The 85,980-nt window shown below is 68.9% G+C and carries 93 protein-coding genes (1 of these 93 running past the window's edge); 40 read left to right on the forward strand and 53 right to left on the reverse strand.

From position 1 onward, the window contains the following. Window positions 1-121, forward strand: the 3' end of a protein-coding gene (gene serC, locus C8D87_RS28230) for a phosphoserine transaminase (protein ID WP_109631809.1). 1,007 nt of this gene lie to the left of the window's left edge; only the last 121 of its 1,128 coding nucleotides appear in the window; its start codon lies beyond the left edge, outside the window; it ends in the stop codon at window positions 119-121. A gap of 51 nt (window positions 122-172) precedes the next feature. Here the strand turns inward: serC and C8D87_RS28235 are convergent, their stop codons facing one another. From C8D87_RS28235 to C8D87_RS28250, 4 genes are read right to left on the reverse strand one after another with little or no spacing between them, the layout of a single operon-like run. Continuing rightward, complete coding sequence (locus C8D87_RS28235; protein WP_233442342.1) at window positions 173-1,285, reverse strand: ABC transporter permease; 1,113 nt, start codon at window positions 1,283-1,285, stop codon at window positions 173-175. A 29-nt stretch (window positions 1,286-1,314) separates the two neighbouring features. Further along, complete coding sequence (locus C8D87_RS28240) at window positions 1,315-1,965, reverse strand: ABC transporter ATP-binding protein (RefSeq protein WP_112228975.1); 651 nt, start codon at window positions 1,963-1,965, stop codon at window positions 1,315-1,317. Further along, window positions 1,962-2,999: a peptidoglycan-binding domain-containing protein gene (locus tag C8D87_RS28245; protein WP_112228976.1), complete on the reverse strand. Its 1,038-nt coding sequence runs from the start codon at window positions 2,997-2,999 to the stop codon at window positions 1,962-1,964. The genes C8D87_RS28240 and C8D87_RS28245 overlap by 4 nt, the downstream gene beginning before the upstream one ends. Then, the gene (locus C8D87_RS28250) at window positions 2,996-3,496 is read right to left on the reverse strand and encodes a hypothetical protein (protein WP_112228977.1); all 501 of its coding nucleotides are present in this window, start codon (window positions 3,494-3,496) and stop codon (window positions 2,996-2,998) included. Before C8D87_RS28250 ends, C8D87_RS28245 begins: the two co-directional genes overlap by 4 nt. Before the next feature lie 89 nt (window positions 3,497-3,585). Between C8D87_RS28250 and C8D87_RS28255 the strand changes: the two genes are divergently transcribed. The 7 genes from C8D87_RS28255 (at window position 3,586) to C8D87_RS28285 (ending at window position 8,129) form a co-directional block, all read left to right on the forward strand. Continuing rightward, window positions 3,586-4,245 (forward strand): response regulator transcription factor, encoded by a 660-nt coding sequence (locus tag C8D87_RS28255; RefSeq protein ID WP_112228978.1) that lies wholly within the window; start codon window positions 3,586-3,588, stop codon window positions 4,243-4,245. Next, entirely contained in the window at window positions 4,242-5,378 is a 1,137-nt protein-coding gene (locus C8D87_RS28260; RefSeq protein WP_112228979.1) for a sensor histidine kinase, read from the forward strand. The genes C8D87_RS28255 and C8D87_RS28260 overlap by 4 nt, the downstream gene beginning before the upstream one ends. A 101-nt stretch (window positions 5,379-5,479) precedes the next feature. Next, on the forward strand, window positions 5,480-6,421 hold the full coding sequence (sepH, locus tag C8D87_RS28265; RefSeq protein ID WP_109631790.1) for a septation protein SepH: 942 nt from the start codon (window positions 5,480-5,482) through the stop codon (window positions 6,419-6,421). Between the two features lie 16 nt (window positions 6,422-6,437). Next, entirely contained in the window at window positions 6,438-6,773 is a 336-nt protein-coding gene (locus C8D87_RS28270) for a hypothetical protein (protein ID WP_146771892.1), read from the forward strand. A gap of 64 nt (window positions 6,774-6,837) precedes the next feature. Continuing rightward, the gene (locus C8D87_RS28275) at window positions 6,838-7,251 is read left to right on the forward strand and encodes a hypothetical protein (protein WP_112228981.1); all 414 of its coding nucleotides are present in this window, start codon (window positions 6,838-6,840) and stop codon (window positions 7,249-7,251) included. A 73-nt stretch (window positions 7,252-7,324) separates the two neighbouring features. Further along, on the forward strand, window positions 7,325-7,741 hold the full coding sequence (locus C8D87_RS28280; RefSeq protein WP_109631781.1) for a hypothetical protein: 417 nt from the start codon (window positions 7,325-7,327) through the stop codon (window positions 7,739-7,741). Then, window positions 7,707-8,129: a hypothetical protein gene (locus tag C8D87_RS28285; protein WP_146231401.1), complete on the forward strand. Its 423-nt coding sequence runs from the start codon at window positions 7,707-7,709 to the stop codon at window positions 8,127-8,129. Before C8D87_RS28280 ends, C8D87_RS28285 begins: the two co-directional genes overlap by 35 nt. On the opposite strand, the gene C8D87_RS28290 is transcribed toward C8D87_RS28285, so the two are convergent. After that, a complete protein-coding gene (locus C8D87_RS28290) occupies window positions 8,116-8,340 on the reverse strand; it encodes a hypothetical protein (RefSeq protein ID WP_233439180.1) in 225 nt (74 codons plus the stop codon). The two genes, C8D87_RS28285 and C8D87_RS28290, sit on opposite strands and share 14 nt — an antisense overlap. Window positions 8,341-8,464: 124 nt before the next feature. On the opposite strand from C8D87_RS28290, the gene C8D87_RS28295 reads away from it, so the two are divergent. The 3 genes from C8D87_RS28295 to C8D87_RS28305 all read left to right on the forward strand — a co-directional run bounded on the left by C8D87_RS28295 (window position 8,465) and on the right by C8D87_RS28305 (window position 12,841). Further along, a complete protein-coding gene (locus C8D87_RS28295; RefSeq protein WP_233442323.1) occupies window positions 8,465-10,240 on the forward strand; it encodes an ABC transporter ATP-binding protein in 1,776 nt (591 codons plus the stop codon). Then, window positions 10,237-12,072 carry an ABC transporter ATP-binding protein gene (locus tag C8D87_RS28300; protein ID WP_112228984.1) on the forward strand — a complete coding sequence of 612 codons (1,836 nt, stop codon included), beginning with the start codon at window positions 10,237-10,239 and terminating at the stop codon, window positions 12,070-12,072. Before C8D87_RS28295 ends, C8D87_RS28300 begins: the two co-directional genes overlap by 4 nt. 166 nt (window positions 12,073-12,238) lie before the next feature. Further along, on the forward strand, window positions 12,239-12,841 hold the full coding sequence (locus tag C8D87_RS28305) for a DUF2537 domain-containing protein (protein ID WP_112228985.1): 603 nt from the start codon (window positions 12,239-12,241) through the stop codon (window positions 12,839-12,841). A 24-nt stretch (window positions 12,842-12,865) separates the two neighbouring features. Here the strand turns inward: C8D87_RS28305 and C8D87_RS28310 are convergent, their stop codons facing one another. Continuing rightward, window positions 12,866-13,657 carry a TrmH family RNA methyltransferase gene (locus tag C8D87_RS28310; RefSeq protein ID WP_109631766.1) on the reverse strand — a complete coding sequence of 264 codons (792 nt, stop codon included), beginning with the start codon at window positions 13,655-13,657 and terminating at the stop codon, window positions 12,866-12,868. A gap of 209 nt (window positions 13,658-13,866) precedes the next feature. On the opposite strand from C8D87_RS28310, the gene C8D87_RS28315 reads away from it, so the two are divergent. Then, window positions 13,867-15,363: a glutamate--cysteine ligase family protein gene (locus C8D87_RS28315; protein ID WP_109631762.1), complete on the forward strand. Its 1,497-nt coding sequence runs from the start codon at window positions 13,867-13,869 to the stop codon at window positions 15,361-15,363. Between the two features lie 3 nt (window positions 15,364-15,366). On the opposite strand, the gene C8D87_RS28320 is transcribed toward C8D87_RS28315, so the two are convergent. Genes C8D87_RS28320 through C8D87_RS28335 form a run of 4 tightly spaced genes read right to left on the reverse strand, consistent with a single transcriptional unit; the run spans window position 15,367 to window position 19,595 of the window. Continuing rightward, window positions 15,367-16,251: a penicillin-binding transpeptidase domain-containing protein gene (locus C8D87_RS28320; protein ID WP_170166609.1), complete on the reverse strand. Its 885-nt coding sequence runs from the start codon at window positions 16,249-16,251 to the stop codon at window positions 15,367-15,369. Next, complete coding sequence (locus C8D87_RS28325) at window positions 16,248-17,486, reverse strand: penicillin-binding transpeptidase domain-containing protein (RefSeq protein WP_112228987.1); 1,239 nt, start codon at window positions 17,484-17,486, stop codon at window positions 16,248-16,250. Before C8D87_RS28325 ends, C8D87_RS28320 begins: the two co-directional genes overlap by 4 nt. 49 nt (window positions 17,487-17,535) lie before the next feature. Continuing rightward, window positions 17,536-17,946, reverse strand: coding sequence for a hypothetical protein (locus tag C8D87_RS28330; protein ID WP_030467775.1), 411 nt, complete (start codon window positions 17,944-17,946; stop codon window positions 17,536-17,538). Further along, entirely contained in the window at window positions 17,943-19,595 is a 1,653-nt protein-coding gene (locus tag C8D87_RS28335; RefSeq protein ID WP_233442324.1) for an ABC-F family ATP-binding cassette domain-containing protein, read from the reverse strand. The genes C8D87_RS28330 and C8D87_RS28335 overlap by 4 nt, the downstream gene beginning before the upstream one ends. Before the next feature lie 91 nt (window positions 19,596-19,686). On the opposite strand from C8D87_RS28335, the gene C8D87_RS28340 reads away from it, so the two are divergent. Continuing rightward, window positions 19,687-20,310 carry a superoxide dismutase gene (locus C8D87_RS28340; RefSeq protein WP_109631748.1) on the forward strand — a complete coding sequence of 208 codons (624 nt, stop codon included), beginning with the start codon at window positions 19,687-19,689 and terminating at the stop codon, window positions 20,308-20,310. A 128-nt stretch (window positions 20,311-20,438) separates the two neighbouring features. Here the strand turns inward: C8D87_RS28340 and C8D87_RS28345 are convergent, their stop codons facing one another. Together C8D87_RS28345 and C8D87_RS28350 are read right to left on the reverse strand one after the other, a co-directional pair. Then, on the reverse strand, window positions 20,439-21,203 hold the full coding sequence (locus C8D87_RS28345) for an ABC transporter permease (protein ID WP_112228989.1): 765 nt from the start codon (window positions 21,201-21,203) through the stop codon (window positions 20,439-20,441). Between the two features lie 6 nt (window positions 21,204-21,209). Beyond that, entirely contained in the window at window positions 21,210-21,473 is a 264-nt protein-coding gene (locus C8D87_RS28350; RefSeq protein WP_198681039.1) for a DUF2530 domain-containing protein, read from the reverse strand. 16 nt (window positions 21,474-21,489) lie between these two features. Between C8D87_RS28350 and C8D87_RS28355 the strand changes: the two genes are divergently transcribed. Genes C8D87_RS28355 through C8D87_RS28365 form a run of 3 tightly spaced genes read left to right on the forward strand, consistent with a single transcriptional unit; the run spans window position 21,490 to window position 24,722 of the window. Next, window positions 21,490-22,923, forward strand: a complete 1,434-nt coding sequence (locus tag C8D87_RS28355) for an NCS2 family permease (protein ID WP_112228990.1) — start codon at window positions 21,490-21,492, stop codon at window positions 22,921-22,923. A 40-nt stretch (window positions 22,924-22,963) separates the two neighbouring features. Then, the gene (locus C8D87_RS28360) at window positions 22,964-23,389 is read left to right on the forward strand and encodes a MarR family winged helix-turn-helix transcriptional regulator (RefSeq protein WP_112228991.1); all 426 of its coding nucleotides are present in this window, start codon (window positions 22,964-22,966) and stop codon (window positions 23,387-23,389) included. Window positions 23,390-23,447: 58 nt separating this feature from the next. After that, entirely contained in the window at window positions 23,448-24,722 is a 1,275-nt protein-coding gene (locus C8D87_RS28365; protein WP_112228992.1) for an MFS transporter, read from the forward strand. A gap of 71 nt (window positions 24,723-24,793) precedes the next feature. Here the strand turns inward: C8D87_RS28365 and C8D87_RS28370 are convergent, their stop codons facing one another. Continuing rightward, window positions 24,794-27,568, reverse strand: coding sequence for a sacsin N-terminal ATP-binding-like domain-containing protein (locus C8D87_RS28370; protein ID WP_112228993.1), 2,775 nt, complete (start codon window positions 27,566-27,568; stop codon window positions 24,794-24,796). Next, window positions 27,565-28,293 carry a DUF3027 domain-containing protein gene (locus tag C8D87_RS28375; protein ID WP_233439177.1) on the reverse strand — a complete coding sequence of 243 codons (729 nt, stop codon included), beginning with the start codon at window positions 28,291-28,293 and terminating at the stop codon, window positions 27,565-27,567. The genes C8D87_RS28370 and C8D87_RS28375 overlap by 4 nt, the downstream gene beginning before the upstream one ends. Window positions 28,294-28,351: 58 nt before the next feature. Between C8D87_RS28375 and C8D87_RS28380 the strand changes: the two genes are divergently transcribed. The 3 genes from C8D87_RS28380 to C8D87_RS28390 are packed head-to-tail and all read left to right on the forward strand — an operon-like array spanning window position 28,352 to window position 31,080. Continuing rightward, the gene (locus tag C8D87_RS28380) at window positions 28,352-29,107 is read left to right on the forward strand and encodes a glutaminyl-peptide cyclotransferase (RefSeq protein WP_109633126.1); all 756 of its coding nucleotides are present in this window, start codon (window positions 28,352-28,354) and stop codon (window positions 29,105-29,107) included. 4 nt (window positions 29,108-29,111) lie between these two features. Further along, window positions 29,112-30,614, forward strand: a complete 1,503-nt coding sequence (locus tag C8D87_RS28385; RefSeq protein WP_233442325.1) for an MFS transporter — start codon at window positions 29,112-29,114, stop codon at window positions 30,612-30,614. A 10-nt stretch (window positions 30,615-30,624) separates the two neighbouring features. Beyond that, entirely contained in the window at window positions 30,625-31,080 is a 456-nt protein-coding gene (locus tag C8D87_RS28390; protein ID WP_170166610.1) for a DUF2771 family protein, read from the forward strand. On the opposite strand, the gene C8D87_RS28395 is transcribed toward C8D87_RS28390, so the two are convergent. Together C8D87_RS28395 and C8D87_RS28400 are read right to left on the reverse strand one after the other, a co-directional pair. Next, entirely contained in the window at window positions 31,077-31,661 is a 585-nt protein-coding gene (locus C8D87_RS28395; RefSeq protein WP_112228996.1) for an HD domain-containing protein, read from the reverse strand. The genes C8D87_RS28390 and C8D87_RS28395 overlap by 4 nt on opposite strands. A 13-nt stretch (window positions 31,662-31,674) precedes the next feature. After that, the gene (locus C8D87_RS28400; RefSeq protein ID WP_030470853.1) at window positions 31,675-32,064 is read right to left on the reverse strand and encodes a cold-shock protein; all 390 of its coding nucleotides are present in this window, start codon (window positions 32,062-32,064) and stop codon (window positions 31,675-31,677) included. Window positions 32,065-32,189: 125 nt separating this feature from the next. On the opposite strand from C8D87_RS28400, the gene C8D87_RS28405 reads away from it, so the two are divergent. Continuing rightward, the gene (locus C8D87_RS28405) at window positions 32,190-32,393 is read left to right on the forward strand and encodes a hypothetical protein (RefSeq protein ID WP_112228997.1); all 204 of its coding nucleotides are present in this window, start codon (window positions 32,190-32,192) and stop codon (window positions 32,391-32,393) included. Here the strand turns inward: C8D87_RS28405 and C8D87_RS28410 are convergent. After that, window positions 32,365-32,982, reverse strand: a complete 618-nt coding sequence (locus tag C8D87_RS28410) for an HAD family hydrolase (protein WP_109633124.1) — start codon at window positions 32,980-32,982, stop codon at window positions 32,365-32,367. The genes C8D87_RS28405 and C8D87_RS28410 overlap by 29 nt on opposite strands. A gap of 52 nt (window positions 32,983-33,034) precedes the next feature. Here C8D87_RS28410 and C8D87_RS28415 point away from each other — a divergent pair, with 52 nt between their 5' ends. Further along, a complete protein-coding gene (locus tag C8D87_RS28415) occupies window positions 33,035-33,577 on the forward strand; it encodes a TetR/AcrR family transcriptional regulator (RefSeq protein ID WP_170166611.1) in 543 nt (180 codons plus the stop codon). 40 nt (window positions 33,578-33,617) lie between these two features. After that, the gene (locus tag C8D87_RS28420; RefSeq protein WP_112228999.1) at window positions 33,618-34,823 is read left to right on the forward strand and encodes an Nramp family divalent metal transporter; all 1,206 of its coding nucleotides are present in this window, start codon (window positions 33,618-33,620) and stop codon (window positions 34,821-34,823) included. On the opposite strand, the gene C8D87_RS28425 is transcribed toward C8D87_RS28420, so the two are convergent. Beyond that, entirely contained in the window at window positions 34,802-35,758 is a 957-nt protein-coding gene (locus C8D87_RS28425; protein WP_215732510.1) for a Gfo/Idh/MocA family protein, read from the reverse strand. The genes C8D87_RS28420 and C8D87_RS28425 overlap by 22 nt on opposite strands. Window positions 35,759-35,780: 22 nt before the next feature. Between C8D87_RS28425 and C8D87_RS28430 the strand changes: the two genes are divergently transcribed. After that, window positions 35,781-36,155, forward strand: a complete 375-nt coding sequence (locus C8D87_RS28430; RefSeq protein WP_109631692.1) for a YccF domain-containing protein — start codon at window positions 35,781-35,783, stop codon at window positions 36,153-36,155. Window positions 36,156-36,214: 59 nt separating this feature from the next. Here C8D87_RS28430 and C8D87_RS28435 read toward each other — a convergent pair whose 3' ends face one another. Beyond that, entirely contained in the window at window positions 36,215-36,607 is a 393-nt protein-coding gene (locus C8D87_RS28435; protein ID WP_109631688.1) for a VOC family protein, read from the reverse strand. 116 nt (window positions 36,608-36,723) lie between these two features. Here C8D87_RS28435 and C8D87_RS28440 point away from each other — a divergent pair, with 116 nt between their 5' ends. Further along, a complete protein-coding gene (locus tag C8D87_RS28440; protein ID WP_112229000.1) occupies window positions 36,724-37,209 on the forward strand; it encodes a DUF3558 family protein in 486 nt (161 codons plus the stop codon). Here the strand turns inward: C8D87_RS28440 and C8D87_RS28445 are convergent. From C8D87_RS28445 to C8D87_RS28460, 4 genes are read right to left on the reverse strand one after another with little or no spacing between them, the layout of a single operon-like run. Next, complete coding sequence (locus C8D87_RS28445) at window positions 37,206-38,801, reverse strand: AMP-binding protein (RefSeq protein ID WP_112229001.1); 1,596 nt, start codon at window positions 38,799-38,801, stop codon at window positions 37,206-37,208. The two genes, C8D87_RS28440 and C8D87_RS28445, sit on opposite strands and share 4 nt — an antisense overlap. A gap of 14 nt (window positions 38,802-38,815) precedes the next feature. Beyond that, complete coding sequence (locus C8D87_RS28450) at window positions 38,816-39,601, reverse strand: metallophosphoesterase (RefSeq protein ID WP_112229002.1); 786 nt, start codon at window positions 39,599-39,601, stop codon at window positions 38,816-38,818. 53 nt (window positions 39,602-39,654) lie between these two features. Beyond that, a complete protein-coding gene (locus C8D87_RS28455) occupies window positions 39,655-40,446 on the reverse strand; it encodes an HAD-IIA family hydrolase (RefSeq protein WP_233442326.1) in 792 nt (263 codons plus the stop codon). 3 nt (window positions 40,447-40,449) lie between these two features. Continuing rightward, window positions 40,450-40,896, reverse strand: a complete 447-nt coding sequence (locus C8D87_RS28460; protein ID WP_109631670.1) for a MarR family winged helix-turn-helix transcriptional regulator — start codon at window positions 40,894-40,896, stop codon at window positions 40,450-40,452. 115 nt (window positions 40,897-41,011) lie between these two features. Between C8D87_RS28460 and moaA the strand changes: the two genes are divergently transcribed. Both moaA and C8D87_RS28470 read left to right on the forward strand, forming a co-directional pair. Next, window positions 41,012-42,070, forward strand: a complete 1,059-nt coding sequence (gene moaA / locus C8D87_RS28465; RefSeq protein WP_411711469.1) for a GTP 3',8-cyclase MoaA — start codon at window positions 41,012-41,014, stop codon at window positions 42,068-42,070. Between the two features lie 3 nt (window positions 42,071-42,073). Next, the gene (locus C8D87_RS28470; protein ID WP_112229004.1) at window positions 42,074-42,331 is read left to right on the forward strand and encodes a MoaD/ThiS family protein; all 258 of its coding nucleotides are present in this window, start codon (window positions 42,074-42,076) and stop codon (window positions 42,329-42,331) included. On the opposite strand, the gene C8D87_RS28475 is transcribed toward C8D87_RS28470, so the two are convergent. Then, window positions 42,295-44,730, reverse strand: a complete 2,436-nt coding sequence (locus C8D87_RS28475) for a tetratricopeptide repeat protein (RefSeq protein WP_112229005.1) — start codon at window positions 44,728-44,730, stop codon at window positions 42,295-42,297. The two genes, C8D87_RS28470 and C8D87_RS28475, sit on opposite strands and share 37 nt — an antisense overlap. A 403-nt stretch (window positions 44,731-45,133) precedes the next feature. On the opposite strand from C8D87_RS28475, the gene C8D87_RS28480 reads away from it, so the two are divergent. Next, window positions 45,134-45,775: a transglycosylase family protein gene (locus C8D87_RS28480; RefSeq protein ID WP_112229006.1), complete on the forward strand. Its 642-nt coding sequence runs from the start codon at window positions 45,134-45,136 to the stop codon at window positions 45,773-45,775. A 103-nt stretch (window positions 45,776-45,878) separates the two neighbouring features. On the opposite strand, the gene C8D87_RS28485 is transcribed toward C8D87_RS28480, so the two are convergent. From C8D87_RS28485 to C8D87_RS28505, 5 genes are all read right to left on the reverse strand, one after another. Beyond that, window positions 45,879-46,304: a molybdenum cofactor biosynthesis protein MoaE gene (locus tag C8D87_RS28485; RefSeq protein WP_112229007.1), complete on the reverse strand. Its 426-nt coding sequence runs from the start codon at window positions 46,302-46,304 to the stop codon at window positions 45,879-45,881. Continuing rightward, window positions 46,304-46,771, reverse strand: coding sequence for a MogA/MoaB family molybdenum cofactor biosynthesis protein (locus tag C8D87_RS28490; RefSeq protein WP_233439174.1), 468 nt, complete (start codon window positions 46,769-46,771; stop codon window positions 46,304-46,306). Before C8D87_RS28490 ends, C8D87_RS28485 begins: the two co-directional genes overlap by 1 nt. Further along, window positions 46,768-47,241 carry a cyclic pyranopterin monophosphate synthase MoaC gene (gene moaC, locus C8D87_RS28495; protein ID WP_109631652.1) on the reverse strand — a complete coding sequence of 158 codons (474 nt, stop codon included), beginning with the start codon at window positions 47,239-47,241 and terminating at the stop codon, window positions 46,768-46,770. The genes C8D87_RS28490 and moaC overlap by 4 nt, the downstream gene beginning before the upstream one ends. A gap of 46 nt (window positions 47,242-47,287) precedes the next feature. Further along, window positions 47,288-48,670 (reverse strand): NAD-dependent malic enzyme, encoded by a 1,383-nt coding sequence (locus tag C8D87_RS28500; RefSeq protein WP_112229008.1) that lies wholly within the window; start codon window positions 48,668-48,670, stop codon window positions 47,288-47,290. A gap of 108 nt (window positions 48,671-48,778) precedes the next feature. After that, window positions 48,779-48,964: a hypothetical protein gene (locus C8D87_RS28505; protein WP_109633120.1), complete on the reverse strand. Its 186-nt coding sequence runs from the start codon at window positions 48,962-48,964 to the stop codon at window positions 48,779-48,781. 85 nt (window positions 48,965-49,049) lie between these two features. Between C8D87_RS28505 and C8D87_RS28510 the strand changes: the two genes are divergently transcribed. Next, the gene (locus C8D87_RS28510) at window positions 49,050-51,302 is read left to right on the forward strand and encodes a helicase-associated domain-containing protein (protein WP_112229009.1); all 2,253 of its coding nucleotides are present in this window, start codon (window positions 49,050-49,052) and stop codon (window positions 51,300-51,302) included. Between the two features lie 115 nt (window positions 51,303-51,417). Next, on the forward strand, window positions 51,418-51,921 hold the full coding sequence (locus C8D87_RS28515) for a hypothetical protein (protein ID WP_112229010.1): 504 nt from the start codon (window positions 51,418-51,420) through the stop codon (window positions 51,919-51,921). Between the two features lie 213 nt (window positions 51,922-52,134). On the opposite strand, the gene C8D87_RS28520 is transcribed toward C8D87_RS28515, so the two are convergent. The 4 genes from C8D87_RS28520 to C8D87_RS28535 are packed head-to-tail and all read right to left on the reverse strand — an operon-like array spanning window position 52,135 to window position 57,306. Next, window positions 52,135-52,740, reverse strand: coding sequence for a GTP-binding protein (locus C8D87_RS28520; RefSeq protein ID WP_030470877.1), 606 nt, complete (start codon window positions 52,738-52,740; stop codon window positions 52,135-52,137). After that, window positions 52,721-53,467, reverse strand: coding sequence for a DUF742 domain-containing protein (locus C8D87_RS28525; RefSeq protein WP_081902482.1), 747 nt, complete (start codon window positions 53,465-53,467; stop codon window positions 52,721-52,723). Before C8D87_RS28525 ends, C8D87_RS28520 begins: the two co-directional genes overlap by 20 nt. 30 nt (window positions 53,468-53,497) lie before the next feature. Next, on the reverse strand, window positions 53,498-53,917 hold the full coding sequence (locus C8D87_RS28530; protein WP_030470879.1) for a roadblock/LC7 domain-containing protein: 420 nt from the start codon (window positions 53,915-53,917) through the stop codon (window positions 53,498-53,500). After that, window positions 53,914-57,306 carry a sensor histidine kinase gene (locus C8D87_RS28535; RefSeq protein WP_233442327.1) on the reverse strand — a complete coding sequence of 1,131 codons (3,393 nt, stop codon included), beginning with the start codon at window positions 57,304-57,306 and terminating at the stop codon, window positions 53,914-53,916. The genes C8D87_RS28530 and C8D87_RS28535 overlap by 4 nt, the downstream gene beginning before the upstream one ends. A gap of 414 nt (window positions 57,307-57,720) precedes the next feature. Here C8D87_RS28535 and C8D87_RS28540 point away from each other — a divergent pair, with 414 nt between their 5' ends. Further along, a complete protein-coding gene (locus C8D87_RS28540; RefSeq protein ID WP_109631635.1) occupies window positions 57,721-58,698 on the forward strand; it encodes an ABC transporter substrate-binding protein in 978 nt (325 codons plus the stop codon). A gap of 48 nt (window positions 58,699-58,746) precedes the next feature. Here C8D87_RS28540 and C8D87_RS28545 read toward each other — a convergent pair whose 3' ends face one another. The 5 genes from C8D87_RS28545 to C8D87_RS28565 form a co-directional block, all read right to left on the reverse strand. Then, window positions 58,747-59,571: an LppU/SCO3897 family protein gene (locus tag C8D87_RS28545; protein WP_112229012.1), complete on the reverse strand. Its 825-nt coding sequence runs from the start codon at window positions 59,569-59,571 to the stop codon at window positions 58,747-58,749. Between the two features lie 95 nt (window positions 59,572-59,666). After that, window positions 59,667-60,218 (reverse strand): LppU/SCO3897 family protein, encoded by a 552-nt coding sequence (locus C8D87_RS28550; RefSeq protein WP_112229013.1) that lies wholly within the window; start codon window positions 60,216-60,218, stop codon window positions 59,667-59,669. A 117-nt stretch (window positions 60,219-60,335) separates the two neighbouring features. Further along, window positions 60,336-60,851, reverse strand: coding sequence for an LppU/SCO3897 family protein (locus C8D87_RS28555; protein ID WP_112229014.1), 516 nt, complete (start codon window positions 60,849-60,851; stop codon window positions 60,336-60,338). Between the two features lie 55 nt (window positions 60,852-60,906). After that, window positions 60,907-61,389: an LppU/SCO3897 family protein gene (locus C8D87_RS28560; protein WP_112229015.1), complete on the reverse strand. Its 483-nt coding sequence runs from the start codon at window positions 61,387-61,389 to the stop codon at window positions 60,907-60,909. 69 nt (window positions 61,390-61,458) lie between these two features. Then, window positions 61,459-62,040: an LppU/SCO3897 family protein gene (locus C8D87_RS28565; protein WP_109631621.1), complete on the reverse strand. Its 582-nt coding sequence runs from the start codon at window positions 62,038-62,040 to the stop codon at window positions 61,459-61,461. Window positions 62,041-62,149: 109 nt separating this feature from the next. On the opposite strand from C8D87_RS28565, the gene C8D87_RS28570 reads away from it, so the two are divergent. Both C8D87_RS28570 and C8D87_RS28575 read left to right on the forward strand, forming a co-directional pair. Next, the gene (locus C8D87_RS28570) at window positions 62,150-63,790 is read left to right on the forward strand and encodes a DNA repair helicase XPB (protein WP_109631617.1); all 1,641 of its coding nucleotides are present in this window, start codon (window positions 62,150-62,152) and stop codon (window positions 63,788-63,790) included. Continuing rightward, on the forward strand, window positions 63,787-64,215 hold the full coding sequence (locus C8D87_RS28575; RefSeq protein WP_109631614.1) for a hypothetical protein: 429 nt from the start codon (window positions 63,787-63,789) through the stop codon (window positions 64,213-64,215). Before C8D87_RS28570 ends, C8D87_RS28575 begins: the two co-directional genes overlap by 4 nt. A 250-nt stretch (window positions 64,216-64,465) precedes the next feature. On the opposite strand, the gene C8D87_RS28580 is transcribed toward C8D87_RS28575, so the two are convergent. Next, entirely contained in the window at window positions 64,466-65,977 is a 1,512-nt protein-coding gene (locus C8D87_RS28580) for a trypsin-like serine protease (RefSeq protein ID WP_112229016.1), read from the reverse strand. Between the two features lie 129 nt (window positions 65,978-66,106). Between C8D87_RS28580 and C8D87_RS28585 the strand changes: the two genes are divergently transcribed. From C8D87_RS28585 to C8D87_RS28600, 4 genes are read left to right on the forward strand one after another with little or no spacing between them, the layout of a single operon-like run. Then, on the forward strand, window positions 66,107-66,787 hold the full coding sequence (locus C8D87_RS28585; RefSeq protein ID WP_112229017.1) for a response regulator transcription factor: 681 nt from the start codon (window positions 66,107-66,109) through the stop codon (window positions 66,785-66,787). Beyond that, window positions 66,784-68,157 (forward strand): ATP-binding protein, encoded by a 1,374-nt coding sequence (locus tag C8D87_RS28590; RefSeq protein ID WP_112229018.1) that lies wholly within the window; start codon window positions 66,784-66,786, stop codon window positions 68,155-68,157. The genes C8D87_RS28585 and C8D87_RS28590 overlap by 4 nt, the downstream gene beginning before the upstream one ends. Further along, window positions 68,154-68,663, forward strand: coding sequence for a GerMN domain-containing protein (locus tag C8D87_RS28595; RefSeq protein WP_112229019.1), 510 nt, complete (start codon window positions 68,154-68,156; stop codon window positions 68,661-68,663). Before C8D87_RS28590 ends, C8D87_RS28595 begins: the two co-directional genes overlap by 4 nt. Before the next feature lie 9 nt (window positions 68,664-68,672). Then, window positions 68,673-69,635 (forward strand): o-succinylbenzoate synthase, encoded by a 963-nt coding sequence (locus tag C8D87_RS28600; RefSeq protein ID WP_112229020.1) that lies wholly within the window; start codon window positions 68,673-68,675, stop codon window positions 69,633-69,635. Here the strand turns inward: C8D87_RS28600 and C8D87_RS28605 are convergent. The 8 genes from C8D87_RS28605 to C8D87_RS28640 all read right to left on the reverse strand — a co-directional run bounded on the left by C8D87_RS28605 (window position 69,589) and on the right by C8D87_RS28640 (window position 78,043). Next, complete coding sequence (locus C8D87_RS28605; RefSeq protein ID WP_109633117.1) at window positions 69,589-70,686, reverse strand: CapA family protein; 1,098 nt, start codon at window positions 70,684-70,686, stop codon at window positions 69,589-69,591. The genes C8D87_RS28600 and C8D87_RS28605 overlap by 47 nt on opposite strands. 23 nt (window positions 70,687-70,709) lie before the next feature. Continuing rightward, window positions 70,710-71,306: an SRPBCC family protein gene (locus C8D87_RS28610; protein ID WP_109631594.1), complete on the reverse strand. Its 597-nt coding sequence runs from the start codon at window positions 71,304-71,306 to the stop codon at window positions 70,710-70,712. Then, a complete protein-coding gene (locus C8D87_RS28615; protein WP_112229021.1) occupies window positions 71,303-72,127 on the reverse strand; it encodes an FAD binding domain-containing protein in 825 nt (274 codons plus the stop codon). Before C8D87_RS28615 ends, C8D87_RS28610 begins: the two co-directional genes overlap by 4 nt. Further along, window positions 72,124-74,547 carry a xanthine dehydrogenase family protein molybdopterin-binding subunit gene (locus tag C8D87_RS28620; protein WP_112229022.1) on the reverse strand — a complete coding sequence of 808 codons (2,424 nt, stop codon included), beginning with the start codon at window positions 74,545-74,547 and terminating at the stop codon, window positions 72,124-72,126. The genes C8D87_RS28615 and C8D87_RS28620 overlap by 4 nt, the downstream gene beginning before the upstream one ends. After that, window positions 74,544-75,077, reverse strand: a complete 534-nt coding sequence (locus C8D87_RS28625; protein WP_112229076.1) for a (2Fe-2S)-binding protein — start codon at window positions 75,075-75,077, stop codon at window positions 74,544-74,546. Before C8D87_RS28625 ends, C8D87_RS28620 begins: the two co-directional genes overlap by 4 nt. A gap of 80 nt (window positions 75,078-75,157) precedes the next feature. Continuing rightward, window positions 75,158-76,249 (reverse strand): XdhC family protein, encoded by a 1,092-nt coding sequence (locus tag C8D87_RS28630; protein WP_109631585.1) that lies wholly within the window; start codon window positions 76,247-76,249, stop codon window positions 75,158-75,160. Next, on the reverse strand, window positions 76,242-77,216 hold the full coding sequence (locus C8D87_RS28635; RefSeq protein ID WP_112229023.1) for a vWA domain-containing protein: 975 nt from the start codon (window positions 77,214-77,216) through the stop codon (window positions 76,242-76,244). Before C8D87_RS28635 ends, C8D87_RS28630 begins: the two co-directional genes overlap by 8 nt. Beyond that, window positions 77,213-78,043: an AAA family ATPase gene (locus C8D87_RS28640; RefSeq protein ID WP_112229024.1), complete on the reverse strand. Its 831-nt coding sequence runs from the start codon at window positions 78,041-78,043 to the stop codon at window positions 77,213-77,215. The genes C8D87_RS28635 and C8D87_RS28640 overlap by 4 nt, the downstream gene beginning before the upstream one ends. 32 nt (window positions 78,044-78,075) lie before the next feature. On the opposite strand from C8D87_RS28640, the gene C8D87_RS28645 reads away from it, so the two are divergent. Both C8D87_RS28645 and C8D87_RS28650 read left to right on the forward strand, forming a co-directional pair. After that, window positions 78,076-78,459, forward strand: coding sequence for a VOC family protein (locus C8D87_RS28645; RefSeq protein ID WP_109631575.1), 384 nt, complete (start codon window positions 78,076-78,078; stop codon window positions 78,457-78,459). A 98-nt stretch (window positions 78,460-78,557) separates the two neighbouring features. Next, a complete protein-coding gene (locus C8D87_RS28650; RefSeq protein ID WP_112229025.1) occupies window positions 78,558-78,788 on the forward strand; it encodes a PspC domain-containing protein in 231 nt (76 codons plus the stop codon). On the opposite strand, the gene C8D87_RS28655 is transcribed toward C8D87_RS28650, so the two are convergent. From C8D87_RS28655 to C8D87_RS28675, 5 genes are all read right to left on the reverse strand, one after another. Further along, window positions 78,789-80,156: a beta-N-acetylhexosaminidase gene (locus tag C8D87_RS28655; protein ID WP_112229026.1), complete on the reverse strand. Its 1,368-nt coding sequence runs from the start codon at window positions 80,154-80,156 to the stop codon at window positions 78,789-78,791. Next, window positions 80,153-80,986 carry a carbohydrate ABC transporter permease gene (locus tag C8D87_RS28660; protein ID WP_233442328.1) on the reverse strand — a complete coding sequence of 278 codons (834 nt, stop codon included), beginning with the start codon at window positions 80,984-80,986 and terminating at the stop codon, window positions 80,153-80,155. The genes C8D87_RS28655 and C8D87_RS28660 overlap by 4 nt, the downstream gene beginning before the upstream one ends. Then, window positions 80,983-81,867 carry a carbohydrate ABC transporter permease gene (locus C8D87_RS28665; RefSeq protein ID WP_112229027.1) on the reverse strand — a complete coding sequence of 295 codons (885 nt, stop codon included), beginning with the start codon at window positions 81,865-81,867 and terminating at the stop codon, window positions 80,983-80,985. The genes C8D87_RS28660 and C8D87_RS28665 overlap by 4 nt, the downstream gene beginning before the upstream one ends. Window positions 81,868-81,869: 2 nt before the next feature. Continuing rightward, window positions 81,870-83,147: an extracellular solute-binding protein gene (locus C8D87_RS28670; RefSeq protein ID WP_109631559.1), complete on the reverse strand. Its 1,278-nt coding sequence runs from the start codon at window positions 83,145-83,147 to the stop codon at window positions 81,870-81,872. 79 nt (window positions 83,148-83,226) lie between these two features. Continuing rightward, window positions 83,227-83,886 (reverse strand): copper homeostasis protein CutC, encoded by a 660-nt coding sequence (locus C8D87_RS28675; protein WP_112229028.1) that lies wholly within the window; start codon window positions 83,884-83,886, stop codon window positions 83,227-83,229. Window positions 83,887-84,252: 366 nt separating this feature from the next. Here C8D87_RS28675 and C8D87_RS28680 point away from each other — a divergent pair, with 366 nt between their 5' ends. Further along, window positions 84,253-84,858, forward strand: coding sequence for an RNA polymerase sigma factor (locus C8D87_RS28680; RefSeq protein ID WP_109631551.1), 606 nt, complete (start codon window positions 84,253-84,255; stop codon window positions 84,856-84,858). A 5-nt stretch (window positions 84,859-84,863) separates the two neighbouring features. Beyond that, window positions 84,864-85,340, forward strand: coding sequence for a carboxypeptidase regulatory-like domain-containing protein (locus C8D87_RS28685; protein ID WP_170154779.1), 477 nt, complete (start codon window positions 84,864-84,866; stop codon window positions 85,338-85,340). 427 nt (window positions 85,341-85,767) lie between these two features. On the opposite strand, the gene C8D87_RS28690 is transcribed toward C8D87_RS28685, so the two are convergent. Next, on the reverse strand, window positions 85,768-85,980 hold a 213-nt coding region (locus C8D87_RS28690), incomplete at its 5' end, for an HNH endonuclease signature motif containing protein (protein ID WP_146771895.1).

The raw sequence follows: 85,980 nt of genomic DNA on the forward strand, positions 1-85,980 counted from the left end.
CGTCGAGCCGTACCGCAAGCTCGGCAAGAACCAGCTGCGGGTCGCGATGTTCCCGGCCATCGAGCCGAACGACATCACGATCCTCACGCAGGCCGTCGACTGGGTCGTCGGCCAGCTCTGAGAAGCGCAACCTGGGGTGCACCGCGAGACTTCTCGGTGCACCCCAGGGCTTTCAGGCAAGCGCTTCGGTCGGCGACTGGCGGGCCGCCCGGACCGCCGGGTAGACGCCGGCGATGGCGCCGATGGCCATGGCCGCGCCCACTCCCCCGAGCAGGGCGGGCCACGGCAGTGCCGCCGGCCACTTCTGGCTGATCGCGTAACCAGCCGTGACCGCGATCCCGACGACCACCCCTACGAGGCCGCCGAGGCCGGACAACAGCACCGACTCGGTGAGGAACTGCCATCTGATCTGCCGCCGGGTCGCCCCGAGCGCCCGCCGCAGACCGATCTCCCTGCGCCGTTCCAGCACCGAGATCACCATCGTGTTCGCCACGCCGACGCCACCCACCAACAACGCGACCACGCCCAGTCCCAGGAAGAGCGCGTTGTAGCTGTTCTCCGCGATCTGCTGCGCGGCCAGCGCGTCGGACGGCCGCGACACCTTCACCTCGTTGGACTGCTGAGGGTTCAACGTCGGGCCGAGCAGCTTGCGAACCTCGTCGACCTGCTCCTTGTCGGTCCGCACGTACACGGTGCTCGGGCTGCCGTCGAAGCCGAACACCTCCTTCGCCGCCTCCCAGCCGATCAGCGCGGCCCTGTCGATCTCGGGCGAGAGCGGCAGCGGCGCGAGGATCCCGACGACGCTGAACCACTGCCCGTCGATCCACACCTGCGTGCCGACGCGTTCGATGCCCAGACGCGAGGCGGCGGTCGAGCCGAGCACGATGGACTTCTCGCCGGGCTGCAGCCACCGGCCCCTGTCGACCTTGGCGTCGAGCACCTTCAGCAGGTCCTGGTCCGCAGCGGCCACCCGCAGGCCCAGCGTGTCACTGGACGGCACGTGGTCGGTCTTGCGCACGTTCGCCGAGATGGAGCCGGTGCCGCTGGCGGCTGTGACCGCGCCGATCCGGCGTGCCATCGGCACCGCGGTCTCCGGCAGCTTGGCGTCGCTGCCGCCGAACGTCTGGCCGGGCGCCGCGGTCAGCAGGTTGGTGCCGAGCGTGTTGAGCTTGTCCCTCAACGCCTGCGCGCTCGACGCCGGGATGCCGATCACGGCGACCAGTGCGGCGATGCCGATCGCGATGCCCAGCGCGGACAGCACCGCGCGCATCGGGCGGGTGCGCATCCCGAAGAAGCCGAGGCGCAGCAGGTCGATCACACGATCACCCCGTCGCGGACTTCGATGCGTCGTGGCGCCCGTGCGGCGACGTCGCGGTCATGCGTGATCAGCACGACTGTGGTGCCGTCGTTGTTCAAGCCCTCCAACAGTTCCAGCACACCGGCACCGTTGCGCGTGTCCAGGTTTCCGGTCGGCTCGTCGGCCAGCAGGATCCCCGGCGTGTTCACGACCGCGCGAGCGATGGCGACGCGCTGACGTTCACCACCGGACAACTCGTGCGGCTTGTGCAGTGCGCGGTGGATCAGCCCGACTCTGTCCAAAGCGGACATCGCGAGGGCACGTCTCTTGTGCCGCGGCACGCCCGCGTAGACCAGGCCCGCGGCGACGTTCTCGATCGCCGACAGGCCGTCGGTGAGGAAGAACTGCTGGAACACGAAGCCGATCGTGCGTGCCCGCAAGGCCGACAAGTCGTTGTCCGACAAAGAGGACACGTCGTGACCGTCAATCTCGACGCGGCCCGTGGTCGGCTTGTCCAGCGTGCCCATCAGGTGCAGCAGCGTGGACTTGCCGGAGCCGGACGGGCCGACGATCGCGAGCATCTCGCCGCCCCCGACGTTCAGCGACACGTCCCGCAACGCCTGCACGCCACCCGGATACGTCCGGCTCGCGTGGTCGATCGTGATCACTCGGTGGTCACCACCTTCATGCCCTCGCGCAGGCCGTCACCGCTGACCTCGACCTGGCCCTTGGCGAACAGGCCGACGGTGACCTTGATGATCTTGCGATCCTCGGTCTCCACGCCGTAGCCGCCCTCGGACAACGCGAGCAGCGCGCCGATCGGCACCGCGAGCACGTTCTGCTTCTTGCCGACCGTGAAGACGGTCGAGACCGTGGCCGAGTCGACGCCCTCCGCGGCGGCCGCGTCGTCGACCGAGATGGTCAGCACCAGCTTCGCCTTCTGGTCCATGCCGTTGCCCGCTGTCTTGGTGACGGACTGGATGGTGCCGGTGGTGGGCTTGCCGCCGGGGATCGACAGCTCGACCTTCTCTCCGATCTTCGCGAGGCGCTGCTTGTTGGTGTCGAGTTCGACGGTCACCGCGCGCTCGGTGCCGGTCACCTTCATCACCTCACCGCCAGCGGGCGCGCCGAGCTGCGCGACCAGCGACGACACCCGGATCGCGCCCGGTTGCACGACGACGTCGCCCTGGCCGAGCTTTCCGTTCTGCTCCAGGCCGTTCGCCTTCTGCCACTTCTTGATGGCGGCGGCGGTGTAGGAGGTGAACTTCTCGTCGGGGGCACCGAAGTCCTTGAACCCCAGGGCCGACAGGTTCTCTTCGACGACCTTGACGTCGGGTCCGTTCGGCATGCCCGCTTCCAGGTCGCGGTAGAGCGGCAGCGATCCGTAGAACAACGGCACAGGCTTCGCGTCTGCCGAGTACACCGCCTTGCCGCGGTCGATGACCGCGCCCTGGTCGGGCAGACCCGTGATGGTGCCTCCTTTGCGACCGGCCAGCGCTCGTTCCGCGCCGTAGCCGAGCTGCCCGGAGATGGACTGCTGGTCGGCGAGGTTCGTCTTCTTCACCGGAGCCGTCTTGACCGGATCCGGCTTGGGAGGCTCTGCGTTCGCCTGGCTCGACGCGACTCTGGTGAGCACCACGACCCCACCCGTGCCGAGCAGCACGGCCGCGATGATCGCGGTGATGACGACCTTCCGCTTCACTTGCCCTCCTCGGGCGCGGTCGCCATCTGGATGTTCAGGCCGCAGTCCTTCATGTCCTGCTTGACCTTCTCGTCCTCCATGTCCGGCAGCTCGATCGCCTGTCCCTTGGCGTTGCCGTCGAACTGCGGGTCAGGCCAGTTGTGGCCCTTGTCCCGCATGCACTTCGCCTGCTGACGCATCTTGTCCTGCTCCTCCGGTGACGGAGGCTTGAACTCGCCGCCGTTGGGCAGATGCTGCTTGCAGGCGTTGTGCGCGGCCTCGAACTTGCTCGCCTGCCCGTCGGAGCCGGCGTCCTCCGCCGGTGCCGCGCGCATCACGACACCGCCCTTGCCGTTGTCCTCGGGGTCGGGCATGTCGACACCGTTGTCCCGCATGCACTGGGCGAACTTGACCATGTCGCCCGTGTCGTCCTTCTTGGCGTTGCCGTTGTCCTGCTTGCTGCCACAGGCGACGAGCGCCAGCAGCACGGCGATCAGCACTGGGATGGTTTTCTTCACGGCGACAGGTCTACGGAGGGCGTCATTCGACGGCGTTAAGCGAAAGCCTTTATCCGGCGCTTATCCCCGGCACGCGGAAAATAGGTGTCATGCGTGTGCTGGTGGTCGAGGACGAACTGCTGCTCGCGGACACGATCGCCGAGGGACTGCGCCGGTTCTCGATGGCGGTCGACGTCTGTTACGACGGCGAAGCGGCGTTGGAGCGGGTGGGGGTGCACGCGTACGACGTCGTCGTGCTCGACCGCGACCTGCCTCTCGTGCACGGCGACGAGGTGTGCAAGGCGGTCCACTCGACCGGCGGCGAGGCACGGGTGCTGATGCTCACGGCTGCGGCCGAAGTGGACGACCGGGTCACCGGGCTCGGACTCGGTGCGGACGACTACCTGACCAAGCCGTTCGCGTTCGCCGAGCTCGTGGCGCGCGTGCAGGCGCTGGGCCGCCGGGCTCGACCGGCCCTGCCGCCGGTGCTCGAACGGGCGGGCGTCACGCTGGACGTGCCCCGGCACCAGGCGTCGCGGGACGGGAAGTTCCTGCCGCTCTCGCCCAAGGAGTTCGCCGTGCTGGAGGTGCTGATGCGGGCGGAGGGCAACGTGGTGAGCGCCGAGGAGCTGCTGGAGAAGGCCTGGGACGAGCACGCCGACCCGTTCACGAACGCCGTGCGGGTGGCGGTGATGACGCTGCGCCGCAAGCTGGGCGCGCCGCAGGTCATCGAGACGGTGCCCGGTGCCGGCTACCGGTTCGGCTCGTGACGCTGAGGACCAGGCTGACGGCCTGGTACGCCGGGGTGTTCCTGATCGCGGGCGTCGCGCTGATCGGGCTCAACTACTTCCTGCTGGCCGAGTGGATGCCGGTCGACGGCAGCGTCGCGGTGACACGGGCGCTTCCGATCGACCCGTACACCGGCCACGTGGTGGTGGAAGCGGCGCAACTGCCCGGCGACACCCAGGTGATCACCGGCGACCAGTTCAAGATGGCCACGATGAGCACCGTCCTGTGGCAGTCGATCATCGCGCTGCTCGTGGCCGCGGTGCTCGCCGTCTGGCTCGGCTGGGTGGTGGCCGGCCGGGTGCTGGCGCCGTTGCACTCGATCACCACGACCGCGCACCGGCTGGAGGCGGAACGGCTGGACCAGCGGATCGAGCTGGAGGGGCCGCAGGACGAGCTCAAGGAGCTCGCGGACACGTTCGACGGGATGCTCGACCGGCTCGCGTCGTCGTTCGACAGCCAGAAGCGGTTCGTCGCGAACGCGTCGCACGAGCTGCGCACGCCACTGGCCGTGCAACGGACGTTGATCGAGGTGGCGTTGGCCGATCCCGGCGCCTCGGACGACATGCGCCGTCTCGGAGCGCACCTGCTCGACACGAACGAGCGAAGCGAGAAGCTCATCGACGGGTTGTTGCTGCTCGCACGCAGTGATCGCGGCCTGGCCACCCGGGAGCTGGTCTGGCTGGACGAGACGATCGAGGACGAGGTCGAGTCGTGCGCCTCGCTGGCGGCCGCGAAGGAAGTCACCTTCGACGTGTCGGTGCGGCCGTATCTGGTCGAGGGCGATCCCGTGCTGCTCGCGCAGCTCGTCGGCAACCTGCTGCGCAACGCCGTGCTCTACAACAAACCTGGCGGGACCGTGTCGGTTCGTCTTGATCGAGAACTCGTCGTCTCGAACACCGGGCCGACCGTGCCCGCGGAGGCCGTGCCCGCCCTGTTCGAACCGTTCCGGCGGCTGCGCGACCGCACCGGGACCGCCGGATCTGGCCTCGGTCTGTCGATCGTGCAGTCCGTGGCGCGGGCGCATCAGGGGTCGGTGAAGGCTCGTCCGAACGGGGGAGGCGGCCTGGTGGTCCAGGTGAACCTTCCGGAAACGAACGTGCGACAGCCCTCGTGAACTGGCAAGATCACATTGAGATATCGGCGCGCCTCCCGCCCCCGGGTGGCTCGTTGTCCTAACGTTGTCTGCTGGCGAGGTGCAAATTCAGGGAGGCCACGATGCGAGCGCTGCGAGTCATCGGGCTCGACGAGGACGGCAAGTCCGTCATCCTCGAGGACCCCGAAAACCGCGGCGAGCGCTTCACGCTCCCCGCCGACGAGCGCCTTCGGGCTGCACTGCGCGGTGATCTGGCCCGCCTCGGCCAGATGCAGATCGAGGCAGGCGAGGCCCAGATGCGGCCGCGCGAGATCCAGGCCCGCATCCGCGCCGGTGAGTCGATCGAGCAGGTCGCGGCCGCCGCCGGCATGCCGACGCACCGCATCGAGCGGTTCGCGTACCCGGTGCTGCTGGAGCGTTCGCGCACGGCCGATCTGGCCCAGCGCGCGCACCCGGTCCGCGAGGACGGCCCCGACGTGCAGACGCTCGGCGAGGTCGTCGCGCACTCGTTCGGCCTGCGCGGACACGACCTCTCCGACACCTCGTGGGACTCGTGGCGCGGTGACGACGGCCGCTGGATCGTGCAGCTGCACTGGAAGACCGGACGCTCGGACAACCGGGCGCACTGGGCGTTCCACCCCGGTGCGCAGGGCGGCACGGTGACGGCGCTGGACGACGCCGCTGTCGACCTCATGGACCCGAACCCGAACCGCACGCTGCGCACGGTGCGGCCGGTGACGCAGCTGGCGCGGCAGGCCCTGGAGGCGACTCCGGTGGCCACCCCCGCTCCCGTCGCGGAGGAGCCTGCTCCGGTGCCGGTTCAGGCGCCTGCGCCAGCGCCGGCCCCCGCTCCGGCTCCGGTCGTGGCGGAGAAGCCGGTTCAGGAGGAGCTGCCAGAGCCGGAGCCCGCCCCTGCCCCACCTCCACCACCGGTGAAGAAGGAGCAGGAGCCCGCTGCGGAGAAGCCGGTGCGCAAGGACCCTCCTCCCAAGCGGGGGAAGAAGAACCACCCCATCGTCCCTTCGTGGGAGGACGTTTTACTGGGCGTGCGGTCGAACCGCTGACTGATCGGCTGACGCCGTGGGACGTCGTGTCGCGCTGGCTGCCGGAGTGGGCGCACTCCTCGGTCTCGCCTGGTGGGGAGTGTTCGCACTCATCTCGTCGGGCGCGGTCTGCTCGTTCGAGGACTGGGGCTGCCTCGGCACCTTCGTGATGACCGTGCCGGTCTTCGCGGTGGTGGCGGCGGCGCTCGGGTGGGTGGCGTTGCGTTCTCTGGGTGTGTCGCGGGCAGGGCTGGTGGCCGTGCCCGCGACCCTCATGTCCGTGGTGGCGATGGTGCTCCTGCTCGGACTGCCCTTCCTGGCCTTCCTGGTGTTCGCGGCGCTGTACGCGTTGATCGCCGTGCTCACCCGGTGAAGGTGATGTGGAGGGTTCGTGCAGACCGGCCTGATCGCGTCGAAGATCAGGTAGCTCTTGGCGCATGGTGTTGCGCACTGCGGTCGGTGCCGCCGTCGGAACGGTGGCGGGCGCCGGGTTCCTGCAGACCCTGAAACTGTTCACGCGGTACTGCGACAGCGGTCCCGTCGTGGCGGGCTGCGGTGCCGCCTTCCCGCTGGCGTTCGGACTGAACTTCTCGATCTGGATGGTCGTCGCCGCGGCGCTGATCTGCACGGGGTTCCGGGCGTTGCGGACGGAGCGCGGGTGGTGGGCGGCGGGGATCGGCAGCGGGCTGTGGTTCGTGCTGTTCCTGGCGGTCATCCACGTGCGGGTGTTCCACCTCGGCGACCTGTACCAGGAGGATGTTCATCGCTTCCTGGAGATCGCGTACGTGCTGGTCGCGTGCGTCGGCTACGCGGTTGCCGCCTTGTGCGTCGGCCAGCGGCGGACGGCGTGAGCACGTGCTCCGGGTTCTGGTCGCGCAGCTCCCCTCATGGCGAGGTCACCCGCGGCTCGCCATGATCGGTCGCATGAGGGCGGTCACAGCGGGGTTGGTGGGGGCGTTGTGCGGGGCGGGGTGGTTCGCGTCGCTCCAGCCGTCGGGGGAGTTCCTGTGCCGGGACAGCGGGCTGGAGTGCGTCGTCGGGCTGATCCTGCTGGTCGTGCCGGCCCTGGTGATCGTCTGGGGTGTCGTGGGGTGGGGGCTGCTGCGGCTCGCGCGGTTCTCCCCCGCCTGGCCGACCGCCGTGGTGGGGACAGCGGGTGCGGTCGTGTTGCTGCTGATCAGCACGTTCGGTCTCAGGTTCGTGCAGGTTCAGCTGCCGGAGGACGCCGGGATCTTCGTGGTCGCGATCGCGGCTGCCGGTGGCTACGCCTTGGCCGCTGCGGTGACCGCTGGTTACGGTGGTCGGCGTGACCGAACAGAGCACAGCGGGCAAGACGGGTAAGGCAGGACGCCGGCTCCTCTTCCGGGTCGTCCTGTCGATGGCCGTCGGGGCGGGGCTCGTGCTCGGGTGGACGTGGGCGTACGAGTCGGGCTTCCTGAAGTCGTGGCTCGACAGCACCTCGATGTCGACGTTCCTGCTGCTCGTGCTGATCGGGCTGCCGCTCGCGCTGGTGTCGTCGCTGGTGCTGGCCGGGCCGATCCTGTGGATCTTCGGGGTGCGGCCGGTGTGGCCGATCATCCTGCTCGGGCCGATCCTGCTGGGGCTCGGCCTCTACTTCAAGGTGCACGAGCCCGTCCTCGGGTGGTTCACGAACCGGCACCACGCCGAGGCCTTGCTCGCGGCCGTCGCCTACGGGCTGGTCGCGCTCTTCACGTTCAAGAGGTCGTAGGCACCTCGTCGAGCAGGTTCAGGTCCCAGCCCTCGCGTTCGCACCAGTCCTCGGCCTCCTCGCGGGAGACGTACATCGCGTGCCGCGGCCGTGGGCCGGCCAGGTGGTCCCAGCCGTCCGGGGCCAGCACGTAGTTCGCTCCATCGTGTGAGGCGATGAGCCGTCCGTGTGGAAACGCCATCGTCTGCTCGGTTCGCAGAAACCGCGTCATGTCGGTCATCGTGCCCTTGACCTCGACCTAAGTCGAGACAGCAGGCTCCGGTGGGGAGAAAAACCGGATGCTGACAGTCGGTCGTCCTTCGTACTTTGGAGACGACCTGGAGGGGGCTCATCGCGTGAGCGATCAACGTAACTCGACGATCCGCACCTTGCGAAGGCTGTGGCCGTACGTGCGGCCGCACCGCGCACGGATGGCTGTCGTGGTCTCGGCGACGATGCTCGCGATGCTGTGCGGTCTTGGCATCCCGCTGCTCACGCAGCGCATCGTCGATGGTCCGATTCAGAACAAGCAGACCGAGTTGCTGCCGTGGCTGATCCTCGGCGTGCTGGTGCTCGGTGTCAGCGAGGCGACACTCTTCTACATCCGCCGCAAGATCGTCGCCCGGCCCGCGGCCGAGGTCGAGGCACGCATGCGGTTCGACCTCTACCAGCACCTTCAGCGGCTGCCGGTGGCGTTTCACGACCGGTGGCAGTCGGGTCAGCTGCTGTCCCGCGCGACGAACGACCTCACGACCGTGCGGCGGTTCGTCGCGTTCGCGATCGTCTTCCTGATCGTGAACAGCATCGTCATCGTGATCGGGCTGGGCATCATCGCGGCGCTCTCGCCGTCGCTGCTGATCGTGTCGCTGTGCGGTGCGCTGCCGTTGATCGTGATCTCGTACTTCTTCGAGAAGAAGTTCAAGGTCGTCGCGCGGCAGGCGCAGGACCAGGCGGGCGACCTGACCACGACCCTCGAGGAGTCGGTGCTCGGCATCCGGGTGCTCAAGGCGTTCGGGCGCGGGCCGGAGCTCTCGAAGCGGTTCCTGGCGCAGGCTCGTGACCTGCGGGCGACTGAGCTGCAGAAGGTCTCGATCCTGGCGTCGCTGTGGTCGGTCCTGATCGTGCTGCCGGAGCTGTCGATCGCGGGCATGCTCGGCGTCGGCGCGATCGGCATCATCAACGGCACGATGACGGTCGGCACGCTGATCGCCGCCGTCGCGGTGAGCGCGTACCTGCGCTGGCCGATCGACTCGATCGGCTGGTTGCTGGCGGAGACGAACCAGGCCGCCTCCGCACTGGAACGCTACTGGGAGGTCATCGACTCCCCCGTGACGATCACCAGCCCCGCCCGGCCCGCGCCGCTGCCGACGCCGCTGCGCGGGCACGTTCGTTTCGAGGGCGTGCGGTTCGCGTTCGAGGACGGCAAGGAGGTGCTCTCGGGCATCGACCTCGACCTGCGTCCCGGTGAGACGGTGGCGCTGGTCGGCGCGACCGGCTCCGGCAAGACGACGCTGACCGCGCTGGTGCCGCGGCTGGCCGACGTCACGGGCGGCCGCGTCACGATCGACGGCGTCGACGTGCGGGACTTCGCGCTGGAGGACCTGCGGCGCGTGGTCGGCACGGCGTTCGAGGAACCGGTGCTGTTCTCCGCGTCGGTGACCGAGAACGTCGGGCTCGGCGTGCCGGACGTCTCCGAGACCGCGGTGCGCGAGGCGTTGCGCATCGCCAAGGCGGAGGAGTTCGTGGACGCGCTGCCGTGGGGCCTCGCGACCCGCATCGGTGAGCAGGGCCTGTCGCTGTCCGGTGGTCAGCGGCAACGGCTGGCGCTCGCCCGCGCGGTCGTCGGCAGGCCGGCGGTGCTGGTGCTGGACGACCCGCTGTCGGCTTTGGACGTCCACACCGAGGCCGAGGTGGAAGCCGCGCTGCGGCGGGTGCTGCACGGCGTGACGGCGCTGGTGGTGGCGCACCGGTCGTCCACGGTGCAGCTCGCCGACCGCGTGGCGATGCTGGTCAACGGCAAGATCGCCGCGATCGGCTCGCACCGCGAGTTGCTGGCGACGAACGAGGAATACCGGCGCCTGCTGTCCAGCTCGGACAGCGAGGAGATCGTGGCAGAGGAGGTGGCGTCGTGAGTGATCAGGCTGTGGTTCAACAAGAAGAGTGGCGCGGCGTCGCCGCCGAGGAGATCGACGAGATCTCGCACTCGACAGGTCTGCGCCTGCAGGCCAGGTCGCGCAAGCTCCTGGGTTCGCTGCTGCGCCCGCACGTGGGGCGCACTTCGCTCGCGATCGGGGCGGTGGTCGGCGGCAACCTCGCGAACCTGGCGGGCCCGCTGTTGATCGCCGCCGCGATCGACCAGGGCATCCCGGCCGCGATGGACGGCGGCGCGTCGATCCTGGTGTGGTGCGTGGCCGGCTACGCGATCTGCGCGGTGCTGACGACGTTCCTGCGCTGGGCGTTCCTGCGGATCTCCGGCCGCGTGGGGCAGGACCTGCTCCTGGACCTGCGCGGGCGGATCTTCCGGCACTCGCAGCGCCTGTCCGTCGGCTTCCACGAGTCGTACACGTCCGGCAAGGTCATCTCCCGGCTGACGAGCGACGTGGACGCGTTGCAGGACCTGCTCGAAGAGGGTCTGGACAGCCTGTTCAACGCCCTGCTGTCGGTGGCGGGCATCGCGATCATCCTGATCTACCTGGACGCCCCGCTGGCCATGGTCGTGGTGGCGGGCTTCCTGCCGGCGTACGTCATCTGGCGCTGGTTCCGCCACCGCTCGATGGAGGCCTACCGAGGCACGCGCGGCGCCATCGCCAAGATCATCGTCCAGTTCGTGGAGTCCATGAACGGCATCCGCGCGGTGCAGGCGTTCCGCCGCCAGCCCCGCAACGAGCAGATCATGAAGGGCTTCAACGCCCAGTTCCGCGACGCGAACACCGACGCCCTCGGCGTGATGGCCACCTTCACCGCGTCGATCCGCGTGATCGGCAACGTGTCCCTGGCCATCGTCCTCGCCTGGGGCGCCTACCGCGTGGCGGGAGGCTCCCTCGAACTGGGCGTGCTGACGGCGTTCACGGTGTACCTGCGCCGCTTCTACGACCCGTTCGACGAGCTGGCGATGTTCGCGAACTCCTACTCCTCGGCGACGGCCGCGCTGGAGAAGATCTCCGGTGTCCTGGAGGAGGAGCCGTCGGTCCCGGAACCCACCTCGCCCGTGGCGCTGCCGCACGCACGCGGCGCCATCCGCTTCGCCGGGGTCGAGTTCCAGTACCCCGGAGCGTCCAGGCAGGTGCTGCCACGCTTCTCCCTGGACGTGCCCGCAGGCCAAACCGTGGCCTTGGTGGGCGCAACCGGCGCCGGCAAGACCACGCTGGCCAAACTGGTGTCCCGCTTCTACGACCCGACCGCTGGCTCCGTCCGGCTGGACGGCGTCGACCTGCGTTCCGTGGCGGACACGGACCTGCGCCGGGCCGTGGTGATGGTGACCCAGGAGAACTTCCTGTTCTCGGGCTCCGTGGCCGACAACATCGCCCTGGGCCGCCCGTCCGCGTCACGCGCCGAAATCGAAGCGGCAGCCGCCGAGGTGGGCGCACACGAGTTCATCGCCGCGCTGCCCGACGGCTACGACACGGACGTCCGCAAACGAGGCGGCCGCCTGTCAGCCGGCCAGCGCCAGATGGTGGCCTTCGCGCGCGCCTTCCTGGCCGACCCGGCGGTACTGGTCCTGGACGAGGCGACATCGTCTCTGGACGTCCCCACCGAACGCGCCGTGCAGGCCGCCCTGGAAACAGTCCTGGCCGACCGCACAGCGTTCATCATCGCCCACCGCCTGTCGACGGTCCTGATCGCAGACCGCGTACTGGTGCTGGATGGTGGCATTGTGGTGGAAGACGGCTCCCCCGAGGAGCTGATCGGTGAGCGGGGCCGTTTCGCGGCTCTGCACACGGCCTGGCGCGACTCGCTCGCCTAGGCCAGTGGTCGCGTTCGCGCCAATGGGGATCTGGCGCGAACGCGACCTCACGACCTGGCCGTCGAACGGCCAAGGCGAAGCCGAGGCATCCCCGCAGCCGTTCTCCCTCCCCACAGCCGTCCGATAGGTTCTGCCACGAGGGCTCCCAAAGACCGTAGGAGGGTTCGTGGAGTTGCGAGTCCGGGACGGCCGCGCCGTGCTAGCCGGCGAGGACGAGTCCGGTGAACGCGAGGTCGACCCGCACAGCCTGCCGCTGGGCGCCGATCTGGCCGAAGCTCTGCACGAGTGGGCGAAGGTCGCGGACGCGGTCGTCCGCACCGAAACGCCTGCCGACGGCGTGGCCAGCGCGCTGGTCACGCGGCGGGGCAAGCAGCTCGCGGGCAGAATCGCGGCCGTCATGAACGCCCCGGTCCAGTACACGGACCCGGTCAGCGGCGAGCTGGTGAGCGTCGGGGCGCCGGAAGCGCCTCCCACGGCCACCGTGCAGACCGTGACCGAGGACGAGGAACCCGAGCCGACGCCGTGGGGCACCGGGCTCACGGTCAGCTTCATCACGGCGGCGATCGTCACGGTGACCGTGGTGTCGCTGTCGCTGGGCCTGGGCGAGACCAGCCGGTGGCTCGCGCTGATCGCGAACATCCTGGTCGTGGGTGGTCTGGCACCGAGCGTGTGGCTGGGCCGCAACGTGCCGGTGTGGCGCTGGGTCGCTTACGGCGTGGTCACCGGCGTGATCGTCGCCTGGCTCGCGCTGATCCTCACGCTGCTCTGAAACCCGGCTCTGCAAACCCGGCCGCTAGAGCAGCGCGTAGAACGCCACCGCACCGGCAGTGGCCACGTTCAGCGAGTCCACCCCGGACGACATCGGAATCCGCACCGCCAGGTCCGCCGCCGAAATCGCCTCCTCGGTCAGCCCCGGCCCTTCCGAGCCCAGCAGGACCGCCACCCTGCGACCGCGCAAACCGGCATCTGCAAGATGCAGGGCGGAGGCGCGCGGGGTCAGAGCGGCAACTGTGAACCCCTTGTGCCGCAACGAGTTCAGCGCCGCGGGCCACTGATCCGTGGTAGCGAACGGCACGCGCAGCACGTGGCCCATCGACACCCGCACGCTGCGTCGATACAGCGGATCGCTGCAGCCGGGGCCCAGCACCACGCCGTCCACGCCCAGGGCCGCGGCGTTGCGGAAGATCGAACCCAGGTTCTCGTGGTCGCCCACGCCCTCCAGGACCGCCAGGCGTTGCGAGCGGTCGGCCAACGCGTCGAACGACACCGCCGGAGCCCGGTCGGCAGCGGCCAGCACTCCCCGGTTCAGGTGAAACCCGACGACCGACGCCATCACCTCGGCTGAGGTCACGTAGGCGGGAACGTCCAGGTCGGAGAGGTCGAGTGCCTCGATCCGGCGCCGCACCCCGAGCAGCCCGCGCACCGGGTACGGCGAGGCCAGCAGCCGTTCGACCACGACGACGCCCTCGGCGATCACGAGACCGCGCCCTCCCGGCCGGTCAGGCCTGCGATCGGCCGTCGAGAGGTCGCGGAAGTCGTCCAGCCTCGGGTCGGCAGGATCGTTGATCTCGATCACCTTTGCCACGCCGGAAGTTTCGCATCCGGCCCGATGTGGAACAGGCGAGGTAGTCCGGAGGGCGGAATGGCACACGCCCGACCAGCGGATGATCGCTGGTTGTTACCTCGACGTGACAGAGAGCACCGAAATGGGCGATGTAAAGGAGGTTTCGGCTGTGTCACGTTTGGCGTTCCGCCTGGCCCGCGCCCACCGGCGCCGAGCGAAGGGGTAGCGGCATGGGAAGCGAAGTGTCCAGCCGCACGTTCACCAGAGATGATCGCCAGCATTACCGCTCCAAGATGCAGCGCAGCCTGGACGCGTTGGCGACGATGCTGGCAGAAGACACATTTTCCTTTCCCCGTCGGCAGATGGGGCTCGAGATCGAGTTGAACCTCGTCGACGACGCGATGCGGCCGGCGATGGCGAACTCGGAGGTGCTCGAGAAGATCGACGATCCCTCCTACACGCTCGAACTGGGACAGCAGAACCTCGAGATCAACGTCCCGCCGCGCGAGCTGGCAGGGGGTGAGATGCTTGGCCTGGAAGAGGAACTGCGCACGTCGCTCGACAGCGCCGACTCGAAGGCCAACGACGTGGGCGCCAACCTCGCCATGATCGGCGTGCTGCCCACGTTGCGAGAGCGGCACTTCGACAAGAAGTGGCTCTCCGAGAGCCCGAGGTACGCGCTCCTCAACGACACCATCTTCGCCGCCCGCGGCGAGGAGATGGTGTTGCAGATGGAAGGCCCGGCGATGCCGGGCAAAGCGCCGGAAAAGCTGCTCGCCTACGCGGAGTCGATCCTGCCGGAGGCGGCGTGCACGTCCGTGCAGCTGCACCTGCAGGTCGAGCCGACGCACTTCGCCGCGCACTGGAACGCCGCCCAGTGCCTGGCCGGCGTGCAGGTCGCGATCGCCGCGAACTCGGCTTTCCTGCTGGGCAAGGCGCTCTGGCACGAGACCCGCATCCCGTTGTTCCAGCAGGCCACCGACACCCGCCCGGACGAGCTGAAGAACCAGGGCGTCCGTCCGCGCGTGTGGTTCGGTGAACGGTGGATCACGTCGATCTTCGACCTGTTCGAGGAGAACGTGCGCTACTTCCCCAGCCTGCTGCCCGAAACCGACGACGAGGACCCGATCGAAACCCTCGAAGCCGGTGGCGCGCCTCGTCTTTCCGAGCTGCGCCTGCACAACGGCACGATCTGGCGCTGGAACCGCCCGGTGTACGACGTCGTCGACGGCGTGCCGCACCTGCGCGTGGAGAACCGGGTCCTGCCCGCGGGACCGACGGTGCTCGACACGATGGCGAACGCCGCCTTCTTCTACGGCACCCAACGCGCGCTCACCGCCCAGGAACGTCCACTGTGGACGCAGATGTCGTTCCAGGCGGCTGAGGAGAACCTCTACACCGGTGCCAGGCACGGCATGCACGCCCAGCTGTACTGGCCCGGCATCGGCTGGATCCCACCGGACGAGCTCGTGCTGCGCCGGCTCCTGCCGATGGCGCACGAGGGCCTGCGCGACTGCGGTGTCTCCGACGAGGCCCGCGAACGCTACCTCGGCGTGATCGAGCAGCGTTGCCTCGCACGGCGCACCGGCTCGTCGTGGCAGCGCGAAACCGTTGCCCTGCTTGAGGAACGCGGCCTGTCGAGGGACGCGGCCCTGTCCGGGATGCTCAAGCGGTACATGGAGCTGATGCACGCCGGCGAACCGGTGCACACGTGGCACGTCGGCTGACCCTCAGCCGGCCAGGAACTCCTGCCAGATCACCCTGGGCAGGTCAGCGTCGACATTCGCCTCGGGCAGGCCGTCGTCGTACGGGACTTCGGTCTGCCCCACCCACACCGTGACCGCGAGCTCCGGCGTGTAGCCCGCCACCCACGCGTGCTTGGTCTTCCTCGGCTCCGCGGGAGACGTGTACGCGCTCGGCGCACAGGCCACCCCGTTGCAGGCGGGATTCCCCTTCAACCGGGTGGTGACCTGGTCCGCGAACTCCTTGCTGAACGCCTGCTCCCCGGCCTCGGCCGCACGGTGGCGCGTCGAGCCGTCCGCAGCGGTGACCTCTGTGACGAGGTGCGGCTTGCGCTGGACACCTCCTGCGGCGAGTGCCGCGTACGTGGCGTTCACCTTCAGCGGCGTCGCCGGCTCTTTCAGAGAGTTCCGCCCGCCATCTGCGAGAAGGAGCCCCGGCCCCGGTTCCTTCTGCACCTCGCTCACCATGTCGTTGGTGTAGCGGAAACCGGGCAGGTACACCCGTACGGCGCCCGAGGCCGGATCCATCGCCGTCACCGCTGCGTCGAGCTCTCGCTGCGGGGCGACCAGCCGGCCGAGGACGGTGGCGGCGACGGTCTGCGCCTTCGCGTCGATCGACGTGCGCACCACGGCACCGCTGACCTGAAGCGAGTCGTACGACAGCGACGCCTCGGCCAGCTCGGCGAGCACACGTTTCACGAGCAGGGTGCGGGGCCGGCCGGAGGTGCTGCTCCACAGCCTGGAGCCGTCCGCGTACTGCACCACGACCTCCTTGCGCGGCGGAGGTGGTGCCGCCGGCGGATCGGGCCGTCGCCACACCACGTACCCGACGACGCCCGCGACCAGAAGCAGCGCGATCAGCGAGCGCCTCACCACTGCGTCCGCTTCTGCTCGAACGCCTGCCACAGCGCCTTCGGCAGGCCGGAACCCACGACCGCGCGCCCCTGGGAGTCCACCGCGGGTGTGGTCGGCCGGTCGCCTCCGACGAACACCGCCACCGACATCTGTGGGCTGTAACCGACCATCCACGCGTGCGCGACCGTGGTCTGGTCGAGCCCCTTCGGCCGCCATTCACCGTGCCGGCATCGGGTGTCCGGGTGGTTGCTGCAGGCTTCCGCGTCGTGCAGCGCGGCGTTGATCTGGCTCGCGATGTCCTTGCTGCGCGCCGGATCCTGGTCGAACGCGGGCTTGCCGGGGTTCAGCGCCCGGTACAGCGTGGCGCCGTTGACGTCGGTGATGTGCGTGATGAAGTGCGCGACGCGGTGCGTACCCTCCGACGCGAACGCCGAGTAGGCCGCGGCGAGATCGAGCGGCCGCATCCTGGCCTCCTTCTCACCGAGCGCCATGCCCGCGTTCGGAGTGCCACCGCCTTCACCGACGAGCAGGCTCGTCTTCTTGCCGTCGACGTGCACCGACTCCGGCACACCGGCCTGGCGCGCGGCGGTGATGACCGGCATGATTCCGACGTCGTTGGTCACCAGGTCGTACATCGCGACGCTGCCGGACTTCCGCAGCGCGTCGCGCACGGTGCAACGCTCGCCGCAGTTCGCACTGTCGCTGATCGTCACCTCGCCGAAGGTCCTCGGCGAACGGCCGTCGTACGTGCTGTCCAGCGTCTTGCCGCTCTGCAGCGCGGCGACCACGTTGAACGGGAAGAACGCCGGGCCGGGCTCCTTCAGCACGCCGCCCGCGTAGTCCACGGCCGGGTCGTTGCCCGGCGCGTAGGCCTTCACCGCACCGTTGTTCGGGTCGACAGCGGTGATCGAATACCTCAGCGACGCGGGCTCCCCCGCCGCCGCGGTGCGGATCACGTCCACCGCACCCGACTGCGCCCTCGGGTCGATCGTCGTCACCACGATCGCGCCGCCGCCGGTGCGCAGCTGGTCCAGCGACACCAACGCTTTCCCGCCCAGCTCCTGGACCACCTGCTTGACCACCGGTGTCTCCGGGTCGCCGGTGCGCCAGAGCTGCGAGCCGTCCGCGTACTGCAGCACGACAGCCCCGGAAGCGGTGGACGGCGGCGCCGCGTCGGATCGTTGCCAGACCACCACCGCAACGACCGCGGCGACCAGCACCAGCGCACCCAGAACAGGCAGGAAACGCTTCATCGAAAGCCCCCAAGTAAAACTCCCCAGGGACTGAATGTAGCGGCGTCGTCTAGCGGCGGCGGCCTGCCTTCAGGGGCGCGACGTCCGCACCGTCGTGGGAGATCCGGCACTCGTCCGGCGTCACGGCCTCGACTGCCAGGGTCAGCTCGCCCTTCACACCCGTGTAGATCGACTCACCGCGGGAGGCGAGCGACGCGTGCACGCGGTTCGAGTCGGTGAAGTCGCGCTCGTCCTTCACCCGCTTCTTCCCGGTCTCCTCCGGCCTCGTCGCGCTGCGGAGGTTGACCTCCAGCCACGCGGCGACCTCGGCAGGAGAGGTGAGCACCTCTTCAGGCGTGCGTTCGAGCCGGACCTGCCGAGGGGACGCGTGGTCGAGCGATGTGTGCTCCACATAGGCATGCCAGTGGGTGTTGCGCATCGACCAGGTCTGTTCGACCGGCCAGTCCTCCTCGGTGGTCATGTCCCATATCTTCCACCCTTCACGCGAGGAAACGTGAGGAGGTCACGCACGTTGATCTCGCGATCCACCCGCACGGCGGAAGCGAGCCGCCGATCGTGCGTGACCAGCAACAACGTGCCTTCATAGGTTTCGAGCGCGCTTTCGAGCTGTTCGATAGCCGGCAAATCCAAATGGTTCGTCGGTTCGTCCAGGACCAAACAAGTGGTGCCACGGGCTTGCAACAAGGCCAATCCCGCGCGGGTCCGTTCGCCCGGCGAGAGTTCCCTTGCCGGCCGCAGCACGCTGTCCGCTCCGAGCCGGAACTTCGCGAGCAACGTGCGCACCTCGACGTCCGGCAGCCCGGTCGCGCCGGCCACGATCCGCAACGCCGAGGCATCCGAAGCGAACTCGGCTCGGAGCTGGTCGACCTCGCCGACGACCACGCCCGGCCCGATCGAACGATCACCAGCCACAAGTGGGAGGCGACCGAGCAACGCGCCGAGCAACGTCGACTTGCCGGAGCCGTTCGGACCCGTGATCCGCCACCGCTCACCCGCGCCGATCGTGAGGTCGACCGGCCCGAGCGTCACGTCGCCGCGGCTGACCACCGCCTGCCGCAACGTGAAAGCCACCGAGCTGCCACGCCCGGCCGACGGCAGGGTGAGCCGCAGCTGCCACGCCTCGCGGGGTTCCTCGACCTCCTCCAGCCTCGCCAGCTGACGGTCCACAACGGACGCTTTGGCCATCAGGTTCTCCGCGCCCTGCTTGCGGCCCGCACGCACGTTCTTGTCCGGCTCGTCGTTGCGCGCCTTGGCACTGCCCGCACGCCGCACACCCTGCCGCGACCACTCCTTCACCTGACGGGAGCGCTGCACCAACGAGTCGCGCTTGACCGCGTACGACTCGTACTCCTCCTGCGCGCGCCGTTCCGCGTTCGCCTTCTCCTCGACGTACGCGTCCCAGCCACCACCGAACACGCTGATCTTGTGCGAGAACTCGTCGAGCTCGGCGATCGCCGTCGTGGTGCGCGCCAGGAACTCCCGGTCGTGGCTCACCAGCACGATCGCGCCCGGATACCCCTGCACGTGGGCTTCCAGCAGATCGAGCCCGGTGGTGTCGAGGTCGTTCGTCGGTTCGTCGAGCAGCAGCACGTCCGCACGGGTCAGCAACACGGCCGCGAGCCTGAGCCGGGCCTGCTGACCACCGGACAACTCGTCCGGCGACCGTCCGTCGAGCAGGTCCGCCTTCAGGCCGAGGCGATCGCAGACGGCATCCGCGCGTTCGTCGAAGTCACCGGCACCGATCGCGGTCCAGTGGTCGAGCGCGTCCGGGTAGTCGTCCCCACCGCCCTCACCGAGTGCTTCGGCCGAACGTTGCAACCACGCCTCCGCCGCCGCGACACCGGTGCGGCGGGCGAGGTGGTCGCGCAGTGACTCTCCAGTTTGGTGGAGGGTCTCCTGCGTCAGGTGCGCGACGGTTCCGGTGCTTGAGACAGATCCCGTCTCGGGCTGCAGCTCACCGGACAGCAGCCGCAGCAGAGTGGACTTGCCGACGCCGTTGGGCGCTATCAGACCGACGCGGTCACCAGGCGAAACATCGAAATCGACCTCCGAGATCACGGTCCTCGGACCGAACGACAGCGAAATGTTCCTGGCTGTCAGCACGGACACGCTTCCGACGCTACGTGCCTCCGCAACTGGTTTACTCGGGCTTGTTGCTAGTAAGTTGCAAGTACCAAGTGATTGCAAATGGGGAGATGTCATGGCCCAGTACGTGCTGCCGGATCTCGACTACGACTACGGCGACCTGGAGCCGGCGATCATCGGCGAGATCAACGAGCTGCACCACGGCAAGCACCACGCGGCGTACGTGAAGGGCGCGAACGACACGCTGGAGCAGATCGAGGAGGCCCGCGACAAGGAGAACTTCGGGGGCATCGTCGGCCTGGAGACCACGCTGGCGTTCCACCTGGCCGGTCACGCGCTGCACCAGGTGTGGTGGAAGAACCTCAGCCCGAACGGTGGCGACAAGCCGGTCGGTGAGCTCGCGGCGGCCATCGACGAGCACTTCGGCTCGTTCGACAAGTTCCGCGCGCAGCTCAACGCGGCCGCTTCGAGCATCCAGGGCTCCGGCTGGGGCATCCTCGCGTGGGAGCCGGTCGGCCAGAAGCTGATCACCCAGCAGCTCAAGGACCACCACTCGAACCTGTCGATCGCGACCACGCCGCTGCTCGCGTTCGACATCTGGGAGCACGCGTACTACCTGCAGTACCGCAACCTGAAGGCCGACTACATCTCGGCGCTGTGGAACGTCGTCAACTGGGAGGACGTCTCCGCCCGCTTCGAGGCTGCCCGCGCCGGCAAGAACGGCCTGCAGCTCGGCTGATGCTTCGGCGGTGGGTGCTCCGACAAAGCCTCCCGCCCGCCGGATACGACGAGGCCCCCGCTCTGCCCAGAGCGGGGGCCTCGTCCGTTCCCGAACTGACTGCCGCTCCCACCACGAAGCGACGTGACTTAGGTTAGCCTAACTTCGCCTTGTTGGGAAGCCCGTCTGACGAGGCCTCTCGCGATCAGCTCGACCACGGTGGCGACGGCGGCCACTTCGACGGCGAGCAACGCGAGCAGGACCACGAGTTGCAGTGCGCCCGCCTGCCAAACGGGAGCCCCTCCGAGCAGCATCCCGACAAACGCACCCGGAAGGGTGACAAGGCCGACCGTCCTGGTTTGGTCGAGCGCCGGCAGCAACGCCTCGGCCGAGGGGTGACGGATGATCAACCTGGCCGCGGTCGGCTCCAGGAATCCCAACGCCAGCGCGGCCTCGTACTCGCCGTGACGGTCTCTCAGCGCGTCGAGGGCCCTTCTCGCCGAGAGGGTCGTCGCGGACATCGCGCCGCCGATCAGAATGCCGCCGACCGGGATCAGGGCGATGCCCTCGACCGGCAGGAGCCCGATGCCGATCATCAGCACGAGCGCCGGCACCGTGCCGATCAGGATCGCCGTCCCGACCCAGACACCGTTCCAGCCGGTCCTGGTGCGCCTGGCCGACGTGGCCGTCGCCACGACCACCATGACGACGAGGAAGACCCCCGTCAGCCCCAGGTGGGTGAGGACGAACGTGATCACCGCCGAGACCGCCGCGAGCTGCAGCACGGCACGGGCGGCGGCCTTGAGGAACGGCTTCGGGGTGGCGAGTCCCGTCGCCCACGCGATCGCCCCCGCGGCGGCCGTGAAGACCACGCAGACGATCAGCAGCCGGACCCAGTCGGTGACGGCGATCATGCGCGGCTAGGCGTCGTCGAGGCCTTGCTGGGCGGTACGTGACCCTCGCCTCGCGGCCCGGCGTTGCCAGTAGAACACTCCGTAGCCGATGATCCCGAGCAGACCGCCCGACAGGGTCGTCCACAGCAGCGTGCTGTTGGAGCGGTCGACCACCAGCACGACGAAAAAACCGAGGAACCACAGCGCGGTACCACCCAGCACCACCGGCACGGGGTCTGCCAGCCGATGCGGCAGCGGCGGCGGATGAGGGGCGGAGTCGCGTTCGGACACATCGTTAGGAGACCAGATGCTGGACGGGTTCTTCAAGATTTCGGAGCGCGGGTCGACCGTGGCGCGCGAAGTCCGCGGCGGCGTCGTGACCTTCTTCACGATGGCCTACATCGTGGTGCTCAACCCGTTGATCATCGGCAGCTTCGCTCCGACGGGGCCGGGTGCGCACCCCGACGTCCTCGGCAACATCCTCCCCGTCGGCCAGGTCGCAGCGGTCACCGCGCTGGTGGCCGGCGTGATGACCATCCTGTTCGGACTGATCGCGAACTACCCGTTCGCGCTCGCGACCGGCCTGGGCATCAACTCGTTCGTGGCGGTCTCCGTCGCGGCCAAGGTGTCGTGGCCGGAGGCGATGGGCCTCGTCCTGGTCAACGGCCTGGTCGTCCTCCTCCTGGTGGTCACGGGCGTGCGGACCGCGGTGTTCAACGCCGTGCCGAACGAGCTCAAGGCCGCCATCGCGGTCGGCATCGGCCTGTTCATCACCTTCATCGGCCTGGTCGACGCCGGTTTCGTGCGCCGCCTGCCGGACGCCGCCAACACCACCGTGCCGGTCGGTCTCGGCATCAACGGGTCGATCGCGAGCTGGCCGACCCTCGTCTTCGTGGTCGGACTCGTGGTCACCGGCGTCCTCTTCGCACGCAGGATCAAGGGCGCGATCCTCATCGGCATCGTCGCCACGGCGATCTTCGCGATCGTCCTCGAGGCGATCGTGAAGGCGGGCCCGTCGGCCGGCACCAACGTCAGGGGCTGGAACCTCGGCTACCCGGCCCTGCCGGACAAGGTGTTCGGCGTGCCGGACCTGTCGCTGCTCGGCGAGGTGTCGTTCGGCGCCTGGACGCGACTGCCCGCGCTCGCGGCCGCGTTGATCGTCTTCACCCTGGTCCTCACCGACTTCTTCGACACCGTCGGCACGATGACCGGTCTGGGCAAGGAAGCGGACCTCATCGACAAGGACGGCCAGCTGCCGAACGTCAGCAAGGCACTGTTCGTCGACGGCCTCGGCGCCGTGGCCGGCGGTGCCGCGTCCAGCTCGTCGAACACCGTCTACATCGAGTCGGCGTCCGGCATCGCGGAGGGCGCGCGGACGGGCCTCGCGAACGTCGTGACCGGTGTGCTGTTCCTGCTGGCGATGTTCTTCACGCCGCTCTACCAGGTCATCCCGATCGAGGCGGCCGCTCCCGCACTGGTGATCGTCGGCGCGCTGATGATGATGCAGATCCGCGAGATCGACTTCACCGACTTCACGGTGGCGCTGCCCGCGTTCCTCACCATCGTCGTCATGCCGTTCACCTACTCGATCGCGAACGGCATCGGTGCGGGCTTCGTGAGCTACGTGCTTCTCAGGGCTCTGACCGGCAGGGCACGCGGCATCCACCCGCTGATGTGGATCGTGGCCGGCGCCTTCGTCGTCTACTTCGCACTGGGACCGATCCAGAGCCTGCTCAGCTGACCTTTCGGCAGGAAACTATTTCGTGAGGTATGCTAACTACGTGGCGACCGAACAGCACGGACTGGCGAGCAAGCTCAGACTCGCCGTCGTCCGCCTCAACCGTCGCCTGCGGGCACAGCGCACCAACTCGTCGGTGTCGCTCACGCAGGTGTCCGCGCTGTCCACACTGCACAAGTGCGGACCGCTGACCCCGGGAGAGCTCGCGGCCAAGGAAGGCGTGCAACCGCCGTCGATGACGCGCGTGATCGCCGCCCTCGAGGAGTTCGGCTTCGCGACGCGCAGCCCGCACCCCACCGACGGCCGTCAAGCCATCGTCGAGCTGACCGGCGAAGGCTTGTCGTACCTGAAGGACGAGATCACCGCGCGCGAGGCGTGGCTGGACAAGCGGCTGGCAGAGCTCGAACCGGAGGAACGGGAGCTGCTCTCCCGTGCCGCCGAGATCATCGACAGGATGGCGGGGCAGTAGGAACGTGGCGGGTTACGCGGGTGGTGGAGCGGACAGTTCCCCACCTCGTCGTACCGGCATGTTCGGATCGTTGGGCATCTACAACTATCGCTTGTACGCCTCCGGCCAGATCATCTCGCTGGTCGGCGTCTGGATGCAGCGCGTGGCCCAGGACTGGCTGGTCCTGGAGCTCACCAACGGCTCCCCCGTCGCCCTGGGCATCGCCGCCTCCCTCCAGTTCCTGCCCGTGCTCCTGTTCTCCATGTGGGGCGGCGTGCTCGCCGACCGCCTGGACAAGCGCAAGTTGTTGCTTTGGCTCGAATCCGCGCTGGGTGTCTGCGCGCTGGCGCTGGGCCTGCTGGACGTCACCGGCGTCGTGCAGCTCTGGCACGTCCTGGTGCTCTGCTTCCTGCTGGGCTGCTTCTCCGCGGTGGAAACCCCGGTGCGCCAGTCGTTCGTCGTCGAGATGGTCGGCCGCGAGTCCCTGACCAACGCCGTGGCGATCAACTCGATGATGTTCAACCTGGCCCGCATCATCGGCCCGGCCATCGCCGGCGTGACGATCGTGGCCATCGGCACCGGCTGGGTCTTCCTGGCCAACGCCATCAGCTTCGTGGGCGTCGTGCTCGGCATCTGGCTGATGCGCACGTCCGAGCTTCTCCGCTCCGACCCGCTGCCGCGCGAGAAGGGCCAGCTGCTCTCCGGCCTCCGCTACGTCCGCGGCCGCCCGGACCTGCTGACCGTGATGCTCCTGGTCCTCTTCATCGCCACGTTCGGCATGAACTTCTACATGACCCTGGCGATCATGGCCCGCAACGTCTTCGGCGGCGACGCCGACGCCTACGGCCTCCTCTCCACGCTGATCGCGGTCGGCACCTTCGCGGGCGCGGCCTGGGCGGCCCGCCGCAAGACGCCCCGACTGACCGTGTTCATCGGCTCCGGCATCGTCTTCGGCCTGCTGGAAGCCATCTCCGGCCTGATGCCGACGATGCTCCTGACCGGCCTGATGATGATCCCGGTGGGCATCGCGATGATGACCTTCAACACCACCGCCAACGCCACCATCCAGCTGGCGGTCGAACCGGAGATGCGCGGCCGGGTGATGGGCATCTACATGCTCGTGTTCCTCGGCGGCAACCCGGTGGGCGGCCCGCTGATGGGCTGGCTGGGCGAGATCAACGGCCGCGCGCCGATCGTGGTGGGCGGCGCGGTGTCGATGCTGGTGTCGATCACCGCGTGGATCATCCTGGTGAGGCGCGGCGACATAGCCAGGCCCCGCCCACGCTTCCGCAAGCAGAAGCAACACGAAGACCCTCCCGCCAGCCCAGCAGAACTGCAGCCGTCAGACAGGTAGTCGCCACGAACGTCTCGCGAGGCCGCAGGCGAGCGGCGAGGGCCGAACGCAACCGGGGACGACCCACAAAATCAGCCCAACAACGTAGCCGCACTGGGATCGGTGATCAGCGCGGCGAACGTGTGCCGGTCCTCCCACCGCTCCGTCACCCACGCGAGTGCGCGCGCCAGGCCCTCGGGGGTGTCGGCGGCGTGCGGCACACCGTCCGCCATCCACCACTCGACGCGCTGCCCGTCGACCACGAGCTCCTCGTGCACGACGACGACCCCGTCCGGCAGCGCGACCTCGAGCAGCTCGCAGGCCATCCGCACCGCCGCGAGGTCCTGCCACCGCACGACCTCACCGACGTGGTCCGGCGACCCGCCGAACTCCTCGGAAGCGAGCGCGAGGTCCAGCAGATCCGCCAGCTCCTCGGACCCGTCCGCGAGCAACACCCGGGATGGCGGCACGACCCCGAGCAGCCACGGGTGGTCGAGCACCACCACGTCGTCGGCGGACACGACCTCACCGGAAAGCACCCGCACGCGCTCAGGCGGCGCGAAATCTCCTTCAGGCAAAGCCGCATGGGCCCGCAGCACGACCGCGTCCGCGATGGCCCGGTCCGGATCCCCGAGCCGCTCCAGGACGAACTCGGCATCGTCGTCGTCCCAGATCTCCAGCCGCGACCGGACTCCGGCCGCCCGCAACACGTGTTCCGGCAGCTCCAGCTCGGGCACGGCGTCGAAGAGCCCGTCCAGCAACGAGGCCTCGGCCAGCCGGTACTCGCGCGGCGCCTTTCCGGCAAGCGTTGCGTGCCGGGCGATCCACCAGCCCGTGTAGCCGTCGGGCTCGGTGACCGCACGCCACGTCACCGGATCCGAGGCCAGCAACCGCAACGCGGCCGGCCAGTCCGCCACCAGGTCCAGATCCCGCACGGCCACCACGCGACGAGGCTCGTCCGCCATGGACGACCACCACGCGGACTCGTCCGGCAGGTCGTGGTCCGGTCCGGACGGCTCGTCGTCGATCACCACGGAGAACGTGTCGACCACACCGACGGCGACCAGGGCGGCCCGCGGGTAGGCGTCGGCGATCTCCTTGGACAACAACGGAAACGCGTCCGCCTCGACCACGCCGACCAGAGCGGAGTCGGGCATCAGCAGCTCGTCCGCCCGGTGCCACTCACCGGAAGCGTCGGGCAACGCCAGCGCGCCCAGCCACGGTTCCTCGCCCGCACGCAGCGCCGCGCGGTCGACCAGGCGCAGCACGGTTTCGATCAGGTCCTCGCCGTCGAGACCGGCCTCGGCGTCCTCCACCGAGCGGGCGACGTTCTCCCGCAACGAAGGATCGGCCAGCAGCTCGACAGCTCCGGCCTCGACCGCGCCCAGCCGCACCAGCAGCGGATGAACGGCGTCCGGGTGCACCACCCGCAGACCGGGCAACGGCTCGTCCGCGATCAGGGTCGTGCGCGGCCCGGTGACCGTGCGCCCATCGGCCAGCGGCACGGGCAACGACTGCAGCGCCTCGCGCACCTCCGGATCGACCTCGGCCAACGGCTCGAAGGCGGCGTAGACGTCCCGCCACCAACCGGGATCGCCGTCGACACCGGCCAGCGCGGCCACCACCTCGGCGGTCGACACCCGCGGAACTTCCAGCGCTGCCAACGCCTTGGCGTGCACCGGCGCGGACAGCTCGGCGTCCAGCAGGCCCGGCAGCGCGTCCTCGACCAGCTCGACGAGCTCCTCGGAGCCGACGTCCAGCACGCGAGCGCGCGCAGGAGTGATCCACTCGCCGGAAGCCAGCGGCAGCCACGAGGCGGCGCGCAGCTCTCGCAGCACGGCGGTGCGCAGCCGATCGTCCACTTCGGACAAGGGGAAGCCCGGCAGCGGCACCAGAGCGGTCCGCTCGACCGCGGGCACCCGCTGCACCAGCGCCGGGTACAGCGCGGCGGCGGCGTCCAGCACCGACCAGGCGGCGGCGCCGGGCAGCACGCGGCGGCGTGACGGCTCGACCGGTGTGGTCGCGATCAGACGGGCCGGCAACGACAAGCGTTCGTCGGTCGGCGTCGGCGCGTGCAGCACGTCCTCGCCGAGCTCCGAGTCCAGCGGGTACGCCCAGACGACCGTCCAATGGGGACGGTGCTCGACGCCCTGCACCAGCTCGGTGGGCAGCTCACCGGTCGTGCGCTCGACGAGCCAGCGCGACGAGCCGATGGTGACCACGCCGTCCGCGGTGACGAAGCGTTCCCACGACTGGGAGCCGATCTCGATGCGCCGCAGACCCGGCAGCGCGAGCAGCAGGTCCGGCACCTCGTCCACGAAGTCGTCGAGCGAGAGGTCGACCTTCAGCGGCAGCCGGACCTCGGTCGTGAAACCGGCGGGAACCTCTTCTGCGCACGGCCAGACCAGGCGCAGCACCGGCACGTCCCCGCCGCGCTCCGACGCCAGCTCCGGGACCTCTGCACGCGTCCGCGCGGCGGAGAACTCCACGCCGCCGGAGGTGGAAACGACCCGGGGCGCGTCCGTCACGGCCAGCACGGCCGCGAAACCGACACCGAACTGGCCGACGCCGGACTCCTTGGCCGAGGCCCGCAGCGAGGCCAGCGCGGCGACACCGGCGGCGGTCAGCGGTGCACCGGTGTTGGCGGCACGCAGCTCGCCGTCCACCAGAGTGATCCGCAACACACCCGGCTCTGCGCCGGCCGCGTCGGCCGCGTTCTGGGCGAGCTCGACGAGCAGACGGTCCCGGTAACCACCGAGACGGAGGTCTTCCTCAGCGTTCGCGTCTTCGCGGAAGCGGGTGGGCGAACCACGCCACGCGGCGAGGACCGAGGTGCGCAGGGCCTCGGTGCCGAACGGGTCGGTCACTCCGAGACGTCCAGCTGCGCGTCGTCGTAGACGAGATCGGCGACCGGGACGATCGAACCCATCTCGACCTCGACCTCCGAGTGCGCGCCGCAGCCGTACTCGACGTGCACGACGTGGCCGTCCGCGGGCGAGATCTCGTTGGCGCACACGCCGAACGCGGCACCGAACGCACCGGCCACGCGGGTGTAGAAGCCGCACGTGCCGCAGTGCGCGGGAGCGCTGCGGGCCATGTCGGACTTCGGGCCGAAGTCCGAGGACGCCCAGCGGTCCGCGGCCTCGAGGCGGCCCTCGCGGGACAGCACGCGCGTGCGGCCGAGGCCGATCTCCAGCGCGACCTCCTCCACCGCGGGGTCGTCGGACTGCACGTAGGCCTCGACCAGGCGCGGGTCGTTCTCGCGGGGCGGCAGGAGGTCGCCGACTCCGAGGTCGCCGGCGCGGACCCGCTCGCTCCACGGCACCCACTCGGGCGCGACCAGAGCGTCCTGACCCGGCAGCAGCACGACCTCGCTGACCGACACCGGGGTGCCCTCGCCCGCGTAGGCGACGGTCACCGCCCAGTTCCAGCCGCGGTAGCCCGCGTGCTCGGCCTCGAACAGGTGCGTCACCGAGAATTCGTCCTCGCCGAGCACCCCGACGTGAGCGCCGACGCGTTCCAACCCGGCTTCCTCCTGCGCGGCGGCGCGGGCGAGGTCAACGGCGTCGGCGAGCAGTTGCGTGGCGTTCACGTCGTGAATTGTGCCGCAGGTCTTCGCCGGGACGAAAACTCGTGCCACCCTCCGTGGGGTGCGCTCACCCGTCTGGCTGTTCATCGTCGCGGTTCTGGCCGCCTGCTCGCCGCAGCAGGAGACAAAACCGCAGGTAGAGGTCCTGCAAAAGATTCCTCACGACTCGTCGGCGTTCACCCAGGGGTTGGAACTGGTCGACGGCGTCCTCTACGAGGGCACCGGGCTCGAGGGCCAGTCGACGATGCGCGCGCTCGACCCGTCGAGCGGCGACGTGCAGAAGAAAGTTGATCTTCCGCAGGACTTCTTCGGCGAAGGCATCACGGTCGTCGGCGACACCATCTGGCAGATCACGTGGCGCAACGGCGTGGCGATCGAACGCGACCGCAAGACGCTGAACGAGGTCCGCCGGGTGAACTACAGCGGCGAGGGCTGGGGCATCTGCGACGACGGTCAGCGGCTGATCATGAGCGACGGCAGCGCGAAGCTCACCTTCCGCGACCCGAAGTCGTTCTCCGAGACCGGCAGCGTGCAGGTCACCCGCGACGGCAAGCCGCTCACCCAGCTGAACGAGCTGGAGTGCGTCGGCGGCAAGGTCTGGGCGAACGTGTGGAAGTCCGACGAGATCGTCCGCATCGACCCCGCCAACGGCCAGGTGACCGACGCCTACGACCTGTCGTCGCTCAAGCCGACGGGCCAGAACGTCGACGTCCTGAACGGCATCGCGCACATCCCCGGCACCAACGAGTTCCTGGTCACAGGCAAGAACTGGCCCACCATCTTCCGAGTGAGGTTCAACGGAATGGGGCAGGATTGAGGGTGTGACGGGCAACGGCGGGTGGAGTGACGAGCCGACTCCGAGGCGCTACCCGTGGCAGGACGACGAGTACCAGCCGCGGCAGCGTTCCCGTCCCGCGTCCGAGCACGGTTTCCAGGCCCCGCCCCGCCGTCCCCAGAACACCCGTCCGCTGCCGAACCAGGATCAGCAGACCACCCCGACGCCCAAGCCGCCGAAGAAGCTCACGGTCACGCGCGTCGCGTGGTTCCGCAGCAAGCAGCTCTCGCAGCAGGCCGTCGCGGCGTTCCGGCGCGCGGCCCACGCCGACGGTGCCAAGAAGTCCGGCATGTCGTCAGTCACCTACGCGGTGATGATGAACTACGCCGCCGATGCCGCGATGGCCGTCGCGCTGGCGAACACGCTGTTCTTCAGCGCCGCGTCGGCGGAGTCCAAGACCAAGGTCGCCCTGTACCTGTTGATCACGGTCGCGCCGTTCGCGTTGATCGCGCCGGTGATCGGCCCGCTGCTGGACAGGATCCAGCGCGGCCGCCGGCTGGCGCTGGCCGCGTCGTGCGTGGTGCGGATCGTGCTGTCGATCGTGATGGCGCTGAACTTCGACAACTGGCTGCTCTACCCGGCGGCGCTGGGCAGCATGGTCCTGAGCAAGTCGTTCACGGTGCTCAAGTCCGCGATCACCCCGCGCGTGTTGCCGCCGGAGATCACGCTGTCCAAGACCAACGCGCGCATGACGGTCTTCGGCCTCGCTGCCGGTGCGGTGTTCGGTGCGTTCGCCGCCGGGTTCGCGAAGCTGTTCGGCTCACCGGGCGCGCTGTGGTTCACCGCGGTGCTGTGCCTGGTGAACGCGGTGCTGTGCATGCGGATCCCGTCCTGGGTCGAGGTGACCGAGGGCGAGGTTCCCGCCACGCTGACGTCCAGGCCCGCCAAGCAACGCATTTCCCGGCACGTTGTGGTCGCGTTGTGGGGCAACGGTTCCATCCGCATGCTGACCGGGTTCCTGACGTTGTTCGCGGCCTTCGTGGTCCGCGCGCAGACCGAGGGCGACGCGTTCCAGCAGCTGCTCCTGCTCGGCGTGATCGCCGCCGCCGCGGGAACCGGCAGCTTCCTCGGCAACGCGATCGGCGCACGCCAGCAGTTCGGCAAACCGGACGAGGTGATCCTCGCCTGCGTGGGTACGGCTCTCGTCGTGACCATCGTGGCCGCGGCGCTGCCCGGCCTGGTCACCGCCGCGATCGTCGGCCTGCTGGGCGCCACGGCGTCGTCGCTGGCCAAGGTCGTCCTGGACGCGGTGATCCAGGACGACCTGCCGGAGGAGTCGCGCGCGTCGGCGTTCGGCCGCTCCGAGACGATCCTGCAGCTCGCGTGGGTCTTCGGCGGCGCGCTGGGCGTGCTGCTGCCCGCGACGTTCTGGATCGGCTTCCTGGTGCTGGCCGTCCTGCTCGCGCTCGGACTCACCCAGACCTGGCTGTACCGCAACGGGACGTCGTTGCACAGGCTCGTCCGCAGGCCGGCTCCTGCGACCCCGTAGGCTGCCTGACGTGCGTCGACTTGCTTCTGTCCTGGCCGCCAGCGTCCTCGTGCTGACCGGATGCGCTCTGCCTCGGCACGACCCCGAGGTCACGTTCTACGCGAACGGCAAGACCATCCGCCTCGAGCCGACGATCTACTGCGACATCGACGGCTCCAACTGCGCCGAGAAGAACGCGCCCGGCACGTTGAAGGTGCCGGCGGGCAAGGTCGTGCAGATCTCGGTGGACGGCCAGCTCGCGAACGGCCTCTGGGAGGTCGTGTGCGTGTACGAGAACGCCGCGAAGGTCCAGGAGGGCTGCTCCTCGCCGTTGCTCGGCAAGGGCGAGAACTTCTCCTACACGCTGGCCGTGCCGAACCAGAACGACCAGCTTCTGCGCATCGAGGTGCACGAGGCGGCCGGCGCGGTGCTGGACACCGGTCAGCCGCTGATGCGCGGTTCGTGGGTCGTCGACATCACGCGCTAACGCCTGCCGAACGCTTCCCACCACTCGCTCGGCACGATCCGCAGGGCCGAGTCCATCAGCGCCTTGCCGGTGTCGGTGACCACCGATCCCTGCATGGTCTGGATGAAGCGCTCCATCTTCGTGACGCCTGCGGCCTGGTACTCCCGTGCCTGCAGCAGAAGTTCCAGCTTGTCGGCGTCACGGGAGCAGCGCGCTTCGGGCGTGTGGTCGTCGCCCTTCGCGGACTCGTGCTCGGCGACCAACGCCTCGATGTGCGCGGCAAGAGGAGCGGGCAGGTTCTTCACCTGGTCCCTGGCCACTTCCTCCGGCGGCATCTTCACGTCGAGGTAGAGCTTGCCGACGTACGGGATGTCGCCGATCCGCGCTTCGGGCACGTCGTGGAAGAGGCCCAGCGTCGCCGCCCGGTCCGGGTTCGCACCCTCCTGGACGGCGATCGCGTACGCCAGCACGCCCACCCGGAACGAGTGGGCGGCCACCGACTCGGGGTTCTGCACCCCGGCGAAGAGCCACCCCGCTCTGGGCAGGCGTTTGAGCTGGCCGACCTCGTAGACGAACTCGACGATCTTGTCAGCTTCAGACATGCGGCCGATCTTTTTACGGATCGAGGTCCCGCGCCACCGCCCGGACGACCTCGGCGACGAGCTTCATGCTCTTCTTGTCGGACGGGTAGCGGCCGCGGCGCAGGTCGGGCTGCACCTTGTTCTCCAGCAGCTTGATCATGTCCTCGATCAGGCCGTGCAGCTCCTCCGCGGGACGGCGGCGCGCCTCGGCGACGGACGGCTGCGGGTCGATCAGGCGCACCGACAGCGCCTGCGGGCCGCGCCGGCCCTCCGCCATGCCGAACTCGATGCGCTGGCCGGCCTTCAAACCGGTGACACCCGGAGGCAACGCGGCTTTGCGGACGTAGACGTCCTCGCCACCGTCCTGGGTGACGAACCCAAAGCCCTTCTCCGTGTCGTACCACTTGACCTTGCCGGTCGGCACCGCGCTCACCATTCCCAAGCTTGTCGCACAACGAACGCGCCCCAGGCGTACCCAGGACGCGTCTCACCAGAGTAGCCAGAAGACCAGGCGGAAGGCACCTCCGTTAGCGCGACTACGCTGCCCGCATGACCGCTCCGAAGTTGATGCCGCTGGCCATCGGCCTGTTCGCCGTCGGCGTACTGGCGATCATCGCGGTCTTCGTGCTCTTCGCCACGGGCCACAGCGACCTGCCGCTCTGGCTGAACGTCGCCGCCACCTACCTGCCGGCGATCGGCCTGGCGCTCGGGATCATCGCGGTGATCAGGAAAGCACGCCAGAAGAAGTCCTGAGCCACTCCGGGAACTCGCGCAGGTCCTCCAGCACGACCGCGGCGCCCGCTTCTGCCAGCTCAGCGCGTGAACAGGGCCCCGTCACCACGCCGACGGCCAGCGCGCCGGCGGCCTCGGCACCCCGCATGTCGCCGACGTGATCACCGACGTAAACGGCCGCGCCGTGCAACTTGAGCGACTCCGCCTTGCCCGTCGACCACAGCTCGCCGTAGAGGTGGTCGACCTCCCAGCCGAGAGCTTCGAGGTGCAGCGCGGCGTTCTTGCGGTACTTGCCCGTCACGACCATGGTCTGGCCACCCAGCTCCCGGACGGCCTGCAGGGCGTGAGAAGCACCGGGCAGCGCGACCGTCGCCGGGATCACGACCTCGGGGTACAGCGCGCGGAAGAGCGTGACCAGGTCCGGGATCTCCTCCTCCGGCACGCCCATCTCGCGGTAGATCATGTCGAGGGGCGGGCCGAGGTTCGACGCGAAGTGCTCGCCGTCCAGCTGGTGTCCGGTGCGGGCGCCGACTTCGTTCATCACCGCCGCCATGCCCGGTCTGGGGTCGATGAGGGTCATGTCGAGGTCGAAGCCCACGGTGAACGGCACAGAACCCAACTCTACGTCTGTACAAAAACTGTATCTGTGTAAAGCTGGCAGCGTGAGCGACATCACCGAGCTCTTGCTGGATGCGGCTGCGGACCTGCTCGCCGTCCACGGGTTCCACGGACTGCGCATGATCGAGGTCGCCAGCCGCGCCGGGGTGAGCAGGCAGACCGTCTACAACGAGTTCGGCAACAAGGAAGGGCTCGTCCAGGCCGTCGCGGCGCATCGGACCGAGGAGTACCTCACCGGGATCGCCAGCCGGCTCGGCCAGGACCCCGATCCGTGGGAGGCGATGCGGTCGGCGTTCCGGTTCACCTTCGAGCAGACCGAGAAGGACCGGCTGGTCTCCGCCATGCTGACCGGGCAGGACGCCGAGGACCTGTTGCCGTTCCTCACGACCAGGGGCCATCCCGTGCTGTTCCACGCGACCGAGGTCGTCGAGCAGCACCTCACCGAGCACTTCCCCGGCAGGCACGTGCGGCTCGCGGCGGAGACGACGGTGCGGCTCGCACTGAGCCACCTGCTGATGCCGAGCGGCGACCTGGAAAGCGCTGTCGACGCCGTGGTCGGAGTCGCCAAGGCCACGTTGGAGGCCTGACCCCTTGTTGCCATAATCTGGCAACAAGGGGAGGTGTCCGGTGGTCGCTGTTTCGGCGCGCGTGCGCGCTGGTGCGGCGTTGCTCGGTCCGGCGTTCGTCGCCGCGATCGCGTACGTCGATCCCGGCAACGTGGCCACCAACACCGCGGCGGGCGCGAAGTACGGCTACCTGCTGGTGTGGGTGCTCGTCGTCGCGAACGTCATGGCGGGGCTCGTGCAGTACCTGTCGGCGAAGCTGGGCCTGGTCACCGGGCAGTCGTTGCCGGAGGCCGTGCGCGATCACCTGCCACGCCCGGCGCGGCTCGCGTACTGGGGCCAGGCCGAGGTGGTCGCGATGGCGACCGATCTCGCCGAGGTGCTCGGTGGCGCCATCGCGCTGTCGTTGCTCTTCGATCTTCCGCTGCTGCTCGGCGGGGTGATCACCGGTGTCGTGTCGACGGTGTTGCTGCTGGTGCAGGACAAGCGCGGGCAGCGGCCGTTCGAGCGCGTGATCACCACGATGCTGGTCGTGATCGCGATCGGTTTCATGGCGGGGCTATTCGTGTCACCGCCGTCGGTTTCCGGCGCTGTTTCCGGCCTGGTGCCGAAGTTCGACGGCGCGGACAGCGTCCTGCTGGCGGCGGGCATGCTCGGCGCGACCGTGATGCCGCATGCGGTGTACCTGCACTCGGCGCTGGCACGGGACCGGCACGGCAGGAACCCGTCGTTGCTCGGCACGACCAAGGTCGACGTCGTGGTCGCGATGATGCTGGCCGGTGCGGTGAACCTGGCGATGCTGCTGCTCGCGGCGTCGGCCTTGCAGGGCGAGGACGGCGTGGACACGCTCGAAGGAGCGCACGCGGCGGTGTCGGCCGGTCTCGGTGGCGGGATCGCGCTGTTGTTCGCTCTTGGTCTGCTGGCTTCGGGTTTCGCGTCCACGGCGGTCGGTTGCTACGCGGGCGCGGTGGTGATGGACGGGCTGCTGCGGGTGCGGATTCCGTTGCCGGCAAGGCGACTCATCACCTTGGTGCCGGCGCTGGCCATCCTGGCGTTCGGTGTCGACCCGACGTTCGCGTTGGTGCTGTCGCAGGTAGTGCTGTCGTTCGGCATCCCGTTCGCACTGGTGCCGTTGGTGTGGCTGACCGCGCGCCGGCCGTTGATGGGCTCGTTCACGAACCGGCGCTCGGTCACCGTGGCCGCTTCCTGCGTGGCGTTCGCGGTGGTCGTGCTGAACGTGGCGTTGATCTACCTGACGGTGTCCGCGTAGGAGACACCGATCTGGCGCAACGCCTCTTCCAGCGTGCGCATGACGTCGATCGTGTTCTGCCAGGTCATCAGCGGGCTTTCCACGAGGCCCGCGGCGATGCACTCCTCGACCGCGCGGATCTGGTGCTGGTAGCCCTCGTCCTCGATGGTGTGCTCGACACCGTTGATCGTCGCCTTCGTCGCGGCGAACATCGGCTCGGCCAGGTCGATCCGCCCCGAGGTGCCGACGATGTCCGCCGTGCAGCCGAGGTTCGCGACGAGCGAGCAGCTCAGCAACGCGTGGGCGCCATCGGGATACCCGAGCAGCAGTCCGGCGTCGGAGTCCACATCGGATGGTGCCCTGCCACCCCACGCGCGGACTTCCGAGGGAACCCCGAGCAGCAGGTGCGCGAGCGCGACCGGGTAGACGCCGAGATCGAGCAGCGCCCCACCGCCGGCCTCCTTCGCCCAGAGCCGGTGGTCCGGATCGAAGGCGAGCGCGAAACCGAAAGTCGCGCGGAGGGAGCGGACCTCACCGATCTCCCCGCTGCGCACGGCCTCGTGCACCTTGCGGATCAACGGGTTGAACCGCGTCCACATGGCTTCCATCAGGAAGAGGTTCTTCGACTTCGCCCTTTCGATCATTTCCTCCGCGTCGGCGACCGTGAGCGCGAAGGCCTTCTCGCACAGCACGTGCTTGCCGGCGTCGAGCGCGGCGAGCGTGACCTCCCGGTGCTGCCCGTGCGGGGTCGCGACGTAGACGACCTCGACATCGGGATCAGCCAGCAGGTCGCGGTAGTCGCCGTACGCGCGCTCGATGCCGAACCGCTCGGCGAACGCCTCGGCTCGGCTCTTGTCGCGTGAAGACACCGCGAGAACGGTGACGCCCTCGACCTTCAGCATGTCGGCGGTCACGGTCTGCGCGATTCCGCCTGTAGCGATCACACCCCACTTCATGGATTGAGCTTAGATTGGAGGTATGCGCCTCATCCTGAACGTGATCTGGCTGGTGCTCGCCGGGTTCTGGATGGCCGTCGGCTACGCGGTCGCCGGTCTCATCTGCTGCATCCTGATCATCACGATCCCGTGGGGCATCGCGTCGTTCCGCATCGCCAACTACGCGCTCTGGCCGTTCGGGCGCGAGGTGGTCGACAAGCCCGGCGCGGGCACCGGGTCGTTGCTGGGCAACATCATCTGGATCATCGTCGCCGGTCTGTGGCTCGCCATCGGCCACATCCTCACCGGCATCGCGCTGTGCGTGACGATCATCGGCATCCCGCTCGGCGTCGCCAACTTCAAGCTGGTGAAGGTCTCGCTGGTGCCGCTGGGCAAGGAGATCGTCGAGGTCCCGTGAGGGTCTCCCGCTCCTCGTCGGGGGCGAGGAGCGGAAGACCTCTCATCAGGCACGCACCGTCAGGCTTCGTCGCCCGACAGCTCGTGCAGGCAAAGGATGTTGCCCTCGGTGTCCGTGAACCACGCCGCGCGCTCGTTGCCCATGACCGCGATGTGGTTGGTGGTCTTGAGGTCGGGCATGTCGTAGTCCTCGAAGTGGACGCCCTTGTCCTCGAGCTCGCGGATCTCGCCCTCGAGGTCGGGCACCTCGAAGCTGAGCACCGTGTGTGCGGTCTGCGCGCCCTTTTCCGCAGGCATCAGCCCCAGCGCGTCGCCCTGGCCGAGCGCGAAGATCCGCGTACCGTCCGGCGCGGTGGCGAGGGCCTTGAGGCCGAGCTTGTCCGCGTAGAAGCGCCCAGCCCGGTCTGGGTCTTCGACGGGCAGCATCGTCGTGGTTCTGGTGGCGGTGAGCATGCGCGCCTCCTTCGACGGAATCCCACGATGTTGCGCGCGTCACACCGCATCCGCAAGAGGCCTTTCACCCCTTCGTGACCTGCGGGGATTACTGATTCGCGGGACGATTCCGCTCCGTGCACACACCACGCCTCGTCGTGCTCACCGCCGCTCTCGGACTGTCCGGTTGCACGCTCGCCGCGCCCGAGGTCAAGCCGATGGAGCCCTTCGTCGCACCGTCGACCACGCCGTCGGACACACCGGCGTGCCGGTTGTTCGACCCGGCCCAACTCACTGAGCACCGGTTCCACAACGGTTACGCCAACGCCTCCAGCTGCTTCTGGCTCTCCGACGACGCCGGACCGGTCGTGGTGAGCCTGCGTGAGGGTGTCACCGCTGAGCAGTACCTGGCCAAGCCCGACAGGTTGAAGACGTCGCCCATCACCATCGGGCGGCACTCCGGGCTGCTCGCCGAGAACAGCAGGGGCACCGGCATGTGCGGCGTCGTGCTGACCCACCCGGACGGCGTGGCGGCTGCCGAGATGCTCACGGAGGCCGGTGGCAGGGCGTGCGAGATCGCCCAGGCCGTGATGAAGGTGGTCGAGCCGAAGCTGCCGTCCTAGGCGTGGCGGGTGCTGTCGTCCAGGTTCAGCAGCTCCACCGACTTCGCCCGCATCTCCACCTTGCGAACCTTGCCCGTGACCGTCATCGGGAACTCCTCGACCACGTGCACGTACCGCGGAATCTTGTAGTGCGCGAGCTTCCCGGTGCAGAACTCGCGGACGGCCTCTGCGGTGAGCGGCTCGGCTCCCTCGCGCACGCGGACCCAGGCCATGAGCTCCTCGCCGTACTTGGCGTCGGGCACGCCGATCACCTGGGCGTCGAGCACGTCCGGGTGCGTGTAGAGGAACTCCTCGATCTCGCGCGGATAGATGTTCTCGCCGCCGCGGATGACCATGTCCTTGATGCGCCCGGTGATGTTCACGTAGTCGTCGTCGTTCATCACCGCGAGGTCACCGGTGTGCATCCAGCCCGCCCGGTCCACCGCCTCCGCCGTCTTCTCGGGCTCGTTCCAGTAGCCGAGCATCACCGAGTAGCCGCGCGTGCACAGCTCCCCCGGCACCCCGCGCGGAACCGTGAGGCCCGTTTCCGGGTCGACGATCTTGACCTCGAGGTGGGGGCCGACCCGTCCCACCGTTCCGACGCGGCGGTCGAGCGAGTCGTCGACGCGCGTTTGCGTTGACACCGGGGAGGTTTCGGTCATGCCGTAGCAGATGGAGACCTCGCGCATGCCCATGCGTTCGACCACCTGCTTCATCACCTCGACCGGGCACGGGGAGCCCGCCATGATGCCGGTGCGCAACGACGAGAGGTCGTAGTCGTCGATCAGGTCGAGCATGGCGATGAACATCGTGGGCACGCCGTACAGCGAGGTGCAGCGCTCTTCCTGAACCGCCGCAAGGGTTTTCGCCGGGTCGAACGCCGGCGCGGGGATCACGACGCAGGCGCCGTGACTGGTGGCGGCGAGGTTGCCCATGACCATGCCGAAGCAGTGGTAGAAGGGTGGCACGACGCAGATGCGGTCGTTCTCCGCGTAGCTCAGCAACTCCCCGACGAAGTAGCCGTTGTTGAGGATGTTGTGGTGCGAAAGCGTTGCGCCCTTGGGGAATCCCGTGGTGCCGGACGTGTACTGGATGTTGATCGGGTCGTCGCGGTCCAGCTCCACGTCCGGGAGCTCGGCCTCGGTCCACTGTGGATCGTCAACGAACACCACGTTGCGCAGCGCCGCGCACCGCGGCCGGACCTCTTCGATCATGCCCGCGTAGTCCGAGGTCTTGAACGAACGCGCCGACACGAGCGTGTGGATGCCGGCCTGGTTCAGCACGTACTCCAGCTCGTGCACCCGGTACGCCGGGTTGACGTTGACCAGGATCGCACCGATCCGGGCCGTCGCGTACTGCACGAAGACCCACTCCGCGCAGTTCGGTGCCCAGATGCCGACCCGGTCGCCCTTGCGCACGCCCAGCGCCGTGAGGCCGGCGGCCACCCGGTCGACCTCGACCGCCAGCTCGGCGTAGGTCCACCGGCGATCTGTGGCCTTGTCGACAAGTGCCTCGCGGTCGCCGAACCGCGCGACGGTCGCGGCGAAGTTCGCGTGGATCGTGTCGCCCAGCAGCGGGGCGGCGGACGTGCCCGAGGAGTAGCTGGCGGTCATTTGCCCGACCGTAGTCAGGCCTCGGCGTATGGCAAGGGGACGACGAGGCACGGACCGCCGCTGTAGAGGCCCGCGTCGATCGCCAGCACCTTGTCGTCGGCGTACACGAGCGGCCCGTCGATCTGGTCCGGCGGCACCCCGAGCTGGTCGGCGATGACGCTGTGGCCGTGCACGATCGTGCTGCCTCCGAGGGTCCCCATCAGCTCGTCTGCGATTTCGGGACCCTGCGGACCGCGGAACGCGTAGCGCGTCGTCATCTTGCGCCAGCACTCCCACCAGTCGACGAGATCGTCGCCCTTGAGCACCTGCCGGACGGCTTCGTTGACCTCCTCGATCGAGGACCCCCATTCGAGGTAGGCCGCCGTGTCGGAGTGCATCAGCAGGTGGTCGTCGCGCAGCTTCAGCACCGGTCTGCTGGTGAGCCACTCGACGTGCTCGTCGGTCAACCGGTCCTGGTCGCTGCGCAGCCCGCCATTGAGCAGCCAGCTCCGTGCGAACGACCGCGGCCCCGCGCTGTCGGGCACCTGCTCGTCGCCGAACCGGTGCATGCCGAGCAGCAGCACCTCGTGGTTGCCGATCAACGAGTTGACCACGCCACCCGCCTTCACGGCCTCCTCGCTCAGGCGCATGACCAGGTCGATCACGCCGACCCCGTCGGGCCCGCGGTCCACGAAGTCGCCGAGGAACCACAGCTCGGCCTCACCGCCCGTCCAGTGCCCCTCCTCGTCGCACAGCTCGGCGACGTGCAGGGCTCTGGTCAGTTCGGCGAGGTGCCCGTGCACGTCGCCCACGACGTACATCGAGCGTCGATCCGTGTCCACGTCCGCGACGATAGGTGATTGACCCTCGCGCGTCAGTGGCCAGCCCAGTCACCGAACGGGTCCTGTGAGTGACCGACCAGCTCCGCGATCGACTTCAGCACCCGTGTGGGCCGGTACGGGTACATCTCGGCGTGCTCTGAGGTGAAGATCCCGGACAGCACGAGGATGGTGGAGAGTCCGGCTTCCAGGCCGGAGCGCACGTCGGTGTCCATCCGGTCACCGATCATGAGAGCGTTCTCGGAGTGCGAGCCCAGAGCGCGCAGGGCCGACCTCATCATCAACGGGTTCGGCTTGCCGACGTAATAGGGCTCACGGCCGGTGGCGCGCTCGATCAACGCCGCCACGGCGCCGGTCGCGGGCAGCGAGCCCTCGCGGGACGGGCCCGTCGCGTCCGGGTTGGTCGCGATGAACTTCGCGCCCTCCTCGACCAGGCGGATGGCCTTGGTGATCGCGGTGAAGCTGTAGGTGCGGGTCTCGCCGAGCACCACGTAGTCCGGGTCGCGGTCGGTCAGCACGTAGCCGATCTCGTGCAGCGCTGTGGTGAGGCCGGCCTCGCCGATCACGAACGCCGAGCCGTTGGGGCGCTGCGAGTCCAGGAAGCGCGCCGTGGCCAGGGCGGACGTCCAGATCGACGACTCCGGGATGTCGAGGCCGGTGCGCTGCAACCGCGCGCGCAGGTCTCGTGGCGTGTAGATGGAGTTGTTGGTGAGCACGAGGAACGGGGTGTCCGAAGCGCGCAGCTCCGCGACGAACTCGTCAGCGCCGGGGATCAGGTGCTCTTCGTGAACCAGAACACCGTCCATGTCCATCAAGTAGTGCCACATGGCCTAAGTATTGATCACGGCCTTGCGGAACGTCTCGATCTGAAGCTGGAGATAACGCTCGATAACTTCGATCTCGTCGGGGTCGAAGCGGCTCAGGACCTGGACGAGGCTCTGCTGCGCCTTCTCGAAGAGGTGCGCGAACTTGGCCAGGTCACCTGCTGTGACCTCGACGAGCACCTTGCGGCGGTCGTGCGGATCGCGGACCCGGCGGACGAATCCGGCACGTTCCAGGCGGTCGATCACGCCGGTGACGGCGCCGGTGGAGAGGCCGGAGAGCTCGGCGATGCGTCCGGCGGTGAGCGGCCCGTCCGCCCGCATGGCGAGATCGAGGCACTTCTCGTCGGTCGCGGACAGACCCATCTGCTCGGCGACCTTCGTGTGGAACATGATCGTGAGCGCGCTCTGCTCCCGCATGTACCACGTGAACCTCTCCAGCACCTCAGGTTCCATGTCGAACATCTTAGCCGCTAAGACAATTCCTTGTGACAGTGCTCCAAACGGGCGGAACGTGAGAAACCTCGTTCTTGGAGTCACCTACAAGGGGTTGTTCATTAAGCTAAATAAGGTGACAGCAGTGGAGTTGGGACTACCCGTCGTGCGCAGCACGCCGGACGCGTCCGCACGACCGGACACGCCACTGCTCGTGGACAGGTTCGGGCGGGTCGGGAAGGACCTCCGGGTGAGCCTCACCGACCGCTGCAACCTGCGCTGCACCTACTGCATGCCGGCTGAGGGCCTCGACTGGCTGAAGAAGGACGAGCTGCTCACCGACGACGAGCTCATCCGGCTCATGCGAATCGCAGTGGTCGACCTGGGCATCACGGACATCCGCTTCACCGGCGGCGAGCCGTTGCTTCGGCGCGGCCTGGAGCAGGTCATCGCCGCGACGGCCGGGCTGGAGCCCCGCCCGCGCATGTCGATGACCTCGAACGGCATCGGCCTCGCCCGGCGCGCCCAGTCGCTGAAGGACGCCGGCCTGAACCGGATCAACATCTCGCTCGACACCCTCGACCCCGACCGCTTCGCCACCTTGACCAGGCGCGACCGCATCACCGACGTGCTGGACGGCCTCGACGCCGCCCGTGCGGCCGGGCTGGAGCCGGTGAAGGTCAACTCCGTGCTCATGCGCGGCGTCAACGAGGACGAGGCCGTCCCTCTGCTGCGGTTCTGCGTCGAGAACGGCTACCAGCTCAGGTTCATCGAGCAGATGCCGCTCGACGCGCAGCACGGCTGGACGCGCACGAACATGGTCACGGCCGACGAGATCCTCACGATGCTCTCGGCCGCCTACACGCTGACGCCCGAGGAGGCCCCGCGTGGCGGTGCCCCGGCCGAGCGCTGGCTGGTCGACGGCGGTCCCGCGGTGGTCGGCGTGATCGCGTCGGTGACGAGGCCGTTCTGCGCCGCCTGCGACCGCACCCGGCTCACCTCCGACGGCCAGATCCGCAACTGCCTGTTCAGCCAGGGCGAGACCGACCTGCGTGCGCTGCTGCGCGACGGCTCCCCCGACGCCGCGATCGCCGACGCCTGGCGTGCCAACATGTGGGCCAAGGCGGCCGGTCACGGCATCAACGACGCGGGCTTCTCCCAGCCCGACCGGCCCATGAGTGCCATCGGAGGATGACAGGTGACCTCGGTGAAGATTCGCTACTTCGCGGGCGCACGCGCTGCGGCCGGGGTTGCCGACGAGGATCTCGTGCTCGACACCTCCGACCCCACCGTGGCACTCGTCGTGAGCACCATCGGTGAACGGCACGGCGACCAGCTCGGCAAGGTGCTGGCCGCGTCCAGCTTCCTGCTCGACGGCGTCGCGGTGCGGGACACGTCGACGCGTGTGCCCGCCGGTGCTCAGCTGGACGTGCTGCCGCCCTTCGCGGGCGGCTGACGCAGCCTTTCCACCCAGACTCGCCGCCCGGTTTCGCCTGCCAGCCCCAGCGCACGGAGCCGGTGTCGTTCCGCTTCCTCCACGGAGCCCATCGCCAGGTGGATCTCCGCGAGTTCGGCCACGACCTGCACCTGACGGACTCGCAGCCCGCCGCGTTCGGCGATCTCGTCCGCCTCCGTGGCGCACAGGAGTGCCTGCCGCAGGTTCCCCAGTGCGCGGTGGTCGGCCGCCAAACCGGTGAGCGACTGGACCTCGCCGCGCGCGAACGCCGCGTTCCGGCAGATCGCCAGCGCCCGTTCGTGCTGCTCGACGGCCTCGTCGAGCCGCTGGAGCCGCCGCAGCACCGCGCCGAGAGTGGCTCGGGCGTCCACCTCGGCCATGTCCTTCTCGGAACCGGTCGCGACGTCGACAGCACGTCGGCAGATGACCTCGGCTTCGATTGTCCGGTCCTGTTCGAACAGGAGAAAGGCACGCGCGTCGAGGACACGGGACTCGAACGTCGGACCGAGTTCAGGTGCCACCAGCGGCTCCACCTCGTCGAGGCACCTCGCCACCTCGTCGAAGTCGCCGATGAAGAGGTGTGCGATGGCGAGACCGTGCAGGCAGAACGCCTTGCCGGCAGTCAGATTCCGCTCGACCGACGTCCGCAGCGCCTCCTCGCAGTAGGACACCGCCTCATCCAACGGACCGAGATCGGTCAGGACGCAACTCAGGTTGAACAGGGTGGTCGGCTTCCGGGTGATGGCCAGCGCCTCGTGCATCGCGCCGGCCGCTTCGGCCAGGTTGCCGAGTTCCCAGTGGATGATCCCCAGGTTGCCGACGTACGACGCCAACGGGCCGAGGTCGTCGCTCTGCCGGGCGAGCGCCACCGCCCGCTCGTAGGCGGGCAGCGCATCGAGGAACCGGCCGGACCGCCAGTGCGCAAGTCCGAGCGAGCCGTGCATGTTCGCCTCGGCGCCCACGTCACCTAGGCGCTGTGCGGCCCGCAGCCCTTCACGGGCGGTCATGCTCCAGTCGACCACGTTCGCGGCGTGGTAGAGGAAGTACGCGCGCATCGCGTCGGCCAGCTGCCAGGTGATCGGCCGGTCGCCCGCCGCGAGCACGGCGGCCACGAGGTTGGCACGTTCCGTGTCGAGCCATGCGAGTGCACGCGACATGTCACTCACGCCGTGCGAGGGCAGCCCGGCAGAGACCTCCGGCAGTCCCAGCCTGTGCAGTTCCGGATTCAGCATCCGGCCGGCCGCGTGGGCATTGATCAAGTAGTACTCGTACAGCCGGACGGGTGCGGGCGCACCGAGCTGGAGGGCGTAGACCCGCAACAGGTCGTGCAGGCTGTACCTGTCGCCGGAGTGTTGCACGAGGTTGGCGGTGACGAGCTGATCGAGCGGAAGGGCCGCGTCCTCGCCGAGCAGCGCCGTTGCGCCGTCGATCGAGAAGTCCGGGCCGGGCACCTGTCCGAGCAGCCGGAACAAACGCTGGGAACGTTCGGGCTGAGCCCGGTAGGACACCTCGAACGTGGCACGGACGGCAGCGTCGCCCTCGATCTCCAGCGCGTCCAGCCTGCCCTCACCCCGGAGATCGGCCAGGTAGTCGCTGATGTGCCGGTCGACCAGGTGCGCCGCGGCGATGCGCAGGGCGAGCGGAAGGTTGCCGCACAACCGGATCAGCTCGGAGCGCTCGTGGTGCCCGCCACGGACACGCATGTTGTCGAGCAACGCGTGGGCCTCGTCGTCGTCGAAGACGCCGAGCCTGACCTGGAAGTGCTCCGGCAGGTCGATGCGGCTGGTGACGATCAGCACAGACCTGTCACCGGCCGGCCGCAGCGGGCAGATCTGGTCCCGACCGGCGTTGTCGATCACCACGAGCACTGCGCGATCCGCCGTCATCTGCTCGTACAGTGCGATTTGCGCATCGAGGCCGACCGGAATCTGCTCGGCGCCGAGCGCGCGCAGGAATCGCGACAGCGCCTGCTCCGCCGTCACAGGTTCACCTTCCGAGAACGCGCGAAGGTTCACGTACAACTGACCGTCCGCGAACCGGTCACTCATCCGTTGCGCGAGATGGACGGCGAGCGACGTCTTTCCAACGCCGGGCGAACCGGTGATCGCGAGCACCCGCGCCGTGGACCCCAGTGCGACCCGGATGCCGTCGGCGCGACCGACGAAGTCGGGCAGGTCCGCGGGGAGCTGTCGCGGTCCTGGCTTGCGCGGCACCAGCCGATAGCCGTACGGCTCGGTGACGACCTGATCGGTGACGCGCAGGCGCTGCACGAGTTTCCGCAACGCCGCCTTCGGGTTCGCGGGCTTCCCGGCGCCCCAGATCGAGTCGATCAGTTCGTCGAACGGCACGGGCTGGCCCGGCCTGGCCGCCAACGCCTTCCGGAGCGCTTCGATCCTCATGTGTCCATCGTGTCGTCACCCGATGGCGGCGTGTCGCCGATCGGCCGGACAGGCGTGAGCCACGCCTCACTTTCCGTAATAGATCTCGGCCGATCTCAGGATGGAAACGAACCGATAACGACACCTTTGAGCTGCCGTTTTGTAGCCTCAGGACAACGTTGCAAAACGTTACTGTGATGCGCATCACAGCCTGATACGTTTGGTGGGCTGCCGTCGGTTACGTACCGTCGCTCCTCGGCTGGCCCCGACCAGCCACGAGCAAGACCGGAGGACCAGCACCGAACCCAGTCCGAGGGTTCTCCGGAACAACCCCGAGCGAGAGAAACCGCCGGACTGGGACGCAGGGACGCACCGGGCCCCGAACCCGAGTCCCTGACCGCAGGTGCGGTGGACCGAGAGGCACATGGCTTTCAACCGAGGCAAGCAGGGCAAGCAGGGTTCCGCCGCTCGCACTATCGCCAAGGTCGCGGCTGTCGGCATCATCGCCGGCGCCCCTCTGGGCCTGGCCGTTGGCACCGCCAACGCCGCCCCTGTCGACTGGGACGCACTCGCGCAGTGCGAGGCCAGCGGCAACTGGGCCGCCAACACCGGTAACGGTTACTACGGCGGCCTGCAGTTCAACCCGCAGACGTGGAGGGCCTACGGCGGCCAGGGCAACCCCGCCAACGCCTCCCGCGAGCAGCAGATCGCCGTCGCCGAGCGGGTCGCTGCCGGCCAGGGCGTCCAGAACGCGTGGCCGTCGTGCAGCAAGCGCATCGGCGCCTACGTGGGCAAGAAGACCGCCCCGGCCCCGAAGCAGGCCCAGCCGCAGCGCAAGGCGCAGCCGCAGCAGCGCCAGGCCGCTCCGGTGCAGCAGGCTCCGGTCGTCGTCGATGGTTCGAAGAGCAACCCGAACGGCAACTACGAGATCAAGGCGGGCGACACGCTGTCGAAGATCGCCGAGGCCAACAAGGTCGCCGGCGGCTACCAGGCCATCGTGGAGAAGAACAAGGGCTTCATCACGAACCCGGACCTGATCTTCCCGGGCCACAAGATCCTGATCTGAGCAGGACGTCTGGCCGTTCGAATCGGCAGTCCCGTTGACGCGGACTGATGCAGGACCAGGGATCTCACCGTTACCCCCCGGCGGTGAGGTCCCTGCCTGCGTTTCAGGGGCAGTTGACCCACTCGTCGTTGCCGTCGGAGAAGACCTGCCGCTTCCACACCGGCAGCCGGGCCTTGACCTCGTCCACGAGGTCGGCGCACAGCGAGAACGCCTCCTTGCGGTGCTCGGCCGCCACCGCGCAGGCCAGCGCCACGTCACCGATCTTCAACGGCCCGACCCGGTGCGACACGGCGATCCCGTGCACGCCGGCGTAGCGGTCGGCCAGCGAGGCGACGACCTCGGCCACGACGTCGCCTGCCGACGGGTGCGAGTGGTACTCGAGCTCCAGCACCGAGCGGCCGCCGTCGTGGTCGCGCACGACGCCGGAGAACGTCACCACCGCGCCGGCGCGGTCGGAACCGACCAGGGCGGCGTGTTCCTCTACCGACAAGGGCTCCTCGGTCACGACAGCCCGCAGCACGACACCCATCAGTGGTCACCTCCGCGCAGTTGGTCGAGCGCATGCTCCACGACGTTGCCGAGCACGTCCAGCCCGTCCCGCACCCCGCCGGTCGAACCAGGCAGGTTCACGATCAACGTCCGGCCCGCCACGCCGGCCACGCCGCGCGACAGCACCGAACCCGGCACGCGCGGCCAGCCGGACATCCTGATCGCGTCGGCGATGCCGGGCACCTCGTAGTCCAGCACCGCACGGGTGGCCTCCGGCGTGCGGTCGGTCGGGTTGATGCCGGTCCCGCCGGTGGTCAGGACGAGGTCGGCGCCGCCGGACACCGCCTCGGTGAGCGCCTGCTGGACCGGGTCGCCGTCAGGCACCACGACCGGTGAGGCGACCGAGAAACCGCGCGCGGACAGCCACTCGACGATCAGCGGGCCGCTGCGGTCGGCGTACACGCCCGCGGCGGCGCGGTTCGAGGCGGTGATCACCACTGCCTTCACGGGCGCTCCCACAGGCCGGACTTGCCGCCTTCCTTGCGTTCGACCCGGACGGCGTCCAGGGAGGCGGCCGGGTCGACGGACTTCACCATGTCGTGCAGGGTGAGGCCGGCCACCGAGACGGCGGTCAGGGCTTCCATCTCCACGCCCGTGCGGTCGGTGGTGCGGACCGTGGCTGTGATCAACACGGAGGTGTCGGCCAGAGCCAGGTCCACGACCACCGACGACAGGGCGATCGGGTGGCAGAGGGGGACCAGTTCCCAGGTGCGCTTCGCGGCCATGATGCCCGCGATCCTGGCGGTGGCGAGGGCGTCGCCCTTGGGCAGGCCGTCGCTGCCGAGCAGCGCAACCACCTCGGCGGTCGTGCGCAGGATCCCGGTGGCCACGGCCGTTCGGGTGGTCTGCTCCTTGCCCGAGACGTCGACCATGCGGGCCGCGCCGTGGGAGTCCAGGTGGGTGAACTGCTTGGTCATACCGCGATCGTATGCCTGGCCCCGCGCAACAGCCCGTGCCAAGTCCCTACGAGGTCGCGGCCTTGCGGACGGCTTCGGCGACGGCGGGGGCCACCGTGTTGTCGAAGACCGACGGGACGATGAACGACGCGTTGAGGCGGTCGCCGTCCACCACGTCGGCGATGGCCTGCGCGGCGGCCAGGAGCATCGCGTCGGTGATGGTCCTGGCGTGGGCGTCCAGCAGGCCGCGGAACACGCCGGGGAACGCCAGCACGTTGTTGATCTGGTTCGGGAAGTCCGAGCGGCCCGTCGCCACGACGGCGGCGTGCTGCTGGGCCTCCATCGGGTCGATCTCCGGGTCCGGGTTGGCCAGTGCGAAGACGATGGCGTCCTTGGCCATGGTCGCGACCTGGTCGGCACCGAAGAGGTTCGGGGCCGAGACACCGATGAACACGTCCGAACCGACCAGCGCGTCGTGCAGACGGCCGGACTGGTTCTCCTTGTTCGTGGAGGCCGCGATGGACTTCAGGTTCGAGTCCAGGCCGGGACGGTCGCGGTGCACGATGCCGTCGACGTCCACCGCGATGATGTCGCCCGGCGCCTGGGCCTGCAGCAGGCGGATGATCGCGGAACCGGCGGCACCGACGCCGCAGACCGTGATGCGGCAGTTCTTGATGTCCTTGCCGACGACGCGCAGAGCGTTGCGCAGAGCCGCGACCACGACGATCGCGGTGCCGTGCTGGTCGTCGTGGAAGACCGGGATGTCGAGCTTCTCGCGCAGGCGGGCCTCGATCTCGAAGCAGCGCGGCGCGGAGATGTCCTCGAGGTTGATGCCGCCGTACACGGGAGCGATGAGCTCGACCGCGCGGATGATCTCCTCGGTGTCCTGGGTGTCCAGGCAGACCGGCCAGGCGTCGACGCCGGCGAACTTCTTGAACAGCGCGGCCTTGCCCTCCATCACCGGCAGAGCGGCGGCGGGGCCGAGGTTGCCCAGGCCCAGCACGGCCGAACCGTCGGTGACGACGGCGACGGTGTTGCGCTTGATCGTCAGGCGGCGCGCGTCGTCCGGGTTCTTGGCGATCGCCTCACACACACGAGCCACACCCGGCGTGTACGCGCGGGAGAGGTCGTCGCGGTTCCTCAGCGGCACCTTCGACGAGATCTCGATCTTGCCACCGAGGTGCACGAGGAACGTGCGGTCCGACACCTTGCGGACGACGATGCCGGGCAGCGTCTCCAGCGTGTCGGTGATGTCCTTCGCGTGGTTCGCGGAGAGGGCGTTGCAGGTGAGGTCGATGACGACGCGGTCGTTGTGCGACTCCACGACGTCGAACGCCGTGATCACCCCGCCCGCGCGGCCGACGGCCGTCGTGAGGTCACCCGCGGCGCTCGCTGACGGCGGCGCCTCCAGGCGAACGGTGATCGAGTAACCAGGGCCGGGGACCGGCATCGCATCCTCCCACGAAGTGCAGCTCAAGCGGGAAGCGAGCCTATCCCCGGCCCCATTGCGGTACTCACGCGACTCGACAGAGTTAAGACCGCTCTGACAGTCCGCGGATCAGGACTTGTTGATCTCGGTCACCGGGTGGGTGTAGCCGAGGTCCTCCACCGGCAGCGGGAACGTCACCGTGCCGAACGGGGAGAGCGCACCCTGCACGTCGCTGGTCAGTTCGGTGACGGGGTGGCCGCCGTCGGGCCCTTCCGGCCAGTGCGGGTCGACCCGTCCAGGGCGTCCTTTCGCCACGTTCTCCTCCTCGGTGGTACCAGTGACGCGCACAAGTGTGACAGAGCACGATCGCAGCTCAACCGACCCATATACCGTGGTGAGAATGTCCGGCATCACTCTCGCCGACTGGCTGCGCGCCCAGGACGACGCCGCTCTGGTGGCACTGCTGCGCGCGCGTCCTGACCTGGCAACGCCCCCACCTGCCGATATGTCCGTGCTCGCGACACGGGTCGGCACCAGGGCGTCGATCGCGCGCGCCTGCGAGGACCTCGACACGTTCACGCTCGCCGTGCTCGAAGGCCTGGTGGTGCAGGGCGCGGACACCGAGCCCGTGGCGTTGGCCACACTCGCCGGGCTGCTCGGACCGGACGTGAAGCCCAAGCCGCTCAAGCAGGCCGTGACCAAGCTGAAGTCCCTCGCGCTCGTGTGGGGCGAGGACGACGGTTTGTCGGTCCCTCCGGTCACGCGGGAGGCGTTCGGCACGTATCCCGGCGGCCTGGGCCGGGCGACCGGGCAGACGTACGACATCCAGGGCATCACCGAGGGCGAGCAGCGGGTCCTGCAGAAACTCGCCGCCGGGCCGCCCATCGGCGACACCAAGGACGCCTCACGCGTCGTGCCGCTGGAGAAGGCGGAGACGCCCGTGCAACGGCTCCTCGCACGCAACCTGCTGCTGCGACGCGATCCTGGCACCGTTGAACTGCCACGAGAGATCGCGCTGCAACTGCGCGGTGAACGCCCACTCGGACCGATCCAGGTCACCGAGCCGAAGCCGAAGACGAGCACCCTCCAGCAGACCAGCATCGACGCGACGGGCGGCGGCGAGGCGCTCGAGCTCGTCCGGCACGTGGAGAACCTGATCGCGGGCTGGTCGGCCGAGCCGCCACCGGTGCTGCGGACCGGCGGGCTGGGCGTGCGCGAGCTCCGCAAGGTCGCCAAGGACCTCGACGTCGACGAACGCCGTGCCGCCCTGCTGATCGAGCTGGTGGTCGGCGCCGACCTGGCCGCGAACACCGAGGCCGCCGAACCGGAGTGGGTGCCGACGACCAAGGCCGACGTGTGGCTCGCCGCGACCGCCGAGGTCCGCTGGGCCACCATCGCGCACGCCTGGCTGGAGCTGCCGAGGCTGCCGGCGCTGGTCGGCCGCCGCGACGAGAAGGACAGGCTCTTCACGCCGCTCGCGGACGAGATCCGCCGCGTCCAGGCGCCCCGCGACCGCCGGTGGGTCCTCGAGACGCTCGCCGCGTTCCCCAAGGGCACGGCCATCGCGGACCCGGCCGACCTCGCCGCGTTGCTCGGCTGGCGGGCCCCGCGCCGCGGCGGGCGGCAGCGCGACGAGCTGGTGCGCTGGACCGTCGAGGAAGGCAGCGCGGTCGGTGTGCTCGCCCTCGGCGCGATCACCAGCGCGGGCCGCGTGCTGCTCGACGAGGGCCCCGGCCACGCGGCCAAGTCGCTCGGGGACGCGTTGCCGGCGCCGCTCGACCACGTGCTGGTGCAGGCCGACCTCACCGTCGTCGCGCCCGGCAGGCTCGAACCCGAGCTCGCGGACGAGATGGCACTCGTCGCGGACGTCGAGTCGGCTGGCAGCGCGACGGTCTACCGGATCAGCGAGACCACGGTCCGCCGTGCGCTCGACTCCGGACGCAGCGCCGACGAGCTGCACGAACTCTTCAAGATCCGCTCGCGCACTCCCGTACCGCAGTCGTTGACCTACCTGATCGACGACGCCGCGCGGCGCCACGGGCGGTTGCGCGGCGGTTCCGCCGGCTCGTTCCTGCGGTGCGACGACTCCGTCCTGATCAGCGAGGTCCTCGCGCACCCGGAAGCCACACGGCTGGAACTGCGCCGGATCGCGCCGACCGTGCTGGTCAGCCCGTTGCCGCTGGCCGACGTGCTGGACGGGCTGCGCTCCGCCGGGTTCGCCCCGGCGGCGGAGGGACCAGACGGCCAGGTCCTCGACCTGCGGCCAGGCGGACGCAGGACCACGCCGCGGCAGCGGTCAGCGCGCAAAGTCGTGTCACCCACCGTGCCCGCCGACGAGCGGTTGGGGGAACTCGTCCGGCTGGTGCGGGCGGGTGATCGTGCCGCCGCGACACCACGGGGTGAACGGGTGGCGGTCCCAGGGCACCTCGGCGCCGGGCCGTCCGCCACCCTGTCGTTGCTCCAGCAGGCAGCACGGGCGCGACGGAGAGTGCTCGTCGGGTTCGTCGACTCCCACGGCACGGCCGCACAGCGCGTCATCGAGCCGCACGTGGTCGGCGGAGGCGTCCTCGAGGGCTACGACCACAGCTACGGAGAGGTGCTCAGGTTCCCTCTTCATCGCGTCACATCCGCCGCATTGGTGGACGAGGACTGACGGTCGGTCATCCCGGACGAACCGCACGTCCACCCTTGCGTGTGCCCGCCGCGACCTAGCGTCGAGTGGCGTGAGCGTTTCACGACGCTCCGTCGACGACGGAGGAGCAGCGCGAATGGCCATCACACGGTGGGCGCGCAGAGCGGTCCTCACCGCGACGGCATTGACGTTCGCCTTGCCGTTCTCACCAGGAACAGCACAGGCCGACCCGATCATCGAGGCCCTCGGGGACAACAACGTCAACGTGACCGTTGGTGCCTACAACAACAACGTGAACTCGATCCTGGTCAGCCTGAGTGCGGGCGTGGGCCTCAACACCGGCAGCGGTATCCCCCTCGGCACCAACGAGGGCATCCAGCTCGCGCTGGACATCGCCCACGCGTCGGTGTGGGCTGATGCGGGGGTCGGCGTTCCGTTCACGAACATCGCGGCGACGGTCGGCGCACCGGCGGTGGCCGTCGCAGCGCCGCAGGCCGAGGTGGCAGCACCTCCGGCGCCCGAGGTGGCACCGGCGTTCGAAGCCGCCGTCACGATCACCGACGACACGGCCACAGCGGCCGACCAGCCCAAGGGTGACGAGGAAGAGGACAGCCCCGAGGAAGTCGAACCGTCGGGCTGACCCAACATCACCGCGCTGGGAATCCTCAGCGTCTGCCTGTTGCCGAACTGGTCCAGCTGCACATCTGATCCGAAGCTGACGCCGTGATGCCGGAGGACGCCACGACGACGACACTCGACACCTGATCAGACCGCAACGACGAGGCGAGCGCCGCACCCGAAGGTGGCGCTCGCCTCGTCGTTCACGTCTCTGCGGTTGTCCCGGTGAGAAAGGTCAGCCGGCGCGGACGGACATCCACTGGCGCATGGCGTGCTCGACCAGTGTGATGAGCGTCTGCTTCGTCGACTGCCGGTTGCGCGCGTCGCACGTCACGATCGGCACGGACTCGTCGATCGTCAACGCCTCACGCACGTCCTCCAGCCTGTGGTGGAGGAGGCCGTCGAAGCAGTTGACGCCGACGACGTACGGCAGCTGCCGGTCGTCGAAGAAGTCGATCGAGGCGAACGCGTCGGCCAGGCGGCGGGTGTCGACCAGCACGATGGCGCCGATGGCACCCCGCACGAGGTCGTCCCACATGAACCAGAACCGGTGCTGACCCGGTGTACCGAAGAGGTACAGGATCAGGTCGCTGTCGAGCGACACGCGGCCGAAGTCCATCGCGACCGTCGTGGTGACCTTGTTCGGCGTGGCGGAGAGGTCGTCCACCCCCGCGCTGGCCTCGGTCATCACCGCCTCGGTGGTCAACGGGACGATCTCGGACACCGAGCCGACGAACGTCGTCTTGCCCACACCGAAGCCACCCGCCACCACGATCTTGGCAGACGTCGTCGGCTTCCGTGCGCCCTCGGCGCCCTGGGGACTAGAGCCTGCGAAGCCCACTGAGCACCCTCTCCAGGAATTCCATGGAAGGCCGGTCCCCCACGACCAGACCGCCCTGGTGAATCAAAACCAATCCCATGCTTGCCATGTCGCCGATCAACACCCGCACGACGCCAAGAGGCAAGCGTAGGAGTGCCGCGACCTCGGCCACCGACCGCGTGTCCACACACAGCCCGCAGATCGACCTGTGCTCGGGAAGCACCGCGGCGTCCCGTTCGAGGCCACGCTCGCTGGTTGAGATCAACGCCTCGATCGCCAGGTCGTAGTCGGGTCGTGTGCGTCCACCGGTGCGCGTGTACGGCCGCACCAGTGAACCCGAGTCCGCAGAAGAAGTTTCCTCCGGACGCACAGCAGGCTGCGCGCCGGTGCTGTACACCGGCTGCGGCCCGGTGGTGTACGGCAGCTGTTCCGGCACCGCGTCCGGCATCTCGTGCTGGCCGAAGAGGTCCGCACCCGGGCCACCGAACAACCCGGTGCCGTACCCGTCGATGTCGAACCGGTTCGGCACGTCGTCGTACGGATACGACGACGAGTCATCCACCTCACGCTGAGACATATCGCCTAGCCCTTGCCCTGTAACCCGCTCATCGTGGGGTGCGTCCTCGGCTTCCTCTGGTTCTTGGGGTATCGCATCAGGCTCGTCGAACTGGAACCCACCAGCGGCCCACTCCTGGTAGTTGAAGTTCCTACCGAAGCCTCGGCCTCTAGCGCCAGATCTTCCAGCCATCTCTTCTCACCCCTGAACTTCAAGTGAGGTCTAGCGACGGACCACACCCTGAAGCTGCGCGCGCAGCTCAGGGGTGAGTTGTTGACCGACTCTCTCCACCAAAAGCGTCATCTCGTAGGCCACCAGACCGATGTCACAGTTTGGTGCCGCGAGGACAGCGAGGCACGAGCCGTCGCTGATCGACATGAGGAACAGGTAACCCCGCTCCATCTCGACGACGGTCTGGTTGACCCCGCCTGCCTCGAAGCAGCGGGCAGCACCCTGTGTGAGGCTGACCAGCCCGGACGCGACGGCGGAGAGCTGCTCTGCACGGTCCCGGGGCAGGCCCTGGGACCCCGCGAGCAACAGCCCGTCCGCGGACACCACGACGGAATGTGCCACGCCGGGCACCCTCCGCACGAAGTCGGTGATAAGCCAACCAAAGCTGCCTGGCTGCGCTGCGGTCGTCACTCCTGCTCCTCGTTCTGCCGGCTCGACTGGTCACCAGCGTATGCCTCGATCAATGCGTGCCGGCCTCGCCGGACACCGCTCTGAAGGCTCGACATCCGTCCGCGCACCGCGTCAGCGGAGCGGGGCGGCAGCGGGGGCCGCTGCGCTGTTTGTGTCACGGCCTGCGGCTTGGGTGCTGCAGATCCTGGCACGAGTTGAGCCTTTGGTGTCCGTTTCGGCAATCCTGCCGCTGTCTTCGACTCCGGCGTCTTGTTCAACAACGCCTGAGCCGCCTGCCATCCCTCGTCGGCAGGCGATTGCCAAGCCGACTCGGAAGTGGGTGCCGCCGCTGGAGTCTCCTCCACAACGGGCTCCGGTTCCACAACTCGCTCCTGCTCGGCGGGTGCGATCACTTCTTCCTCGACCGCCGGCTGGACCTTCGCGCGCGGCTTGCGCACGGGAAGACCAGCGGCCGACGTGGTGGTGGGTGCCACCGCCGGGACAGGCTTGCGGGTACGGGTCGGGAGCTCCGGCTCCGGCCCGTCCGACAACGGAGGGGTCGTGGGCGGCTCGTCGATGTACTCGACCGCGCCCTTCTCGCCCTTGTCGACGCTGCCGGGAGTGGGCTCGACGCGTCCGTTGGTTTCGGCGGGAGCGTCGTTCTCAGCGGCCGCGGGGACCGGCTGAGCCGCGGAGGCGGACGTCTCGCTGCCGACGGCCTGGAACCACTGCGACAGGACCGCCTCGTAGATCGGCAGGCGCTCCGTCGGGGCGTCCAGATCGTGCTCGATCTGCTTGCGCGAGGCTTCCGAGGTGCCGTTGCGGTGAGCCATGCCCAGCTCGACGTGGCCCTGGTCGACCGAGGCGCGCGACACACCGTTGCTCGAGGCCGGTTCGTCGTCGATCGGAGGAATCGGTACGAACTGGGTGGTCTCGTAGCCGGGCTCGAAGGAGATCTCCCCTTCTTCCTCCTGACGGTCCTCGTAGGCCGTGAAGAGGGTCGGCTCGCCGAAGGAGCCCTCGGGCTCGACGGCCGCCAGCTGGTCGCGCCGCCAGCGCTCGGACGGCGTCGAGTCCTCGATCGGCGTCTCGCTGTAGACGGGCACCGCCGTCGCGCCCGCACCGGTGTCGGTGAGCGCGCTCGGGACGAAGCTGACCGGGATGCTCGGGCTCGACTCGTCGATCCTCGGCACGGAGCCGGTGGCACCGCCGAAGGCACCCGCGATACCGCTGGCCCTGGTGGCCGTGGTGCCGATCTCGGTGGTGTGCTCGGACGCTGAGGGCGCCGAGGGAGGCTGCATGCCGAACGCGCCCGCGATACCGGAACCGGACGGCGGGGTCGACGGAGCGGAGCCCGGCGTCGCGATGAGCGTCTCCGGCACGATCACCAGTGCCGTCGTGCCGCCCTCGATGTCCTCGTTGCCGCGCAGGCGGACCTTGATGTCGTGGCGCTTGGCGAGCCGCGCGACCACGTACAGGCCCATTCGGCGGGAGACGGCGACGTCGACGTCCGGCGGGTCGGCCAGACGCTCGTTGGCGTCGAGGATCTCCTGGTCGCCCATGCCCACGCCGCGGTCCTGGATCTCGATCGCCAGCTCGCCCTTGCGGGTCTTGGCCGTGCGAACGGTGACCTTGGTGACCGGGTCGGAGAACGCCGTGGCGTTGTCCAGCAGCTCGGCGATGAGGTGCACGAGGTCGTTGACCGCGCGGCCCTGGACGGTGAGGTCCGGGGTCTGGCCGACCTGCACGCGGGCGTACTGCTCGACCTCGGAGACCGCGGCGCCGAGGACCTCGGCGGCCGGGACGGGCCGGGTCAGGCGCCGCGAGAGGTCCGTGCCCGAGAGAACCAGCAGGTTCTCCGAGTTGCGGCGCATCCGCGTCGCGAGGTGGTCCAGCTCGAACAGCGAGGCCAGCTGGTCCGGGTCCTGCTCGTCCTGCTCCAGCCGGTCGATCAGGTTCAGCTGGCGTTCGACCAGCGCCTGCGAACGGCGCGACAGGTTGACGAACATCGCGTTGACGTTGTCACGCAGGAGGGCCTGCTGGGCGGCCAGTCGCACCGCTTCACCGTGCACCGCGTCGAACGCGCGCGCCACCTGACCGACCTCTTCACGCGTGTGCACCGGCACCGGCTCGACGGCGGTCTTGGCCGCGTCCTCCGGGTTCGGGTCCGCGAGGATGCGCTCGACCGCGTCCGGCAGACCGTGGTCGGCCACGTCCAGAGCGGCGCGGCGCAGCGTGCGCAGCGGGTTGAGGATCGAGCGGGCGACGAACAGCGCCATGAGCAAGGCGAGCGCGAGGACCGCGAGCACGATGCCGGACTGGATGTAGGCACTGCGGCGGGCATCGCCGGCGGCCACGTCCGTCTGGTTCTGCAGCTGCTCGACCAGCAGGTTCTCGACGTCGCGGGTCAGGTTGACCGTCAGCGTGGCGGCGATGTCCCACTTCTCGGACGTCAGCTGGCTGAAGTCCTTCTTGCCGGTGGCGGCCTGCTGGTTGATCGCCGATTCCTGCATGTCGTTCGCGGTGTCGACGATGAGGCCGGTGACGGTGTCGTCGTAGATCTTGGCCTGTTCCGGCGTCGCGGACTTGCGGAAGTCGTTGCGGGCCGCTTCGAGCTCGGCGTCCGCCGCCTGCAGGGCACGCAGCTGGGACGGCGTGAACGCCTTGCGCTGGAAGACGTCGAGGAGAATCGCCCGCTTGAGCGACTCCTGCTCCTTGATGCGCGCGATGGCGTTCGTCGTCAGGTGCAGTCGCACCAGCTCGGGGTCGTTGATCTCGGAGATCGTCTGCTCACCGAGGCCGATGAGCGTCTCGATGGACTCCGAGTAGGTGCGCTGGACCGCCTCGGCGGGATACTGCGTGTCGCGCACCGAGTTGCGGAGGCTGTTCAGGCGGTTGAGCTGGTTGAACGCGACCTGGAAGCGCTCGACGGCAGCCGGGTTCAGGTCGGCGCTGAGCTCGGCGATCTTGTTGCTGAACGCCTCGCTGGTGTCGTTGACGCGGCGCAGCTGGCGCTCGAGGACGACGCGGTCGACCTTCTTGTTCGACGCGACGTAGCTGACCGACAGGTCTCGTTCGCGCTGCAGCTGCTGCACCAGGTCCGCGACGGCTGTTTCCAGGCGGATCTGGTTCGCGAGGTTGTTGAACTCCGTCGCTGCCTGGAGGTCACTGCGCACCCGCAGACCACCCAGGGCGAGCGCACAGACCGTCGGGATGAGCAGAACGGCGAGCAGCTTCGTGCGCAACCGCCAGTTGCGCAGCCGCCACCCCGCGGATCGGGCAGGTCCTGATCCTGGGCCGGCTCCGGTGTCGGCCTTCACCACGTCCGGTGTCGCCGTCACGGTGCCGTTACCCAGCGCAGCCAGTCCGTCACCCGATTCGGGCCTTTCGGAGCGTGTGGTGTCACCCACGCCAAACTGGCTGGGACCTCTCTCACGTCGGGCCACTCTGGGCTTCCTCTTCCAGCAGCAGTGTCCCGGTCTCTCCCCAGGACCGAGCATGGACTCGTCAAACGGGCCGAATTGCAGCACAGAGGTCGTTCGCCCGGTGAGGCGCCCTACCTCGTTCTGAAGACACGTCGGTCTACTGCGACCTGTGCCACCCGGCGGGGAGCGTAATGGCCACCCCCTCCTCGGGGGAAGTCTCCAGAAGCACTCACCGTATCGAGACGGGGTGTCCTTTCATACGTTCAGGTGGTTAACATCCCCGGTCGTCGGCATGCCTCATGTCCGTCCGAACGCCCAGTTGGGGCTGCGGACGACCTGGTCTGTGGCGACACTCACTGATCATTTGATGCTACTCAAGGCCTACCGGCGAGAGGTGCCATGGCTACCCGAGCCAAAGCTCTGCGGCTTGCCGCAGTGCTCATCACGTGCGTTCTGACCGCGAGCTGCAGCCTGTTCGGAAGTTCGTCGAACAACGGCGCATCGGACGTGGAACGCAACACCCTGCGCATCGGCGTGCTGCCTGTCGTCGACGTGGCCCCGCTGCGGATCGCGCTGAACGAGAAGCTGTTCGAGAAGGCCGGTCTGCAGGTCAGCCTGGTCACCCAGCCCAGCGAGGCCGAGGCCATCAAACAGCTGGACACCACGCTCGACATCACGTGGGCCACTCACGTCAGCCTCTTCCGCTCGGTCGCCGAAGGCACCGAACTCCAGCTCCAGGGCGAGGCCTACCAAGCGGGTCCGAACTCGATGGCTCTGGTCACGAATGCCGGGTCGGACTACGACGACCCCGGCAAGAAGGCGGCGCCGACCATCGCGGTGAACAGCGAGACCGACATCGGCGCGCTGACCACGCGTGCCGTGCTGGACACCGCCGCGGTCGAGAAGCAGCGCATCAAGTTCCGGTCGATGCCGTTCGCCGAGATGGAGGACGCGCTGAAGGCCGGCCAGGTCGACGCGGCGTTCATGATCGAGCCCTTCATCACGAAGTCGCAGCGCAACATCGGCGCGAAGATCCTCACCGACACCGCGCGCGGCCCGACACTGGACTTCCCGATGTCCGGCTACGCGTCGTCGAAGAAGTTCGCCGAGGCGAACCCGAAGACCCTCAAGGTCTTCCGGGACGTGCTGCGCCAGGCCCAGCAGCGCGCGCAGGCCAACAAGCTCGCCGTGCAGGACTCGCTGACCAGCTACGCGGACGTCGACCAGCCCACCGCGGCGCTCGTGTCCGTGGGCACGTTCCCGCTGTCGCTGAACCCGATCCGGCTCCAGCGGGTCGCCGACATGATGGACACCGAGGACGTGCTGTCCGGTCGTCTGGACGTGCAGCAGCTTTTGCCGCCGGGCACGACGAATTAGTTGCTACTGGACATGAAAAAGGCGGGCCGTTTCGGCGGCCCGCCTTTTTCAGTTCCCGCCCGCCGCACTCACGCAGTAGGTGATTCCCGGCGCGGGCTCGGTGTAGGAGATGGGCTTGGCGACCCCACTGCATTCGGCAGTCGCCGCCTTGACGACCTTTTCGACTTTGAAGACCTTCTGGACGGCGAACTCGTTGCCGCCCTTCGAGCAGTCGACGACCTTCATGCCCTCCATGTTCATCTTCACGAGCTCTTCCTCGTAGCACTTGCCCTCTTCGAGCTTCTCGACCAGGCAGAGCTTCAGCGAGGAGCGGCGCCGGCCGGACTCGGTGTACTCCGCGTAGTCCTCGCTCGGGCAGGCTTCGGAGGTGCTGTTCATGGCCTTGGCGATGAAGTAGTTCGCCTCGGGCGAGGTGCAGTCGACCTTCTTGTACTTCGGGCTGATCGTGGTGCCCGTGACGCTCGCGCAGTCACCCGCCTTGGCCGACGGCTCGGTGATGCTGCCGAGGCCACCGCTGATGAGCGACTTCACGAGGATGACACCGCCCGCGACCAGCACGAACGCGACGATCGAACCGATGATCTTGCCGGCGGCGCTTTTCTTGGGCGGCGGCGGGCCGTACGGCATCGGCTGGCCCATGGGCTGGCCCGGCGGCATCTGGCCGGGAGGCGGGCCGTACGGGTTCGGCTGACCCATCGGCTGCCCCATCGGCTGGCCGGGCTGCGGCTGGGCGTAGGGATCGCCGGGGTAACCCGGCTGGGGCGAGCCCTGCGGCGGCGTGTACGGCTGCGGCTGACCGTAGGGCTGCTGCGGCTGGCCACCGGGAGGCGGACCGTAGGGCCCTGGCTGCTGCGGGTAGTTGGGGGTGGTCACTGGTTTCCTCTCCGATGGGTCAAGCGAAGAACAGCGAAACCGGAGCCGCATGCCACGACTCCGGTTCCACTAGGTCGAACACTCGCGCAGGTCTGTTACGCGGGAAGACCGACGCAGTAGTTCAGCTTCAGCTCGGGATACGTCAGCGCCTGCTCGCCCTCGGCACACTGCGGCGCGGCGGCGTCCTTCACGACCTTGCTCACCTTGAACACCTTGCCGCCCGAGCACTCGACGGCCTTGACGTCCATGGCGGTCGTCGAGTCGCTGTAGCACTTGCCCTCGGCGTACACCGGAGCGATGCACAGCTTGGTCTTGGGACCGCGGCGCGCGCTCTGGGTGAGCTCCGAGTAGGAGTCGTTGCCACAGCTCTCGTTGAGAGCCAGGGACTTGCCGATGGTGTAGGTCGCCTCGGCGGACGCGCAGTCGACGGCCTTGTACTGCGGGCTGCTCGTCGTCCCGGTCACGCTCGCGCAGTCGCCGACCTTGGCCTGGGCGACATCGCTGGTGAAGTAGTTGAACGCGTAGATACCCGCACCGACGACGATCAGGCCGACGATGTAGGTCAGGATGCGCTTCCCGATGCTCGCCTTCTTGGGCGCGGGTGCCTGCTCCTGGGCAGGTGCGGGCGCGACTGGCTCAGTGCTCATTGATTCCTGCTTCCGATTACCCCAAGTGGCCCATGCCCCCCGACAACGGCCGGAGGAGAGGTTGCCATGCGGGGATGGAATCCGCTCGCGCTTTGCGGAAACGTTACGGCCGGTTCGTCACCGGCTCCGGCGGAGGCAGTACGTCAGCTTGACCTCGGGGTATTTCCTGGTCTGTTCACCGGCCGCGCACGACGGCGCCGGCACGTCCCTGCTGACCCTCGTGACCTTGAAGGCGTTCTGGTCACCGCAGTCGACGACCTCGATGTCGTAGCCCGGCTGCGCACCGAGATAGCACTCGCCCTCGGCGTACAGCGGGACGAGGCAGAACCGGATCTCCGGATCCATTGCCCGCACGGGCACCCAGCTCAGGTCCTCGCTGTTGGGGCAGGCCTGCGACGTGGCCACGGTGCTCGCGGCCATGTAGTTCGCGCTGGACTCCGAGCAGTCGACGGCGTGGTAGCGGCCCTGGCCGGTGTGGCCCGTGAGGTGGGCGCAGTCGCCCTGCTTCGGCGGCTGGACCGGGGTCAGGAACTCGGAGATCCCGTAGATCACGACGGCGGCGACGAGCAGCGTGGCCGAGTAGGTGAGGATCTGCTTCCACGGGCTCGCCTCGGACGCGGCCTCCTCGTTCATCACGCCGCAGAGGCTCCCACGTGGACGGACGCGAGCGGCGCGCTTTACCCGAAGATCACTGCTGGCGGTCGCCGCGCTCCAGGCAGAAGGTGACGGCGGGTTCCGGGAAGACCGCCGCACGCGCGTCTCCGCAGGCGGCGCGGTCGGGCTTGCCGCTCAGCACCTTGCCGACCTTCACCGAGTCCTTCGTGGAGCAGTCGACCTTGGTGATGCCGCTGTCGGGATCCTGGCCGTAGCAGGCGCCCTCGACGAAGTTCGGCATGAGGCAGAGCGTGGACTCACCCGTGTACGTCGAGTAGTCCATGCCACCGGTCGGGCACTTGTCCTCGTTCCACTGCAGGATCTTGGCGATCTTGACGGTGGCCTGCTCCGAGGCGCAGTCGAGCGCCTGGTACTTCGGGTTGTCTGCCGAGCCGGAGATGCGCGCGCAGTCGCCCACCCGAGCCGTCTTCGCCACGTCGCCGAGCTGGTTCAGCACGAAGCCGCCGAGCAGAACGAGCGCGAGGACAACGGCGATACCCAGGCCGGCCTTCTTCATGGCCTGGGTATCGGCGCCGGGCGGTGATCAACTCAACCGAGTTCACCCGGTCAGGACTGCAGGAGGGGATCAACTCCCCTCGTGCACACCCATGCAGTAGACCGAGGCCGGCTCGCTGAACCGCAGCTCGCTCGAACCCTCCGGACACACCGTGCCCTCCTCGGGCAGGCCGTCGACCTTCTTCACGATCTTCACCGGCGACTCGGTCGTGCAGTTCTCCTTCACGAAGGCGCCGTCGTCACGGGACGTGTAGCAGTTGCCCTCCGCGAGGTTCGGCATCAGGCACATCGTGTCGCCGTCGGCCTTGATCATCTCGTAGATGCCCTCTGGGCACGAGTCGTCGGCGCTGTTCAGCACCTTGGCGACCCGGTGCGTGGCGTTCGTGTCGCCGCAGCTCTTCGACGCGAGGTTCCAGTCGCCGTCGGGTTTGTCGACGTCCTTCGGCGACGCGCTGACGCAGTCGCCGACCTTGGTGCTGTTGAGCGCCGTGAACGCCCAGACACCACCGCCGACCAGGACCACCGCCAGCACGCCGACGATGACGAACTTCAACCAGTTGTTCTTCTTGGGCGACTCGTCGGTCTCGGTCTCCACGGGAGCCGGTGCCACCGTGGCCGGTGGCTCGACGGGATCAGTCGACTCGGTGCTCATGGCCGAGAAAGTACGACACGTCGTGTTGGCTGCGTGTGTCGCCTCACACTTGTCGTCGCCAGTTGACGCAGGTCGAACGCATTTGGCGTCGTCAGGGAGACTTGTACGCGTGACCGATGGCCCACTGATCGTCCAGTCGGACAAAACGCTGCTGCTCGAGGTCGACCACCCGCTCGCCGACGACGCGCGCACCTCCATCGCGCCGTTCGCCGAGCTGGAGCGCGCGCCCGAGCACGTGCACACGTATCGCGTGACGCCGCTGGCCTTGTGGAACGCCCGCGCGGCAGGCCACGACGCCGAGCAGGTGGTGGACGCGCTGGTGCGGTTCAGCCGCTACCCGGTGCCGCAGCCGTTGCTGGTCGACGTGGTCGACACGATGAGCCGGTTCGGGCGGCTGGTGCTGAGCAACAACCCGGCGCACGGGCTGGTGCTCAGCACGAACGACCGCGCGGTGCTCGAAGAGGTTCTGCGGAACAAGAAGATCGCCCCGATGTTCGGTGCGCGGATCGACGACGACACGGTCGTCGTGCATCCGAGCGAGCGCGGGCGGCTCAAGCAGCTGCTGCTCAAGGTCGGCTGGCCGGCCGAGGACCACGCCGGGTACGTCGACGGCGAGGCGCACCCGATCGAGCTGGACGAGAACGGCTGGAAGCTGCGCGACTACCAGCGGCTCGCGGCCCAGGCGTTCTGGGCGGGCGGCTCCGGCGTCGTCGTGCTGCCGTGCGGCGCGGGCAAGACGCTGGTCGGCGCGGCGGCGATGGCGGAGGCGCAGGCGACCACGCTGATCCTGGTCACGAACACCGTGGCCGGGCGGCAGTGGAAGCGCGAGCTGATCGCACGGACGTCGCTCACCGAGGAGGAGATCGGCGAGTACTCGGGTGAGCGCAAGGAGATCCGGCCGGTCACGATCGCGACGTACCAGGTGATCACCCGCAAGTCGAAGGGCGAGTACAAGCACCTGGAGCTGTTCGACTCGCGCGACTGGGGCCTGATCGTCTACGACGAGGTCCACCTGCTGCCGGCGCCGGTGTTCCGGATGACCGCCGACCTGCAGTCGCGTCGCCGCCTCGGGCTGACCGCGACCCTGGTGCGCGAGGACGGGCAGGAAGGCGACGTCTTCTCGTTGATCGGGCCGAAGCGGTACGACGTGCCGTGGCGCGACATCGAGGCGCAGGGGTGGATCGCTCCCGCCGAGTGCACCGAGGTCCGCGTGACCCTCACGGACAACGAGCGGCTGCAGTACGCGACGGCCGAGCCCGAGGAGCGCTACAAGCTCTGCTCGACCGCCAGGACGAAGATCCCGGTGGTCCGGCGGGTGCTCGACCAGCATCCCGACGAGCCTGCCCTGGTGATCGGTGCCTACCTGGACCAGCTCGACGAGCTGGGTGAGGAGCTGGACGCACCGGTGATCAAGGGATCGACGAAGAACAAGGAGCGCGAGGAACTGTTCGACAAGTTCCGCAGAGGCGAGCTGCGCACGCTCGTGGTGTCGAAGGTCGCCAACTTCTCCATCGACCTGCCGGAGGCCTCGGTCGCCATCCAGGTGTCGGGCACGTTCGGGTCGCGGCAGGAGGAGGCCCAGCGCCTCGGCCGGATCCTGCGGCCCAAGGGCGACGGCAGGCAGGCGCACTTCTACTCGGTCGTCGCCCGCGACACGCTCGACACCGAGTACGCCGCTCACCGCCAGCGGTTCCTGGCCGAGCAGGGCTACGCGTACAAGATCGTCGACGCGGACGACCTGGTCGGATGACCTTCTGGTGGATGTGGGACCCCGCGGGGACCGTGCCGGTGCGCCGGTTCCGGTCGGAGGAGTCGCTGGCCCGGTCGGCACCGGACACGCAGGTGGTCCGGTCGACCGACTTCACCTGCCCCGCGCAACGCCGGCGCGCCACGGCCGTGCGGGAGGACTTCCTGCGGGTGACCGGTGATCCGGTGCAGGTGGCCCTGGTGGAGCAGCGGCTCTGGACGCTGCTCGTGGCGCTGCGCCGGGCTCAGCCGTTGAGGGACGCGCTGGCGACCGCGGTGCCCAAGGCGGGGCGGGCGGCGCTGGTGGCCGAGCCGTCGCGCGAGCTGGCCGAGTTCGACCGGCGGTTCGACCGGTTCGCGGCGGCGTTGAACGTGCTGGTCGCCGACCCGACGCCGGAGCAGCTACGCCACACCGCCGCCCTGGAGTAGGGCCGGGCTCTCGGCGACGCCGGGCGGCAGGTGCGTGTGCCGGACCGAGCCCAGTTCCTCCGCGGGCGTGCTGGCGCTGGTGTTCACGACACCGGGTGTTGGGCGAGCTGTGGGCTGAGGCGATGGACGGGAGCGGCCGCGCGATGCGTTGCGGGTGACCGGTGCGTCCGGCCCGCAGATCGCGCTGCACGTGGTGCTCCCGGCTTCCTGATCAACCTGTCGATCAAGCTGTTCCGGTTCGACGAGATGGTCACGCACATCCTCGTGGTGCTTCTTCTCGTGGTTGTGGTCGACCAGGCTTCTGCGTTCGTGCGCAAGCGACCAGGTGTTTGACCTGCTGGCCGTAGCGGGCGCCCTGGCGCACAGTCACCGTGCCGTCCGCCGCGACCTCGCAGGGGTTGTCGGCCGTGCACTGCTCACCGTTGTCGTTGCCGGTGCTGTGCACGCCGACGACCGTGACGCCGTCGCGCAGCACCAACGGCGAGCCCGAACCGCCGTGCGACGGCTTGCACGCGGGGTCGTAGCGGTAGGCGTTGTCCTGCGTGTAGCCCTCTTCGCGCAGATGCGGGACGACGGCTTCGATCGTGCACTTGAAGCGGTTGCCGTTGCCCGACGAGATGATGTCGACCTTCTCGCCAGGACGCGCCGACCGGTCCGCGAGCCTGAAGATCTTCACGCCCTTCGCGTACAGCTGGGCGTAGGTCTGGTCGAGCCGGTACAGCGCGGTGTCGGTGCCGGACATGGTCGCGCGGACGAGGGTGGTCGTCTTCGCCTTGGCCTGGATGTAGCCCTGGCGGTCGCCGATGGTCACCGGGATCTCGATCGCGACGTCCTTCAGCGTCTGATCTGGAGCCGGGCGTTCCGGGACGCAGTGGCCGTTGGTCAGCAGGAGCGCCGGGTCGCCGAGCCTCGTGTGATCGGTCCTGACCACGGACGCGGAGCAGAAACCGGCCAGCGACGCGGCGCCTTCGAGGTTCGGCACCGGGGTGTCGGGCGGGTTGACCCTGCCGGTGACGACGTCGTCGATCCAGCCCTTGAAGTGGTGGACATCGGTGTACATGACCGGCCGGTCGTCACCGCCCGACCCGCTCACCAGCCCGGCGATCACCCAGCGGTCGCCGTCGCGGACGAGTGCGGGGCCACCGGAGTCCATGTTCGTGGCGGCGACACTGCCGTCCAGCGCTCCGATGCAGAGCTCACGATCGACGTGCATGCCGTCGCAGGCCTGCGCGGGCTGGATCACGGTGTCCGCCTCACGCAGCTTCTTCGGGTAGCACTCGGGCGCGCGGCGGTCGCACGTCATGCCCCAGCCGAGGATCCGCGTCGGCGTGCCTTCCGCCGGCCTGGCAGAAGGCAGCGTGACGGGCGCGGTCTTCGCGGGCTTCTTCAGCTTCAGCAACCCGATGTCGCCGTCCTGGACCGGGTACTGCGCGTAGGTGATGAACCGCTCGACCTCGATCACCTCGCCGCCGCTGCCCGCGTCCGTCGTGCCGAGCCGGACCGTCCAGTCCTTCGGCCTGCCGACCTGGGCGAGGCTGGGGTTGTTCCTGGTGCAGTGCCCCGCGGTGACGGCCCAGCTCGGCGCGACGAGGGTGACGCCGCAGGTGTGGCCGTCCTCGCGCGGCGAGTCGGGCCGCTGCAGCGAGCCGGAGAACGGGTAGGGCGCTGTGGCTTCGACCCCGCCGCGAATGGCGGACGCAGGGGTGACGGTGGTGATCATCGCGATGGCCGCGATGCTCATCGTCAGTAGCACTCTTCGCATGCCACAGAGGGTTTCGGTCCCGTGTGCGCGCTGGGTGATGGCTGGGCAACAACTGCGCACGGACGTCCGTTACGCAACGATGACGCGGCAAGGACGTCCTCATGAGACCCGCCGGGAAAGCTGGAGGTCATGCCGCGCGTACTGCTGATCGAGGACGACGAGGCGGTCCGGGAGGGCCTGTCGCTCGCCCTGACCTACCAGGGACACACCGTGGACGCGGTGCGCACGGGCGAGGAGGGTCTCGAACTGCTGATGAGCGTCGCACCCGACGTCGTGGTGCTCGATCTGATGCTGCCCGGCGTGGACGGGTTCGAGGTGTGCCGGCGTATCCGCGCGTCCGGCGATCTGCCGATCATCATGCTGACCGCGCGCAACGACGACATCGACGTGGTGGCTGGTCTTGAGGCCGGCGCCGACGACTACGTGGCCAAGCCCGCGCAGGCACGCGTGCTGGAGGCCCGGATCCGCGCCGTGCTGCGGCGGTCGTCCGTGACGGCACCCGAGGTCGTGGCCGAACGCCACGGCGACCTGACGATCGACCGCGAAGGGCTCGTGGTGACGCGGCTCGGCCGGCCGGTGTCGCTGGCGCCGACGGAGCTGCGGTTGCTGCTGGAGCTGTCGTCGTCGCCGGGCCGGGTGATGTCGCGGCAGCAGCTGCTGGAGTCGGTGTGGGACCAGGGTTACCTCGGCGACTCGCGGCTGGTCGACGCGTGCGTGCAGCGGCTGCGGTCGAAGATCGAGGACGACCCGGCGGCGCCGCTCTACGTCCAGACCGTGCGTGGCTTCGGCTACCGCTTCGGGCCGCTGTGACGCTGCGTCTGCGGCTGCTGCTCGCTTTCGCCTTCCTGAGCGTCGTGACCGCGGTGGCGGTGGCGGGCGCCGGCTACGTGCGGGCGCGCGACGCGATCGTGCAGCGCGCCCAGGACAACGCGGTCATCGAGACCACGACCCGGATCGAGCAGCTGTACCCGCTGCCCGCCCGGCCACCTGACGCTCTGGCGCTGGAACGCATCGCCGGGAAGGTCTCCGGGCGTGAGGGGTCGGCCCTCGCTCGAGCCAACGGTGTCTCCGCGGGCTCGATGGACTCTTCGGTGATCACCCCCGAACTGCGGTCCCTGGTGTCGGCCGGGCGGGTGGGCTGGCAACGGGTGCCGTACGCGGGCGGCGTGTGGCTCGTGGTGGGCATGCAGATGCGGGTCTCCGGCGGTGGGTCGTCCGGTATCGAGGTGTACGTGCTGCGGCCGTTCACCTCTGAGATCCAGGTCGTCGACGAACTCGCGCGCAACGCGTGGCTGATCGGCGGCGCGGGGCTGGTGCTGGCGCTGGCGATGGGGTTCCTGGCGGCACGCGGGGTGCTGCGGCCGGTCAGGGACCTGCGGATGGCGGCATGGCGGCTCGGTCAGGGCGACCTGACCGCGCGGGTGCCGGTGCGGGGAAGGGACGAGCTGGCGTCGGTGGCCACGACGTTCAACAGCACGGCCGCCTCGCTGGAACACCACGTCGGTGAGCTGCGGCGGATGGAGGCCGACGCGCGGCGGTTCGTGGCCGACGTGTCGCACGAGCTGCGCACGCCGCTGGCCGCGATGACCGCGGTGACCGACGTGCTGGACGCCGAGACGGCCGCACTGCCCGGCGTCGCGGGCCAGGCGGCCCGGCTGGTGAACCGCGAGACGCAGAACCTCACCCGGCTGGTCAACGACCTGATCGAGGTGACGCGGTTCGACTCGGGGACGGCGGCGCTGGCGCTGGACGACGTCGACGTGGCCGAGGTGGTGTCGCGGACGCTGCGGATGCGCGGGTTCGAGGTGACGGCGACGCTGCCTTCCGGGGTGCGGGCGCGGCTGGATCCGCGCCGGCTGGACGTGATCGTGGCGAACCTGGTCGGAAACGCCCTGCGGCACGGAGCGCCGCCGGTGTCGGTGCGGCTGTCGGTGGTGGAGTCGTCGCTGGTGATCGAGGTCGCGGACTCCGGGCCGGGGCTGCCGGAGGACGTGCTGCCGCACGTGTTCGCGCGGTTCTACAAGGCCGATTCGGCGCGCGGGCGGTCGGAGGGGTCCGGGCTCGGGCTGGCGATCGCGTGGGAGAACGCGCGGCTGCACGGCGGCACGCTGATCGCGGCGAACCGGCCTGGTGGCGGCGCGTTGTTCACGCTGCGGGTGCCGCTGGAGGGTGAGCGGTGAGGACGAAAGATGTCGGTGCTGCCTGGGAGAATGAAAACAGGGGGACCCCCTGGAGGGGACCCCTGCGTCAGCTTGCGGTCGCCGTTCTCCTCGTCGTCTCCGGCTGCGGCATCCGGCCGACCGACCCGATCCCCGGCCTCGAAGCGCCGAGCGGTCCCGTCGAGAACATCTCGCCCGCGCTCTACTGGGTGGCCGCGGGCAAGGTCGTCGCGGTCAACCGCCCGCAGGGCAGCCTGAGCGGGTACGACGTCGTCGCCCTGCTCGCCCAGGGACCCACCAACGCCGAGCAGAGCCTCGGCCTCAGCACCGAGGTCCCGTTCGACGCCGCACCCGCGACGGTCGACCGCGTGGCCGGCGGCCTCGACGTCAACCTGTCCACCGACGTCTCGCTGCTCAGCAGGACCGCGGTCCAGCAGATCGTGTGCACGTTGCTCGGCATCCAGGCCGTCGGCACCGTGAACCTGCGGGGTGGCGGCCATTCGCTGGAGTCCCAGAAGTGCGCTTGAATCGGCGTCGTGCACGTCTACTCCATACCGCTGCGCTCCCGGTTCCGCGGCATCACGCAGCGCACGGGTCTGCTGTTCGAGGGACCGGCCGGGTGGGGCGAGTTCTGCCCGTTCGAGGAGTACGACGACGACGAGTCCATGCCGTGGCTGGCCTGCGCTCTCGAAGCCGCGAACGAGGGCTGGCCGGCGCCGGTTCGCGACCGCGTCCCGGTCAACTGCACGGTGCCGGTCGTCAGCCCCGGGAAGGCGCACGAGATCGTCAGCAGGTCGGGTTGCTCGACCGCCAAGGTCAAGGTCGCCGAGTCCACGCTCGCGGACGACTGCGCACGGCTTGAGGCGGTGCGGGATGCGCTCGGGCCGAGTGGGTTCGTGCGGGTCGACGCCAACATGATGTGGGACGTCGACACGGCCGTCGCCGCGATCAAAGCCATGGACAAGGCCGCGGGCGGGCTCCAGTACGTGGAACAGCCGTGTCGCACGCTGGAGGAACTGGCTGCGGTCCGCCGGAAGGTGGGTGTGCCGATCGCCGCGGACGAGTCGATCCGCAAGGCCGAGGATCCGCTCAAGGTGGCCGTGTCCGGTGCCGCGGACATCGCGGTGATCAAGGTGACGCCACTCGGCGGCGTCCGGAAGGCACTCGAGGTCGCCGAGGCGTGCGGGCTGCCGTGCGTGGTGTCGTCGGCACTGGAGACGTCGGTCGGGATGGCGGCCGGGATCGCGTTGGCGGCGGCACTCCCGGAGCTCGACCACGCGTGCGGCCTCGCGACGCTGTCGTTGTTCGAGGGCGACGTCACGAGTGACTCGCTCGTGCCGGTCGACGGGTATCTGCCGGTGCTCACGAAGGCCCCCGTGCCCGACCGGGTCGCGGAGTTCGAGACCGCCGACAAAACCTGGACCGAGCGTTACGAGCGGGTGCTGGCCAAGCTCACGGCTTCCCCCTCGTCAAGCCCTGACCGTTCGCTCCCAGGCTGAACACGATGCCCTCGGTCCGGGTGATCGCCTGAGTCCGTCGCTCGGTGGCAGGCACCCGAGTCAGATCCACCAGCCGGATCGGCGGCCCCAGCTCGACCAGCGTCGGCGTGTAGGAGGCCTCGACCACGTTCCACCCCTCAGGCCCCTGCTCGAACTTGAACCGCGCGATCACCCCTTCCTCGGTGACGCCACGCGGCTCGGCGTGCCGGGCCACCTCGTTCCCGAGCCCGTACGCGACCCACTTCTTGCCGATCTTCTCGAACGGCTGCACCACGTGGACGTGCGTGCCGATGATCAGGTCCAGCGCCGGGTCAGCGAGCAGCTGGCGAGCGAGCGCCTTCTGCTCCTCTGTCGCCGCGTGCTGGTACTCGTTGCCCCACTGCACCGACAGGACGACGACCTCGGCGCCCGCCTCACGCGCCTTGCGGGCGTCGGCCAGGATCTTCTGAGCGTTGATCTGGTTCGCGCGCCACGGCTGGGGCAGCGGGATGCCGTTGAAGCCGTAGGTGAACGACAGCTGGGCCACCTTCACCCCGCCCGCGTCGAGGATCAGCGGCGCGGCGGCTTCCTCAGGCGTGCGGAACGAGCCGGTGTGCTTCAGGCCGACGGCGTCCATCGCGTCCAGCGTCGTCTGGATCGCCGAGACACCGCGGTCGAGCGTGTGGTTCGAGGCGGTGGAGCACGAGTCGTAACCCACGTCGACCAGGCCTTTCGCCACCTCGGGCGGCGCGAGGAACGAGGGATAGCCGAAGAACGGCCCCTCCTTCTTCCCCAGCGGCACCTCGAGGTGGCACAGCGACAGGTCGGCCTTCAGCGTGTCCTTGATGCCCGAGAACAACGGCAGGAAGTCGCGTCCTGCCGCACCGCCGTCGGCCACTGCCTGGTCGGTCAGCGCCGGGTGGATCAGGATGTCGCCGCCCGCGGTCAGCGTGAACGACCGCGGCGGTGGCGGGCCGGACGAGGTCGGCGAGGAGGGCGTGAGCGGTGCGGAGGTGATGACCACCGGCGAGCCCGTGCACGCGGACAGCGCGAAACCGGTGGCCAGCGCCAAGGCCGGCCACCGGACCACACGCCTCAGCGCTGCCGCCTGCGTCGCAGGACCACGAACAGCACGACCGCCAGCACGGCGGCCGCGACGGGCAGCACGCGCTTCAGTACCGGTACGCCTGCGGTGTCGATCAGGTCGATCGGCTCGTCGGGGACCACTCGGAGATGCTGCTGTTGCGCCACCTCGTCAGGATCCACTGAACCCAGCGTGCTCGCCAGGCATTCCGCGAACTGGTCGACGAGCTTGCCGCTGACCTCGGAAATCAGGCCGCGACCGAGTTGGGCGGGACGGCCGGTGACGGCCAGCTCGGTTTCGATCTCGACCGATTCGCCGACCTGGAACGTCACCACGGCGGAGGCGGTGCCGTTGCCGCGGGTGTCCTTGCCCGCGGCTTTCAGAACGGCGCGGCGCAGCACCGGGTCGATCTCCACGAACTCGCCGCTGCCCCGGTACAGCAGCTGCACCGGGCCGAGCCTGACCTTCACCTCCCCGCTGAACGTCTTGCCGTCGACCGAGGTCAGCGAGGCGCCCGGCAAGCACGGGGCCACGCGTTCCGGGTCGATCAACGCCTCCCAGACCTCCTCGGCCGGGGCAGGCGACACGAACGAGTGCGTCAGCTTCATCCCGCTACCGCCGCCGTCAGCGCACGCCCGGTCAGCACCCGAGCCAGGTTGTCCTTGTAACCGTCGCCCGCCGACGCCCGCAGAGCCGCCTCCGCGATCGCCTCGGCGGTGGCCGGCTGGCCGACCAGGGCGGATTCCACGTCGACAGCACGCACCGGTCCGGCACCGACGTTCGTCAGGCCGACCCGAGCGGCGGCAATCGTGCCGCCGCGCACCTGCACCGCCGCCGCGACAGCGACGATCGACCACGCCTGCGCCACCCGGTTGAGCTTCTCGTAGTGCGCGCCCCAGCCCGGGTACTTCGGCACCCGGACGTCGGTCAGGATCTCGCCGGGAGCCACCGCCGTCTCGAAGTAGCCTGCGAAGAACTCGGAGGCGGGCACCTCACGACGGCCGTCCGGACCGGCGATGATCATCACCGCGTCCAGGGCAAGGGCAGGTGCGAGCAGGTCACCCGCCGGGTCCGCGTGGCACAGCGAGCCGCCGAACGTGCCGCGGTGACGGACCTGCGGATCGGCGACCGTGTCCGTGGCCAGCTTCAGGAGCAACGCGTGGTCGTGGATCAGGTGGTCGCGCTGCACCTCGTAGTGCGTGGTCATGGCACCGATGAGCAACGAGTCGCCGGCGTCGTGCACGCCCGTCAGCTCGGTCAGCCCGCTGATGTCGATCAGCGCCGTGGGCGCCGCCAGCCGCATGCGCAGCACCGGCACGAGCGACTGCCCGCCCGCGATGATCTTGGCGTCCTCACCCTCCTCGGCAAGCATCCGCACCGCTTCATCCACAGTGGACGGACAGAGGTACTTGAACTCCGCCGGGATCATTGCTGTCCTCCCTGCGAATCGATGGAGCCGAGCCCGCCGGCGGCCGGCGTCGACGCGTCCGCGGACCCGCCCTGCAGCGCCGTCCAGACGCGTTCCGGCGACAGCGGCATCTCGATGTCGCGCACGCCGAGGTGCCGCACGGCGTCCAGGACGCTGTTCACCACCGCGGGTGTCGAGGCGATCGTGCCCGCCTCGCCGACTCCCTTGACGCCCAACGGGTTCGTCGTCGCCGGCGTCGAGGTGCGGGTCGTGATGAACGACGGCAGATCGGCCGCCGATGGCACGAGGTAATCCGCGAAAGTGGCCGTCGTCAGCGTGCCCGTCTCGTCGTGGATGGCCTCCTCGAACAACGCCTGCGCGATGCCTTGGGCCAGTCCACCGTGCACCTGGCCGTCGACGATCAACGGGTTCACCACGGTGCCGACGTCGTCGACCGCCACGTAGGACCGGATCTTGACCATACCGGTCTCGGTGTCGACTTCCGTTGCGCACAAGTGGGTTCCGTGCGGGAACGAGAAGTTGTCCGGGTCGAACGTGGCATCGGCGTCCATGCCGGGTTCCATGCCCTCGGGCAGGTCGTGCGCCACGTGCGCGGCCAGCACGACATCGCCCAACGTGCGCGCGGTCGACGTGCCACGTACGGAGAAGGACCCGGAAGCGAACTCCACGTCCGCCTCGTCGCACTCCATCATGTGTGCGGCCAGCTTGCGCGCCTTGGCGAGCACCTTGTCCGCCGCATGCACCAAAGCCGTGCCACCGACGGACAACGAGCGCGAGCCGTAGCTGTCCATGCCCTTGTGCGACGAGGCCGTGTCGCCGTGCAGCACCTCGACGTCCTCGAACGGGACACCGAGCCGGTCGGCGACGATCTGCGACCACACCGTCTCGTGACCCTGCCCGTGCGGCGAGGTTCCGGTGATCACCTCGACCTTGCCGGTGGGCAGCATGCGGATCGACGCGGTCTCCCAACCGCCCGCGGCATAACGCAAAGCACCCAGCACCCTGGACGGCGCGAGGCCGCACATCTCGGTGTAGGTGGAGATTCCGATGCCGAGCTGCACCGCGGAACCGTCAGCGCGCCGCCGTTCCTGCTCCTCGCGCAGCTCCTCGTACCCGAACAGCTCCATCGCGCGAGCGGTCGCGGCCTCGTAGTTGCCGGAGTCGTAGGTCATGCCGGCGACCGTGGTGAACGGGAACTCCTCGTGCTTGATCCAGTTCATCTCGCGGATCTTCATCGGGTCCATGCCCAGCTCGACCGCGAGCTCGTCCATCATCCGCTCGATCGCGAACGTGGCCTCCGGCCGTCCCGCACCGCGATAGGCGTCCGTGGGCACCTTGTTCGTGAACACGTTGGTGCACACGAACCGGTAGGCCGCGAACTTGTAGATCGCGTTGTACATGAACGCACCGAGGATCGGGATGCCCGGCGACACCAGCCGCAGGTACGCGCCCATGTCGGCGAGCAGCTCGACCTTCAGGCCGGTGACCGTGCCGTCGCGGCGGGCGGCCAGCGTGATCTTCTGGATCTGGTCGCGGCCGTGGTGCGCGGACATCATCGACTCGGTGCGAGTCTCGGTCCACTTCACCGGACGGCCCATCCTGCGCGCGGCCAGCAGGCAGAGCAGCTCTTCCGGGGTGACCTGGAGCTTGCCGCCGAACCCGCCGCCGACGTCCGGGGCGATCACGCGGATCTTGTGCTCGGCGATGTCCGTGGTGGCCGAGAGCATCCAGCGCAGGATGTGCGGGATCTGCGTGGCGGACCAGATGGTGAACATGTCGGCGCTCGGGTCCACGACGACGGATCGCGGTTCCATGAACGACGGGATCAGCCGCTGCTGCCGGAACGTCCGCTCCAGCACGACCTCGGCGTTGGCGATCTCGTCCTCGACGTTGGTGCCACTCCCCGCTTCCGCGGAGTCGTAAACCCAGGTGGCGCACTTGTTCGTGCCGAGATCCGGGTGCACCAGGTCGTGGTCATCGACGGCCTCCGCCAGGTCGAGCACGACCGGTAGCTCGTCGTAGTCGACGTCGATCGCGGCCAGCGCGTCGGCGGCGCGGTACGCGTTGTCGGCGATCACCAGCGCGACGGCCTCGCCGGCGAAGTTGACCTGGTCCACGGCCATCGCGGGCGCCGGCGGCGACTTCATGTCCGCGGTGATCGGCCACGCACAGGGCAGCGAGCCCTGTTCGGCGGCGAAGTCCTCACCGGTGAGCACCAGTGCCACACCGGGCATCGCGGTGGCGCGGCTGCAGTCGATGTTGCGGATGCGGGCGTGCGCGACGGGGCTGCGCAGCACTGCCATGTGGAGCATGCCGGTCAGCTGGATGTTGTCGGTCCACCTGGTCTGACCGGTGATGAGGCGGGCGTCTTCCTTGCGGAGCCGGGGCTTGCCGACTTCCGGTTCTGCGGTGGCGGTCATTCGCCACCTACCGGTTGTTTGGAGGTCACGTGCTCATCGCTGTGCTGTTCCATCTTCGGACCGGCGCCAGGACGCATCCGGTGTGCGGCGTCCTGGACCGCGCGGACGATGTTCTGGTAGCCCGTGCAGCGGCAGAGGTTGCCCTCCAGTCCTTTCCGCACGGTCTCGTCGTCGGGATCCGACTCGTCGGCGAGCAGGTCGATCGCCTGCATGATCATGCCGGGCGTGCAGAAGCCGCACTGGAGCGCGTGGTTGTTGCGGAACGCCTCCTGCACCGGGTGCAGCCTGCCGTCGCGGGCGAGGCCTTCGATCGTGGTGATCTCGTGCCCGTTCGCCTGCACGGCGAACATCTGGCACGACTTGATGCTGTGACCGTCGAGGTGCACCGTGCAGGCCCCGCAGTTGCCGGTGTCGCAGCCGACGACCGTGCCGGTCCTGCCCAGCCGCTCACGCAGGTAGTGGACGAGGAGCAGCCGGGGTTCGACCTCGTCGGCGTAAGTCACTCCGTCGACGTTGACCGAGATCTTCATGAACCCTCCCAGGGGGTGGTGGGCCATTGGTGACGAGGGTCACTTCAGCCTCCTCCCTGTTCGGGGGTTCAACAACCCGATCAGTGGTGGATCGGTTCACCAAGGTCGACCAGCCGCTTGCCAGTTCCCTTCCACCGCAAGGAAATGATCTCGGCGGCGATCGACACCGCGGTCTCCTCCGGCGTCCTGGCACCCAGATCCAGGCCGATCGGCGAGGCCAGAGCCTTCAGCTCGCTCTCGGTCAAACCCGCCTCCCGCAACCGTTGCAGCCGATCTTCGTGCGTCCGGCGGGATCCCATCGCGCCGACGTAGCCGACCTTGAGCCGCAACGCGACCTCCAGCAGCGGCACGTCGAACTTGGGATCATGGGTCAGCACCGCGATCACCGTGCGTTCGTCCAATGTGGACGCTTCTCGTTCGAGATACCGGTGCGGCCAGTCCACTACGACCTCGTCCGCCTCCGGGAAACGGCTGCGTGTGGCGAACACCGGTCGCGCATCGCAGACCGTCACGCGGTAGCCGAGGAACGCGCCGAGCCTCGCCATCGAGGCCGCGAAGTCGATCGCGCCGAACACGAGCATGCGCGCGGGTGGCTCGAAGGAGTTCACGAACACGCTCATGCCCTCGCCACGCCGCTGGCCGTCCGGGCCGTACCGCAGCACTCCACTGCGGCCACTCGCGAGCATGCCGCGCGCGTCGTCGGTGACCGCGTCGTCCGCCCTGCTGGAGCCGAGGGATCCGGCGCGCCGGTCCGGCCAGACGACCATGCGGCGGCCGATGCCGTCCGGGTGTTCGATGACGGTCGCGACCGCTACCGGCTGCTCGGCCCTGACCGTCTCCACCACCTCGCCGAGCTGTGGAAACGTCTCGGCATTGATCTTCTCTACGAAGATGTCGATGATCCCGCCGCAGGTCAGCCCTACCGAGAACGCGTCGTCGTCGCTCACCCCGTAGCGCTGCAGAACCGGTGTGCCGGTGGACTGCGCGAGGTCGTAGACGGCGCCCTCGACGCAGCCGCCGGACACGCTGCCGATCGCCTCGCCGTCCTGCGTCACCAGCATCGCGGCACCTGCCGGTCGGGGTGCCGAGCTGAAGGTCGCGACCACCGTGCCGACGCCAACCGTCTCGCCCTTGCCCACCCGGTCCGCGAGGTCGAACAGGACATCACGCATGGCGCACTTCCTTCAGCAGTTCTTCCAGCGCGTGCACGCTGTGGCCGGCAATCATCGTGTCGACGTGCGGAAGCGCTGCCACCACGCCGGTCTGCACCGGCCGGTAGCCGGGCTTGCCCGCGTGCGGGTTGGCCCAGATGACCTTGTGACTCACCCGTCTCATCCTCGCCATCTCGTTCGCCAGCAGGGTCGGGTCACCACGTTCCCAGCCGTCGCTGAACAGCACGACCACCGCGCCTCGTTGCCGCCACTGCTGGTTGAACCGCCGCAGCGCCTCACCGAGCCGCGTGCCGCCCTCGTAGTCCTGGATGGTCCGGCCGGCGGCTTTCAACGCCCGTTCGGGGTCGCGTTCCCTCAGCTGGCGGGTCACGCGGGTGAGCCTGGTGCCGATCGTGCGGACCTCGACCGGCATGGCGTGCGCGACGACGTGCGCGAACCGCAGCAACGCGTCGGAATAGGCGGCCATCGAGCCGGAGACGTCGATCAACAGCACGAGCCTGCGCGCCTTCACACCCCGGCGCCGGTGCCGTGGCAACGCGATCTCGCCGCCGATCTCGATCATCGCGCGCACGGTTCTGGCCAGGTCGATTGGGCCGCGGCGGGCTTTCCGGAGGCGCCGCGACCGCCTGCGTGGCGGGAGCGGCTTCAGGCGAGCGATCAACGGTGCCGCGTTGAACTCGGAAATGTCCTTGTGGCGCAGCACTTCCACCTCGGAGGCCGCGACGCCGACGGTGACGGCGTCGAGTTCGATCGTGCCGCGCGGCCGGGGTGGGCTGCCGCCGAAGTAGGCGCGGTAGGCGGCGTCGTAGCGCGGCAGGTCGTCCGGGTCGGCGCACAGGGTGAGGCGACCGGCCCAGTAGAGGTCGACGTGCGCGGTGGCCCGCAGATAGGCCTGGACGCGGTCCGGCCCGCACTGCAGCCCGGCGCCCCGCAGGACGCGCGTGAACCCCACGCAGGCTTCCGTCACCCCACGATTGTGCTCCCGATGACCCGCTCCGCGTCCTCCCGGTACTTCAGCACGGCACCGAGGGTCGTCACGTCCGGTTCGGTGCGCCCGAGCGCCTGCAGCGCCCGTGCCCAGTCCAGCGACTCCGCGACACCGGGCGGCTTCAGCAGGTCGAGCCCGCGCATCTGCCCGACGGCCTCGGCGACCTGCCGCGCGAGCCGTTCGTCGAGGCCGGGCAGGGTGCGGCGCAGGATCGCGACCTCGCGCTCGATGCTCGGGTGCTCCAGCCAGTGGTAGAGGCAGCGGCGCTTCAACGCGTCGTGCACCTCGCGGGTCCGGTTCGAGGTCAGCACGGTCAGCGGTGGCGTCGAGGCCCTGATCTCGCCGAACTCCGGGATGCTGACCGCGTGCTCGGAGAGGACTTCGAGGAGGAACGCCTCGAACTCGTCGTCCGCCCGGTCGATCTCGTCGACGAGCAGCACGCACGGCGCGTTCTCCAGCGCCTGGAGCAACGGCCGGGCCAGCAGGAACCGTCGCGTGTAGAGGGAAGCCTCGTCCACCTCGCCGCGGGTTTCGAGGACGCGCAGGTGCATGAGCTGGCGCGGGTAGTCCCAGTCGTACAGCGCCTGGGTGGCGTCGATGCCCTCGTGACACTGCAGCCGGATGAGCGGGATGTCCATGGCCTTGGCCAGTGCCAGCGCGAGCGAGGTCTTGCCGGTGCCGGGTTCGCCTTCGAGGAACAGCGGCCGCCCCATCCGGACCGCGAGGAACGCCGCCGTGGCGATTCCGCCGTCCGGCAGGTACCCCGCGCGGTCGAGCCCTGACGCCAGTTCCTCAGGGGACTCCATACCACTCAGATTAGGCCCTTTAAGGTGGGCTCATGGGGTCGGTGAGGCAGGTACAGGTCACGTTCGACTGCGCGGAACCCGTGCGCGTCGGCAAGTTCTGGTGCGAGGTGCTGGGGTACGTCGGGCCGGATGAGCACGACGACTCGTGGTACGCGGCCAGTGATCCCTCCGGGGTGGGCCCGCGGCTGTACTTCCAGCGCGTGCCCGAGGGCAAGATCGTCAAGAACCGGGTGCACCTCGACGTGCGGGTGGGCACTGGACTGGTGGGCGAGGAGCGCCTCGCCGCGCTCGAGGCCGAGTGCGCACGACTGGTCCCGCTCGGAGCGGTGCGCGGGCAGCTGCTGCTCGCCGATGGCGAGAACGAGTCGTGCCTCAACATGCAGGACGTCGAGGGCAACGAGTTCTGTCTCGACTGACACATCTTTCGGGGGCCCTGAGAGCCGAGCCCGGAATCAGGGTCGGGTTCCGGGTGGTCACCGATGTGCGGGACGTTCGTCTCGACGAATCTTGAGCCATGACGAACAACGTGCTCAACGAAGCGACGAGTCAGGTCAAGAAGCTCCGCCGCAGCCGGAGCGACAAGATGATCGCCGGTGTCTGCGGTGGCGTGGCCAGGATGATCGGGGTGGACGCCGCGATCCTGCGGATCATCCTGGTGGCGGCGACGCTGCTCGGGTTCGGCACCGGAGCGATCCTCTACGTCGCCGCCTGGATCCTCATGCCCGAGGAAGACGCTGCGATGTGATCACCGTGGAAAACCGGGAACACCGGGGAGTCGTTGCCAGGGGTGGGGTCCGCTGAGGGGCCGGTACTCCACCCCGAGGGCATCGAGCCTGGGCAGATGGTGCTCCGCCAGCCGTGCCACGAAGTCCGGATCCTTCTCCGCCGGTGACCACATGACCTCGGCGAACGCGGCCAGCCTCGGGAACGCCGCGTAGTCCACCCGCCGGGCGGAGTCCAGGTGCTCGGTCCAGATGTTCGCCTGCGCCCCCAGCAACCGTCCGGGTTCTTCACCCGTGAGCCCGGCAGGCACCGGATCCCACGCGTAGACGTCCTCCAGCGTGGTCACGGTCCCCACCGGAATCGGCTCGTCCGGTGAGTCGGACTGCCGGTAGTCCAGATAGACGTGCTGCTCCGGACACATCACCACGTCGTGGCCCTCGCGCATCGCCGTGACGCCGCCCTCGACACCGCGCCACGAGGCGACGATCGTGCCGACCGGCAGCGGACCCGACTCCAGGATCTCGTCCCACCCGTACGGCCGCCGCCCGCTGCGCACGATGTGCCGCGCGATCGCCCGCACCAGCTCGCCGTCGTGGCCGGGAGCCTCGTCGCCGCCGAGCCCGATGATCTCGCCGGGGAACACGTCCATCAGCTCGTCGAACACGGTCCGAAAGAAGTCCACAGTGGACTCTTCGGTGTTCAGCACGCGTTCGTTGATGCCCCAGTCCGTCCACACGCCGCCGCCGTGCAGGCCCAGCTCGGGATACGCCGCGATGGCCGCCTGCGAGTGGCCGGGGATGTCGATCTCGGGAATCACGACGACGTGCCGCGCCCGTGCGTACTCGACGACCTCCCGCAGGTCGTCCTGCGTGTAGAAACCGCCGTGCGGGCGGCCCGCCATCCCGCCGGAGCGCCGGTCGCCGAACCGCGAGTCCTCCCGCCACGCGCCGACCTCCGTGAGCTTCGGGTAGCGCTTCACCTCGAAGCGCCAGCCCTGGTCGTCGGTGAGGTGCAGGTGCAGGACGTTGAGCTTGTGCACGGACAACAGCTCGACGTACCGCAGCACCTCCCGTTTGGGCAGGAAGTGCCGCGCCACGTCCAGCATCACGCCACGCCAGGCGAACCGCGGGTGGTCGACGATCTCGCACGCCGGGATGACGGACGGTCTCTCGCCCGCCGCCCGGAACGCCTGCGCGCCCAGCAGCTGCCGCAGGGTCTGCAGCGCGTTCATCTCGCCGGCCGCGTCGTGCGCCTCGATCAGCACGCCGTCGTCGGACGACAGCAGGCGATAGCCGCCGGGCGGCCCGTCGACGAGAACCGTTTCCCAGCCCCGGTACTCACACAGCCTGCCGCCGTCCACACAGGACACCGGGCGCGGGAGGAGGTTCATCCCTTCACCGCCCCTGCCAGTCCGGACATCAGGCGGCGCTGCACCAGCATGAAGAAGATCAGCACCGGGATCGTCATCAGGGTGGAGCCCGCCATGATCGCGCCCCAATCGTTCTGGTCGGGTTTGACGAACACCTGAAGAGCCAGCGGCAGGGTCTGGTTCTCCACGGCCGAGATGATGAACGTCTTGGCGAACAGGAAGTCGTTCCAGGCGTGGATGAACGACAGCACGGACGTCGCGACCAGGCCCGGCGCCACCAGCGGGAACAGCACCTGCCAGAGGAACCGGAACCGCGAGGCGCCGTCCAGGGTCGCGGCCTCCTCCAGCTCCACCGGCACCGCGGCGACGAACCCGCGCAGCATCCAGATCGCGAACGGCAGGCTGAACGCCAGGTGCACCAGCACGAGTGAGCCGAGGTGGTTGAGGCCGAACGCCGGCACGGAGTCGCCGACCGACCGCATCAGGAAGAACAGCGGCACCGTCAACGCCTCGACCGGCACCATCTGCACGACCAGCAGCATGATCAGCAGCGTGGTGCGGCTGCGGAACCGGAAGCGGGTCAGCGCGGTCGCGGCGAGGAACGAGATCAGGATGCTCAGCGCCACCACGATCAACGCGACGACCACGCTGTTCAGGAAGTAGCGCCCGAAGTTCGCGACGGTCAGCGCCCGCGTGAAGCTGTCCAGCGTGGGCCGGGTCGTCCACGGCACCGGGTCGGCCGAGATGATCTCGTCCTCCGGCTTGAACGCGCTCAGCACCATCCAGAACAGCGGAAACGCCACCACTCCCGCGATGACGAGGACGAACCCCTCGGTCAGCCAGCGCTTCACAGAGCCTCCCCCGACCGCCGCAGCGCGCGGAGGTAGAACAGCGTGATCACCAGCAGCAGCACGGTCATCACGACACCGATCGCCGCGCCCAGCCCGTACTCCGACGCCGCGAACGCCTGCTGGTAGGCGTAGACGTTGAGCACGAGGTTGCGCCCGGCGATGCCGCCGCCGTTGGTCATCACGTAGATCTGCGTGAACACCTTGAAGTCCCAGATGATCGACTGGATCGTCACCACGAGGATGATCGGCCGCAGCAACGGCAGGGTGACGCTCCACGCCGTGCGGAACGCCGACGCGCCGTCCAGTGCCGCGGCCTCCAGCACCTCGCCGGGGATCGCCTTGATGCCCGCGTAGAGCGTCACCATGACGAACGGGAACGAGCACCAGATCACCTGAGCCGCAACGAGTCCGAACGCGGTCCACTTGTCGAACGTCCAGGAGAAGCCCTGGATGCCGAGAACCTCGTTGACGAACCCGAAGTTCGCGTCGAACAGGAAGAGCCAGATCGTCGACCCGGCGACGGCGGGTGTGGACCACGCGCCGAGCGCCGCCAGGAACAACGTCATCCGCACCCACGTCCTGACCGTCGTGGCCAGGATCGCGAGGAAAGCGCCCACGATCAGCGTGCCGACCACGCAGACCGCCGCGAAGGCGACGGTCTGCCCGAGCACCGTCCAGAACTGCTGGTTCCCCAGCAGGTTCTGGTAGTTGCCGAGGCCCAGGAAGGTGAGCGGCGCGCCACCGCTCACCTGCTCCTGGCCGTAGTCGTAGAGCGAGATGAGCACCAACTGGTAGATCGGGTAGGCCAGCAGGCCCGCCAGCACCAGCAGCGCTGGGGTCAGGTAGGCGAACGCGGTCCGCCCCTGACCTCTGGCCGTCATGCTCACGATGCGAAAGCCGCGTTCATCGTCTGGGCGGCGCTCGCGGCGGCCGCGTCGACGTTCTTCGCGCCGGTGACGACCTCCTGGATCATCGTCGGCAGCACGGTCTGCGCCTCGATCTTCGCCCACGCCGGGGTGACGGGAACGAACTTCGTGCCGGACTGCAGGGTCTTCGTGAACGGCTCCAGGAACTTGTCGGAGTCGCTGACCTGCTTCTGCACGTCGCTGAACGTCGGCAGGTTGCCCATCGCCGTGTACATCTTCTGCTGGTACTTCTTCGACGCGAGCAGCTGCACGAACTCGTTCGCGAGCGTCTTGCGCTGCGTGCCCTTCATGACGCCCAGCAGGTTGCCGCCGGCGAACGCGGGCGCGATCGAACCCGCGGTCTTGCCGGGCAGCGGCACCACCGCGTACTTGCCTGCCGCACTCGACGCGTCCACGGACTTCCGGTTGAAGTCGCCGCCGATGGTCATCGCGGCCTTGCCGGCGCGGAACGCCTCGACGCTCGCGTCACCGCCGTTGCCCGCGCAGGTGGCGGGCGGGCAGATGTCGTCCTTGATCAGCTCGGCGTACTTGGCGACACCGGCCTTGGCCTCGGCGCTGTCGATGGTGGCGGTGAACTTGCCGCCGTCCTGTTTGGCGATCTCGCCGCCGTTGGCCCAGATGAACGGCAGCGCGGCGAACAGGTACTTGCCGCCGGCGGAGATGCCGATGAGCTCGGGCTTGCGCTGCCTGATCTGGCGGGCCAACGGCGCGATCTCGTCCAGCGTCGCCGGCGGCTTGAGGCCGAGCTCGGCGAAGACGTCAGTGCGGTAGTAGAGCGCGCGGACGCCCACGAACCACGGCACGCCGTAGGTCTTGCCGTCGACCTTGGCCGTGTCGAGGATCGTCGGGACCAGGTCCTTGGACTCGCTCCAACCGTTGAGGTCGAGCTCGGAGAAGCCGCCGGCGGAGACGTAGCCCGCGAGGTCGGTGTTGCCGAACTCGGCGACGTCCGGCGCGCTCTTCGGGTCGCTGAAGGCGGCCTTGAAGCGTTCCGCCCTGCTCGACACCTGGATGTACTGCACGTCGACGGTGACGCCGTTGTGCTTGCCCTGGAACTCGGAGATCGCCTCCTTGACCACGGCTTCTTTGGGACCGCGGTTGACCTCGTCGAACAGCCAGACCCGCAGTTGCCCGGTCTTCTCGTCGGTGCTGGTGTTCGTCGGTCCGGACTGCACCGGTGCGCAGGCGACCACCGCGCCCACGCCCAGCACGGCCACGAGTGTCTTCAGCCTCATCGCACCCTCCGCATTGCACATGTTGCAACGGCCATTTCACGGGAAGCAACGTGACTGTAGAACGGTCTGGGTCAAGGGTCTAGACCAGACGGTTGACCCATTCCCGAACCGATGCCATCTCGACCGGCGACTCCCAGCCCGCCGGGCGGACAGCGCTGCCGACGTGGAAGCCCGTCACGCCCGCTGCCAGCAGTTCCGGCACGTGGTGCTGCTGGAGACCACCACCGACGAGCAGTGCGGGAGGCGCCTGGGCGACGAGTTCCTTCAGGTTCCCGAGACCGTCCTCGACGCCCTTCGGACTGCCGGCGGCGAGGACCGTGTCGCAGCCGAGCGTCTTCACGATCCCCCACGAACGGAAGACGTCGTTGGAGTTGTCGAGCGCTCGGTGGAACGTCCACGCGCAGCCCTCCAGCTCGGCGACGAGGTTCAGCGTGACACCCTCGTCGATCTCACCCCCGGCGTCGAGGAAGCCGAGGACGAACTCCGTGGCGCCGGCTTCACGCAGCTCCCAGGCCTGCCTGCGCAGCTGCTTGAGGTTGCCGGGCGCGAACCCCTTGGCGTCCCTGAGCATCACGCGAATGGGAAGGTCGGTGCTGTTCCGCACCTCTTTGAAGGTGGCGATCGACGGGGTGAGGCCGTCGGAGGCCATGTCCGAGACCAGCTCCAGCCGGTGCGCGCCACCCTCCTGGGCAGCCTCGGCGTCCTTCGCGTTCAGTGCGATCACTTCGAGAATCGGCATGGTCTAGACCATATCGGCCACTGGAACACGGCTGCTGAATGTGCTTTCGCGAATTCGGAGCCGCGCCGCCGATTCGTGCGTCAGAAGCTGTATCCAGTCGCCTGAGTTCCGCTCTTTCTGTGTGAGCGCTTTGTTCAGGCGTGGAGCTCGCGTCAGCCGGTTCGAGGGGTGCCGGCTGGCGCGGCTCCCACCATGGCGGCCCGTGATGCGGAGGGGGAATCACGGGCCGCTGGCGTGCCCAGGAAAGATGAGGTCGGCTGCGGCGGTGATACTGGTCCAATCGAGTGAATTTTGTATCTACCGCTCAGTTAGCCCTTCATGAGTTGGCGGACGGCGCTGACAGGGCGGCCGATCGGAGGTGCTGGCGTGGACGAGCTGCACACGGCGGATGACCGTCCGCCGTGGGACGGACTTGAGGGCACCGAACGGCACGCGGTGTGTGTGGCAGCCGCGCGCGAAGGCAACCGCGACGCACTGGACGTCCTGGTGACCGAGCTGACCCCACTGCTGTGGCACGTAGCCCGCGGCCAGGGCCTGGACAGGGCCGCCGCGGAAGACGTCGTGCAGACCGTGTGGCTCGCGTTCTTGAAGAACATCGAGAACATCAACGAGCCCAAAGCCCTGGTCGGCTACCTGGTGGTCACAACGAGGCGTGAAGCACGCCGAACCTGGACACCCAACAAGCGTGAGACGCACCTGTCCGACGAATACGCCGAACAACTCGAGTCCGACACCGGCCTGCCCGAGGACGTGACGCTGATGGACGACCGCGACCGCAGGCTGTGGCTCGCGTTCGGCCGGCTGACCACCAGGTGCCAGGAACTGCTCCGGCTCACCGTGCTCGCGGGGCGCGCCGAGTACCGGGCAGTCGCCGAGGCCCTCGCCATGCCCCACGGCAGCATCGGTCCGACCAGGGGACGGTGCCTGACACTGCTGCGCAACTACCTGGAGACGGAAGGAGGATCGCGGTGAACGAGATCGACCCGCGCGACGACCGCAGGGGCCTTGAGGACACCGCAGTCCTCTCCGAGTTGAACAGGCTCGTCGACGAACTGGACCCGCCACCGGCCGACCTGGTGGACCGCGTGAAGTTCGCGATCGCTTTGGAATCCCTGGACGTGGAAGTCGCCCGGTGGGAGCGTGCCGGGTCGTTCGCCGGAGTGCGGGGCGGCCAGACCGGCACCATCACGTTCACCGTGGACAATCTGACGTTGATGGTGAACTTCACCTCCACCGGGTCCCGCCACCGGATCGACGGATGGCTGGTTCCCGCCGGGGAGCACACGGTCGAGGTCCGAGTCGCCGACCACAAGTCCTCGTGCACTCGTGCGGACGACGGCGGGCGGTTCGTGCTGCCCGACGTGCCGGCCGGAACCACCCAGATCCTGGTGCACCTGGTGGATTCGCGCGGGGAGCCCGGGCGCACCGTGGTCACGCCGACGATCATGCTGTGAGTTTGTGGCGGTGTTGACTGGGGTTTCTGGGGTTTGCGGCGGTAGGGCTTTGCGGCGGTTGAGCTTGTAGGTGGTCGGCACCGTGCGGGGGTCGGCTTGCTTTGGCTGGTTCGGGTTCCAGCGGAGGGGTCGCCAATGCGGGTTCGGCGCCTTCCAGCGTGCTTGCTTGGGCTTTGACGAGCCGGGCCATTTCATCGCAGCTTCGCGACGATGGCGATTGGGTGCGGGAGTTACGGGTTGGACGGTGTGGCATTGCCCTGTCCGGCTCGGCTTCGGCTTTGAGGTTGCTTCCGGGTCCTCGGTTTCGCCATTCGCGATTGTTCCGGGAACCTCGGCATCGCCTTTACCGTTGTTGCCAGGCCTCGAACCCGCCTTGCCTTTGCCGCGCGCCGGGTTTTCGGCGCGCGGCGGTGTCGCCGACCCAGTATCAGGCGGCGGTGTGGATGAGGTTGCGTCTGGGTTTTCGCAGCGGGTCCAGCCAGCGCGGCGGATAGAACACCGGCACTCCCTGCACCATCGTCACGGTCCACCCGCTGCGATGAATCAGCCGGTGGTGATGGCGGCAGAGCAGGACGCCGTTGTCGATGGAGGTGTCGCCGCCGTCGGCCCAGTGGTGGATGTGGTGGGCGTCGCAATGCTT

The organism is Lentzea atacamensis (assembly GCF_003269295.1).
GTDB lineage: Bacteria > Actinomycetota > Actinomycetes > Mycobacteriales > Pseudonocardiaceae > Lentzea > Lentzea atacamensis.

Coding starts and splice junctions, on each gene's coding strand:
- C8D87_RS28235 (WP_233442342.1), bottom strand. CDS start 1,285: ATGCGCACCCGCCCGATGCGCGCGGTGCTGTCCGCGCTGGGCATCGCG.
- C8D87_RS28255 (WP_112228978.1), top strand. CDS start 3,586: ATGCGTGTGCTGGTGGTCGAGGACGAACTGCTGCTCGCGGACACGATC.
- sepH (WP_109631790.1), top strand. CDS start 5,480: ATGCGAGCGCTGCGAGTCATCGGGCTCGACGAGGACGGCAAGTCCGTC.
- C8D87_RS28275 (WP_112228981.1), top strand. CDS start 6,838: ATGGTGTTGCGCACTGCGGTCGGTGCCGCCGTCGGAACGGTGGCGGGC.
- C8D87_RS28280 (WP_109631781.1), top strand. CDS start 7,325: ATGAGGGCGGTCACAGCGGGGTTGGTGGGGGCGTTGTGCGGGGCGGGG.
- C8D87_RS28290 (WP_233439180.1), bottom strand. CDS start 8,340: ATGACGCGGTTTCTGCGAACCGAGCAGACGATGGCGTTTCCACACGGA.
- C8D87_RS28315 (WP_109631762.1), top strand. CDS start 13,867: ATGGGAAGCGAAGTGTCCAGCCGCACGTTCACCAGAGATGATCGCCAG.
- C8D87_RS28325 (WP_112228987.1), bottom strand. CDS start 17,486: ATGAAGCGTTTCCTGCCTGTTCTGGGTGCGCTGGTGCTGGTCGCCGCG.
- C8D87_RS28330 (WP_030467775.1), bottom strand. CDS start 17,946: ATGACCACCGAGGAGGACTGGCCGGTCGAACAGACCTGGTCGATGCGC.
- C8D87_RS28340 (WP_109631748.1), top strand. CDS start 19,687: ATGGCCCAGTACGTGCTGCCGGATCTCGACTACGACTACGGCGACCTG.
- C8D87_RS28345 (WP_112228989.1), bottom strand. CDS start 21,203: ATGATCGCCGTCACCGACTGGGTCCGGCTGCTGATCGTCTGCGTGGTC.
- C8D87_RS28355 (WP_112228990.1), top strand. CDS start 21,490: ATGCTGGACGGGTTCTTCAAGATTTCGGAGCGCGGGTCGACCGTGGCG.
- C8D87_RS28365 (WP_112228992.1), top strand. CDS start 23,448: ATGTTCGGATCGTTGGGCATCTACAACTATCGCTTGTACGCCTCCGGC.
- C8D87_RS28395 (WP_112228996.1), bottom strand. CDS start 31,661: ATGTCTGAAGCTGACAAGATCGTCGAGTTCGTCTACGAGGTCGGCCAG.
- C8D87_RS28405 (WP_112228997.1), top strand. CDS start 32,190: ATGACCGCTCCGAAGTTGATGCCGCTGGCCATCGGCCTGTTCGCCGTC.
- C8D87_RS28425 (WP_215732510.1), bottom strand. CDS start 35,758: ATGAAGTGGGGTGTGATCGCTACAGGCGGAATCGCGCAGACCGTGACC.
- C8D87_RS28430 (WP_109631692.1), top strand. CDS start 35,781: ATGCGCCTCATCCTGAACGTGATCTGGCTGGTGCTCGCCGGGTTCTGG.
- C8D87_RS28435 (WP_109631688.1), bottom strand. CDS start 36,607: ATGCTCACCGCCACCAGAACCACGACGATGCTGCCCGTCGAAGACCCA.
- C8D87_RS28445 (WP_112229001.1), bottom strand. CDS start 38,801: ATGACCGCCAGCTACTCCTCGGGCACGTCCGCCGCCCCGCTGCTGGGC.
- C8D87_RS28450 (WP_112229002.1), bottom strand. CDS start 39,601: ATGTACGTCGTGGGCGACGTGCACGGGCACCTCGCCGAACTGACCAGA.
- C8D87_RS28455 (WP_233442326.1), bottom strand. CDS start 40,446: ATGTGGCACTACTTGATGGACATGGACGGTGTTCTGGTTCACGAAGAG.
- C8D87_RS28460 (WP_109631670.1), bottom strand. CDS start 40,896: ATGGAACCTGAGGTGCTGGAGAGGTTCACGTGGTACATGCGGGAGCAG.
- C8D87_RS28475 (WP_112229005.1), bottom strand. CDS start 44,730: ATGAGGATCGAAGCGCTCCGGAAGGCGTTGGCGGCCAGGCCGGGCCAG.
- C8D87_RS28480 (WP_112229006.1), top strand. CDS start 45,134: ATGGCTTTCAACCGAGGCAAGCAGGGCAAGCAGGGTTCCGCCGCTCGC.
- C8D87_RS28485 (WP_112229007.1), bottom strand. CDS start 46,304: ATGGGTGTCGTGCTGCGGGCTGTCGTGACCGAGGAGCCCTTGTCGGTA.
- moaC (WP_109631652.1), bottom strand. CDS start 47,241: ATGACCAAGCAGTTCACCCACCTGGACTCCCACGGCGCGGCCCGCATG.
- C8D87_RS28500 (WP_112229008.1), bottom strand. CDS start 48,670: ATGCCGGTCCCCGGCCCTGGTTACTCGATCACCGTTCGCCTGGAGGCG.
- C8D87_RS28510 (WP_112229009.1), top strand. CDS start 49,050: ATGTCCGGCATCACTCTCGCCGACTGGCTGCGCGCCCAGGACGACGCC.
- C8D87_RS28515 (WP_112229010.1), top strand. CDS start 51,418: ATGGCCATCACACGGTGGGCGCGCAGAGCGGTCCTCACCGCGACGGCA.
- C8D87_RS28525 (WP_081902482.1), bottom strand. CDS start 53,467: ATGGCTGGAAGATCTGGCGCTAGAGGCCGAGGCTTCGGTAGGAACTTC.
- C8D87_RS28540 (WP_109631635.1), top strand. CDS start 57,721: ATGGCTACCCGAGCCAAAGCTCTGCGGCTTGCCGCAGTGCTCATCACG.
- C8D87_RS28550 (WP_112229013.1), bottom strand. CDS start 60,218: ATGAGCACTGAGCCAGTCGCGCCCGCACCTGCCCAGGAGCAGGCACCC.
- C8D87_RS28555 (WP_112229014.1), bottom strand. CDS start 60,851: ATGAACGAGGAGGCCGCGTCCGAGGCGAGCCCGTGGAAGCAGATCCTC.
- C8D87_RS28560 (WP_112229015.1), bottom strand. CDS start 61,389: ATGAAGAAGGCCGGCCTGGGTATCGCCGTTGTCCTCGCGCTCGTTCTG.
- C8D87_RS28565 (WP_109631621.1), bottom strand. CDS start 62,040: ATGAGCACCGAGTCGACTGATCCCGTCGAGCCACCGGCCACGGTGGCA.
- C8D87_RS28575 (WP_109631614.1), top strand. CDS start 63,787: ATGACCTTCTGGTGGATGTGGGACCCCGCGGGGACCGTGCCGGTGCGC.
- C8D87_RS28580 (WP_112229016.1), bottom strand. CDS start 65,977: ATGCGAAGAGTGCTACTGACGATGAGCATCGCGGCCATCGCGATGATC.
- C8D87_RS28585 (WP_112229017.1), top strand. CDS start 66,107: ATGCCGCGCGTACTGCTGATCGAGGACGACGAGGCGGTCCGGGAGGGC.
- C8D87_RS28610 (WP_109631594.1), bottom strand. CDS start 71,306: ATGAAGCTGACGCACTCGTTCGTGTCGCCTGCCCCGGCCGAGGAGGTC.
- C8D87_RS28615 (WP_112229021.1), bottom strand. CDS start 72,127: ATGATCCCGGCGGAGTTCAAGTACCTCTGTCCGTCCACTGTGGATGAA.
- C8D87_RS28620 (WP_112229022.1), bottom strand. CDS start 74,547: ATGACCGCCACCGCAGAACCGGAAGTCGGCAAGCCCCGGCTCCGCAAG.
- C8D87_RS28625 (WP_112229076.1), bottom strand. CDS start 75,077: ATGAAGATCTCGGTCAACGTCGACGGAGTGACTTACGCCGACGAGGTC.
- C8D87_RS28630 (WP_109631585.1), bottom strand. CDS start 76,249: ATGCGTGATGTCCTGTTCGACCTCGCGGACCGGGTGGGCAAGGGCGAG.
- C8D87_RS28640 (WP_112229024.1), bottom strand. CDS start 78,043: ATGGAGTCCCCTGAGGAACTGGCGTCAGGGCTCGACCGCGCGGGGTAC.
- C8D87_RS28645 (WP_109631575.1), top strand. CDS start 78,076: ATGGGGTCGGTGAGGCAGGTACAGGTCACGTTCGACTGCGCGGAACCC.
- C8D87_RS28650 (WP_112229025.1), top strand. CDS start 78,558: ATGACGAACAACGTGCTCAACGAAGCGACGAGTCAGGTCAAGAAGCTC.
- C8D87_RS28655 (WP_112229026.1), bottom strand. CDS start 80,156: ATGAACCTCCTCCCGCGCCCGGTGTCCTGTGTGGACGGCGGCAGGCTG.
- C8D87_RS28665 (WP_112229027.1), bottom strand. CDS start 81,867: ATGACGGCCAGAGGTCAGGGGCGGACCGCGTTCGCCTACCTGACCCCA.
- C8D87_RS28670 (WP_109631559.1), bottom strand. CDS start 83,147: ATGAGGCTGAAGACACTCGTGGCCGTGCTGGGCGTGGGCGCGGTGGTC.
- C8D87_RS28675 (WP_112229028.1), bottom strand. CDS start 83,886: ATGCCGATTCTCGAAGTGATCGCACTGAACGCGAAGGACGCCGAGGCT.